General features: G+C 52.2%; 68 protein-coding genes and 1 tRNA gene (1 of these 69 cut by a window edge). 30 read left to right on the plus strand and 39 right to left on the minus strand.

Annotated elements, in window-relative coordinates; all coding sequences use genetic code 11:
* On the minus strand, positions 1-528 hold the beginning of the coding sequence (locus ACYVHX_RS19635; protein ID WP_460673382.1) for a TonB-dependent receptor. 1773 nt of this gene lie to the left of the window's left edge; only the first 528 of its 2301 coding nucleotides appear in the window; its start codon is at positions 526-528; its stop codon lies off the left edge, out of view.
* 151 nt (positions 529-679) lie between these two features.
* Complete coding sequence (locus ACYVHX_RS19640) at positions 680-2002, minus strand: cryptochrome/photolyase family protein (RefSeq protein WP_460673383.1); 1323 nt, start codon at positions 2000-2002, stop codon at positions 680-682.
* A 185-nt stretch (positions 2003-2187) separates the two neighbouring features.
* On the opposite strand from ACYVHX_RS19640, the gene ACYVHX_RS19645 reads away from it, so the two are divergent.
* The 4 genes from ACYVHX_RS19645 (at position 2188) to ACYVHX_RS19660 (ending at position 5323) form a co-directional block, all read left to right on the plus strand.
* Positions 2188-3270 carry a complex I subunit 1/NuoH family protein gene (locus ACYVHX_RS19645; protein WP_460673384.1) on the plus strand — a complete coding sequence of 361 codons (1083 nt, stop codon included), beginning with the start codon at positions 2188-2190 and terminating at the stop codon, positions 3268-3270.
* 57 nt (positions 3271-3327) lie between these two features.
* Entirely contained in the window at positions 3328-3579 is a 252-nt protein-coding gene (locus ACYVHX_RS19650) for a hypothetical protein (RefSeq protein WP_460673385.1), read from the plus strand.
* Entirely contained in the window at positions 3576-3980 is a 405-nt protein-coding gene (locus ACYVHX_RS19655) for a PIN domain-containing protein (protein WP_460673386.1), read from the plus strand. The genes ACYVHX_RS19650 and ACYVHX_RS19655 overlap by 4 nt, the downstream gene beginning before the upstream one ends.
* A 74-nt stretch (positions 3981-4054) precedes the next feature.
* The gene (locus tag ACYVHX_RS19660) at positions 4055-5323 is read left to right on the plus strand and encodes a DEAD/DEAH box helicase (protein ID WP_460673387.1); all 1269 of its coding nucleotides are present in this window, start codon (positions 4055-4057) and stop codon (positions 5321-5323) included.
* Here the strand turns inward: ACYVHX_RS19660 and ACYVHX_RS19665 are convergent.
* Positions 5320-6258 carry a LysR substrate-binding domain-containing protein gene (locus tag ACYVHX_RS19665; RefSeq protein ID WP_460673388.1) on the minus strand — a complete coding sequence of 313 codons (939 nt, stop codon included), beginning with the start codon at positions 6256-6258 and terminating at the stop codon, positions 5320-5322. The genes ACYVHX_RS19660 and ACYVHX_RS19665 overlap by 4 nt on opposite strands.
* 223 nt (positions 6259-6481) lie before the next feature.
* Between ACYVHX_RS19665 and hemH the strand changes: the two genes are divergently transcribed.
* Positions 6482-7561: a ferrochelatase gene (gene hemH, locus ACYVHX_RS19670; RefSeq protein WP_460673389.1), complete on the plus strand. Its 1080-nt coding sequence runs from the start codon at positions 6482-6484 to the stop codon at positions 7559-7561.
* 79 nt (positions 7562-7640) lie between these two features.
* A complete protein-coding gene (locus ACYVHX_RS19675; RefSeq protein WP_460673390.1) occupies positions 7641-8057 on the plus strand; it encodes a Uma2 family endonuclease in 417 nt (138 codons plus the stop codon).
* Positions 8058-8326: 269 nt separating this feature from the next.
* Here ACYVHX_RS19675 and ACYVHX_RS19680 read toward each other — a convergent pair whose 3' ends face one another.
* From ACYVHX_RS19680 to ACYVHX_RS19705, 6 genes are all read right to left on the minus strand, one after another.
* Positions 8327-8599 carry a DUF4242 domain-containing protein gene (locus ACYVHX_RS19680; RefSeq protein WP_460673391.1) on the minus strand — a complete coding sequence of 91 codons (273 nt, stop codon included), beginning with the start codon at positions 8597-8599 and terminating at the stop codon, positions 8327-8329.
* A gap of 278 nt (positions 8600-8877) precedes the next feature.
* Positions 8878-9882 carry a c-type cytochrome gene (locus ACYVHX_RS19685; RefSeq protein WP_460673392.1) on the minus strand — a complete coding sequence of 335 codons (1005 nt, stop codon included), beginning with the start codon at positions 9880-9882 and terminating at the stop codon, positions 8878-8880.
* 162 nt (positions 9883-10044) lie between these two features.
* The gene (locus ACYVHX_RS19690; protein WP_460673393.1) at positions 10045-10635 is read right to left on the minus strand and encodes a carboxymuconolactone decarboxylase family protein; all 591 of its coding nucleotides are present in this window, start codon (positions 10633-10635) and stop codon (positions 10045-10047) included.
* Positions 10636-10726: 91 nt separating this feature from the next.
* Positions 10727-11281, minus strand: a complete 555-nt coding sequence (locus tag ACYVHX_RS19695) for a peroxiredoxin (RefSeq protein WP_460673394.1) — start codon at positions 11279-11281, stop codon at positions 10727-10729.
* 296 nt (positions 11282-11577) lie between these two features.
* On the minus strand, positions 11578-13854 hold the full coding sequence (locus ACYVHX_RS19700; protein ID WP_460673395.1) for an FAD-dependent oxidoreductase: 2277 nt from the start codon (positions 13852-13854) through the stop codon (positions 11578-11580).
* On the minus strand, positions 13829-15877 hold the full coding sequence (locus ACYVHX_RS19705; RefSeq protein WP_460673396.1) for a glycoside hydrolase family 2 protein: 2049 nt from the start codon (positions 15875-15877) through the stop codon (positions 13829-13831). The genes ACYVHX_RS19700 and ACYVHX_RS19705 overlap by 26 nt, the downstream gene beginning before the upstream one ends.
* Positions 15878-15940: 63 nt before the next feature.
* Between ACYVHX_RS19705 and ACYVHX_RS19710 the strand changes: the two genes are divergently transcribed.
* Positions 15941-16177 carry a hypothetical protein gene (locus tag ACYVHX_RS19710; RefSeq protein ID WP_460673397.1) on the plus strand — a complete coding sequence of 79 codons (237 nt, stop codon included), beginning with the start codon at positions 15941-15943 and terminating at the stop codon, positions 16175-16177.
* Complete coding sequence (locus ACYVHX_RS19715; protein ID WP_460673398.1) at positions 16174-16581, plus strand: putative toxin-antitoxin system toxin component, PIN family; 408 nt, start codon at positions 16174-16176, stop codon at positions 16579-16581. Before ACYVHX_RS19710 ends, ACYVHX_RS19715 begins: the two co-directional genes overlap by 4 nt.
* On the opposite strand, the gene ACYVHX_RS19720 is transcribed toward ACYVHX_RS19715, so the two are convergent.
* From ACYVHX_RS19720 to ACYVHX_RS19750, 7 genes are all read right to left on the minus strand, one after another.
* A complete protein-coding gene (locus tag ACYVHX_RS19720; RefSeq protein WP_460673399.1) occupies positions 16534-18282 on the minus strand; it encodes a sodium:solute symporter family protein in 1749 nt (582 codons plus the stop codon). The genes ACYVHX_RS19715 and ACYVHX_RS19720 overlap by 48 nt on opposite strands.
* Positions 18283-18291: 9 nt before the next feature.
* Positions 18292-20817 (minus strand): glycerophosphoryl diester phosphodiesterase, encoded by a 2526-nt coding sequence (locus tag ACYVHX_RS19725; RefSeq protein WP_460673400.1) that lies wholly within the window; start codon positions 20815-20817, stop codon positions 18292-18294.
* A gap of 60 nt (positions 20818-20877) precedes the next feature.
* A complete protein-coding gene (locus ACYVHX_RS19730) occupies positions 20878-22680 on the minus strand; it encodes an FAD-dependent oxidoreductase (protein ID WP_460673401.1) in 1803 nt (600 codons plus the stop codon).
* A gap of 54 nt (positions 22681-22734) precedes the next feature.
* Complete coding sequence (locus ACYVHX_RS19735; protein WP_460673402.1) at positions 22735-23880, minus strand: hypothetical protein; 1146 nt, start codon at positions 23878-23880, stop codon at positions 22735-22737.
* 24 nt (positions 23881-23904) lie between these two features.
* Positions 23905-25005: a glycoside hydrolase family protein gene (locus tag ACYVHX_RS19740; RefSeq protein ID WP_460673403.1), complete on the minus strand. Its 1101-nt coding sequence runs from the start codon at positions 25003-25005 to the stop codon at positions 23905-23907.
* Entirely contained in the window at positions 25002-26477 is a 1476-nt protein-coding gene (locus ACYVHX_RS19745; protein ID WP_460673404.1) for a RagB/SusD family nutrient uptake outer membrane protein, read from the minus strand. Before ACYVHX_RS19745 ends, ACYVHX_RS19740 begins: the two co-directional genes overlap by 4 nt.
* Before the next feature lie 67 nt (positions 26478-26544).
* Positions 26545-29595 carry a SusC/RagA family TonB-linked outer membrane protein gene (locus tag ACYVHX_RS19750; RefSeq protein WP_460673405.1) on the minus strand — a complete coding sequence of 1017 codons (3051 nt, stop codon included), beginning with the start codon at positions 29593-29595 and terminating at the stop codon, positions 26545-26547.
* Positions 29596-29921: 326 nt separating this feature from the next.
* On the opposite strand from ACYVHX_RS19750, the gene ACYVHX_RS19755 reads away from it, so the two are divergent.
* The 4 genes from ACYVHX_RS19755 to ACYVHX_RS19770 all read left to right on the plus strand — a co-directional run bounded on the left by ACYVHX_RS19755 (position 29922) and on the right by ACYVHX_RS19770 (position 36904).
* Positions 29922-30941: a LacI family DNA-binding transcriptional regulator gene (locus ACYVHX_RS19755; RefSeq protein WP_460673406.1), complete on the plus strand. Its 1020-nt coding sequence runs from the start codon at positions 29922-29924 to the stop codon at positions 30939-30941.
* A gap of 363 nt (positions 30942-31304) precedes the next feature.
* Positions 31305-34628, plus strand: a complete 3324-nt coding sequence (locus tag ACYVHX_RS19760) for a SusC/RagA family TonB-linked outer membrane protein (RefSeq protein WP_460673407.1) — start codon at positions 31305-31307, stop codon at positions 34626-34628.
* A gap of 111 nt (positions 34629-34739) precedes the next feature.
* Positions 34740-36221, plus strand: a complete 1482-nt coding sequence (locus ACYVHX_RS19765; RefSeq protein WP_460673408.1) for a SusD/RagB family nutrient-binding outer membrane lipoprotein — start codon at positions 34740-34742, stop codon at positions 36219-36221.
* A gap of 113 nt (positions 36222-36334) precedes the next feature.
* Positions 36335-36904: a phosphonate degradation HD-domain oxygenase gene (locus ACYVHX_RS19770; RefSeq protein WP_460673409.1), complete on the plus strand. Its 570-nt coding sequence runs from the start codon at positions 36335-36337 to the stop codon at positions 36902-36904.
* 89 nt (positions 36905-36993) lie between these two features.
* Here ACYVHX_RS19770 and ACYVHX_RS19775 read toward each other — a convergent pair whose 3' ends face one another.
* The gene (locus ACYVHX_RS19775) at positions 36994-38046 is read right to left on the minus strand and encodes a hypothetical protein (RefSeq protein WP_460673410.1); all 1053 of its coding nucleotides are present in this window, start codon (positions 38044-38046) and stop codon (positions 36994-36996) included.
* A gap of 266 nt (positions 38047-38312) precedes the next feature.
* Between ACYVHX_RS19775 and ACYVHX_RS19780 the strand changes: the two genes are divergently transcribed.
* Together ACYVHX_RS19780 and ACYVHX_RS19785 are read left to right on the plus strand one after the other, a co-directional pair.
* Positions 38313-38702 (plus strand): BlaI/MecI/CopY family transcriptional regulator, encoded by a 390-nt coding sequence (locus ACYVHX_RS19780; RefSeq protein ID WP_460673411.1) that lies wholly within the window; start codon positions 38313-38315, stop codon positions 38700-38702.
* Positions 38692-40122, plus strand: a complete 1431-nt coding sequence (locus tag ACYVHX_RS19785; protein WP_460673412.1) for a M56 family metallopeptidase — start codon at positions 38692-38694, stop codon at positions 40120-40122. Before ACYVHX_RS19780 ends, ACYVHX_RS19785 begins: the two co-directional genes overlap by 11 nt.
* A 3-nt stretch (positions 40123-40125) precedes the next feature.
* Here ACYVHX_RS19785 and ACYVHX_RS19790 read toward each other — a convergent pair whose 3' ends face one another.
* From ACYVHX_RS19790 to nadE, 3 genes are all read right to left on the minus strand, one after another.
* Positions 40126-41004, minus strand: coding sequence for a DMT family transporter (locus ACYVHX_RS19790; protein ID WP_460673413.1), 879 nt, complete (start codon positions 41002-41004; stop codon positions 40126-40128).
* A gap of 114 nt (positions 41005-41118) precedes the next feature.
* Positions 41119-42690 carry a carbohydrate-binding domain-containing protein gene (locus ACYVHX_RS19795; RefSeq protein WP_460673414.1) on the minus strand — a complete coding sequence of 524 codons (1572 nt, stop codon included), beginning with the start codon at positions 42688-42690 and terminating at the stop codon, positions 41119-41121.
* A gap of 194 nt (positions 42691-42884) precedes the next feature.
* Complete coding sequence (gene nadE, locus ACYVHX_RS19800; protein ID WP_460673415.1) at positions 42885-44909, minus strand: NAD(+) synthase; 2025 nt, start codon at positions 44907-44909, stop codon at positions 42885-42887.
* Positions 44910-45205: 296 nt separating this feature from the next.
* Between nadE and ACYVHX_RS19805 the strand changes: the two genes are divergently transcribed.
* Both ACYVHX_RS19805 and ACYVHX_RS19810 read left to right on the plus strand, forming a co-directional pair.
* Complete coding sequence (locus tag ACYVHX_RS19805; RefSeq protein ID WP_460673416.1) at positions 45206-46780, plus strand: FG-GAP repeat domain-containing protein; 1575 nt, start codon at positions 45206-45208, stop codon at positions 46778-46780.
* 331 nt (positions 46781-47111) lie between these two features.
* The gene (locus ACYVHX_RS19810) at positions 47112-49565 is read left to right on the plus strand and encodes a TonB-dependent receptor (RefSeq protein ID WP_460673417.1); all 2454 of its coding nucleotides are present in this window, start codon (positions 47112-47114) and stop codon (positions 49563-49565) included.
* 306 nt (positions 49566-49871) lie between these two features.
* Here the strand turns inward: ACYVHX_RS19810 and ACYVHX_RS19815 are convergent, their stop codons facing one another.
* The 6 genes from ACYVHX_RS19815 to ACYVHX_RS19840 form a co-directional block, all read right to left on the minus strand.
* Positions 49872-51059: a phosphoglycerate kinase gene (locus ACYVHX_RS19815; RefSeq protein ID WP_460673418.1), complete on the minus strand. Its 1188-nt coding sequence runs from the start codon at positions 51057-51059 to the stop codon at positions 49872-49874.
* A gap of 190 nt (positions 51060-51249) precedes the next feature.
* Positions 51250-51591: a YceI family protein gene (locus ACYVHX_RS19820; protein WP_460673419.1), complete on the minus strand. Its 342-nt coding sequence runs from the start codon at positions 51589-51591 to the stop codon at positions 51250-51252.
* A gap of 273 nt (positions 51592-51864) precedes the next feature.
* Complete coding sequence (locus ACYVHX_RS19825) at positions 51865-52083, minus strand: hypothetical protein (RefSeq protein WP_460673420.1); 219 nt, start codon at positions 52081-52083, stop codon at positions 51865-51867.
* Positions 52084-52091: 8 nt separating this feature from the next.
* Positions 52092-52451 carry a RidA family protein gene (locus ACYVHX_RS19830; RefSeq protein ID WP_460673421.1) on the minus strand — a complete coding sequence of 120 codons (360 nt, stop codon included), beginning with the start codon at positions 52449-52451 and terminating at the stop codon, positions 52092-52094.
* 213 nt (positions 52452-52664) lie between these two features.
* Positions 52665-53834 carry a hypothetical protein gene (locus ACYVHX_RS19835; RefSeq protein ID WP_460673422.1) on the minus strand — a complete coding sequence of 390 codons (1170 nt, stop codon included), beginning with the start codon at positions 53832-53834 and terminating at the stop codon, positions 52665-52667.
* A gap of 21 nt (positions 53835-53855) precedes the next feature.
* Positions 53856-54806, minus strand: a complete 951-nt coding sequence (locus ACYVHX_RS19840) for a DUF2157 domain-containing protein (RefSeq protein WP_460673423.1) — start codon at positions 54804-54806, stop codon at positions 53856-53858.
* Positions 54807-54962: 156 nt separating this feature from the next.
* On the opposite strand from ACYVHX_RS19840, the gene ACYVHX_RS19845 reads away from it, so the two are divergent.
* From ACYVHX_RS19845 to ACYVHX_RS19860, 4 genes are all read left to right on the plus strand, one after another.
* A complete protein-coding gene (locus ACYVHX_RS19845) occupies positions 54963-56654 on the plus strand; it encodes a VRR-NUC domain-containing protein (RefSeq protein WP_460673424.1) in 1692 nt (563 codons plus the stop codon).
* 154 nt (positions 56655-56808) lie between these two features.
* Positions 56809-57279 (plus strand): azurin, encoded by a 471-nt coding sequence (gene azu, locus ACYVHX_RS19850; protein ID WP_460673425.1) that lies wholly within the window; start codon positions 56809-56811, stop codon positions 57277-57279.
* A gap of 221 nt (positions 57280-57500) precedes the next feature.
* Entirely contained in the window at positions 57501-57872 is a 372-nt protein-coding gene (locus ACYVHX_RS19855) for a c-type cytochrome (protein WP_460673426.1), read from the plus strand.
* Positions 57873-58001: 129 nt separating this feature from the next.
* Positions 58002-58484, plus strand: coding sequence for an FKBP-type peptidyl-prolyl cis-trans isomerase (locus tag ACYVHX_RS19860; protein ID WP_460673427.1), 483 nt, complete (start codon positions 58002-58004; stop codon positions 58482-58484).
* 88 nt (positions 58485-58572) lie between these two features.
* Here ACYVHX_RS19860 and ACYVHX_RS19865 read toward each other — a convergent pair whose 3' ends face one another.
* The 6 genes from ACYVHX_RS19865 to ACYVHX_RS19890 all read right to left on the minus strand — a co-directional run bounded on the left by ACYVHX_RS19865 (position 58573) and on the right by ACYVHX_RS19890 (position 64124).
* Positions 58573-59262 carry a hypothetical protein gene (locus ACYVHX_RS19865; protein WP_460673428.1) on the minus strand — a complete coding sequence of 230 codons (690 nt, stop codon included), beginning with the start codon at positions 59260-59262 and terminating at the stop codon, positions 58573-58575.
* Entirely contained in the window at positions 59262-59807 is a 546-nt protein-coding gene (locus tag ACYVHX_RS19870) for a hypothetical protein (protein ID WP_460673429.1), read from the minus strand. The genes ACYVHX_RS19865 and ACYVHX_RS19870 overlap by 1 nt, the downstream gene beginning before the upstream one ends.
* A 284-nt stretch (positions 59808-60091) precedes the next feature.
* Positions 60092-60904: a 23S rRNA (guanosine(2251)-2'-O)-methyltransferase RlmB gene (gene rlmB / locus ACYVHX_RS19875; RefSeq protein ID WP_460673430.1), complete on the minus strand. Its 813-nt coding sequence runs from the start codon at positions 60902-60904 to the stop codon at positions 60092-60094.
* Positions 60877-62247 carry a GWxTD domain-containing protein gene (locus ACYVHX_RS19880; RefSeq protein ID WP_460673431.1) on the minus strand — a complete coding sequence of 457 codons (1371 nt, stop codon included), beginning with the start codon at positions 62245-62247 and terminating at the stop codon, positions 60877-60879. The genes rlmB and ACYVHX_RS19880 overlap by 28 nt, the downstream gene beginning before the upstream one ends.
* Before the next feature lie 63 nt (positions 62248-62310).
* The gene (locus ACYVHX_RS19885) at positions 62311-63078 is read right to left on the minus strand and encodes a class I SAM-dependent methyltransferase (protein WP_460673432.1); all 768 of its coding nucleotides are present in this window, start codon (positions 63076-63078) and stop codon (positions 62311-62313) included.
* A 155-nt stretch (positions 63079-63233) separates the two neighbouring features.
* A complete protein-coding gene (locus ACYVHX_RS19890; protein WP_460673433.1) occupies positions 63234-64124 on the minus strand; it encodes an SDR family oxidoreductase in 891 nt (296 codons plus the stop codon).
* A 125-nt stretch (positions 64125-64249) separates the two neighbouring features.
* On the opposite strand from ACYVHX_RS19890, the gene ACYVHX_RS19895 reads away from it, so the two are divergent.
* Complete coding sequence (locus ACYVHX_RS19895; protein ID WP_460673434.1) at positions 64250-65383, plus strand: trans-sulfuration enzyme family protein; 1134 nt, start codon at positions 64250-64252, stop codon at positions 65381-65383.
* Here the strand turns inward: ACYVHX_RS19895 and ACYVHX_RS19900 are convergent.
* From ACYVHX_RS19900 to ACYVHX_RS19920, 5 genes are all read right to left on the minus strand, one after another.
* Positions 65380-66240 carry an SDR family oxidoreductase gene (locus ACYVHX_RS19900; RefSeq protein ID WP_460673435.1) on the minus strand — a complete coding sequence of 287 codons (861 nt, stop codon included), beginning with the start codon at positions 66238-66240 and terminating at the stop codon, positions 65380-65382. The two genes, ACYVHX_RS19895 and ACYVHX_RS19900, sit on opposite strands and share 4 nt — an antisense overlap.
* Positions 66241-66360: 120 nt before the next feature.
* Positions 66361-67530, minus strand: a complete 1170-nt coding sequence (locus ACYVHX_RS19905; RefSeq protein WP_460673436.1) for a cysteine desulfurase family protein — start codon at positions 67528-67530, stop codon at positions 66361-66363.
* Between the two features lie 103 nt (positions 67531-67633).
* On the minus strand, positions 67634-69043 hold the full coding sequence (gene glmM, locus ACYVHX_RS19910) for a phosphoglucosamine mutase (RefSeq protein WP_460673437.1): 1410 nt from the start codon (positions 69041-69043) through the stop codon (positions 67634-67636).
* A gap of 166 nt (positions 69044-69209) precedes the next feature.
* The gene (locus ACYVHX_RS19915; protein ID WP_460673438.1) at positions 69210-70052 is read right to left on the minus strand and encodes a transglutaminase family protein; all 843 of its coding nucleotides are present in this window, start codon (positions 70050-70052) and stop codon (positions 69210-69212) included.
* A gap of 35 nt (positions 70053-70087) precedes the next feature.
* Positions 70088-70813 (minus strand): peptidase, encoded by a 726-nt coding sequence (locus tag ACYVHX_RS19920; RefSeq protein ID WP_460673439.1) that lies wholly within the window; start codon positions 70811-70813, stop codon positions 70088-70090.
* A 233-nt stretch (positions 70814-71046) separates the two neighbouring features.
* Here ACYVHX_RS19920 and ACYVHX_RS19925 point away from each other — a divergent pair, with 233 nt between their 5' ends.
* The 9 genes from ACYVHX_RS19925 to ACYVHX_RS19965 all read left to right on the plus strand — a co-directional run bounded on the left by ACYVHX_RS19925 (position 71047) and on the right by ACYVHX_RS19965 (position 82243).
* Positions 71047-71721: an NUDIX hydrolase gene (locus tag ACYVHX_RS19925; protein WP_460673440.1), complete on the plus strand. Its 675-nt coding sequence runs from the start codon at positions 71047-71049 to the stop codon at positions 71719-71721.
* 138 nt (positions 71722-71859) lie between these two features.
* Positions 71860-71931: transfer RNA gene (locus ACYVHX_RS19930), tRNA-Arg, on the plus strand.
* A 204-nt stretch (positions 71932-72135) separates the two neighbouring features.
* Positions 72136-73695, plus strand: coding sequence for a type I restriction-modification system subunit M (locus ACYVHX_RS19935; RefSeq protein ID WP_460673441.1), 1560 nt, complete (start codon positions 72136-72138; stop codon positions 73693-73695).
* Between the two features lie 8 nt (positions 73696-73703).
* Complete coding sequence (locus tag ACYVHX_RS19940; protein ID WP_460673442.1) at positions 73704-75005, plus strand: restriction endonuclease subunit S; 1302 nt, start codon at positions 73704-73706, stop codon at positions 75003-75005.
* Complete coding sequence (locus ACYVHX_RS19945; protein ID WP_460673443.1) at positions 75002-78187, plus strand: type I restriction endonuclease subunit R; 3186 nt, start codon at positions 75002-75004, stop codon at positions 78185-78187. The genes ACYVHX_RS19940 and ACYVHX_RS19945 overlap by 4 nt, the downstream gene beginning before the upstream one ends.
* Positions 78180-78872, plus strand: a complete 693-nt coding sequence (locus ACYVHX_RS19950) for a M48 family metallopeptidase (RefSeq protein WP_460673444.1) — start codon at positions 78180-78182, stop codon at positions 78870-78872. Before ACYVHX_RS19945 ends, ACYVHX_RS19950 begins: the two co-directional genes overlap by 8 nt.
* Positions 78873-79034: 162 nt before the next feature.
* The gene (locus tag ACYVHX_RS19955; RefSeq protein WP_460673445.1) at positions 79035-80276 is read left to right on the plus strand and encodes a hypothetical protein; all 1242 of its coding nucleotides are present in this window, start codon (positions 79035-79037) and stop codon (positions 80274-80276) included.
* 42 nt (positions 80277-80318) lie between these two features.
* A complete protein-coding gene (locus tag ACYVHX_RS19960) occupies positions 80319-80885 on the plus strand; it encodes a hypothetical protein (RefSeq protein WP_460673446.1) in 567 nt (188 codons plus the stop codon).
* Entirely contained in the window at positions 80885-82243 is a 1359-nt protein-coding gene (locus tag ACYVHX_RS19965) for a hypothetical protein (protein ID WP_460673447.1), read from the plus strand. The genes ACYVHX_RS19960 and ACYVHX_RS19965 overlap by 1 nt, the downstream gene beginning before the upstream one ends.
* Positions 82244-82839: 596 nt before the next feature.
* Here ACYVHX_RS19965 and ACYVHX_RS19970 read toward each other — a convergent pair.
* Positions 82840-83067, minus strand: a complete 228-nt coding sequence (locus ACYVHX_RS19970) for a hypothetical protein (RefSeq protein ID WP_460673448.1) — start codon at positions 83065-83067, stop codon at positions 82840-82842.
* 15 nt (positions 83068-83082) lie between these two features.
* Entirely contained in the window at positions 83083-84828 is a 1746-nt protein-coding gene (locus tag ACYVHX_RS19975; RefSeq protein ID WP_460673449.1) for a hypothetical protein, read from the minus strand.
* Between the last annotated feature and the right edge of the window lie 240 nt (positions 84829-85068).

The raw sequence follows: 85068 nt of genomic DNA on the forward strand, positions 1-85068 counted from the left end.
GTAAAAACCGAGTAAGTGCGAGGTGTTGTACATCGGTGCCCCGTCGAGCAGCACCAGATTTTGGTCGGTACGCCCCCCGCGCACATTGAAACCGCCCGCGCCTTCGCCCGCCGTTGAAACACCGGCCTGGAGCGTGAGGGCTTTCAGAATGTCCGGTTCGCCCAGAACGACCGGCATTTTTTTGAGTTGCCGGACATCGAGCTGAATCTGGCTCATCCGAATGTCCTTGACGTTCTGATCGGCGCGCCGGTCGCGAACCTCCACTTCGTCGAGTTCGAACGTTTGGGAGATGAGTTTGAAAACCGCCGTTCGGTTGGCGTTGACGACAATAAACGGACGGTCGGATTTGAAACCGACGGCGGAAAGGTTGATGTGGTAGGAACCGGGTCGCAGCGAAAACGAAAACCGCCCCTGCTCATCGGTGGTCGTTCCGGCGCCGGATTCTGTTACGAACAGGCTGGCCCCCACTACGGGAAGGCTGGTGTCCGCCCGCATGACGGTGCCGCTGAGGGTAACCCGTTGAGCCACAAGTATCTGAAAACTACCAAAAAAGAAGACAAGACAGAAAAGGTACAAGTTACGCATGCAATCGGTTCTGGGGTTGTATTCGTATAGACAACAAAAGCGGCCCGGGCGTTGGAATGATCCAAGTTACAATTTTATGAATACTATTTTGACGCTATTGCCCGCGCGCCAAGCCTTTTTTGTAAACGTCGATGGCCCGGTTGCGCGCCAGGGTGTGCTCAACCATCGGCGGGCGTTCGTCGGGCGTGTTGAACTCAGGCACCCAGCGCCGGATGTACGCGCTCTGGGGATCAAATTTTCGGGCCTGCAAGGTGGGGTTGAACACCCGGAAATACGGGGCCGCATCCGTGCCCGAACCGGCCGCCCACTGCCAGCCGCCGTTGTTGGCCGAGAGGTCGTAATCGCGAAGTTTACGGGCAAAATACGCTTCGCCCCAGCGCCAGTCGATCAGCAGGTGTTTGCAGAGAAAACTGGCCGTGATCATCCGGACGCGGTTGTGCATCCAGCCGGTTTCGTTCAATTGCCGCATCCCGGCGTCCACAATCGGATAGCCCGTTCGGCCTTCGCACCAGCGCTCAAAATCGCCTTCGTGGTTGCGCCAGAGAATGTGGTCGTAGGCGGGTCGGAAGGCCTTTTTTTCGACGTGTGGAAAATGGTCGAGCACCTGAAAATAAAAGTCCCGCCAGACCAGTTCGTTCAGAAAGGTGCCGTTGTGTTCGCGGGCCTGCCGCGCCAGTGCCCGAATGCTGATGGTTCCGAACCGCAGGTGAATGCCCAGTTCGCTCGTTCCCGGTAGCGCCGGAAAATTGCGGGTTTCGGGGTACTGTTTCAGCAATTCGGGGACCACGGTTTTTTCCGGGAAAAGGTCGTCTGCCGGTTTGAAACCAATCGCTTCCAGCGCCGGGATGGGCCGCGCACCGGTTTTCAGGAAGTTGCCGAAATACAGCTCGGTGGGATAGGCTTTAAGCGAAAAGTCCGTCAGGTTGCGGTGCCAGGTGCGGCTGTAGGGCGTAAAAACCGTATACGGTGTGCCGCTGGCGGTCAGCACTTCGTCGCGGTCGAAGATCGTCTGGTCTTTGAACGGGCCGAACGTCGCGCCGTTTTCGGCCAGCAGTTCGGCCACGGCCTTGTCGCGTTCCTTGGCGTATACTTCGTAATCGTAATTGGCGTAAACCGCCTGAACATCAAACTCGGTCAGGAGTTGTTTATACACGTCCAGCGGGTTTCCATGCCGCACGATCAGCGTGGTGCCGAGCGCCCGCAGTTCGATTTGCAGGGCCAGAAGTGTCTGATGGATGAACGTTATCCGCCGGTCGTGTCGATCGTCCAGTGCGTCGAGGATGGCTGGGTCAAAAATAAAAACCGGCAAAACCGGCAAACCGCTCCGGAGTGCGTGGTAGAGCCCGGCATTGTCGGGCAGGCGCAAATCCCGGCGGAACCAGAACAGGGCGATGGGTTCTTTGGCAGACTCAGGCATACGGTTTTTCTTCGGGCAACGGGCGGTTTAACGAAAATGTTACGGTGCCCCGGACTTTTGCCCGTGATATTAGTCAGCCGTATCTATATTTGAAAGTCAATACGGTTTTTCGGCGGAAGCCGGAGAAATCTTCTCAGAATCAAACACGGACGAAACGGGAGCGCCCGCCGGTCCGTGGTACAACTATGCTTGCTCTTCCGATATCTTTAGTTCTGGCGGTTAGTTTTGTGGTCATTGGCGTTTACCTCGAACGAAAGGTTTCGGCGTTTATCCAGGACCGGCTGGGCCCGATGGAGGTAGGCAAATACGGGTTGCTGCAACTGATTGCGGATTTGCTGAAGCTGCTGCAAAAGGAAGACATTGTGCCCCAGGCCGCCGACCGGCGGTTGTTTCTGCTGGCGCCCATGATCATTTTTGCGTCGATTTTTGCCGGGTATGCGGTTTTGCCCCTGACGCCCGATTTGCAGGGCGCCACCACCAGCGTCGGTGTTTTTTACCTGATGGCGATTGTGTCGGTCGATGTGATCGGAATTATGATGGCGGGCTGGGGTTCCAACAACAAGTATTCGCTCCTGGGGGCCATGCGCTCGGTGGCCCAGATTGTTTCCTACGAAATACCGCTGGGGCTGACGATCCTCTGCGTTGTGATGATCGGGCAGACGCTTAATTTGCAGGAGATGAGCTTTCAGCAGGGCATTTATACGGAAGAAACGAATTATTTGTTTGGCCTGAAATTCCTGAATATTGACGTGACCAACTGGGGCGGTTTTTTTAGCTGGAACATCGTTCGCAGCCCGTTTCTGCTGATTGCCTACGTCATTTTTTTCATCACGACCCTGGCCGAAAGCAACCGCGCGCCGTTTGACCTGCCCGAAGGCGAATCCGAACTGGTGGGGGGATACAACACCGAGTACAGCGGGATGCGGTTTGCCCTGCTGATGCTCTCGGAATACGCCATGATGCTGCTCGTCTCCTTTCTGGGGGCCATCTTGTTTCTCGGAAGCTGGAATACGCCCCTGCCCAACCTGGGGCCGCTGCGGCTGGCCGACTGGACGAGCGGTTTGCCGGGCACGGCCTGGGGCAACATCACCGGTTTTTTCTGGCTGTTTGCCAAAGCCATGCTGGCCGTGCTGGTGCAGATGTGGGTTCGCTGGACGTTTCCGCGCGTACGCGTCGATCAGATGATGTTTCTGTGCTGGAAAGTGCTGACGCCCGTTGGCCTGATTCTGCTGTTGATTTCCGGCATCTGGCGGCTGCTGATGGTGTGATAGAAATTCGTGCAACCAATAGGAATGCGAAATGTGTTTACCGGAAAATGATCAGCTATGACACCTACTGAGAAAACCTATCAATCCATTTTGCAGAAACTTAGCCTGATTCCTGTTGAGTACCTCGTACAGGTAGACGAACTTCTGGCCCAGTTCAGCCCTGACAGGCATCATAAAGAAGAGACACGGCAGACCATTCTAAACCTGGCAGGTTGCTGGAATGATATGTCCGAAGAGGATTTTGAGGATTTCCGAAAAGAAGCTAAGAAAACCGGAGACGATCTGTTTAACCGCGCGGTTGATTTATGAAACGAGCGATTATTGATACCGATACACTGTCTTATTTTTTTCGAAACCATCCTTCGGTTGTGGCTAAAATAGATTCTTATTTACGAGAGCATGGCTACCTGCACTTGAGTGTCGTTACTTATTACGAAGTTCTGAATGGACTTTATTACAAAGATGCCCGTAAGCAATTGGATCGGTTTCTGGAGTTCGCTCGTGTGAATTCCGTGCTTCCGCTTAGTCAGGAAAGTGCTCAGTGCGCTGCTGAGATTTTTGCCGAATTACGCAAACAGGGACAAATTATTGGTCATAATGATATCTTGATTGCCGGGACCGCTATCGTCAATGATTTGAGTTTGGTGACCAACAACGTAAATCATTTTGATAGAGTCCCCGGATTGTCAGTTGATAACTGGAGTGAATAGCAGGTGTTGCTGGTATAATGGCACTTTATTTGTCCTGAAACGGTTGTACGGATACAAGTACCTAAATTTACCACATGTCTTTTACGAAATTACCGCTTATTGAGCCGATTCTGAAGGCGCTGAGCACCGAAGGTTATACCACTCCCACCCCCATTCAGGAACAAGCCATCCCGATTTTACTGGAACGCCAGGATTTGCTGGGTTGCGCCCAGACCGGCACCGGAAAAACGGCCGCCTTTGCGATTCCCATTCTCCAGATTCTGAGTGAACAAAGACTGTCGGATCGCGGTCCGAGACCCATCAAGGCCCTGATTCTGACCCCCACCCGCGAACTGGCCATCCAGATTGGCGACAGCTTTACGGCCTACGGCCGGTTTTTGACTTTGCGCCATACGGTTATTTTCGGCGGGGTGTCGCAACACGCCCAGACGCAGGCCCTGAAAACCGGAGTCGATATTCTGATTGCAACACCGGGGCGGCTGCTCGATCTGATGAACCAGCGGTTTGTCGATCTGCGGCACATCGAACTGTTCGTGCTGGACGAAGCCGACCGGATGCTGGATATGGGCTTTATTCACGACGTTAAAAAGGTGATTGCCAAGTTGCCGACGCAACGTCAGTCGTTGTTTTTCTCGGCAACCATGCCGCCCGACGTGGCTAAGCTGGCCGATACCATTCTGAAAAAACCGGCCAAGGTGGAAGTAACACCGGTTTCGTCGACGGCCGAAACCGTGAAGCAAGCGGTTTATTTTGTGGACAAAGCCAACAAAAAACGCCTGCTGATTCACTTACTGAACGATCAGACCATCGGCTCGGCGCTGGTGTTTGCCCGCACGAAACACGGTGCCGACAAAGTAGCCAAAGACCTGGCCAAAGCCGGTATTCAGGCCGAAGCCATTCACGGCAACAAATCCCAGAATGCCCGGCAACGGGCCCTGAGCAACTTTAAAAACCGCCAGACGCGCGTCCTGGTAGCCACTGATATTGCCGCGCGGGGAATCGACGTGGAAGAACTTTCGCACGTTATCAACTACGAACTGCCGAACGTGCCCGAAACGTATGTTCACCGGATTGGGCGAACCGGTCGGGCGGGCAACAACGGAATTGCGTTTTCGTTCTGCGATGCCGAGGAAAAAGAATACCTGCGGGATATTAACAAGCTGATTGCCAAGAATATTCCGGTTGTCGATAACCATCCGTATCCGATGGGAACAGCCCCGGCGGTTGAAGCGCCCGCTCTGCCATCGCGGCCCCAATCGGCAAACAGTTCGAACGGAAACCGCAACGAAATTGCGGGCAACGGTTTTCGGAACGGCAACCGGCGTCGGTTTAGCCGCCGTTAAATGTGAACGACGGCATTTTTCTTTTTCGAGGTGGTCAGATCGGCGGGCAGATGCGCCAGGATTTCCTGTTTCAGCGCGTCGATCAGTTTCCGTTTCAGAAAGCTGCGGTGCATCACCAGACTCACTTCCCGCACGGGTTGCGGAGCCTCGAAAGGCCGGATGCGCGCCTTGCGGGCGTTGTCCATGTCGATCGTGGCCAGGTAAGGCAGTAAAGTAAAACCGTCCTGTTTATCAATCAGTTTGATCAGGGTTTCGAGCGATCCGGTTTCGTACCGGAGCGGTTGGCTGCCGTTCTGTCGTTTGTCGGTTCCGCACAGGCTAACCACCTGATTCCGAAAGCAATGGCCTTCCGTTAACAACCACAAGCCTTCGGTTTTCAGGTCGGTGGATGAAACGACGGTTTTTTGAAACAGCGGGTGCGAATTGGCCGCATAGAGCACAAACGGTTCGTAAAACAACGGAATTTCGACCAACCCGTTTTCGTCCAGCGGAGTGACAATAATCCCGACGTCGATCAGGCCATTTTTGAGTCGCTCCAGCACCTGCTCCGTCATCATTTCCTGAATCTGAACCGTAACGGCCGGGTACTGCTCAATGAACGGCCCGATGAAGTAAGGAAGCAGGTACGGCGCCAGGGTAGGGATGATCCCAAGCCGGAGTTCACCACTGAAATCCTCGCGGGACTCTTTCACAATTTCCGGAATCCGACGGGCCGCCCGCAACACATCGCGGGCCTGATTCAAAATGATTTGGCCGGTTTCGGTCGGCACCACGGGCTGCTTCGATCGGTCGAACAGCAACACGCCCAACTCGTCTTCCAGCTTCTGGATTTGCATACTGAGGGTGGGCTGCGTAACGTGGCAATGATCGGCGGCAGTGGCAAAATGGCGGTACGTATCAACGGCAACGATGTATTCTAACTGCGAAAGGGTCACGATTGGATGGTTGTAATGGTGAATGGCAAAAGGGCTGAACGGGTCAGGATGGGTAGAGGGGAATGTATAAGTCCGAAATCTGCTGTTTATACAACCCTATCTGACCATTAGAACCGTCCAGCCATCCAGTAGTTATCGATACTATCGATGTAAAAATAAAAGATATTGATTGAGTTGATACCATTTGCGTTGTAATTTTGATCAGCCAACTCGCTATTTAGTTATGAACGTATCCGATCGGGATATATCTGCCATGCAACACGCTCCGGCTGGCCGGAGATCCGTCGGCAAAACCGGCGTTCTGATTGTGAACCTGGGAACACCGGATAGCCCGTCGGTGCCGGACGTCCGAAAGTACCTCCGGGAGTTTTTGATGGATGGTCGGGTCATTGATGTGCCGTATGCGCAGCGGTATTTTCTGGTCAATGGCATCATCGCGCCCTTTCGTGCGCCCAAATCGGCCAAGGTATACCGGGAGTTGTGGACCGTTAACGGTTCGCCTTTAAAGTATTACGGCGAGATTGTTGAGCGTGACCTGCAAGCCAGTCTGGGCGACGACTATGTCGTCAAACTGGCGATGCGGTATCAGAATCCGAGTATCGATGCCGGCCTTTCGGCGTTCCAGCAACTGGGTTTGACGGATATTGTCGTCATTCCGTTTTTTCCGCAGTACGCATCGGCCAGCACGGGTTCGGTATACGAGAAAGTAATGGACATTGTGGGGAAATGGCAGGTCATTCCGCGCGTTGCGTTCACGAATAGCTTTCTGGATCACCCAAAATTTATCGAAGGGTTTGCCCAGCGCGCTCGGCAGTACATGGCGCAGGAGTCGTTTGATCATTACCTGTTCAGCTACCACGGTTTGCCCGAGCGTCAGATTCTGAAAGGTGATGTAACCGGCCACGTTTGCAAACTGGGCGATTGCTGCTCCTCGCTGCACAGTATGAATCAATATTGTTACCGGGCGCAGTGTTTTGAGACCACCCGTTTGCTGGTGCAGGCGCTTGGTATTCCGGAAGGAAAATATACCACCAGTTTTCAGTCGAGGCTTGGAAAAAATCCCTGGATAAAACCGTATACGGACGAAGTGATTCCGGAATTAGCCCAAAAAGGAATCAGCAGTGTGCTGGCTTTTTCGCCCGCCTTTGTCGCCGACTGTCTGGAAACGACCATTGAGGTGGGCGAAGAATACCGCGAATTGTTTGAAAAACACGGTGGAAAACGCTGGCAACTGGTCGAAAGTCTGAACGATAGTCCGCTCTGGATCGAGCTTTTAGTCGATCTGGTAAAGCGAGCGGGGTAGGGCAGATTTTGCGTTTATTGCTCAAAAAGGATTATTTTATGTTCAGCTTGATTTCGAGAACCGTAGATTATTAACGCGTTTGACAACAAAAGGCCTGCCTGCTGAAAAAAAATACTATTCCCTCGAAGACTACTTTGCTCTGGAAAAGGGGTCGGACATTAAGCACGAATACCTTGACGGTGTAATTTATGATATGACGGGTGGAAGTCCGGCACATAGCCTGCTTGCCAACAATGTTGGTGCTGAACTCCGGAGCGCTTTGCGGGGAAAACCGTGCTTGGTATACAACTCAGACCTGGCGCTGGCCGTTTCCGAAACCCAGTATGTTTATCCGGATGCCAGTATTATTTGCGGGCCAGTACAGGGATTTGATGTTAATAAAAAGGACGCCAATAATCCCCTTGTCATTATCGAAGTGTTTTCTCCCTCGACGAAAGGATACGACAAGCGCAGGGAATTTAGTCTTTACCGGCAGATTCCTTCGTTTCGCGAGTAGGTTCAAATTAGGCCCGATGGCGTTCTGGTTGAAGTTTTTACCAAAGTTGAAAATGATTTATGGCGGATTGCTTCCTACTGGAAACTAACGGATGTGGTTCGGCTGGAATCCGTCGATGCCGGGATTTCATTGGGTGAACTATACCTCGGAGTGGATGTTCAGGAGGAACGGGAATAACCCAGCCCCGCCATCTGGCGGGGCTGGGTCGTCATCGCCCGTCTTGTTCAGTGACTGATGCCAGCGGTTTTTACCTTGCCGTAAAAGAGGACTTACTCCGCCGAAACCGGGTCAATAATGGTCGATACCTTGCTGATCGAATTTGCCGGAAAACCGCCCAGCCGGGCGTGCTCCCGAATAACCTCCTCGTTGGGACTATTGTAAATGCAATAGATTTTGTCGTCCGTCACGTAACTGTGAACCCACTGAATCTGGGGTCCCAAACCGTTGATAACGCTGCAGGAAGTCTGCGAAATCGCTTTTAACTGATCGGCCGTGAGTTGACCTGCGCCGGGAATTTCCCGTTCAATAACATACTTTGGCATGGTGTTTTAGAGAATTGATACCGTGTAATCTCCTACTCGTGTGGCTTTTCGGTTGCGCCCCGTTTGTGCGGTTTCCGGACTCCGCCCTTTCCCAACCCGGTTTTTGAACGTAAGCCCGGAACCGGTGGGATTGCAACTACTGATACAAAGGTCCCGGGTTTCTTGGCAAAAAAAATCACCGAAATCCGGGATTTTTCGGTCACGGATTTCGGTGATTTTTGAGAAAAGATCGTCTTTGCAACGATGAAAAACCGGCCGCGCGGCCGGTTTTCGCCTGTTTAGCGGGCGGCTACTTCCTGCCCTTTTGGCGTGAATTTCACAACCGCATTTTTTACCGGCTTGACGGTTTTCAGATACGTGAAAATGGCGCCCAGATCTTGGTCATTCATGCCGGCATACATGATCCAGGGCATGATGGTGTTAAATTCCGGATGTTCGAGCGCCGTTGGATGGGTAAAATCCTTTTGCCGGGCCGCATCAAAGCGGGCAATAAACGCCTGTTTGGTCCAGGAGCCAAGGCCGGATTCGGAATCCGGCGTCAAATTTGAGGATTTCACCGTTCCGGACGGCATCGGGAACGACCGGCCACCGGCAAAATCCATTCCCGGTAATTTTTGTCCTTTGTCGTCCACCGGCGTGTGGCACTCTCCGCAACTGGCCAGCGTGACCAGGTACTTGCCGTAAGCCAGCGAATCCGCCGGGTCCGGGCGTTTGCCCCCTTCCGATTTCGCCGGGATCGTGTTGATAATCAAATTCATCGGAAAATCAGATTCGGGTTCCGGAATGGCCTTGTTCTCAATGGGTTTGAGCGTGCGGACATACGCAATAATGGCCTTGATGTCGTCCGGATCGGCCTGCCCGAAATTTCCGTAGGGCATAACCGGAAACAAGGCCCGCCCGTCTTTGCTGACACCGGTGGTAATGGCCCGGTAAATTTCGCCGTCGGTCCAGCCGTTCAGATGAGCCGGCGTGATGTTTCGGGCGTAATAGCTGCCGGGGAATCCCATTTCGCGCGTGAAGGCTTCACCGCCTTTTCCTTCGGTGCCCGCCACCACCGGCCCGCTCGAAATTTTCCAGTCCCGTTCCGAGTGGCAATCAATGCAAACCGCTACGTGGTTGGCCAAATACTTTCCGCGGGCAATCTGGGCCGAATCGGTGCTGATGGTTAGTTCGGGAGCCGGACCAACATTGGGGAGAGCCGTTTTGATGTACGCAACACTACCGGCAACCAGCAGGACCACGACGCCCACCAGGATGCCGAGAATCCGTAGAAACTTTTTCATGCTATAGTTTTTGAAGAGGGAGTAGGTATTTTTACCCGCAAAACTATCTAAAAACCGCCGGAAGTAAGTACTTCAAATCCCTTGATTTATTTATTGGCAAAAAAAAGACCTGCAAGGCCGTAAAAGCCCGCAGGTCCAGTCGATGAAGTGTACAGAATTCCCTTACAAAAGCGTAATCAGCCCTTTGATGACGGAGGCCAGCCGGATGGCGTCGAAAACCCGGGCTTCCGTTGCGCCGTGTTTCAGAACGCTTTCTTCGTGCGAATTAACGCACAACTCGCAGCCGTTGACGGCCGAAACCGCCAGACTCATTAATTCAAAAAATTCTTTGCCCAACACCGGATTCATCATAATGCTCATCCGAATGCCGGGTTGCGTTTGCTGGTAGTACTCTTTTCCGGTAAAATGCCGGAACCGGTAGAACACATTGTTGGTGCTCAGCAGCGACGTACAAGCCAGCGTTTCGGCAATTTCGGCGTCCGTTGCGCCTTCCTGACGGGCCTGCTCCGAAAGGCTGTCGATCAGCGGCTGGTATTTTTCGTTGACGGCTACCGACAACGCCAGCAAACGGGCTTCTTTCTTCGTCAGGTTCTGGCTGCTGTTGAGGACGTTGCCAACGTTAATTTTCAGGTCGCGCAAATACCGGTGGTCAACCTGTCCGAGCGTTTCTAAAGCCGGATAAGAAGCCGTCGTATCCAGCCCCAGGTTGGTCAGCAGCGACAGAACGGTTTCGTTTTGAATGGAAGTGATCATAGTTTGAAGGAAGAAAGGAGAGGGGGAGGGAAGGACGAAAGGAAGGGGCGGTTTTGCCTTTTCCATTCCTCCTTTCCTCCCTTTTCCTTGATTAAGCATTCAGCGTTTCTTCGCCTTTCACCCAGTTGCAGGGGCAAAGTTCGTCGGTTTGCAGGGCGTCCAGCACGCGAATGACTTCGTTGACGTTCCGGCCAACGGACAGGTCGTTCACGGATACCCAGCGAACAATGCCTTGGGGGTCAACGATGTAGGTGACGCGGTAGGCTACTTTTTCGTTGGCTTCCAGGATACCCAGCTCTTCGGCCAGTGATTTTGACGTATCGGCCAGCATCGGGAATCGTAGACCACGCAGGTCATCGTGGTTTTTGCGCCACGCCAGGTGAACAAATTCGCTGTCGGTTGAAGCCCCAACCACCATCGTGTCACGGTCTGCGAAATCTTCGAATTTGTGGTTGAACTCGGCGATTTCGGTCGGACAAACGAACGTAAAATCTTTCGGCCACCAGAACATCACCAGCCATTTGCCAGCCGATTTGTGGTCGTCAGACGAAATTTCGTAAAACTCGTTGCCTTTCTCCAGGGAAACAACGGCCAGTTTTTTGAAGTCCGGAAATTGTGAACCGACGGATACAATATGATTTTTCATAGTTTCTTTAATTTTGTGCAGGTTGTATGAAAATGATTTCTGTACAAAAATGGGAAGAAAATCGACGCGAACCTCATCGTATTTATTGATTCGATATAGATAAAAACGATGAGGAATGTCATTGTGTACGGTATTTAGGCGCATTCCGGATTTCTGTATACCTTCAAATTGGGAATAAGCCAATCATGAATAGTAATAGTGCTATGGCGGATTTGAAAATATAAAAATAAAAAGATCGGATATGACTCGCTGTCTGGCGAAAATCATATCCGATCTGGTAATCGAAAAGAATATTTTTAATAAATCCGTACTTCCATCAGCGCTGCCGGGGCTGGGCCGTTCATGGCTTTTAAATGAATCGTCAGACTGCGGGTTTCGATCGCCTGGTCAAACCGGATTGTGTTGCGCGTCTGGTGATTGTTCGTCTGCTGAAAAACCGGTTCTTTCCGGTCGTTGCAGAGCGTGTAATCACGAACGCAGAAGGGCACTTCCGTTTCCGGATGCGTCATGATAACGGTTTCGAGCGGATGGTCGAAGTCGCCGTCGAAGAACAGTTCCACGCGGCTGATGCGCTGCGTATCCGGCCAGCTTAGCGTCACCGTCGGGTTCGGATCGGTCGGATCGGCCACAAAACCGTTCGGCTGATTCGTGGGCCGCTGCACGCCGTTCCGCAGGTTTTCGACCCCAAACAGCGCAATACCGGGATTGACTTTCAGCGCCAGATTCTGGCCTTTGGGCCGCCGTTCCGGGGTCCAGAACTCAAACGCATCCACGCCAATGTCTTCGGTCGGTTCCTGCTTTCCGAAATTGGAAACAGCCGCGTTCACTTTGTTGAAAACCGACAAAACACCCGTCACCCGCAAGGCGCTGTATGGCAGGCGGATGTGCTCGTTTTTCATGAACAGGACAAAAACGTAAGCCGGTTCTTCAAGCACGGCTTCAAAATTCAGCACCACTTCCTGACGACCTTTCGCAACCGGAATGGTCAGCGTCTGGAGCGTCACGTCCGGCGTATGGTTTTCCGGTTTGCTGCTCCGGCGCAGTTCCACCGTCAGCGTGGTGTCCTGGTCGGCGCTGGCCCAAACCGTCAGGTGCGGAACGGGGCCGGCGGGCAAGGGCAGCATCTGACCAACGGACGACGTCAGTTGCGTTAAGGGACCGTCGGCGGGTAGCTCATTCAGTACCAGTTCGCTGGACGCCGTTAGGGTGGCTGTCCGGGCCAGATCCGCGCCGTCGAACAGGTGCAAACCCGGAATGTGCTGACCGGTTTTGAGCAGTTCCTGCTGCAATTCGTGCATCCGAATGGGTTCAGTCAAGTCGCGGGGAAGCAGGCCATCCCGCGCGCACAGGGCGGCTGCCATGCCCACGGCCTGTCCGCCGTGGGCGCTCGTTCCCATTACGCGCGACGACGCAAAGGCCACGTGCGAGGCACTGATGATCCGGCCGGCAATGAACAGATTTTTAACGTTTTTGCTGTATAAACAGCGGTACGGAATCTGGTACAGGCCCTTGCTATGCCACTGGTTGCAACCCGGTTTTTCGGAAAAGATACCGTCGGCGGGGTGTAAATCCAGCGACCAGCCCCCGAAAGCCACGGCATCGGGATGCGTCCGCTGTTCCACCACATCCTGTTGTTTCAGGATGTAATCACCCTCAAACCGGCGGCTTTCGCGTTTGCCGGGAATCTGCCCGACCCATTCGAGGGTCATGGTTTCGGCTTCGGGAAACTGGCCGGAATTTTTGATGTGGTTCCAGACGCCGTACACCACTTTCCAGAGTTCCCATTTAATGGTTTCCGTATCGTGCACGGTATCCAGCCGCCCGCCGTATTCGATCCACCACAACTGGCAACCAAATTCTTTGGCGTTAAACCGCCGGTAACGCGGGATTTTGGTGATGTCCTGCAAGGCGTAGGAGGGCGGCACAAACCGCACGGGCTTACCGGTATCTTTCGTGTAGAAATACAGCGAATGGCCGAGCAGTTCGCCGTATTCGGCGGTGGGCGCAAACTTCTCGCCAAATTCTTCGGTCGATTCGGCGCCCATCCGAAAAGCCGCTCCGGCCTGAAACGCCACAATGCCGTCGCCCGACGCATCGCAGAACAGCGGAGCCGCCAGGTCGTACGCCGTGCTGTTCTGGGAACAAAACGCTTTGATGCCGCTGATGGTTTCCGGCCCCGATTTTTCAACGTCGTACACCGCCGTGTTCAGCAGGAGCGTAATGTTGGGTTCCTCGACCACTTTTTCGAGTAGAATGGTGTCGAAAATCAACGGGTTGCCTTCGGGGTTGCGGTACAGATTTTCCAGTAAAACCTCGTCGATAAAACCGCCTTCGCGGGCCCAGCGGTTGTTGTTACCCATGTGCGAGGTGGCCCCCAGCACCCACAGCCGGACTTCGCTGGACGAATTGCCGCCCAGCACCGGACGATCCTGTACCAGCACCACGCGGGTGCCGGCGCGGGCGGCCGTAATGGCGCAACAGGTCCCGGAAAGCCCTCCGCCTACCACAATCAAATCAGCTTCGTACCGAACGGTTTTTGGCGTTCGTTTATCGGTTGCTTGTTCGCGTATCATTCGTTAAATCAATCGTTTGTGCCAGAATAGAGAAGCCCGTTGGTTTTAAGATTTCGACGGTTAGGGTTTTATCAAAACCGCTGACCGGCAGCGTAAAGTCCGCCGATTGTCCCGGTTGCAGATCGGGTATGCGCAGGGTTGACGGCCCCGTTTTTAGTTGGTACTGTTTAAGGGCATACGCCGGAAAATCATTCCGGGCCGTTACCCGAAGTTTGAGCTGGTGAACGCCTTCCGGGCCGGGTGCCCAGCTTAGTTTTTCGATGGTTACGGGCGCCATACCGCTGCGGTGGGCGTCGTACAAGGGACGTTTCGAGCGGTCGTGCCGCACCAGGCCCCAGGGGCGGGTGCCGTCGGGGTTGGTGCCGTCGTGCCGGCTCAGGTAATCGTTGTACGACCACCACGACGCGCCGATCACGTACGGCAGTTGGCGAATGTCGCTCAGAAACTTCTCGAGGTGCGGAACCTGCCCCGCTTCACCGTCCTTCCCGTCGGCACGGGTACCGTACTCACTGATAAAAATCGGTTTGTCGGGGTAGAGCGAATGAATGTGTTTCAGAATCGGCGCATGGTTGCCGTAGGTGTTGGTCGAAATGAAATCGCAGTACTGACTGGCTTCGTCTTCCGGTTTTTTGGGCAGAATGTTCAGGCGCATGGACGCGAAGGTGTACAGCCGCGTGGGGTCGAGTTCGCGGGCGTAGGCAATCATGTCTTTGGTCCAGCGCTGTCCGGCGGGTTGTTCGGAAAGGTACTCATTCCCAACGCTGTAGGCAATGATGGAGGGGTGGTTCCAGTCGCGCTCGGCCATCTCGCGAAACTGCTGCCGGAACTTGGTGCGCATGGTGTCGTTGTCCATCTGCCGGGGCGTTAGCTGCCAGTTGCCCGCTTCCGAAATGATGAGCATCCCGTTGCGGTCGGCCCAGTCGTAGACGGTTTCGGAGGGTGTGTAGTGCGTCAGGCGGTGCAACTCCATGCCCGCTTCTTTCATCAGCCGCAGGTCTTTTTCCACCAGCCAATCCGGTTCCAGCGATCCCAGCTTCGGATAATCGACCACCCGGTTTCCGCCCGCAACCCGGATCGGCTGGCCGTTGAGCAGTAACTGGGTTCCCTTTACTTCCACTTTCCGGATGCCAAAATGCGTGCGGACGGTATCGGTCGCGGCCACGACCTGAAGGTCGTACAAGGTCGGCTGGTCAACGCTCCAGAGCTTGACATCGGCGGCTTTTAGGGCCGTTTCGGCTTCCCAAACCGTGGTTTGGTTGGTTGCCTGACCGGATTGCTGTTTCCAGGTGACGTTGACGGGTTTGCCGGTTTGTTCCAGCCGGAACGCCAGTTTCGGGGCCGTTGCGGGGCTGCTGGTGTTGCGGATCCGGGTTTTGACTTTCAGCGTCGCCGTGCCTTTGGCCAGATCGGGTGTGGCTTCCACTTTGACGTTTTCGATGTAGACCGCCGGTTCGACGGTCAGGTAAACCGGACGAATCAGGCCGCCGTAATTAACCCAGCCGGGGAACGGGTCGTTGGGCTGGTTGTTGTCCTTCGAACCGGGAATGGTGGTCGTGCGCCAGGTGTTGTTGTTGACCGAAACGGCGATGGAGTTGTTCCCCGCTTTCAGGTAATCGGTAATGTCGAAATGAAAGGGCGTGTACCCGCCTTCGTGCGTGCCAACTTTCCGGTTGTTGAGCCAGACGACGGTTTCGTAATATGCCGCGTCGAAGTGGAGCAGAACCCGTTTGCCGCCAATCGGTTGCCAGGGGAACGACCGGCGGTACCAGGCAGTTCCGGTGTAAAATTCGTAACGCGGATCAACCGAGAAACAATGGGGTACGGTGACCTTATTCCAGCGGTTGATCGGCAGGTCGTCGCGGTACCATTTGCCGGTTTCGCCCACCTCGTTCGGGTCCATCGCAAAGACCCACTCGCCATTGAGCGGGATGGCCTTCGGATCGTGGATGCGGTATTGCCCAAACGAAGCCGTGGTCAGGAGCAGAAAAAAGAAAACCGTTCGTATGATTTGCTTGTAGTTCATGTAAGAAGTTATTGGTTCACAAAGCCGTTCCGCTTTGTGTTATATTTGTAAAAAAGGATGACCATGGCGACTTCACAAACGGCCTCCACCCAGTTGAGCAACCTTCAGTTGGAATTACTGAAACTTTATCCTTACACCGTTTCGGAAGAGGAATTAAAGGAAATACGGCGGTTGCTGGCGGATTATTTTGCCCAGAAAATTGATGAGGAAATGATCCAGTTAAGTCAGGAGAAAAACTGGAATGGACAAACCCTTGAAAACTGGAAAAGTGAACATTTACGGAGCCACAATCCCCAATGAGAGTTGTTCTGGATATTAATGTTCTGCTGATTGCACTTCCTGTTGCCTCGCCGTATCGTCCAATTTTTGACGCCCTGAAAGCAGAGCGGTTTGAGCTTGTCGTCAGTAACGATATTCTTTCCGAATACCACGAGAAATTTTCCGAAAAAACATCGCCCGGCGTTGCAGACAACGTTGTTAAACTCATCCTCTCGCTTCCAAATTGCACCTTACAATCCGTACACTTTGAATGGAAGTTAATGCACAATGATCCCGACGATAATAAATATGTCGATTGTGCCTTAGTCGCCAATGTCGACCATCTAGTATCAGAAGATCGCCATTTCAGTATTCTTCGTGACATTGTTTTTCCTAAATTATCCGTGATTCGAATTGACGAATTTCTCCGGTTGCTGCAATCCTGACGGTATGTGAACTTTTCGGGACGCCCGCCAGGGAATCAAGGCTGCCACCAAAACGACAACCGAAATGACGGCGGTAATGCCTGCTCCCTGCGTGGTCAGAAAGCTCAGGCCCAGCAGCATCATCGCAGTAAAAGCTAGCGATACGGCAATAATCTGCAACCCAAACCGGTTTTGTTTTTTAACTTCAATGGCTTCTTCCGAACTGACGGTTTCGGCAGCTTCTCTTTTCTTTTGCGCTTTGGCTTGCTGATACGACAATTCTTCAGCGGCTACTTGGTTGCCCGACCGCGCCGAACGTTGGGCCGCCCAGAGTTCATACGCCAGCAACAGCAGCAACGGCAAGCCAACGCCGATGATGGTTTCGGCCCCGCGCGTTAGTTTGAAATCCAGCAGCCAGGGTGAAACCGCTTTGAAAAACAAGTTGACCACGAGCCCGATGCTGGTAATCCAGAGCGTGGCTTTGCCAGTCAGGCGTTTGGAAAACAGCGCCCAGAGGGGCGGAGCCAGCAGCGGCCCGCCCGAAATAGAAGAAATACTGAGAACAACCTCGACAATTCCACCCGCGGCCGGAACCAGCAGTGCAATGATGATCATGCCCAGGCCGAAGAACCAGGAAGAACCGCGCGCTATCCGCATCAGTTGCTTGTCGGATGCCTTTGGGTTGACGAGCCCCTTGTAAATGTCATTGGTGAAAACCGCCGAAACCACGTTCAGAGCCGTGTTGGCGCTGGCCGAAGTCGAAAAGTACATGCCTGTCAGCATCAGTCCCAGCAAACCGGGGGGCAGCACCAGTTTGCAGATCATCAGGTAGGCATTTTCGGTGTCCAGACCGGTCAGCGTGGGATTGATGGCTTTGTAAATCATCGGCGGCAGCATCCAGATCACCGGGCTGACGAGGTATAAACCGGCAAACAGAAACGCCACTTTCCGGGCCGATTTCGGGCTGTCGACGCTCGTATACCGCTGCACGAACGTCCAGTTGCCGCCAATGTAACAGATGTGGTAAATTACAAAAGCCGCCACGAAACCAAACGTGTATTCGCCATTGAGCAGGTTAAAAAAATCGTCGGGAACGGCGCTGGTGAAGCCCGCAAACCCGCCCACGCGATCCAGTGAAAGCGGCAGCAGAATAAATACCGCAGCCGACAGCACCACAAACTGCAATATGTCGGTGACCATCACCGCCCAGAGTCCGCCAACGGCGGTGTAGGCAATCATGAAAATGCCCAAACCGATCGTACAGGGCACCAGCGGCAGGTTCAGCGACGAACTCACCAGCTTGGCCACCGGATACAAGACCGAACCTTTGATGAACAGCGAAACGAGCGTAAAAATGAAAATGTATACTTTCTGAACCGTCGCGCCCAGCCGCTCGCGGATGAACTCGGCCGCCGTCAGCGCACCGGTCGCTTTCCAGCGGGGAGCCAGGTACAGGCCCGTTACCAGTGCACCGATGCACATCGTCCACTGAATCGTGATGGCCACCCAGCCGTGTTTGTAAGCGATCGAGCCCCACGCCACGAACGTTCCGGCGGAGAAAAAACTCATGAACAGCGACAGCCCGCCGATGAACCACGGCACGGCTTCACCGCCCGCAAAAAATGATTTCAGGTTTCGTCCGGTCCGGGCAAACAACATCCCGATGCCCAGCACGAAGGCCGAAAAAACAAAAATGACGAGGGAATCAATGGTTGTATTCATTGGAATAAGTTACTTATTCGCCAGCGTAATTACTTCAAAGCCAAACGGCGGCAGTTGCTTGCGGGTAGCCGCCTGTCCCGGCGCCGTGATCTGAAAGTCGGCCGCCTGGGCGCTGTTGTTCAGCAAAATGGCGAAAATTTTACCCGGTTTTTCCGATTTCGCCAGAAGGCAATCGACCGATGGGTTATCAATCTTCACCCGGTTTTCGTCAATCAGCAGCGTCGCCTTTTCACCGTTGACCGTGCCGGCGGCAAAACCGTAGGTCTGGTGCGGCCCCACTTTGGGCGTAACAAAACCGCGCGGGAACGTGACTTTTCCGTTCGAGCGCAACTCCACTTCGGCCAGCAGGTAGTCCGTCAGCCAGCCGATCTGCCACCAGGCGTGGTGCGGGTACGGCCCCGCGCCCCGGTTCATGGCCTGCCAGTAGTACGAGGCCACGCTGGTTTTGGTGTCCACAAACGCATCGCGACCAATGGCGCCGGCGCGGGCCATGTCGGCAAAAATCGGCTCCTTCGTCATGCCGTACATCCGGATGAACAAACCCGCGTGGCTGCACAACTGAATCGGACCGTGCCGCCCCGCCGAGCCAAAAATCCCGCCGTGTTCGAAACTCAGTCCCGTCTGGCTGATTTCCCAGTCTTCGCGCGGGGTCCCGTTGACGGTTTTGGCTTTACGGCTGGCAATCGGGTGCGTATAAATCGAGGTCGTGTAAATCTTGGCGCAGGTGATGGCGGCTTGCTTGTACCGTTCGTCTTTCGTCAGGTCATACAGGTCCAGAAACGCCTGGGCCGACTGGCCGGTGGCAAAGTCGGGCGCGTAGCGGGCATCGCCACAGACCCCCAGGAAGCTCCCGGTTTCGACGGCGTTTTTAATCAGCCAGTCGGCGCCTTTGCGGGCAGCCGCGAGGTATTTCGGGTCGTTCAGCAGCCGATGCGCCACAATCATTCCGTAGAAGGTGGGCCGAACGTCCTGAATGTCCTTGAAAATTTCCTGCTCGTTTTGTTTGTCGTAGGCCACCGCCCAGCTACCGTCCGGTTTTTGCCAAGTCAGTAGCCGTTCGGCTCCGAAGCGCAACCGGTTTTTCAACTCCTGATCGTCCGGTTCGAACAGCATCATGTTACCAATGTCGAGCATCGTGTAATACGTCAGGGCTATCGGCTCGACCACGGCGCCCCATTCCTCGACGAACTTCTTCGATTTCGCCAGATAATACTGGCCCTCGACGGCCCCCTTGAAAAAATTATTGGCGGTTTCCTGCTGCACCAGCTTGAAATTTTCGGCGTAGGGCAGCACGTTTTGGGTCAGCAGCGAGTCGCCGGTGGCCGTCGCCAGCATCCACATCGCACCGTAGTCCGAGTTTTTCATGGCGTCCTTGTTCGACCCGACCACCCCGCCCAGGTACGATTGCGCACCAATTTTCTTTCCTTCAAACTCTTCGACGTTCCAGAGCGACGTTTTGGGGTCGGTCAGATAGTGGTGCATTTGCTGGATGCGGTTGGTCAGCGATTGTTTACTTTTCCGCAGCGCCAGCGTCTCCTTAAACTGATAAATGTCGTAAACCGTATGATTCAGCGCTTTGAACCAGTCGCCGTCGGTGAGGCTGTAACGGAAGGTGTAGCTGATGGTTTCGCCCGGTTTCAGCGCCGATTTCGGTTCACCCAGCACGGGGAAATACAGCGTCGGCGAAAGCTGCGCCCTGCGGTTCATGTGCGACAGGCCGATGTTCCAGTCGAGCTGCGTGATTTTGTCGTTCGCCCACGGATCGCGCGCCAGCCCCGGTTCCGGGATCACCGAAAGCGTCAGGCCATTTTGGATGCTGATCATGGGCGAAAGCGTACTGGCGCAGCGTTCACGGTATAAAACCGGCAAAGTTGGAATGCCGTGACCGTAGGCGTAGGCCAGCACAAAGTTGGGCTGGAGCTTGTTGCCCTGAAAATACCCCGGAACCGTCGCCCACGTCAGATTTTGTTCGGGAATGTCGGCCAGCGTGGGTGTCGCTAAGGAGAAAAAACCGCCTTTTCGGGCCGTCAGCGTTTGCTTCACGATCACATCCTGCGGGAATTTCGGGTCGATGCTCCACTCGGTGCTGACCGTGCCTGCCTCGGTTTCCTGCCGGAACGTCAGGCGGTTTTTACCGGTCTGCCGGGCTTCTTTCGGAAAAAAATGAAGCGCCTGTCCGGCGGTATTCAGCGAAACCGGGCTGGTACATTCGGCCCATTGCACCTGCTGGTAATGGTATTCTTTCTCCGGGAAATCAACGCCGGTAATCGTCTTGAAAGTCGTTTCGGACGGTCGGCCGCTGCTGTTGTCCGACGGTTTTTCGGCGGCAAACAGCAAGGTGTTTTCGCCGGAGGGCTTGGCCAGCGTCTGCCATTGTCGGCCTTTCTGGGCGGCTACCTTCTGTAACCGCCAGCCGCTGGCCGTCGATTCCCAGACCAACTGAATCCGGTCGTTCGACAGACTGACGGTTTTTGGTTTCTGGGCAAAACCGCCGAGACTAATTACGATGAAGACTAAAATTAGGTTGTATTTCATGGCAAAAACCGGGTTGTCAGTTTCTTTTAAGCGCAAACTGATCGATTTGAATGGAATCACTTACGGTTTGGCCGGAGCGGGCTCATCTTTGATGATCGCCATAAATTCCGGCAAATGTTCCTGATAAACTCCGCGCGGTGACGTATTGTATTTTTTGGCCACGTAAGCCGCAAAACCGACCACTTCGCCCATCATCCCGCAGGTCCGCATGACGCGGGTACTGCCGAAGGCGACGTGGGTGGTGCTGATGTTCCGCCCGGCCATGAACAGATTCGTGATGTTTTTGGAATACAGACAGCGGTACGGAATGGTGTACGGCGCTACTTTGATGTGCTTGGTTCCGGCGAAAAACTCCTGACCCTCAAAGTATTTGCTGTTTTTGGTGTCCGGAAAGTGCAGGTCGATGGTCCAGGTGGCCGTCACGGTGCCGTCCGAATACTGCTTGCCTTCCTGAATATCCATCTGGTTCAGAACGTAGTCGCCCAGCAGCCGCCGGGATTCGCGTTTGCCGCCGATGTAGGCCACCCACGCCAGCTGGCTCTTGCCGTATTTATTTTTCTTGTTGTTTTTCAGGTACGACCAGTTGCCGAAGATCGCCCGCAGGTTGTGATCGCGGATTTTCTCCGCGTCGGTGATGGTGTTGAAGTTACCAAAACCGGTTTCCCACTGCCAGTCCGACCGCCCTTCGTCGATGTGGTATTCGTCCGAGAAGGGCAGCGCCCAGGGGACTTCGGGAAACGAGGTGGCCGTATCGCGTTCCAGCGACGCCCAGAGGTTGGAGGTGCCCAGCGTGAAATTATCGGATTTTTCGGCCGCCAGCGACTCGCCGGTTTCGGCTTTGCTTTCGCGGCCAAAGCGGTAGTCGGCCCCGGCCAGATGGCCCAGCGTGCCGTCGCCCGTGCAGTCGGAGAAATACGTGCCCGTAAACCGAACCTCTTGGTTGGTGGCAATATCCCGACCGACGACGGCGGCAATAGCGTTACCTTTTTTCTCTATTTTGTACACGTGGGTGTTCAGGTACAGCGTCAGGTTCCGCTCGCCTTTGACAATCTGGGTTTTCCGGACATCGCCGTATTCCTGCCCGTCCGGGTGACCGTTTCCGGGGTCGCCATTGTCCATTTCGCGCACAATCCGGCCTAGTTTCGGGTAGTGATTTTTATCCACATCGCCCCGCAAATGCACCCGAACTTCGGAGCTGTTGTTGCCGCCCAACACCGGACGGTCCTGAATCAGGGCCACTTTCAAACCCATCCGCGCGGCTGAAATGGCCGCGCAGGTTCCGGCAATACCGCCACCGACCACGACCAGATCGAAGTTGCCGGCTTCGGCGGGTTTGTCGGTCAGGTGCAGCAATCTGTTCCGAAAAGCCGTCAGGTCGGCGGGTTTGTCGGGGGGCGTAAACTTCGGCGCGTTGGTAAACAGAATGGCGTCGCAGCGGCCGTTGAAACCCGTCAGGTCGTGCAGCGCGAGTTTAAGCTGGTCGGTTTTGACGTCAATTTCACCGCCCGGATACCATTTCCAGGCTTCCGAACCGCTCTCGCCAAAAACCGTATTGACCGGTTTGCCGTCGAGAACCAGCTGAAATTTACCCGGACCTTTCGGAAACGGCGCCCAGTCTTTGGTCCGCACCCAGACCTGGTATTTGCCTTTTTTGGGGAAGTTCACGGTGGTGGTCGCGTCCTTGACCGGTCGCCCCAGGCCGTGCGCCATCAGATACGAAGAACCGATGACCACAAACGACTGCTGGTCAATGACCCAGCCGCCCTTGTTTTCAAACGATTCGGTGTCCACCAAAACGTGGTCCTGGGCGGCCAGTTGCCAGGAAATGAGCAGGCTAAAGAGGGTTTTGAAGAAGGTTTTCATGCGGATCGTCAGGTTGTGTCGGTTTAGGTGTTGGGTTTAGGGATGTCGTTTGGATTACAGATCCCGCCCGGCGGTACTGGTTTTATAAACTTTCATTTTCGCTTGAACCGCCGGATTTTTCGGTTTTAAAGCCGTCAGAACGCGGTAGATTTCAGCCGTATAGTCCTGATTGGAATGGGTCAGATGACTGGCCAGCGTCAGCACGGTTTTTTCCGGCAACTTCGGTTGCGCAGCCAGCAGATTCAGCATCAGGTTAAATTGTTCCGGATTGGCGTTGACCACGCTTTGTGCCAGTTGATGGGCCAGCGGAGCCTGAAAAGGAACCGTCGCCAGCTTTTTCAGGATGGCGATTTGAATGGGATAGGCGGCTTTCGCGTAAGTTTCCCACAGCCAGGTTTGCCGGTCCGTGCCCGTAAAAAACCGGCTGTTTACTTTTTGCAGCGCATACCGGGCCGTGAAAACGTTTTTGGCCCGCATGATCTGCATCAGGTCGGGGCTGAACGACGCGGAAACCTGGCCGGTTTTGTCGATCACGCGCTCCATCGCCCAATACTGGTAATAATGGTTGTTACTGGTTAGAAATTCGTGCAGCAGCGCGTCACTCCGGTAGGTCTCGGTGATTTTCAGCATTTCGGCCCCAACCGGGCCGTGCGCCAAATGCCAGAGGGTATAGCAGGTGTAGACGGCACCGTCAATCACCTCGTTTTTGATGGTTTTCAGGGTGACTCCGGCCTTTGCATCCACCGAGTCGGCCAGGTTTTCGGTGCCTTTCCCGATCAGGTCTTCCATCGCCACGTCCTTCAGCAGCGAGTTTGGGTTGCTCAGAATGTCCTGCAACTTTTCGTAATCGTCCGGCTTGAATTCCCGGTGGTCCATCTTGGTCAGCACCTCGCGGGGCGGAAAGTCGAACCGGAGGTAGTTGCCCAGCAAATCCCAGTAGAAATTAATGTAAACCGGTTTGCATTCGCCCGTCAGGCAAACCGGCGTGAACACGTTCCGGAAGAAATAAGCCGGTTTTTCCGATTCGTCCAGCGCCAGTTTCAGCACGTAGGTCGTCGTATCGTTTTCGGTGATGGTAAACTCCCGGATTTTGTTCGGGCGGAAAAAACCGGGCACCGGCGGTAGGGCCGCCAGGCCGTCGTTTCCGGCGACGACCAGCAACAGGATCAGGATTCCCAAACTACCGCTTTTGTTTCGCATACGTTGAGCACCGGTGAGGCCCGGTTAGTTCGTTTTCAGGGGAATATGCACGTTAAACGATTGAGTCGGGTCCACATCGGCCGCCAGCAGCAAAACATGCGGTTTTCCGTCTTTTAACCACAATTGCGGCCGTTCCAGGTGCGCCACTTTCTCGACCCGGCCATCGTCCCATTTAATTTCCAGCTTCGACACCAGCGGATGTTGCGCCAGTTGCCAGTCGAGTCCGTCGCCGGACTGAAACAGGGCGAGCGATTGGCCGGCTTTGGTGAACGCGCCGTGCATGTCTTTCACGATGGCCCAGTACTGGCCCGACTGGTACCAGATGAAAGGGTCTTCTGCCGGAAAAGCACTGCCTTTGGCCCCGAAAATCGTGCCGGGCTGTTTCCGGAACGGCCCCAGCGGACGGTCGGCAAGCGCCACTTTATGCACTACCGGGCCGCCGAAGGGCAGCGGTTTTTTCCGGCCAACGGCTTTGTAGACCATCAGAAACCCACCGTCCGGTTTTCGGGTAATGGACGGGTTGTTGACCACCAGCGCGTCGTCGGCCGTTGAATCCGGACTGACATCGATCAGGGGTTTGTCGAACCGTTTCCAGGGACCATCCGGGCTGTCGGCCACCGCCACGCCGATGCGCTGGTTGTTGCGGTGAACGAAATTTAAGCCTTTTGGGGTGACTTTCCCATCGCCGGTATTGCCCATGTAATAGAGGTAGTACTTTCCGTCAAATTCATGGACGGTTGGGTTGTGCGTACACAGGCCGTCCCAGTAGCCCGGGCCGCGCGGAGGCAAGGTCACGTCTTTAAAGGTATACGGTCCCAGCGGTTGATCGGCCACGGCATGGGCCACCTCCGAGTGCGTCACCCAGGCGCTAAACCCCAGTTCGCGCTTAAACCGGGAATAAAACAGGTGGTATTTGCCTTTCTGGTCGGCCACCATCGTCCCGCACCAGGTGTAATACAGACTATCTTTCAAGACCGCCCGCGTCGGAACCGGCTGCATCAACTGGCTGAAATCCAGATCGACGGCGGCCGGTTTCTGCTTATCCGACTTCGGCCGGACGGCGCACGACAACAGCCATGCGGCCGTCAGGCCGAAAATCGTGAGCGTATGGAGACGTCTGCTCATTTCCAGTCCGGATTCTGTTCCAGTTTCGGGTTGGCGTTCAGCTCGTCCTGCGGAATCGGGAAATATTTGTTTTTGGCCGTTACGTTGCGCACCGGATACACGTCGTTGACCGCTTTCGGGATCACCGTCAGGAATTTGCCGGTGCGGGTCAGGTCATACCAGCGGTCGCCTTCGGCAAAAAATTCCCAGGCGCGTTCCTGAATCACGGCGTCGATGAAGGCATCTTTCGACAGCCCGGTTTTCAGATCGGCCAGTCCGGCCCGCTTCCGGACCGTATTGATAAAACCGTAGGCCGTAGCCGTGGCGCCGTTCAGGCGGGCTTCGGCTTCGGCAGCAATCAGGTACAGATCGGCCAGCCGCAGAATCGGAATGTTCGGAATGGAACCGATGGTCGAAACCGGGTCCTGGTATTTTTTGACCAGAACGCCTTTCGTCGTGATGGGCGTAATGTCCTTCTGCGCCACAATTTTCCCGCTCTTGTTCAGGTAGTTCGTATCCAGCAGCGTGCGCCGTTTGTCGGCGGGTTCAAACGAATTGAAAAACGACTGGTAGGCAAACATCGAACCAAACGAGGTCCGGGCGTATTCGGCGCCCGCGCTGCCACTGGGGCCGTACAGACCGACGAGCTGGTGGCTGCGGCCCGGCGAAATCGGGTCCACTTCGTAGGCCCACAGGTTTTCGATCCGGGCTTCGTCTTCCTTGTCGTAGCGGTAGAGGTCCTTTACTTCGGTCATCAGTCGGTACTTGCCGGAAGTGATCACGGCGCGGGCTTTTTCCAGGGCTTTGGCCCAGTCTTCGTTGTAGAGGGCGGCTTTGGCATACAGCGCCGTGGCGACTTCTTTGGCCGGACGCCCTTTTTCAACGGCCGGGTAGGAGAGCAGACCGGCGGCTTCGGCCTGATCCAGATCGGCGTAAACCTGCTTGTACACCTCGGCTTTCGGGCTTTTGGCCGTCAGGGCTTCTTCTTCAGTGTAGCTGGGCCGGATCTTGATCGGAACGTCGCCGAAGTTTTTCGTCAGCAGAAAGTGGTAGAAGGCCCGCAGAAAATACGCTTCGCCGATCACCTGCTTCTTGCGGGTTTCGTCCATCGACGCTTCCGGCACTTTGGCGATGATCCAGTTGGCTTTTTCAATGCCGCTGTAGGCCGCTGACCAGACCTGCTGCGGGGATTCCATCACCCGGTTGTTGCTTTTCTGGTTCGTGTAGTTGACGTCGTAGGTAAACAGCGTCAGGGTGCTGCGACCCACCACCGAACGCGGATACGTCTGGTCGTCGCTCATGTCGCTCAGCAGCGTCAGGGCCGGGCCATTGCCCAGATCACCCATCGGGGCGTAAGCGGCAATCAGACCTTTTTCGGCATCGGCCGCGGTTTTGTAGAACGCTTCGGTATAGATGGACGAATAAATCGTTTCGTCCAGTTCGCAGGCAGTCAACGCAAGCGCTGCAAGTATGGGAAGGAATGTCTTTTTCATTGTCTATTGAAGGATTGAGCGATTGAGTGATGGCGTGAGTTTATTCGCGCAATCGCTAATTCGCTAACTAAAGGGTGATCTGAATACCGCCCAGAAACGATTTGGCCTGCGGATACACCAGGTTGTCGACGCCGATAACCGTGTTGGAACCGGCGTAGGTGTTGACTTCGGGATCAAAACCGCTGTAGTTGGTGAACGTGAACAGGTTGTTGCCACTCACGTAGACCCGGATGCCCTGAACCCCTTTGATGCGGGGCAGGTTGTAGCCGAGCGTGATGTTTTTCATCCGCATGTACGAACCGTCTTCGACGACGTAGCTGGAAATGGGCAGGCGCCCGGCCACGAACGCGCTGGCGTACTGGTTGTTCGGGTTGGTGGGCGACCAGCGGTTGACCACGCCTTTCAGCATGTTCCGCTGCCCGGCCGGATTTTCGAACGACAAACGGGCCGCATTGTAAATGTCGTTGCCCTGCGAACCCGACAGAAACGCGCTCAGATCAAAGCCTTTATAGGAGAGGTTGGTGGAAAAACCGTAGATGAAATTCGGGTTCGGATCGCCGGTGATCGTCTGATCGGCCGCCGTAATCTGACCGTCGCCGGTGACGTCTCTGACTTTATGCCCACCGACCCGACCGTCGTAACCGGGCAGGATGGTTTCGCCCGTCTGGTTGATGCCGTCAAAAAGGTAGGTTTTGAACAACCCGAGGGGCTCGCCCACTTTCAGAATGGTGTAGGTGGTAATAAACCGTTCGGTGGTAACCCCGCCGTCGAGACCCAGCACTTTGTTGCGGTTGATCGTCACGTTGGCCGACGCATCCCATTTGAACGCACCGTCCAGAATCCGTCCGTTGGCGGCCAGTTCAATTCCTTTGTTTTCCAGCGAAGCAAAGTTTCCGGTCAGGGTGCTGTAGCCGGAACTCAGCGGCAAGGCCTTGACATACAGGAGGTCTTTGGTGTTTTTGTGGTACACATCGGCAATGAAACTCACCCGGTTATTGAACAGACTCAGGTCAATACCGATGTTGGTCTGGGCCGAACGCTCCCAGCGCAAATCCGGGTTGGCAATGCCGGTGGCGCCAATACCGGTCGCAAACGCATGGTTCAGGTTATAGTCGAAGCTGAAATTGGGCGTGGTAGCCGATACCGTCGCCAGCGACTGATAGGGGTTGATTCCGCCCGCGTTGCCGGTGATTCCGTAGCTGGCCCGCAGCTTCAGATCCGAAACCCAGGTGACGGATTTCAGGAACGGTTCCTCGATCAGGCGCCAGGCCGCCGACACCGCCGGGAACACGCCGTATTTGTGATTCGCGCCGAATTTGCTCGACCCATCGACGCGGGCCGTGAAATCCAGGAACAGCTTATCCTTAAACCCGTAGTTGACGCGCCCCATGTACGAATCCAGCCGTTGGCGGTTCCGGCTGCTGCTGACGGTTCGGGTCAGGCCCAGCTGGAGGGCTTCGTTCTGGGTGGCGTCGTTCGGAAAACCGGTGGCGCTGATGTTGTTGTCGTTGTATAATTCGGCCTGGGTGGCAAAAACGGCGGTTCCTTTCAGCGTATGATTTTTTCCAAACGCGGTATTGTACGTCAGGATGCTTTCGTGCAGCATCGCCAGGTAGTTAACGTTGTTTTTGGAGGCCGAACCCGAGTTGTCGTTCAAATCGGTGCGGTTGATGATCGAACGGGGGTTGTAGCCGTTAAAAAGTTCGGCGCGCTGATCGACGTTGAACGACGCCCGGTAGGTCAGCCCTTTCACGATGTTGGCTTCACCGTAGACATTCGCCAGCGTCCGTTTGATGCTCCGTTCGTTGAGGGCCGCGGCAAAACCGAGGGGGTTGGAAACTTCGCGGTACTGCGTCGCCTGTTCACCAAAGGGAAAAACCGTGCCATCGGGGCGATACGGTTTCAGGTTTGGTGGTGCGCCCAGGGCCGCTCCCAGGATGGAACCCGTTACCACGCCCGCGTCGCCGATGGTCTGGCTGCCGGTCGTGATGCCGTCGTTGATCGAATAGCTGCCCAGAATGCTGGTTCCGACTTTGAACCGCTCGCCAATCTTGTGATCCAGGTTCAGCCGCAGCGAATACCGCTGGAAATTCGAGCTGATGATGATGCCGTCCTGGTTGAAGTAGTTCAGCGACAGCGCCAGTTGCGTTTTCTCATTGCCGCCATTGATCGAAAGCTGGTGGTTCTGAATGGGAGCCTGCCGGAAAATCTCGTTCTGCCAGTTGATGCCTTCGCCCAGCGACGCCGGATCGGGGTAGAAGTTATTTTTAAAAACCTCATTTTCCAATTGCGCAAATTCGGCCGCGTTCATCACCGGCAGCGTTTTGTTTACTTTCTGAACGCCGTAGTAACTGTCGAAGGTCACCCGCGTGGCCCCGCTTTTTCCGCGCTTGGTCGTAATCAGCACCACGCCGTTGGCGGCCCGGGAGCCATAAATGGCCGAAGCCGAGGCATCTTTCAGGATTTCGACCGATTCGATGTCGTTGGGATTGATGGTCGACAGCGGACTGACGTCCGTGATGCCGCCCCCGTTGGAAATCTGAATCCCATCGACCACGTACAGCGGTTCGGAGTTGCCGTTGATGGAGTTGGTTCCGCGCACCCGGACGCTGACGTTCCCGCCCGGTGCGCCGGTATTCTGGTTGACCTGAACCCCCGCAATCCGCGATTGCAGGCCCTGCGCGACGTTGACAATGGGCGTTTGAACCAGTTCATCCGCTTTGATGGACGCAATGGAACCGGTGGTTTCTACCTTGCGCTGCGTGCCGTAACCGACGACCACCACCTCGCTGAGGGAACGTTCGTCCGATTGCAGCGAAACATCGATGGTGCTGCGGTTTCCGACGGCGAGTTCCTGCGAAACGTAACCGATATACGAGAAGGTGAGCGTGGCACCGCTATTCGGAACCGCCAGGTTATACTGACCGTTGACGTCGGTCGTCGTGCCCTGTTGCGTGCCTTTGATAATGACGTTGACACCCGGCAGCGCTTCCGAACCGGAGGTAACCCGTCCGCGAACGGTCAGGCCGTTGGTTTGCGCAAACGAAGGAATGGTGATTGAGAGCACGAAAAGCCACAACAGACTTTTTACGGCCCGAACGGGTTTAGTGAATACCATACGTAAAGTCGGACATCGTCCCTGAGGTTAAAGGTTGGTAATAGAAAATGTGCAATTTTTATAATTTTACTGGTGAGCAATGCAACCAATATGATTTACGGGCGGTTTTTCGGGAGGAATCGTAAAAAGCCAGTAAAACCCTTGTTTTTTGCCACTTTTCCTTGATATTACTGTGAGATCGTAATTTTGCAAAGAAAAAATTGACTTATATTTTTGGGAACATTCCCAATTTTATGGGAATGTTCCCAAAAAGAGTATCATTGTGATGGGAAAACCGGGCGGTTTTTCTGGATAGTCATTGTTGAATATTTGGATAGTACAATTTAATGAGAAGTCATCAGACCACCATCATCGATATTGCCCGGACGCTCGACCTTTCCAAATCGACGGTTTCGCGGGCGTTGACGGGTCACCCGAATGTCAAGGCAAAAACCCGGGAACGGGTGCTCGAACTGGCCGGTCAGCTTGACTACCAGCGGAACCAACTGGCGATTTCGCTCCTGACCAACCGGACGCAGACGATCGGGATCATGGTGCCGGAATTTTTGAGTTTTTTCTTCCCGAAAGTGATCATTGGCGCGCAGGATGTGCTGGCCAAAGCAGGGTATAACATTGTGATTTGCCACTCGAATGAGTCCTACGAAACGGAAGTTGCCAACACGAAGCTGCTGTTGGCCAGCCGCGTAGACGGTATTCTGGTGTCGCACACGAAAGAAACGCGGAATTTTGAGCACTTTAAGATCTTTGAACGCAAAGGCATTCCGGTGGTTTTTTTCAACCGGGTAATTGATGAACTGGCGGTTTCGAAAGTGGCCGTGGACGACTACGAAGGCGCTTACCAGGCGGTCGAACACCTCATTAAAACCGGCAAACGACGCATTGCCCACCTCTCCGGTCCGGATTCGCTGCTGAACAGTCGCTACCGCCTGAACGGCTACCGGGATGCGCTGACGGATTACCAGATTCCGATTGATCCGGCGTTGATTATCTCGTATGATCTGACGCTCGACAAGGCCAACATTTACGTCAATCACTTGCTGAATCTGCCCCAGCCGCCCGATGCCCTGTTTGCCATTAACGACCCGACCGCCATCGAGGCCCTGAAAGTGATTAAAAGCCGGGGGCTGCGGATTCCGGACGATATTGCCGTCGTTGGCTTTAGCGACGACCCGATTTCGGCCCTGATCGAACCCGGTTTGACGACGGTTTCCCAGCCGGTCGATGACATTGGCCGGCAGGCGGCTCAACTCCTTCTCAATCAGCTGGCGGCCGAAGACGAACGCCCGCAACCCGAACTGGTGGTACTCCCCACGCGCCTGATTGTCCGCGGCTCCACGGTGGGCTAGTTTAGTTTATCGGGCCATTCCCGGCGTCTGCCCAAACCCGTTTTACCCGAGATGCCCCCCAATTCTGGTTAACGGCTTTGGGTGCAGTACACATCTGCGGCTTTCTCCGCGTTAATTCCTGTTAGCTATTTAGTAAATAGTCGGTAGAAAATTTTTATATTCGAACTATTGATCCTAATTTGTATTGTAAATTATGCAAATAGGCAAATTTTATAATATTCTCCTCTCTGCTTCAACAAAGTTCATAGTCGCTTAACAATTACGCAATACGAGGCCGGTACCTTTGCGGTTTTGCAACGAATTAACGCTATCCCGTACGATTTTTTAACCCTTCCGCTTGCCGGAACATCTCCCATTTCTCGTATGAAAAAAAAGCTACTTCTTTCCGCTGCCGTGCGAAGGTCCAGTTGTCGTCGAGCCCTTCTGACGCTGACCGTTTTGCTGTTGGGCTTGCCGCTGCTGGCGCAAACCATTACCGGAAAGGTGGTTTCGTCCGAAGCCGGTCAGGACCTGCCGGGTGTTTCCATCGTCATCAAGGGCACCACTTCCGGCACCACCACCCGGAACGACGGCACCTACTCGCTGAACGTGCCGAATCCGTCGGCGGTTTTGATTTTTTCCTTTATCGGTTTTGAAGCTCAGGAAATTCCGGTCGGTACCAAAACCGCCATCAATGTGACCCTGAACGCTTCCACCCAGGCCTTGAACGAAGTGGTCGTCACGGCTTTGGGGATTTCCAAACAGCAGCGTAACCTCGGTTACGTCACGCAGAAAATCGACAACACCGCTTTGTCGCAGGCCCGGGAAACCAACCTGGTCAGTCAGCTGGCGGGCAAAATTGCCGGTGTAACGGTTGTCAACAGTCCGTCGGGGATCGGCGGTTCGTCACGGGTTACGATCCGGGGCGAAAAGTCGCTGAACATCAACGCCAATCAGCCGCTGTTTGTGATCGACGGTTTGCCAATCAACAACAACTTCGTGGGCTCGTCGGGCCGCAACAACCAGGATGCCGATTACGGCAACGGAGCCGGTTTTATCAATCCGGACGACGTGGAAACCATGACGGTTTTGAAGGGCGCCAGCGCCACGGCCCTGTACGGTTCACGGGCGGCCAACGGCGTGGTGGTAATCACGACCAAAAGCGGAAAGGGAACCAAAGGCATCGGCGTGACGGTCAACTCCAACCTGAGTTTTGAATCGGTGCTGCGCCTGCCGGATTACCAGAACGTCTACGGGCAGGGCCTCAACGGGGAGTTTGCTTTTAAAGACGGTTCCGGGGGCGGTTTGCGCGATGGCGTCGATGAAAGCTGGGGACCGAAAATGGACGGTCGGCTGCTGGTGCAACACGATTCGCCCACCGACAAAGGCTTCCGCGCCGGGGATACGCGAGTGCCGGGTGGACCGGGGGTGGCAACGCCAACGCCGTTTGTTGCGCATCCGAACAACATCCGGGATTTCTTCGAAACCGGTCGCATCCTGACCAACAACGTCGCCGTAACGGGCAGCAACGACAAGGGCGATTTTCGCTTATCGTTCACCAATCTGGATCAGAAAGGCTTCGTGCCGAACACCGATCTGACCCGGAACACCTTCAACGTCAACGCCGGTTACAAACTGACCGACCGGTTTACGGCCCGCACGAACGTGAGTTATATCCGTAACCACAGCGACAACCGCCCGAACCTGAGCTACGGAACCGAAAACATCATGTACCTGCTGAACTGCTGGTGGGGGCGTCACATCGACATGGCGTCGATGCGGAATTACTGGCAGCCGGGTCTGGAAAATATTCAGCAGTTCAACTTTAACTACAACTACCACGACAACCCGTACTTTAACCTGTACGAGAATACGAACGGCCAGGACGTAAACCGGGTGATCGGGAACGTCACGCTGTCGTACCAACTCCTGGACTGGTTGTCGGTGCAGGGTCGGACGCAGGTCGATTACCAGGATGAACTCCGGGTGCGGCAACGGGCGTTCAGCACGCAGCGGTATCCGTACGGTTCGTACCGCCGGGAAGCCGTCAAAACGCTGGAACGCAACACCGACCTGTTGTTTCTGGTCGATAAGCGGCTCAACGATTCGTTCACGCTCAGCGGAACGGCGGGTGGCAACCAGCGGCTGAACACCTACGATTACATCGATAATTTTGCTCCCCAGCTGACGGTTCAGGGCGTCTACAGCCTGAACAACAGCCGGGTGCCGTTGGAGTATTCGCAAAACCTGTCGGAGCGCCGGATCAACAGTCTGTTTGCGTCGGGCCAACTGACGTACCAGGATAAACTGACGCTGGAGCTAACGGGCCGCAACGACTGGTCGAGCACGCTGACCCTGCCGACCGGCGCGGTGGGAGCCGCCGATAATTCGTATTTCTACTGGTCGGGAACGCTGAGCGCCGTGGTGAGCGATTGGGTGAAGCTGCCGGGCTGGGTATCGTTTGCCAAGCTGCGGGCGGGGTATGCGCAGGTCGGGAATGACACGGAACCGTACCAGTTTTCGCAGCCCTACAACCCGGGAACGCCCTGGGGAACAACGCCGACCTTCAGCGAATCGACGCGGATTCCGAACCTGAGTCTGAAACCGGAAATCAGCAGTTCGCAGGAATACGGTTTTGATATCCGCTTCCTGAAAAACCGGGTGGGTCTGGATTTTACGTATTACAACACGATCAGCCGCAACCAGATCATTTTCCTGCCCTTGTCGGGGACGACCGGCTACAGCCAGATTGTGCAGAACGCCGGCCGGATTCAGAACAGCGGGATCGAGGTTATGCTGAACCTGACGCCCGTTCGGCTGGATAATGCCGGTTTTCGCTGGGACATGAATGTGAACTTCTCGCGCAACCGCAGCAAGGTGCTGGAACTGGCCGACGGCGTTTCGACCTACGAGCTGGCCGACCGGTATTTCTCGGTGCAGGCCCGCGTCAACGAGCGCATGGGCGATATGTATGGCTATGCCTACGAGCGCGTGAGCAGCGACCCGCAAAGCCCGTATTACGACCCCACCGGCCAGAACGTTGGCAAAATGGTTATCACCGCCGACGGTCGGCCCATTTCAACGAACACCCTGCAGAAACTGGGCAACTATAACCCGGACTGGCTGGCGGGCATCAACAATTCCTTTACCTACAAAGGCATCAACCTGAGTTTCCTGTTCGACATCCGGAAGGGGGGCGAAGTGTATTCACACACCTACGTAGTGGGACGGGAGGCCGGTCAGTTGGTGGAAACCTTGCAGGGACGCGAGACGGGTTATTACGACAACTCGGTGGACAAGGAATTTACGAATGCGCCGGAAGGAACCTATTACGTGGTGCCGGGCGTGCAGAAAACCGGTGAAGGGCAGTTTACGGAAAACCAGCGCCGGATTTCGGCCCGCGAGTGGCATTCGGCGTTTACGCTGGGCCGCCGGGTGCTGGAAGACGCCATTTTTGATGCCTCGTTCACCAAACTGCGTGAAGTGAAGCTGGGCTATACGATTCCGAACCGCATCATGGGCAAGAAAATGCCTTTCCGCAACGTGACGCTTTCGCTGGTAGGTCGCAACCTGTTTTTGTGGACGAAGGTGCCGCACATCGATCCCGAAACGTCGTCGGTTTCGGGCGGAACGGTCATCCCGGGTGCTGAGTCTGTGGCCATTCCATCGGCCCGGAATTACGGCGTCAACCTGTCGTTTAATCTTTAAAAAGCCGACTGATTCATACGGGTTCAGGGGGTCAAAGGGCGGTTTATCCGGATTTTGAAAATCATCCAACCCGTTTTAATCAGTCAGCCTAATTCCAAAACTGCCAGATTCATGAAAAAAACATATATCCAGTTGTTCGCCTGTCTGACGCTGCTGATCGCGGCCGGCACTTCCTGCGACAACAATTTTGAGGAGGTCAACACCAACCCGAACGTGCCGAACAGCGTGACGCCGGATTTGCTCCTGCCGAACATCATTCGCTCGACGGTCAACGAGAACATGGGAACGGCCTGGGGCATCGGCAACAGCGTGATGCAGTACACGGCCAAAATCCAGTTCGTGAACGAAGACCGCTATTTGTGGGGCGAACAGAACGGCATCTGGAACACGACCTACTCGACCCTGCGCGAGGTCCAGAATATGTACACCATTGCCACCAACTCGTCGCCGGTTCAGAAAAATTACCAGGCGGTGGCCCTGATCATGAAGTCGTGGATGATGTCGCTGGTGACGGACGCGTACGGCGATGCGCCCTATACCGAGGCCACCAAAGGCAAAGACAAGGCGTATTTTCCGAAATACGACACCCAGGAAACCATTTACAACGGGATTCTGAAAGATCTGGCCGATGCCAGCGCCTTGCTGGCGCCGGAAAACGGGAGCGTCAACGGCGATGTTCTGTTTGGCGGGGATGTGACAAAGTGGAAAAAAATGGCCAATTCGCTGCGGCTGCGGTATTTGATGCGGATTTCGAACAAACGGGATGTGAAAGCCGACCTGCAGGCCATCGTGAGCAATCCGACGGCAACCCCGGTTTTTGCTTCCAATGCCGATAATGCAGCGTTGCGGTATTTGCCGACCGTACCGAATCAATTTCCGCTGTATACGTCGCGGGTGGGATCGTTCGACGAGTTTCGGTTGAGCAAAACGCTGGGCGACAAACTGACCCAGCTCAACGACCCGCGACTCGGCATTTTTGCCCGCCCAACGGTGGCGTCGGTGGCCGCCGGAAAACCGGCTTACGTGGGCGTTCCGAACGGACTGGACGACAATTCGGCCCTGACCTACAACGGTGGTGCCCAGAACGTTTCGCGCGTCGGCGGTAATTACTACATCGATGGTTTTGGCACGCCAACGGATGGCAACCTGAACATCGCCAAGGGCGTTATCATGACCTACGCCGAACTGCAGTTCATTCTGGCCGAAGCGGCCCAGAAAAAGATGATTACCGGCGATGCCAAAGCGTACTACGAGAAAGGGGTGACGGCATCTTTTAATTACTACGCCCTGGACGTTCCGGCGGGGTATCTGGCGCAGCCGAACGTGGTTTTCTCGGAAGCAAAAGCCCTGGAACTGATTGGAACTCAGAAATGGATTGCGTTATTTTACAACGGGCTGGAACCCTGGTTCGACTGGCGCCGGACGGGCATTCCGGCCATTACACCGGGTCCCTCGAACCTGAACGGTAACAAGGTGCCGGTGCGGTTTCAGTATCCGAGTTCGGAGCTGAGCCTGAACAAACCGTCCGTCGACGAAGCCGTCCAGCGCCAGGGCCCGAATGACATTAACACCTTGGTATGGTGGGACAAATAATTTAATTGTGAATGAGCGAATGAGTGATTGAGTGAATAGAATCGAAGATCGCGCTTTTTCTGATCGCGGCAGCTGTTCACGCAATCACTCAATCACTCATTCGCTCAATGAAAATGACAAATCCCGAGGAGACGATTTCTGAACTTACAGCGCTGTTTGAGAAGCACGGTTCGGATGATTACTACGGTGAACCGGTTTCGCAACTGGAGCACATGCTGCAATCGGCGATGCTGGCCGAACGCGCCGGCGCCGACGACGAAACCGTTATTGCGGCTTTTCTGCACGACATTGGGCACTTGCTGCCGTCCGATCTGGCGGAAGACCACATGGATGACTACGGCCGCGTCGATCACGAAAAGCTGGGGGCCGACTGGTTGCGCAAACGCGGTTTTTCGGAGAAAGTGGCGCAACTGATCGAACACCACGTCAACGCCAAACGCTACCTGACTTACAAACATCCGGCCTATTTTAATAAACTCTCGGAAGCAAGCCTGAAAACCCTGGAATTTCAGGGCGGTCCGATGACGGAAGCCGAAGCGCAGGCGTTTGAGCAAAATCCGTATTTCCGGGGCATTTTGCAGGTGCGGGGCTGGGATGAACTGGCCAAAGAAACCGATCTGGAAATGCCGCCGGTGGGTCAGTACCTGGAAATCTGCAAACGCTACCTCGAAAAAAGAGATTGATGAGGTCTTGGAAACCTCATCGGTCTGACAAGCAAAAGCCCCGCCGAAATCCGGCGGGGCTTTTTGATCTATACTGAATGCGGACTGAATTAAGCCGCCAGGCGCAGCGTCTGTTCGCCCGATTCCAGCATCGGCTCGATGACGTTTTGCAGGCGTTCCCGCAGAAAACCCTCCTGAAGGTACGATGGCAGTTTCGCAATCAACTGCTTGTAGCCCTGAATACCCAATGCCTTGGCAATGTACGCTTCGTGAACGGCATTGATGTGTGAAACAATCTTTACTAAACTTTCGTGAAATAACCGGACATCGATCTCCGACTCGACAAACCGCTCAATTTCGCGGTTGTTCGACGAAATCCGCAGGCGACTCAGGGCGTCGAAATACGTGGTGTACCCGATTTGTTTGCCCAGTTGTTTGTATTGCTCCTGCCCGAATTTCTGCAGCACCTTGCCGGTTTTGGCGCTGCGCAGCGCCGTTTTCGGGTTGTTCTGAATGGCCTGCCGCAACGCTTTGATGCGCCGGTCGCGGGAGGTTTTCAGAAACTGGGCGATTTCGATCTGGGCCGCCGACTCGCGCGAAGGCAACGTCAGGTCCGGTTTCGTAATGTCAAATTTCGCCAGCGGGAGCCGCATCGTCCGGTAGTTATTCAGCGGACCGGAGGCATAAAAACCGACGGAAGCCGGATAATAACCCCGAACCACCATGTTGCCAATGCGCCGGCGGATGATCTCTTCGTTGCTGACGGGTTCGCCCATCGTATGAAGAAACGCCCGTACGCTGAACAGAACGCTGTAATACGCCTGCGGGAATGTCCAGTGCAGCGAACTTTGCAGGTACTGGTTATCATTGACCACCGGGGTGATCCGGAGCGCGTATTCGGCACTCCAGCTGTTGAGCAACAGCTTTTCCAGGGCCTTCTGCTGTTCGGCAGAAACGGCCGGCGCAAAATCCTGAAACAGCGGGAAACGAGCCAGATCGAACAGGTCGTCCTGCCGCTGAATGTGGAAATCAATTGCAAAAAAGTGATTCAGAAATACCTGAGCCGGAATGGATTTCCGCCAGGTTTCGTCCGAGGATTGCCCCGGTGTAAACGGGACCAATTTGCCTTCCGTGTTCATCGTATTTTCTGTGTTCGTGTTCATGTAAATAGAACAAAAAACCGTTTCGCCGTGTTCCGGTTTTTGCAATTATTTTAGGGTTGTATTCTGTTGATTTTTAGCGATTTACGAATAATTTTTTTGGCTCGAAAAGGGTCGTGAAAAGCAATCCGGATTTTTTGGTTTTCAGGCGCCGGAATCTTTGGTTTTTGCCTGAAAAAAGAAACCCGGTTTTAACCGTTAACGTATTTTAACGTTATTTAACGAATGAAATAGTTGAATAACTGATTTATCCGTTGTACGTTTGCTGCATGGAACCATTAACGAAAGCGGAAGAGAAGGTGATGCAGATTCTGTGGGCGATCCGGAAGGGATTTGTCAAGGATGTCATCGACGAAATGCCGGAGCCCAAACCGCCCTACAATACCATTTCCTCGCTGATTCGAATCCTGGAAAAAAAAGGATTTGTGGGGCATAAAGCCTACGGCAAAACCCACGAATATTTCCCGGCGGTTTCGAAACTGGCCTACCGGAAATCGGCCTTTAAAAATTTTCTGGCCAACTATTTTGAAGGATCACCGGAAAAAATCGTGTCGTTCATGGTGAACGAAGAAAAGCTGGAACCGGAAGAAATTCAGCGGATTATGTACCTGCTCGACCAGACGGAAACCGCTTCTAAACGCGACGACCATGCTGATTAGCTTTTTTGCGTACCTGATTCAGGCAACGGTATCACTGGCGGTTTTTGCCCTGGCGTATCGGCTGTTCTTTTCCCGACTGACCCATTTTCACTGGAACCGGGCTTACCTGCTGGCCAGCGTGTTCATCAGCGGCCTGGTTCCCGCAGTGCCCACGGCCGGTTTGGTCAGTTCGGCGGTTCCGACGGCGCTGGCGTTCCGGTTTGATCCCGGTCTTTCCGGACGTGCCGCGATGACGGTTTCGCCGGCCGTTCAGGCCGGCGAAACCGGGGCCGGCCTGCACCTGATCGCTCCGCTTTTGCTGGGTTTGTATCTGGCCGGTTTTCTGTATAAAAGCGGGCGGCTTTACCGGAACCTGGCTGCGATCTTTCGCCTGCTCCGGACGTACCAGAAAGTAGAAGAGAATCCCGTCTATTCGGTTTATTTTCAGTCGGATCTGCCCACGTTTTCGTTCTGGCGCGCGATTTTTCTCAATTCGGACGATGAGAAGCTGAGTTTGGAAGAGCAGGCGCAGGTGTTGCTGCACGAAGAACTGCACGTCCGGCACCGCCACACGCTCGATTTGCTGCTGTTCGAACTGGCGGGCGTGGTTTTCTGGTTCAACCCCCTTGTCGCGTACCTGCATGTTTCCATCCGGCAGGTTCACGAATACACCGTCGATGCCATCGTGACCCGGACCTGCGGCACGGTGAAACAATACGGGTATCTGCTGCTGAAACTGACTTCCCAAACCAACCAGCCCCTGCTGGCTACGTTCTCGGACAAGCAGGTTTTTCGCCGTATTCAAATGCTCACTCAAAAACCGTCCAAACCCATGCAAAAGCTAAAATTTCTGCTTGTTCTGCCCCTGCTGGCGCTTCTTCTGATTTCGTATTCCTGTTTCGATACCCCGGAACGGCCGGTGGCCCAAACCGAGGCACCAAAACCGGCAAAAGGCCTGCCCATTGGTCAGATTACCTGGAAAGGAAATACGGTTTTTTCCGCCGAGCGCCTGACCAACGTTCTGGGCATGCAGCCGGGCGACCGGTACGACAAGAAGGTGTTTGCGGATCGGCTGATCAATCAGGCGGGAACGGACGTGGCTTCGCTGTACATGGACAACGGCTATTTGTTTTTTAACGTGGAGGTCAGCGAAAACCGGGTGGGCGACCGGGTCAATCTGGTGTTACAGGTTTCTGAAGGAAAACCGTTCAGGACGGGGAAGGTGACCTTTAAAGGCAATCAACACGTCTCTGCCGCACAACTGGCCCAAACGATTACCGTTCGGCCGGGTGAGCTGTTCAACCGCTCCCAACTCATCAAATCGCAGCAGATCCTGGCCGAATCGGGCCACTTCAAACCGGGAACCATCGGCATCAATCCCCTGCCTGATTTCGACCACGGCACCGTTAACCTGGAGTTTACGCTGGTTGAAAAACCGTAACGTTCAGGCGGTTTTCCGGCCTTTCTGAAACTTGTCGCGCTGCGCCAGATACAGGCCCGCCAGCACCAGCGCCGTGCCCACGTAGGTGTAGAGGGTTAAGGGTTCATCGAGCAAAACGGCGGAATAGGCAAAGCCAAAAATCGGGCAGAGCAGCAGCCAGAGCGATGCCTGAACGGCGTCGGCCCGAACCAGGTAGAACCAAAGCTGCAACGCAATGACCGAAACCGGGATGATGAGCCAGAAAACCGCCCCCCAAAACCGGGTGTCGTAGTGGGAATGGTCAAAATCGGCGAAAATCAGGGTAAACGGCAACAGCAACAGCCCGCCAATGAGCACCTGCCACCCATTGATGACCAGGTTAGGCAGCCGCCACGTAAACTGGGCGTAATACACCGTTGCCGCCGAAACGGAGACCATTCCGACCAGCAGGATCAGCAAACCCGGAATGGTGGCATAACTATTCTGAAGGAGCGGATACGTCGCCAGCCCAATACCGCTCATGCCGAGGGCAATGCCGGCGGCTTCGTACCAGCGGGTGGGCCGCCGGAGCCAAACCGCCGAAATCAAGGCGATGAACAGCGGGCTGGTCGCGGTGGAGAGGCTGCCAATTCCGGCCGATACCAGCCGGAGCGCCAGCACGAACGCGCCAAGGTAGATGGTGGTGTTGAGCAGCGCAAAAAGGGTCAGGCGCTTGAATTCGGTGCGGTTGGGCAACGGGCTGCGCTGAATCCCGTAGGCCACGAACAGCATGAGCGGTCCGGCAATCAGAAACCGGGTTTGGGCGAGCAGGAGCGGGTCGGCCGACAGCACACCGAATTTGGTGGCGGCCGATGCGGAAGCCCAGAGGGCGGCAAAGAGCAAACCGGGTAAAACGAATTTCATGCCGCAAAGGTAGGGCGAACTTCCCGTTTGAAAACCGAACGCAAAAAGAATCCCCGGAAACGACCGAATGCGGCTCTTTTCCGGGGATGGTTTAGAATGGGCCGGTTGTCTTCGTTAGCGGCCTCCGGGGCCGCTGCTGCCGCCCGCCTGAGTGACCATGCTGCTGGCGGTAAAGGTGGAGGACTGCGTGCCGGCGGCATACGTTCCACTCGTGTACAGGCCGTTGACGTTTGTTCCGCCCGTTACACTGCCGCCGGTGATGAGCTTGTACGTCTGACCGGTTTTGAGTTTCGGACTGGAAAACAGCATCGTTGAGTAATTCCTCGGAATCTGGAACGTCAGCGTTTCGGTGCCGTCGCTGGACTGGATGTGAATCAGTTGATTGGCGGTGCTGCCCCCGAGCAAAACGGAGGGCTGGGTGCTGACGCTGGCCGTGGGAACGCTGCTGGCTCCGCCGATGCCGACCAGAATTCCCCCGGTTATTTTGAACGTATTGCGGTCGCAGTCGAAGCCTTCTTCCGGCGATGCGGCCCCGACCGAGACGATTTTGCCGCCGGTTACCGTGAGCGGGCCGTTGGAGTCGATGCCGTCGTTGGACGTTGCATACGAATAAATCGTTCCACCGTTGATGTAGATGGCTTTGCCCGCGTTGATGCCGTCGTCGGCGGTTTTGATCACAAACGTACCGTTGTTGATCGTCAGGGTGCTTTTGCTTTCGATGCCCTCGCCCGCCGTCGAATTGATGGTAAACGTGCCGCCGTTGATGGTCATGTACGGATCGATGGTGTTGTCGGTATCGTACGAGGCCGTCAGGGCCTTGTCGGCAACGTTGATCGTGAACGTGCCGTTGTTGATAACCACGTACCCTTCTTCACACTGAATGCCGTCGGCCGAGGTGGTGATGTTGAACGTGCCACCGTCGGCAATGAAGGCGTCGTTGGTGTGAATGCCGTCGGAAGCAGCCGCCGAAACCGTGATGGTCCCGCTGATCACCCGGACGTAATCGTCGCTGCAAATGGCGTGTTTGGTTTTTCCGGTGAGGTTCAGGCTGCCGTTGCCGCTGAAAATCAGTTGCCCTTCGCTGAACAGCGTGGCCTTCATGTCTTCCGTGCCGCTGGGCGTATACGTCGCCCCGTCGGTCAGGGTGTTGGTCGTGTTGTCCGCCAGCACCACAAACGCCCGTTTGCTGGACTGAATGTTGATGGCCGGCCCGTCGTTGTTCGTGATGGTAACCCCGTTGAGCGTCAGCTTGAACTTCTTATCGCTGTAAATCTTGACGGAACCGTTCGAAGTCGTTCCCGACAGCACGTAAGCCACTTCGGCCACGGTTGAGGTGATGACGACATCGCCGTTGGCTTGCGTAATGGTGACGCCTTTATCCGCCAGCGGATTCGTGATGGCAACGGAACTGCCAAACGCGATCGCGACCGTCGAGGAAAACGTGGAATTAGCCAGGATATCTTCTTCATTAGCGGCTTTGCCGGTATTGCCCTCAACTTTGGCCGAAACGGTGGCCACGCTGTCGATGGAAATAGAGCTGCTGGTGGTGGTACCATTGCCCGTTCCGGTGCTGGTTCCCGGTATTAGGTCGTCGCTTTCTTTGGAGCAGGAGAGGAGGGTCGCGGCCAGCAGAAAGGAAGCCGTAAGCCGTCCGATGGAGCGTCGTTTAAAAAAAATGTAATTCATTGGGGTGTCGTGTTTTACTCGGTTTTCTACTGAGTAATACGCCGACCAACCGGCAAACGTTGCTCTGACCGGGAAATTTGAGGTAAAGAATGGATTTGTCGCGGTGAAACCGGAGTTAAGAACTTTAGTCCGTGAAGTTCATCGTCCTTCTTTCGAGTGACAACGCTTTCACGGACTAAAATTCCTGGATCCGATTAAAACCCAATTTTCCCCTTGCGGCCCCGGCCTTCGTTGCCTTCGACATACTCCTTCAGCTCGGCGAGTTCTTTTTCAAAACCGCTGCTCAGGATCGGGAATCGACACCAGGTTTTGGGGTCCACGTTTTCATCATCAACGTGAAATGAAGGTGCATACCGTTCGCGCTTCCACTGGTTGCGGCTCCAGAGCCGGAAAAACCGGTCGACGGACGTGTAGAGCACCTCACGGTCGTACTGTCCGTCGAACACCACCTCGACCTGCTGCATGACTTCCTTCGGGGAGAGCTTGTCGCGAATGCCGAATTTCTCGATGGCGTTCAGCACATCGTACGGCATCAAATCTTCCTCGTCGGTTTGCTTTTTGTCGAGCGGGCGCAGTTCGGCGGTTGGTTGCAGGTTGTTCACGTTCCGCAACCCTTCCACTTTGATTGTACCGCCCACGCCGACGGTTTCGAGCCAGCGCAGCCAGCCGCGCAGGTAATGCTTGTCGATGCCCGCAATGGGGGAGATGCTGCCCGCCGTGTCGCCGTCCATCGTGGCATAGCCGACGGATGCTTCCGAGCGGTTGGAGGTCGAAAGCAGCAGCGCGTTGTTGATGTTGGCCAAAAGCCAGGCACTCGGCGCCCGCACCCGCGCCTGAATGTTTTGCAGGGCCACATCGTCGGTATCCCAACTCAGTTTGCGACCCAACTGCTCCTCAATCAATTGGGTGTAGGTTTCCACCAAACCGTTGATGTTGATGTTGTAGAACGTCGCTCCGATGGACCTGGCCAGCGATTCGGCCGACTCGTAGGTGTCCTTCGAACTGTTTTCGGTGCCCTGATAAAGGGTCGTCAGCAGGGCTCCGCAGATTTCTTCAACGGTTTTTAGTTTCTGAATGCTTTTGATGTAACCCAGTTTCTTTTTGAATTCATCCAGCCCGATGCTCTCGTCGGCCATCCGGATCATCAGCGAAATCAGGGCCGCAATGGCCGACGAATCGGCTCCCCCGCTCAACGACAGCACAAAACCGTGCGACCGGCTTTTGCGCAGGTAATCAAACAGCGCCAGCGCCACCGCCCGCGCAAATTCTTCTTCCTTCAAATGATTGCCGTGTTCCCAATACTCCAGTTCGGCTTTCTGAACCACCGGTTTGACGCGCGGAAAATCAAACTGGGCCGCCACGCGCAGGTTCGGAAACAGGTACGCCAGGTTGACTTTGGTCTGCACCTGACTCAGCCGGGTATCGTCCACGTCGATGACGGCGGTAACGATCAGGTGATCGGCGTAGCTGAAACGCGGCCCCGACACCAGCAACTGACCGTTGGACGCAATCATGGCGTCGCCGTCGAAGATGGCCCGGCCCGATTCGTTGCCCAGCAAATTGCAGTAGATGTAACTGACCCCAAACGCCCGCGAGCCGTCGATCACAAACCGTTCGCGCACGTGCGATTTGTAGAACGCAAAATGGCTGGCACTCGGGTTCAGGATAATGTCAACGCCCCGTTCGTGGAGGCTGCGGCCCGGCCGGTTCGAAATCCAGGCATCTTCGCAAATCTCAAAACCGATTTTTACGCCCGACACATCGAACAGCAGATCGCCGACGGGATACGCAAATTCGCCGATCTGGATTTCGTCGCGCACCCCGGCCGTCCAGGGCTGAAACCAGCGGGTTTCGTAGTGAATGCCGTTGTTGGCCAGCACCTGCTTGCAGACAAAACCCAGAATCCGTTTGTCGGCAATCAGGCAGGCCGTGTCGTAGGTGCGGTTGTTGGTCAGGCGCAGCGGCAGGCTGAGGGCGACAATGATCCCGTCGGTATGGGGCACAATCTCCAGTAAACTTTGTTTGGCCTGCTCGATCAGCTCGTGCGAATAGAACATGTCTTCGCAGCCGTAACCCGTGATGCACAATTCGGGTAAACATAAGATGCTGACTTCCTGTTTTTTAGCTTCTTCAATGGCGTCGATGATTGTCCGGCGGTTGTGTTCCCAGGCCATTGGGATCTGGTTGACAACACCGGCGGCAACTTTTATCAGCTTCATAGATGGGGTTCTGTTTTAGTCAGGTTTCGGTTCAATGGACCGGCAACGGTTTTCAAAGCAAGGGCTCTCATTTACTGAAACGCATTTTGAAAACCGAAAGTTGGCCGGTTTTTAGGGTAAGAACCGCAAATTAACGGTTATGGCCTGATTCCGGTAAAAAAACCGAGTGAGCTGGGCACTTCAACGACTGCCACGGCAAACCCGGTTTTTTCCGGTTGTCGGCCCGGCTGCCGGCGGGCAAAAAAAAGTGCCAGCCTCTATTCGCTGTCAATCGCCCGAATTCGGTTATTTTGTGCATGAGACAACGACTCCCGGTTTGGATTTTCCTGTTCCTGCTCGGCGCCTGTACGGCCAAAAAACAAGCTGATAAAACGGATTTTGAGACCCTGCCGGTTTCGGCACTCTCCGGGAAGGAGCTGGCGATGGCGCACTGCAGCAGCTGTCACGCTTTTGTGAGCCCCGAACTGCTGTCCAAAACCAATTGGCGCGATGTGCTTCCGGCCATGGGGCACCGCATGGGAATCTACAGCAGTGGCGCAAGACCCGATAGTTTGTTTGATCCCGGCCTGAGCGGCACCCTGGTCCGAAACGCCGGAATTTATCCGGAAAAGCCGGTTTTGGCCCTGGAAGACTGGCGCAAAATCGAAAAGTATTACCTGGAGAACGCGCCGGACACCATCCTGCCGCCCCTTCGCCCGACTAAAATCCGGATCGGGCTGCCCCATTTCAGGTACCGGGAAACCGCCTTTTCGCACCGGCCCGCCCTGACCACGCTGGTCAAAATTCTTCCCGATAAGCGGGGCATCGTGTTCAATGATGGCAAAGGAGCCCGCAATGTTTTAACCTTTCTAACGCCCGATCTGAAAGAGAATTACAGCATGGGACTGGGCGCTACCCCGATTCAGTTTGATGAAAAAGCAAGCGACCTCTACATCACGACGGTCGGAAAAGGCATTTTTCCGAATGACGCCCCCGATGGCGCCCTGTTGCGGTGGGTGAAAAACGGCTCGGAACTTGGTTACAAACTGGGCAATGTGGCGATTCCCGGTTTACGGCGACCGGTTTTTATGGCCTTTGGCGATTTGGATACAGATGGGGCCGAAGATGTCGTGGCCTGTGAATTTGGGAATCAGACCGGGCAATTGGCCTGGTACAAAAACAACGGAAGAGGGGGCTACGACCGCCGGATTTTGCGGGAAAAACCGGGTGCCATCACGGCCATTATCAGAGATGCCAACCACGACGGGCTGCCGGATCTTTATGTGCTGATGGCCCAGGGTGACGAAGGCGTTTTTCTGTACGAAAATCAGGGATCGGGGGTATTTCGGGAAAAACGATTGCTGACCTTCCTGCCCCTCAACGGGTCGCAGCATCTGGAGCTGGCCGACTTTAACAAAGACGGTTTTGATGATATCGTCTATGTCAGTGGCGACAATGCGGACAAAACCCCGATTCTAAAGAAATCCCACGGTATTTATATTTTTCTGAACGACGGAAAAGCCAACTTCAAACAGGCGTATTTCTATCCGTTGAATGGCGCCTACAAGGCGATGGTACGCGATTATGATCTGGATGGTGATCTGGACATCGCGGCCATTTCGTTTTTTCCGGACTACGCCCGCTACCCGGAAGAAAGCTTTATTTATCTGAAGAATAAGGGAAACCTGAAATTTGACGATTATTCGTTTCCCGAAGCCCCGAAAGGGAGGTGGGTTGTCATGGATGCCGGCGACATGGATGCCGACGGTGATGTAGATTTAGTTTTAGGGTCGTTTGTGTATTTTACCCCGCAGGGTGACACCAGCGGACTCGGTGAAAAATGGCTGAAAACCGGTCCATCGGTCGTTGTTCTGGAAAATACGACCCGCTAGCCTTCACGGGGCGGTTTTTGCCGGTTTTTTTCGCCGAATAGCCTAAAGCGGTTCAGAATTACTTTTCGCTCTTTTGTCCCTGATTATAGCCAGTCCACACTTTTTTAGTTGAACCGTGCAACGTGCTGGCTCATCTTTGCATCACTACGTGACAACTGGCCCCGTGAAAAACCGCCCGTTTACCAGTCATCATTGCAAAATGACCATCTGTGTAAGATCAGGTTCTATGTAATGCACACTACCTAATTTTGCCACGTACTCTTTAGGGAGCCGAACAGTAAACAACACTTTTGAACACGTACCGGAGTAAACAACAACCTACTACTAACTCATGAAAACGTTTATCACTGCCGTGTGTGCATGGCTGTTTCTGACTTCTGCCATCGCCCAGAATCCCACCAAAGGCAAAGTGCGCGGGGTGGTTATCGACCCGGCTCAAAAACCCTCTGAATTTGTTACCATTCTCCTCTTAAAAGCCAAAGACTCCACGCTGGTTAAGGGCGTTGTGACCAACGACAAGGGCCAGTATGAACTTGATAATGTCGCCGAGGGCGGTTATCGGGTGGCCACATCGCTGGTTGGCTACAAAAAAGTATATTCCGATCCGTTTACGATCGACGCGGCCAATCCGGAGGTGCAGGTCAGAACGCTGACGATGGTGGAAGAAGCCAAAAGCCTGAACGAAGTAAAGGTAGTGGCGAAAAAACCGTTCATCGAGCAGGAAATCGACCGGACCGTTGTCAACGTCGAGAACAGCATCGTGGCCAGTGGCAACACGGCCCTGGAAGTGCTGGAAAAGGCACCGGGCGTAACCATCGACCGCCAGAATGATAACATCCAATTAAAAGGCAAATCCGGTGTGATCGTGATGATTGACGGGAAACAGACGTACCTGTCGGGTCAGGAGGTGGCTAACCTGCTGAAAAATACGCCGAGTGATAACATCGAGAAAATCGAAATTATCACGAACCCATCCTCCAAATACGATGCGGCCGGAAACGTGGGGATCATCAACATCCGAATGAAGAAAAACAAGAACTTCGGAACCAACGGAACGGCCATTGCGGGTGTCGGCTACGGGCGCTTTGAGAAAGCGAATGCCAGCCTGAACCTGAACCACCGCGTCGGCAAGATCAACGCCTTTGGCAACTACAGTTACTTCCACAACCGCCGGTTTCAGGAAAACGAACTCAACCGGGTGATTCCGTACAACGGCACGGTGACTTATTTCGATCAGAAATCGTACCGCCCCAACCGCTTCGACGGGCATACGTTCCGGACCGGGGTTGATTATTTCATCAATAAGAAAAGCACGATTGGTGTTCTGGCGACCGGTTTTATCAACGACTGGCAGCAGCCCAACGGGGTCAACAATGCCGTGATCCGGAACGAGCAGGGGCAGATCACGCTGAAACCGACGACCGCCGTTTCGGTGAAAAACAAGTGGTCGAACGTGACCGGGAATGTAAACTACAAGTATGATTTCGACGGCAAAGGCCGCGAGCTGACCGCCGACCTCGATTATTCGCGGTTCAACGGCGACTCGTACAATAACCTGAACACGACCTACCGGAACGCCAACGACAGCATTGCGCAACCGGCGGCCCTGGTTCGGAACGACATGCCGTCGACCATTGACATCTGGGCTTTCAAATCGGATTATGTGCATCCCCTGAAAAAAGGAGCGAAGTTTGAAGCCGGGGTGAAAAGCAGTTCGGTTCAGTCCGACAACAACCTGGTGTACGAAGACTATGTGGATGGCCGCTGGGTGGTGAATCCGGGGCAGAGCAACCGGTTTCAATACACCGAAAACATCAACGCGGCTTACGTGAACTACGCGGGGAAACTGGGCCGGAAAACGACGGTACAGGCGGGGCTGCGGCTGGAGCACACGTTCTCCCGCGGTAACTCGCTGACGCTGAACAAAGTTGTTGACCGGGATTACACCAACCTGTTTCCGACGGTTTTTGTCTCGCGCCAACTCGACACCAACAACGTGTTGAATCTGTCGTTCAGCCGCCGGATCGACCGCCCGAACTATCAGAACCTGAACCCGTTCCGGTTTTATCTGGACCCGTACACTTACCAGCAGGGGAATCCGTACCTGAAACCGCAGTTCACCAATTCGGTTCAGTTGACGCACGTTTACAAAGGCAAATTTTCGACCACGCTGGGCTACAGCCGCACCACCGACGTTATCGTGCAGGAAGTGCCGGGCCAGATTCCGGAAGAAAACATCACCTACGTGACGACGGACAACCTGGCGACGCTGGATAATGTGAACCTGACGATGAGTTTCCCGGTGGCGGTGACCAAATGGTGGAATATGCAGAACAACGTCAACATTTTTTATAATAAATACGACTCTCCGTACCTGGGAGCACAGTATAATGTCGACTTTGTTTCCTTTAATGTTTATACTTCACAGAACTTTGTCCTGCCGAAAGGGTTCACTGCCGAGGTTTTCGGCTGGTATAACTCAAAAAATATCTACGGTTTTTATACGTCGCAACCCCAGGGGGCCTTTGGATTGGGTGTGCAGAAAACCCTGATGAACAAGAAAGCGACGCTGAAACTGAACGTCAACGACCCCTTCTGGCTGAATAAATTCCAGGGATACGCCAAGTATCAGGATATCGATTTCAGAATTCGGGCGCGTTGGGAAAGCCGGATTGCCCGTCTGACGTTTACGTATCGTTTCGGCAACCAGAACGTGAAAGCCGCCCGCCAGCGGAGCACCAGTACGGAATCTGAACGCAATCGTGCCGGGGGCGGAAACAATTAAATAAACGTTAAATAAAGCAAACGGCGGACAGTTTTCCACCGATCCGCCGTTACTCTAATAGATAATTAGTTTAGGTTAAGAAAGCAGAAAGCCATTCCCACCTTGTGGAGTGGCTTTTTCGTTTTCTAAAAATAGTGTACCAACAATCAAATTCAAAATATTGTTTGGTAAAATAAATTTTTCTCCGTTAATAAAATGGCAGTTTTTGAGGAGTGAAAATTAAAAAATCATAAAAAAAGGTCCCTTGAAAGGACCTTTTTTGTGATTATCGGAATGATAAATTAGTATTTGGCTAATTTCGGTTTTCTAGTCCAAAGCCGCAACGCCCGGTAAGGTTTTGCCTTCCATGTACTCCAGCAAGGCACCACCGCCCGTCGAAACGTAACTGACGCGGTCGCCATAACCGGCATTGTTGACGGCCGAAGCCGAGTCACCCCCGCCGATGAGCGAGAAGGCATCGTTTTCTTCCGTGGCCTTCACCACCACATCCGCAATGGCGTTGGTACCGACCGCAAAATTCGGAAATTCAAACACGCCCATCGGGCCGTTCCAGAGAATGGTTTTTGACTTTGCCAGCACATCGGAAAACTGCTTGATGGTTTCCGGGCCAATGTCGAGCCCTTCCCAGTCGTCCGGAATTTGACCCGTTGCCACGGTCTGCCGGTTGGCGGTATTGGAAAAATCATCGGCAATCACGTTATCGACGGGCAGGTAAACCTGAACGCCTTTGGCGTTCGCTTTTTCGAGCAGTTCAAGCGCCAGATCCTGTTTGTCGGCTTCGAGCAGCGATTTTCCGATGTTCCCGCCTTTGGCTTTGGCGAAGGTGTAGGCCATTCCGCCCCCGATGATCAGGTTATCAACTTTGTCGAGCAATTTCTCGATGATCAGGATTTTATCCGAAATTTTGGCACCACCCATAATGGCCGTAAAGGGCCGGTCGGCGTTATCCAGCACCCGCTGCGCGTTGTCCAGCTCGGCCTGCATGACGTAGCCGCACACTTTGTCGGTGAAAAACTGCGCAATCACCGCCGTGGAGGCATGGGCGCGGTGGGCCGTTCCGAAGGCGTCGTTTACCCAGACATCGCCCAGTTTCGACAGTTTTTCGGCAAAACCGGCATCCCCTTTTTCTTCTTCCTTGTAAAACCGCAGATTTTCCAGCAGCAACACCTCCCCCGGTTTCAGGGAGTCGGCCTGTTCTTTGGCCGATTCGCCAATGCAGTCGTCGGCAAACTTCACGTCCACACCCAGCATGATCGACAGCGGACCCACGAGGTGTTTCAACGAATACTTATCTTCCGGACCGCCTTTCGGCCGCCCCAGGTGCGACATCAGAACGCAGGAACCGCCGTCTTTCAGAATTTTATTGATCGTCGGTAACGTCGCTTTCATGCGGGTGTCGTCCGTAATCTCGAATTTACCGTTCAGCGGAACATTGAAGTCCACCCGAATCAGGGCGCGTTTACCGGAAAAATTATAAGCGTCTAAGGTTTTCATACGACAGATTTCCTGTTAGTTGGCAAAATTCGCCCGAACTTAGGAGTTTTTACTTAAATGCCGTAACCAGACGATCAGCTTATTGAATTTGTGCTAAAATTAGCGGCACCGATCCAATTTCGTGATTTTCCTAAAAGGGGATCAGACCACACGGTAAGGCGTGGCCTGATCCCTCAGTTTTCGTACGGTTTTACATTTTTGCGCCACTCAATTTCAGATGAATGTCGATGGCCGGCAGGATATACCGCTCATCGGGCAGCGTGGGATCGGAACTGTTAGTGATTCCCCATTGGGTGCGGTCGATCTGGAGCTTGGCTTCCACCACCAACTGACGGTTGCTCACCTGAATTTTGGCGGGGAAATTAACCGGGTGGGTTTTACCCAGAATCGTCAGCTCGCCGTTTACCCGGTAGTTCGCGCCGGGCAAGCCCTCACTGCCCGAATAGGGCACCAGGCTGGTAATGGTATAGGTGATGCTGGGATGCAGAGCTATGTCGAAAAAATTGGCGGTTTGCAGATGATGAACCAACACCGGTTTCCCTCAAACCGGCACGCTCGTACTCAGAATCGATGAAACCGGAATGGTGAACGAACCACCGGTTACTTTACCTTCTCTGACAATCAGCGGCTCGCTTTTCACACAGATCGTTCCTTTGGTAGAGGTTGAAGGCAATGAACTCGCTGAACGCAAAGAAGATGCACTGACCAATGGAGACCCGCTGGTCGGGCACGGAAGCGGTTTTCCAGTCCCGGATGTGACCAAACAGCGTCTCGCTCAGGCGGTGATCGTTCGCCAGCTCATCAATCAGTTGCGCATGGTGTTTCTGAATGTGCGGCAGAATAAACCGGTCTTCGTGCTCGGCGTGTTCATCAAAAACCGGAGCAACTGCTCCAGTTGCTCGACCGTCGCGCGGGCTTCGGGCTGCGCCAGATCGGTCTGCTGCAAGCGGATGGCCGTGTCGAACAACATGCCCCGCAAGCCCTTGTGAATCGGATTAAAAACGTTATAGCGGTTTTCGGACATGGCTGCGGTTAGTTAACGGCGGTGGCTTCGATTTCGATCATTAATTCCGGCAAGGCCAGTGCCTTTACGTCAAGGAGGGTGCTGGCGGGCCGGCAATTGTTTGCTTTCAGGCGGTTGGTGATCTGATCATAAGCCGCAAAAAACGGCTCGATTGAAGTCGTGTAATAAGTGAGCCGCACGACGTCCGCCAGCGAATACCCGGCCTGTTGCAAAACCGTTTCCAGGTTGTCGAGGCACAGCTTGATTTGTTCGTCCATCCCGACCGCAACGGGTTGGTCCTCTGCGTTCATGGCCGCCTGACCGGCGCAATAAAGCGTGTGGGCCGGGCGCCCGGTATTGAAGAAATGCGACAGAAATAAATTTTTCACGTTCTCAATAAGGGGTTGTCAGCAAGCGGCTTAAGATTTGACTTCCCTGAAACTAGGAAGGTGGGAACAGCGCATGGCGGATGAGGAATAATAAATGTAAAATAAGGAATGCTGAATGGAAAAGGAGGCTGGCGCGCTTTGAACACGTTTACATTCAGCATTCCTTATGTATTATTGGTAGATTCTAAGCGGTTTTGCTAGCCGAAAAAGCCGCTAATACCGGTCGCCACTGCCTCCTCCGCCGAAATCGCCCCCCCCAAATTGCAGGTCGTCCTTGGGACCGAGCTGGCCCGAGGTAGCCTGAATGGTGGCAAGCGCTTCGGCATTGAGCAGAAACTCTTTTGGTGAATCTTCGTCGGGCCGGTCGGTAAACCCGTTGTGGGGCGCGCGCAAATACCGGATGAGCAAAACCGCCCCCAGAATAAGCGACAATCCGTTGATCACCAGGTAAAACTCCAGCGGGAAAAGCGGATGATAATACCGCCAGGTTGCCAGCGCAAGTCCCCAGCCAATAGCGCCCATAATCAAGAGCGGACGCTCTTTTTGCCGAATGCCGACATAAAGCATCGCAACCGGAACGGCGGTGGTCAGCCCCCAGAAGAGCGTTGCCCCGGCAATTTCCGGCGCTTCAGCGGGGCGCTGGTCCAGCAGCCAGTAATTGAGTTGCCGATTGGCGAAATAATTGCAACTGATCAGCAACAGGCTCAGCGACAGCCACTCCAGCAGAATAAAATTATCCCGCCAGTAAAGCAGATGATCCCGGTTTTCGTACAGCCGGGCCAGCACGTACAAACCCACGGCAACCGCCATCAGCACAAACGGAAGCACTTGTCTTCCGCCCGAAAATTCCAGCAACCCGTCGAACAAAACCGTGATGAGCGTGGCAAAGGCCGCCATCGTCAGCAGCAGGTCGCTGTAATACGCGATGCCCACCAGCAGAACGGGCAAGACAAACAAACCGTACTGCCAGGTCGGCAGGCTGTCGGGGAGGAGTCCGGTGAGTCCAACGGCAATCAGCGCCACCGTCGCGATCACCAGCGCATTGTCGATGCCCGATCGGTAATAGTTGCGGGTGTTGATCAGGTGGTAGGCCAGCAAACCGATGGCGAAACCGAAAAGCAGGTTGAAGACGTCGAAAACAACCCGGTTGCTCAGGGCATTGGACAAAAGCGAAAACAGGAGAAAATAACTCCCGCTGATGGCCACGATGGAAAAGACAAACAAACCGACTTCGATAAACCCGTTGGATTCGCGAAAACCGACCGGAAATTTCTCCTGGATCTGCTTCAGCTTGGCGTCATCGACCAAACCCTGCCGACGCCAGCGGGCGGCTTGTTCGAGGATGTGTTTGTTCCGGACCCAGGTTTCATGGTATGCTTTCATCCCATTGTGTGATTGAGTGACTTAGATTTTACGGCTGTTTGAGAGATAAACCGTGATCCCAATGCCGGTTATGATCCAGTACAGGTAGGTGGCTTCGTCGCGGAAATGCAAATAATGGAACACCAGATACGTCACGCCGATGTATCCGTAGAACGTACTCATCAGTAAAAACAGGAAGGAATGTTCCCGCCGGGCGTACCAGTCAAAACCGGCGCAGGCCACCGCCAGGGCCACGGCAAACGGGAGGTGCAGGGTTTCAAAATTAAATAAACCGGCGATGAGGGCAACCAGCAGCAGGTTCCCGGCAAAACTCAGGGTGGTGATCGTGAAATGGCGTTTGATGCGCCGGCGATCCAGTACCAGCGCGGCCGCCATCAGCACCAGGCTCAGGGCAACGGCCGACAGCAAAACCGTCATGTCTTTCAGGTTGCCTTTGAAATAGAATTCCAGCGGGCGAACCGTCACGCCAATCCACGAAATCAGGGCGGTCAGGCCCATCGCCAGCACCCCCCGGTGATCGAACAGGTAGGCCAGGCTCAGAAACAGGATGGCCGGCAGAAACGTTACCAAACCGTAACGGGTGCCGAAAAGCGTATATTGGTATTGTAAATAACCCTCCAAGGTCAGAAAAAGCAGGCAGCCCAGCAGCAGGGCATAGTCACCGAAGGGCGAGCGGCTGTGGCTGCGACCCGGGGTGAGCGGACCTTTGTAGCGAACGGCAAACACAAAGCTGGCGGCACAGACCACCGAGAGAACCAGAATAAGCAGGTTGTGCCCGATGCGGTCGATGTATTGGTAAATCAGCCAGCCCGTTCCGGTGGTGAACAACAGAATTCCGACGTAGAGCAGCGACCGTAATTCCCAATGGACGGAAAATAGTTTTTGGTCCTCAACCGATTGAATCACAGATCGTTGTTTCGGGTCAATGACGTGCTGATCGGCAAGTGCCTGTAATACCCGTTCCGGGGACATATTGACGAAAAATGGTGTTATAGATATAACAGTAAAGATGAACAAATGGATTGAAAAAAGGAGGAAAGGAGGAGGGAATAAACGCAAGATTCTGATTGCATCGGCTTATTTTCTTCCCTTTTCCTTCGCTCTTTTCTCCCTTTCCTGCTTAAAAACATGGCAACCAATACGCAACAGGTCGAACTCCCTCCGAAATATTACCTCGATTATTTTCGCTACCTGATCGGGTTTGTCCGGCGGATGTACGGACATTTGCTGAACGAAGCGGAAAAAGACTTTATTCGCCGGTTTGGGGACCTGACCGAAGATGCCCAGTGCATGTACGTGCGGTTCAGCAACCGCCGGAGCACCTTTTTTCGGATTCAGAAATTGCAGTACAAGGAAATTGACGACCTGCCGGCCGCCGTGGGCGAATTGCTCATCCACGGTTTTATCGAGCGCCTGAATCCGCACCACGAGGTGTTGGGCGAAGCCGTGCTGAACACGTTTACGAAGCCCGAATTGCTGGAATTGCTGCCGCTGGAACCGGAAGAACTCAAACCGCTCGGCAAGGCGAAAAAGGAAAACATTGTGCGGTATGCGCTGCACGAGCTGGCGTTCGACCGAATGGTGGAAAGCCTGACCCGGCACGAAACCGTCATTAAGCCGAATTTCGACGCGGAAGTGATGATGCTGAAATACCTGTTTTTCGGAAACCGCTCGGCCGATATGACCGAGTTTGTCATCCGCGACATGGGCATGGTGACGTTTGAACGGTATGACGAGTCGAAGCTGACAGCCCGGTTTGCCAACCGCAAAGAAGTGGAAGACAAGCTGCTGATTTCGCTGACGAACGAGGAGTTTCGCGAGCTGCGGGATTCGGTGACGCCCCCGGAAGACGTGTTCAACTGGTTTATGAACTGGGACGAAGTCAAGCCGAACCTGAGTGAGATTGCCCTGCCCGGCTACGCCAAACTGGTGACCCACGTAGGCGGTTATCTGGAACGGCAGAAAATGCCCGAACAGGCCATGCAGGTCTATAACCTGACCGACCGGGTTCCGGCCCGCGAACGGCGTGTGCGTTTGCTGTTCCGGTCGGGTCTGACGGAGGAAGCTCTGGCACTTTGCGACGAAATCGCCCTGAATCCGCAGAACGCCGATGAGCGGTATTTTGCCAACGATTTTCGGGAGAAGATGATGAGCGCCGGGGAAAAAAAACGCAGCCGGAAAGCGACCACCCGGTTTTTGTCCGACGCCGAAAGCGTCGGCGTTCCGGCCATTTACCGGCACCACGTTGAAGCGGGGGTCATGAATCACTTTCTGGAAACCGGCTGGGAAGCGGCTTTCACCGAAAACTACCCCTGGCGCGGGCTGTTTGGGCTGGTGTTCTGGGACATAATTTACGACGCGAACGTGCAGGCCATTCACCACCCGCTGCAACGCGCCCCGTCGGATTTTTACCTGCCCGATTTTTACGTGAAGCGGGAAGCGCAGTTGAAAAAACGGTTGGCGGATCTGGCAACGCGGGCCGACTGGAAGAAACACATCGAGACGGTTTTTTTCGAGAAATACGGCATTACGAACGTGCTGGTCGACTGGAGCGAAGAACTGCTGAACCTGAACCTTCAGATGGTTGAATTGCTGGAACCCAAGCAGTTGGGTCTGATTCTGCTCGAAATTTCCCGCAACCTGCGCGAAAATACGCGCGGTTTTCCGGATCTGCTGATCTGGAACGAAGCGGGCGAGTACGAATTTGTGGAAGTCAAATCACCGACCGACCACCTCGGCGCGCAGCAGTTACACTGGCTGGAGTTCTTCCAGATGATCGGGGTTAACGGGCGGGTGTTGCGGGTCATCTGGACCGCTTGAGTCGATTTTATGGAATAATTCGTGCGAGACGGTTTTTTCCGGGCACGAATTCCCCAGGTCATTATAATAGAATTAGTCTAAATAAATGATTTTGTCTACTTTTGTTGCTTCGGACTCATACTCCGTTTACCATTAACCAAACCATTCCAAGTAGATGAAAATCCTCCAAATGCGCCTGTTCATGGCGGTTTTATTTTTCGGAATTTCGGTATCGCCAATTTCGCCGGTTTTTGCGCAGGCCAAAAAAGGGCCGGTCGTTCTGAGCCTGAACGGAACGGACGCTATGCAGTTTGACAAGAAAGAGTTTAAAGTCAAAGCCGGACAAAAAGTAAAATTGACGCTGAAACATACGGGTAAATACGCCAAACAGGCGATGGGCCACAATTTCGTCCTGTTGAAATCCGGCGTCAATATTGCCGACTTTTCGTCGAAAGCCAATCTGGCGCGCGACGACGAGTACATTCCCAAATCGGAAGCCGCCAACATCATTGCCCATACCAAGCTGCTGGGTGGGGGCGAAAGTGATACCATTGAATTTACGGCTCCCAAGAAAGGAACCTATCCGTTTATTTGCAGCTTTCCGGGTCACTACGGATTGATGCAGGGAAAGTTTATCGTCGAATAAGGCAGTCAATTGGCATAATGGGGCCGGATCGGTGGGGGTACATCCTTGCGGGTCCGGCCCTAATTATTTTACGAAAAATTAAACCTTCGGGGCAAACCATTGTCATAACAGGGAGAGATGCGGAAAAAGCCGGTCGAGTGTTGGCGGATATGATGCAGCCTTTTAACTTTGCTAGCCCAAGTCCGTTGGTAATCATAACTCATAGCTTTAATTGTATTTACATGAAAAAAACGTTTGGATTGCTCATTGCGGTTGCCCTGACCGCAATTGCCGTCGACAGTAACGCACAAACCGTGATCCCTGACGACATCAAAGGGTTGCTGCAAAAGAACGCTTGTCTGGCCTGTCACAATCCGGACAACCGTTTGGTGGGTCCTCCTTACAAAGAGGTAGCAAAGAAAAAATACACCGACGCGCAGATTGTCGAACTGATTTATGACCCAAAACCGGAACACTGGCCCGGTTATCCACCGATGGCTCCGCTGAAAAGCGTCCCGAAAGACGAAGCCCTGAAAATGGCCAAGTGGATTAATTCGCTGGACGGGGGCTCGAAAGCACCTGCTAAAAAAGCGGCCGCCAAGAAAAAAGCCTAAATTCTGAAGCGTAACCAATACCTGGAATCTCTGCCGAAAGCAGGGATTCCGTTTTTTATGCCCGGCCGGTTTTTCGTTAAAAAGGCGGTTTTAACGGCCCCAGGTTGCCAAAAATAAGGAGAACGGAAGATGAAAAAATACGGATTTGTCCTGATCGCCCTGACGTTGATTGCGGGCGGCTGTCTGCAAAGTAATGTTGAACAAACGCCCTGCAATCCGGCGCCGGTAACGGTGAAGGCTCCTCAGGCCGAGATTACGGCGCTGAAAAACTTTATTGATACCAGCAAGATCACAGCGACGGCCGACGATCGGGGGTTTTATTACACCATTCATGCCCCGGGAACGGGCGAAAAACCGACGGTCTGCTCGGCCGTGACCGTCAACTACGTCGGCCGGTTGACCACCGGGAGCACCTTTGACAGTGGCAACGGCATCCGTTTCGGGCTGGGGCAATTGATCACGGGCTGGCAGGAGGGGATTCCCCTGATTGCGCCCGGCGGCAGCATTACGCTCTACTTACCTCCCAGTCTGGCGTATGGATCTCAGGCGGTGGGCAGCATTCCGGCCAACTCGATCCTGGTCTTCAAGATTGATCTGGTTGGCGTGAATTGATAAAAATGATGACGGTTTTGAAAAAAGCGCCGTCCATAAAAACCGGTAGCGGTACGCTGAACGTACCGCTACCGGTTTTTTGTGGATTCTATCTGGTAATTTCATCCCAGATTTTCAGAATTCGTTGAGTTCGTAGACTTGAAGTAGCTGGCTCTAAATGCACCGAAATTCCTTCATAAATGCTGGGATGAGCCAACAACTTTTTCAACTCGTCAACTAAATACAGCCGCACCGAGTCGGGACTCTTTTTAATTTCTCCAGCAACTTCCTCGCGGTTGTCAAAAATATAGATCATATCTTCAAAATCACTGTTTCCGCGAATATCGTGTCCGTGCCGGTGGGACTTAAATGCTTCCAGTTTCGAAGCTAAGAAGTAAGGCGCTGTAAAAATGAAAACCGTATGGTCGGCATCAATTTCATATGGTCTGGCCTGTTCAACTCCTTCCGGATACCATTTATTGCTAAATCCCAGACTCGATGATTCTGTCGGCATTACATCCACGATAATGTTCTGGTAGATATACCGGCAAATTACACCCGATAGGATGTCGTTCGAAAAACCGAGTTGTACTAACTTCTGCTCTAGCTCGGTAGTGTCGCTGTAGCGGACCAGTGCAACCACGACATCAATATCCTGGGTAGGTCTTGGTTCGGCCGCAGCCGGATCTGTCGCGTATAATTGAACCGTAGCTCCGCCTACAAAAACAAACTTTTCAGGCAAATTAGCCAACGCATCGGCCACATGACACAAATGTGCCAGATTCACATCCTGAGGCATCAGTTGGGTAGTAGGCGTTTTTTTAATTCTTCAACGGCAATATTCACTTCGCGGGATTTCCCAATTCGGATTGCATCGGTCAATGCCAGTAGTTCATACAGTTTTTCGTCATTTTTAATGGCGATGTCAACGGTATGGTATAGTGGTTCAATGGCCTGGCCCCGGGCCGGGCCATCGGCATTCGGCCATACATACACTTCAGTGGATGAAATGATAGCTGAAAGCGGTTTCGCTGAATGCGCAGTCGGAATTCCCCGGACGATCGCGCCGGGTTGTTGCGGAAAGACGTATTTCAAACCGTATTGCAGAAAATCCAGTAAAGCGAGCGATCGTACTTGTTTATTCGTAGAATCGTATAATCCCGCGTAAGCGGACCGGGCCAGGGATTCGGTCACTTCAGCCGGGCTGATGCCAAGCTCAGTCGCAATATTTTTTTTTATTAACGGGCTATTGAAAAAAAGTTTTCCTGGACGATTTTTTATATGGGCAGATACCTTTAGCAGAATCATAACGTCCTGCGGTCGCATACCATTATGCTTTTTCATAATTTGCGATTTGCAAATCGCAAATTATGAAAAAGCTGGAGAATAAGTGAGAAAATTATTCGACGGAAATTCCCTTACGAATTAATAAGCACCAATAGTAAACACCTAATTTGCTAATGTCGGTGCTGATGTCTACCTCAATAGTAATTCTAGGAGGAACATCGGTGTATTCTTTGAAATTTTAGCTGGAGTCAAAATCTGTTGATCGTAGACTCTAATAGCATTCGAAATAATACTTCGGTGATCCGGATGAACGCCGGATTCACTGCCAAAAACGGCCTTTCTTAAAACCCTTCATCGACGGGCGGCTCGCTGAAAATCCGCTGGCGAACGGCTTCGTACAACACCACTCCGGTGGCCACCGATACGTTCAGCGATTCGACCTGCCCCACCAGCGGAATGCGGGCGTGGTGGTCGGCCAGTCGCAACAAGTCGTCCGAAATACCGTCGTCCTCCGAACCCATGACGATCGCCGTCGGGCCGGACATATCAACGTCGTAAAGGTAATGGTCGGTTTTTTCGGTACAGGCCACGACTTTAATGCCCGACTCTTTCAGGTATTTTATCGTCTCTTCCAGATGCACCTCGCGGCAAACCGGCAAATGGCTCAGCGCGCCCGAGGACGTTTTCATGGCGTCGGCGTTGATCAGGGCGGTTCCCCGAGCCGGAATAACGATGCCCTGCGCCCCTGCGCACTCGGCGGTCCGGGCAATGGCGCCGAAGTTGCGCACGTCCGTAATCCGGTCGAGCACCAGCAGCAGCGGCACCTGGCCCTGCTCATACACCCCCGCAATGACATTCGAGAGCTTGGCGTAGTGAATCGCCGACACGAAACAGATGGCTCCCTGGTGGTTTTTGCGCGTAATCCGGTCCAGCTTTTCGGCCGGAACCCGCTGAATGGTCACGCGTCGTTCGAACGCCAGTTGCTGAATTTCGGGAAAGCTGCCTTCTTTGACCAGATACAGCCGATCGATATCCTTGCCCGAACGCAGAATTTCGGTAACGGATTGAATGCCAAACACCATCTCCTCGCTGGAGTATTGTTTGGGCTTACTGTGATGATACGGATTTACTCGCGAATTGCGCCGGTTCTCCATGCTTCGACGACGGGATACCAGACGGGTTGATATTCGACATATCGCACCAGTTCGTAGTGATCCTCAACAAATTGATTGGGTTTTCGATTAAATGTAAAGTTGATTTCCGACACGTTGGCCCGCTGGTTATAGACCCATACCTCACGGTCGCGGCTGCGCTGCACCCGGTCGGGCGGACCCAGCACAATGTAAATCATGCCTTTGTCGGTTTTCCAGCCTTCTTTATAGGTCGTAAATAAGCGGTTGGCTTCTTCAACCCGACCGTAATAGGCCCGGATAGCGCCCCGTGCCAGACTCTGGTCACCGCCCATCATCGTGAGCCAGTAGCGGTCGAGGGCTTTTTTGAAGTCCGCAGCCGAGTTGAGCCCGTTGATTTCGGTGTTGGTGCTCACGTATAAAACCGGTTTGACCAGTTTTTCGGGACGGGTCAGTTTCGGAAACCGGTTGTCGGTCACCATCAATCCGAGTCCGTAAGCGTCGGCGGTGTCTTCCAGAAAATAATACAAACCCTCATCCGGCAGCGAAAACGGCTGGTTGGTCGTCACGCTCAGGGTCGAATCGATGTTCAGTGTTTTGGCCGCGGGGCGGGGCGTGGTGTTCATCGGCGACTGGGCGGGGTCGAAATCGTGCCGGTAGCGGTAGAGGTGCAGCGATTTGGAAACCGCCCCGTTGACATCCCGGATGACGACCGTATCACCGGCACCGACAAAATGATGCTGGTGCGGCAGGTTGGTTTTGGGGTCGAAAAGCGCAAACCGGTCGCTGAGTTTTACCACTCTGAACCGAATGGGCAGATCGTTCAGCACTTTCCGGCCGGAGCTGATCTCGGTAATTTCGTTCAGCATCACCCCGTTAATGGCGTTAGCCGGTTTTTTGACGTCAAAGAAAACCGTCAGCACATCGCCCGATTCGGGTGACGTTTCCCGGATCACGGACTCGGCCGTCAGCGGTACGTTGCCGTAACCTAGCCGTTCGCGGCTGTTGTAGTCCGGATAAATGACGTAGTTGAGCATAAACCGGGAGGTGAAATCCTCGACGGTAGCATGCTCGGTGCCTTTGCGCACCATCAGGTTCATATACACCCGGATGGATGAAGAGTCTTTGCCCAGAAAGCGTCCTTTGGTTGACACCACGCGCCAGTTGCTTTGCGCGGGAGCCGATTGGGCTGTCGATTGCGCCGGTTCCGAAGCCGGGCGGCCCGGCGAACGCTCCGGTGTGCGATCAGCCGTTCGTTGACCCGACCGCTCGGTCTGGCCAACGGTGTTTTCCGTGGTTTTGCTGCGTTTACCGGAAGCACAGGCCCCGAGCAAGGTCGCACAAAGCAGGATAATTACGATTCTCATACGGTTCATATACTAGTCTTCCATACAACGAACAAAACCGCCAATCCCGTTAAAGCCAGTCGCTTATTTCTTTGCCAGGTAAAAAAAATCCAGACTTCCGGCGGGCGTGTTCGTCAACTGATAATCCGTGTACTGGATTTCGGCCGCCAGACTGTCTGCTTCCAATAACTTATTTCGGTTCAAACGGTTCAGCAGATCGTACGGAACCTGGAGCATCCAGCGGGGCAGGCGGTGTTGCAGGTCGAAAACATCGTACCGCGTAATTTTCTCGACCGACTTCTTGTTCTGCTCGTAGTAATCCATCACCTTGCCGTTGCCGTGAATCCCCTGCGTTTCGACCTTTGGAAAATACCGCAGTATCAATTTTTTCAACTCTTCGGCTGTGTATTCCCGAACGTGCCACGGATTGCGCGTGAGCGAAAACAGGCGGTTTACGGTGGTTAACAGCAGGGTGCCCCCCGGTTTCAGGACCCGAAAGGCTTCTTTGATAAACAGATCGTCGTTCTCAATGTGTTCGATCACCTGAAACGTCACAATATAGTCGAACGAATTGTCGGTCAGGCCGCTCAGGGGCGGAATGTTGGCCTGAATAAACGTCGATTTTGGGTATTCCTGCCGAAGCGACTGAATCAACTCGGTGTTTTTGTCAATGCCGGTATAGTGCGCAGCCGCCTGGGTCAGCAGTTGCAGTCCGCGTCCCCAGCCGCAGCCGATTTCCAGCACCTTGCCGCGCACGATCTGGGCAGCTTCGACGTACGGAAACAACAACCGCTGGTGAACGGGGTTGTCGGAGGCAATTTCGGCGGAGGTAATTTCAGTGGTTTTATACATAGGTCGTGAACTCGGATTCCGCGGATTAGAAGATGGCCAGGCTGTAAAACCAAGGAGAATTCCGTCGCAAGGGAGTCGCCGTTGTGGTCAGGCCCATCAGGTATACCGTACTTCAAAGATACGGCATTTACCAGAGCTTTAAAATCTTTCGGATCTTAGCTTTCCTCCTTACCGGCTCGGTTGGTCTGTTTGATGGCTTTACCAATGGCATCCCATTGCTCCGAACTCACCGAGTCCAGGTGATTGAATTCGCCCGCAGCCAGCACCTCCCCGCCGTCGATTGTGATGCATTCGCCGGTCATGTACGCTGAATAATCGGACAGGAGATAAGCCGCCAGATTGGCCAGTTCCTGATGGTCGCCCACCCGTTTGAGCGGAATCCGGCTGCCGGGGTCCAGCAGGTTGGCGATCGGTTCCGGAAAAAGCCGGTCCCAGGCGCCTTTGGTCGGGAATGGCCCGGGCGCAATGGCGTTCAGGCGAATGCCGTACTTGGCCCACTCGGCCGCTAACGATTTAACCAGGATCAGGGCGCCCCCTTTCGCCACCGCCGACGGCACTACGTACCCCGAACCGGTGGTGGCGTAGGTGGTTGAAATGTTCAAAACCGTACCCGGAATGTTGTGCTCAATCCAGTATTTCCCGACAGCCAGCGTAAAATAATACGTGCCACGCAGGACAATATCGACCACCACATCGAAGGCTTTGTACGACAGCCGCTCGGTCGGACTGATAAAATTACCCGCCGAGTTGTTTAGCAAACCGTCGATTCGGCCAAACCGTTCGATGGTTTGCGTAAGGACAGCCTCGATTTCCTGCGGATTCCGGACGTCGCAGGCCAGCGCCAACACCTGACCACCGGTTTCGGCCATCAGCTCGGCGGCCGTGGCTTCCAGAACGGGCAATTTCCGGCTGCAAATGACGACGTTGGCGCCCAGCTGCAAAAAATACCGGCTCATCGATTTTCCCAAGCCCGTTCCTCCGCCCGTCACAATAATGGTTTTATCTTTTAATGCATCCTCACGGAGCATTCCCTCGGCTTTGATCATCCGTTTGCTGGTTAAGGGTTGATTGGTTTTCAGTTGCCGTTGATCGGATGTGTTGAACGATAAACCATCAACGATAGACCATAAACCATAAACTAACACTATTTTCGCGCGTAAACCAAAACCGTATGCATCCCGAAACTCTCGCTATTTACCAAAACCGGGTGGTCGACGCCAACGCCGGGGCTGTTGCTCCGCCCATTTCCCTCAGCACGACGTTTGAACGGGATGCCGACGGGACCTTTCCGCACGGCCACGTTTACGCCCGCACCAGCAACCCCAACCGAAACGCGCTCGAACTCGCGCTGGCCCAGCTCGAAGGCGGTTTTGACGGACTGGCGTTTAGCTCGGGACAGGCCGCGACCATGACGCTGCTGCTGGGACTCCGGCCGGGCGATCACGTCATCATCCCCGACGATGCGTACCACGGCACCCCGGCCCTGCTGGAAGAACTGTTTCATCCGTGGGGACTGACCTACACCCGCGCCGATTTTACGGACCTGACCCATATTCAGGCGTCGATTCACGAAAATACCCGGCTGATCTGGATCGAAACGCCGTCAAATCCCCTGCTGAAAATCGCCGACATCCAGGCCATTGCCGCGCTGGCGCACCAGGCCGGGGCGTGGTGTGTCTGCGACAACACCTGGGCAACCCCCATTCTGCAACGTCCACTCGACCTGGGCTGTGATGTGGTGATGCATTCAACCACCAAGTACATCGGCGGCCACAGCGACGTGCTGAGCGGGGCGCTGGTGTTCAGAGAAGATGGTGAGCTCTACCAGCGCGTTCGGCGGTTTCAGCTGCTGGGCGGGGCGGTGGCGGCTCCGTTCGACTGCTGGATGCTGCTGCGCGGTATTAAAACCCTGACGACCCGCATTCGGGCGCAATCGGCCACGGCGCTGCAACTGGCGGAATTTCTGAACCGGCACCCGGCCGTCGAAGCGGTGTACTATCCGGGGCTGGAAACCCATCCGGGCTACGCAATTGCGCAGAAACAGATGGCCATGTTCGGGGCCATGCTGTCCGTGCAGATCAAAGACGGAGCCGAGGCTGCGATGGCGGTGGCCGGTCACGTCCGGCTATTTACCCGGGCCACGAGTTTAGGCGGGGTTGAAAGTCTGATCGAGCACCGGGCGTCGGTGGAAGGCCCGAACACGACGACGCCCCAGAATCTGCTGCGCATTTCGGTGGGTCTGGAACACGCCGACGATCTGATTGCCGATCTGGAACAGGCGTTGTTGCACGCAAAACCGGCTTAAACCGTCAGCAGGCGGTTTTGGAGTTGCGTTAACTGTTCGCTCAGCGTCCAGAGCTGGCGGGCGTTGTGGTCACTCTGGGCCGCTGCACTGGGCACTTTGGGCCGGCTTTTGGCAAAATACAAACCGGTTTCGTTGGTAATCTCCGGCGAAGATGCCAGGTAGATGCTGGTTTCGGCGCCCTTCTCGGGACTGATGAAAAAAGGCCGCATCAGATTAAAGACCAGGCTTTGAAAATTACCGATGGTTTGACCAAAATTGGTTTTGACAGCACCCGGATGCAGGCTGTTCGAGGTGATGCCATCGGTCGCCAATCGCTTGGCTAATTCGTTCGAAAACAGAATGTTGCACAATTTGGATGCCCCGTAGGCCCGCATACCGTCGTACGATCGCGGCTTGGCCAGTTCTTCGAGGATAAAACCGCGATCCCAGCGGTGGGCTTCCGACGAAACCGTGATGATGCGCGACTGGTCGCCTTTCCGAAGCAAGGGCAGCAACAGATTGGTGAGCAGGAACGGACCGAGGTGATTGGTTGCCAACGTCAATTCGATGCCTTCGGGCGAATACTGCTCGCTGCCAATGTACAAACCGGCGTTGTTGAGCAGCACATCGAGCCGGTCGTAGCGATCCGTGATTTCGTGAGCCGCCTGCAAAACCGACGTCTGGCTGGCGGTATCGCACCAGATCAGATCGACCCGCCCGGTTTTGCTGACCTTCTTGATCTCCTGACGAACGGGCCGGGCCTTGTCCATATTTCGGCAGAGCATAATGAGATCGAAGCCTTTCCGGGCCAGTTCCAGGGCCGTTATTCGCCCGATTCCGGAGTTCGCACCGGTGATCAGACACGTTCGCGCTTGCATACGACTTGATTCAGGTTACGTTAGTTGGTACTACCAGTAACCCGGAAGCAAAGGAGAAGTTTAGTGGAAAGTTGAAATAGCGAGTCTAAGCTCCAAGCCTGAAAGGCTTGGTAGCTCAGTTTATCTCACGGCTTCCTGTTCGCGCTGGAACAGTTCGACCAGGGTGTTAACGGCGTAGTCCACTTCTTCTGCTGTCGTGTACTTGCTGAATGAAAACCGGATGGCGCCCCGCTCAGGGTCGTTGTGGGGGAGGGCCGACAGGACGTGCGAGCCGAGGTTGGAACCGCTGGTGCAGGCGCTTCCGCCCGAAGCCGAAATTCCGGCAATGTCGAGGTTGAACAACAGCATGTCGCTCAGGTCCGAAGCGGGCAGGCCGACGTTCAAAACCGTGTACAAACTTTCGTCGAGGTGGGCCGACCGGCCGTTGAACGAAACGCCGTCCAGCCGTTCGCGGAGTTGGGCGATCATCCGGTTTTTCAGGCTTTCGATGGCTTGCCGGTGCTGGTCCATCCCGGCGTAGGCCAGTTCCAGTGCTTTGGCCAGACCGACAATGCCGTAGACGTTTTCGGTGCCGCCCCGCATGTTTCGTTCCTGCGAACCACCGTGTACAAACGGATGGATCGGCCCGCGACCCGATTTAGAGTTGGCGTTTACGTACAGAAAACCGACTCCCTTGGGGCCGTGAAATTTGTGGGCGGCTCCGACAATAAAATCGACCGGAAGATGCTGTAAATCATGGCGATAATGGCCCATCGTTTGAACGGTATCGGAATGAAAAACCGCCTTGTGTTCCAGGCAGAGCGTACCGACGGCTTCCAGATCGAGCAGGTTGCCGATTTCGTTGTTGCCCTGCATCAGCGAGACGAGTGTATCCGGGTGTGCGCGCAGCAGTTCCTCCAGATGGGCCAGATCAACGCGGCCGGTTTCGTCCACGTCCACCAGACTCAGTTTGATTTGGCCCTGCTTCGCCAGGTATTCCAGCGTATGGAGCACGGCATGGTGTTCGAGGGGCGAGGTGATGGCGTGCGTCAGACCGTAGGTTTCGATGGAACTGCGGAGGGCGGTATTATCGGCTTCGGTGCCGCCGGACGTAAAGAAGATTTCGGCGGGGGAGGTGTGCAGCAGCGTCGCGACGGTTTTCCGAGCCCGCTCAATGGCCGTCCGCACTTTTCGCCCGTGCGAATGAATTGAGGAAGGATTGCCGAAGTCTTCGGTCATTAACGGAAGCATGGCCTCCAGGACCTGCGGATCGAGCCGGGTCGTGGCAGCATTGTCAAGGTAAGCGCGCATGGGATGTCGTGTAATACCCCGCAAAGGTACAAAATTAGGAAGCGACCCCAAAACTGGCTTTCGTTGGCTGAAAAGCCGGTTTTGGGGGTCCATATACGGGCTTTTAACGCTTATCGGCGATCACTTCCTTGATATCCGAAATGATTTTATTGGCCAGGTAATCGGCCGTTGAGAGCGTGTCGGATTCGGAATAAATCCGGATGATGGGCTCAGTGTTCGATTTGCGCAGGTGAACCCACTCCTTATCGAACTCGATTTTAACGCCGTCGATGGTGTTGATGGGATTTTTGGCGTATTTGGCCTTGATCCGATCCAAAACCGCATCGACGTTAATGTCGGGCGTGAGTTCGATTTTGTTTTTGGAAATGTAGTAATTCGGGTAAGTCCGGCGGAGAATCGAAGCCGATTTGCCAAATTTGGCCAGGTGGGTCAGAAAGAGCGCAATCCCCACCAGCGCGTCACGGCCCAGGTGCAGATCGGGATAAATAATGCCCCCGTTGCCTTCGCCCCCGATGGCGGCATCGACTTCTTTCATCATTTCGACCACGTTAACCTCGCCCACCGCCGACGCCGAATGTTTGCCGCCGTACTTCTGCGTCACGTCGCGCAGGGCCACCGTCGAGGAAAGGTTGGAAACCGTGTTACCCGGTTTTTGATCGCTGGTGCGGTTTTTCAGGACGTAATCAGCTACGGCCACGAGCGTATATTCTTCGCCAAACGGCGAACCGTCTTCGCAGATCAGCGCCAGCCGGTCCACATCCGGATCGACCACGATGCCGAGGTCGTATTCGTTTTTCTCAATTTCCAGAATGATGTCCCGCAGGTTTTCGGGCAGCGGTTCCGGGTTGTGCGCAAACTGGCCGGTGGGTTCACAATGCAGCCGATTGATCGCTTCGACGCCTAGGGCTTCGAGCAGCATCGGCACCACGATGCCGCCGGTGGAGTTGACCGCATCAACAACAATCCGGAATTTTCGGGCGGCCACGGCTTCTTTGTCAACCAGCGGCAGGGCCAGAATCGCGTCGATGTGTTTTTGCAGCCAGGTAGTGTCGGTGCGGCAACTGCCTAATTTCTTTACGTCGGCAAAGTCGATGGCTTCCGATTCGGCAATGGCGAGAATATCGGTTCCGTCTGTTTCGGAAATAAACTCCCCGGTTTCGTTCAGTAACTTGAGGGCATTCCACTGAATCGGGTTGTGGCTGGCGGTCAGGATGATACCGCCGGCGGCCTGTTCGCCCGTTACGGCCAGTTCCACCGTCGGGGTGGTCGATAAACCCAGATCGACTACGTTCAGCCCCAGTCCCTGGAGGGTGCCGGCTACTAATTTCGAGACCATTTCGCCCGACAGCCGGCCATCCCGTCCGATGACGACCGTACGGTTATTCGGGTGTCGTTGCCGGAGCCATTGTCCGTAGGCGGCTGCAAACTTCACTACATCCAAAGGCGTAAGACCATCGCCACTGCGCCCACCAATTGTTCCGCGTATGCCGGAAATCGACTTGATTAATGCCACGTTATCAGAAATGATTAAATAAACCGAATGGTTAAATGGACGTACTGGCTAAAAAGGAGTGAGCGGTTTTCCGGGTTTATGCGAACCATTCAACCCTTTTAACCAGCCAGGTATTCAATCATCCAGCCACCGAAAACAAATATAACTCCTTTTTTCCATCCCCAATTTATTCGGTGCCGGTTATCGCCACCGTTGCGGTCATTGTTGAGCGAGCGGCCCCCCGGAATGTACCGGCCAGGGGCGCCAGCCGGTCGTGAAAAAATGAAGAGGCCAGCGAAACATGGTGGTTGATGACGACCGATCCCTCCGTTGGATCGAAGCCGCGCCAGCCCGCCCCCGGCAGATAAACTTCCGCCCAGGCGTGGAGCTCGTGCTCCTGCTGGGGATTGCCGTACAGATAACCGCTGACAAACCGGGCGGCCAGCCCAATGCTCCGGCAGGCGGCAATGTACAAAACCGCATAGTCGCGGCAGGAGCCTTTCCGGGAAATCAGCGTTAGCTCGGCGGACGAAGCCGGCCCCACCTCGCGGGTTTCGTACACAAAACCGTTGCGGATGGTGGTGCAGAGGTGCGACAGAAACGGGACGGTTTGCCACTTGGCTTCCGACGCGATCTGGCGGGCGTATTGTTCGATCAGCGTCGTTACGGCCGATCGTTCGAGGTAGGGTTCGAGCAGCTTCCGGTCAGCCTCCGCGTACTGGAAGGGAATGCGCTGGGTTTCGAAGGGAAACAGGACAAAATCGTAGGCATTGTACAAATCCGACTCCACTTCCATCTCGGCCCGCACCACCAGCGATTCGGTCAGGTTGTTGCTATAAATCAACTGCTGAACGTTGCCTTCAATATCGACGTTCCGGACCAGTTTGCTGGGCAGGGGGTCAATCTGCAGTTGATAATCGAGCAGCCGTTGATGCGAATAAATCCGGGGGTACAAATACAAAGTGTGCGGTTCGAGTGCTACCGCTTCGGAGTAGTCGTACCGGAGTTCATGTCTGACCCGAAGTTTCATTGCTGTGTGGTGCTGGTTAAGGGGTACGGTCGGATTTAACTGATTTTAGGAAAGATGGGGTCCATCCAGCCCGTCGGAAGTTTCCGGACCGAGTTGTTCAGCAAGGCGCTCCACTGGTTCGACACGCCCTCCATATCTTCTTTCTGAAGCCGGTGTTCGATGAAGTGGAAGCTGTCTTTGGCATACACCACCACATCGAGGGGATAATCCACGTCGTTGGCACTGACGCGCGTGGCATCAAAGGCCAGAAACCCCATTTTCAGGGCGTCCTGCAGCGACGATTCGTAGGTAAGATTGCGGTAAAGGAGCGGTTTTCCGTAGCCGGAGTTGCCGATGATTTTGAAGGGAGAGCCCCGATCGACTTCCACCCAGTTGCCCTCCGGATAGAGCAGATACAGTTTGTGTTCCTCGTCGTCTTCGAGCTGGCCGCCGACAATGGCGTTGAGGTTGAAATTCATTCCGGAGGCTTCAATGGCGGCCCGATCTTCGAGGGCGACGCGCCTGACCTGTTCGCCAAAAGCATTGACGGCTTTGTATAACTTATTGAACGAACGGTCTTTCTCACCAATTACTTCCCGAAAATACGTGATGGCTTTATCGCGTACGGAACGCAGGCCGGAAGTCATGATAAAGAGCGAATGATTTTCCAGTTCGTGAACCGAAATCTTGCGATTACTCGAAACTTCGGAGCCGGAGGTCAGTCGGGTGTCGGCAATGGCAACTAAGCCGGAGGCTACTTTGATACCTAAACAATACGTCATTGAATCAGTAAACTACAAGCTATGGCGAATGGCAAATATACAGGTTTCCGAAATTTGACTTCCGATTTACCCCAGTTTTTGCGAAAACAACTGATTTTTGTTGCGGGTCATGTTTGTAACTAGCTGAAAGTGTGCCAGAAATTAAAATCTAGAAAAAGGTTTGTTACTTGCATGGCCAATTCGGCAGCCGGTTTTCCGGTTATCCCGTATACAACCTGTTACCACGAAATCCGATGAAAAAAGAAGCCCTGGCTGATGCGCCTAAATATAAATTCTGGAGGCAGCAGGCCGAAGCGAATGGTCTGATGATTCGCCACGTCGAAGAATTTTACGTCCGTCGGCGGCACAACGGCGAGGTGCTGTTTGCCATGCTGGAAGTGGATGCCGACACGCCGGAGGGCGACAAAATTCCGCCCGCCCTGTTTCTGAAAGGCCACGCGGTTTCGGTGCTGGTGTGCCTGATTGATCAGGAAACCAAAGAAAAATACGTGGTGCTGGTGCGGCAACGGCGGATTTGCGACGGCTCACACACCTACGAACACCCGGCGGGGATGGTCGATGCCGCCGATGATCCGGCCGAAGTGGCGGCCCGCGAAGTGGGGGAGGAGATCGGGCTGGCCGTAAAACCGCAGGACCTTACCCGCCTGATGGCCGGGCTTTGTTTTCCGAGCACCGGCACCAGCGACGAAGCCATGCATTATTATTTCGTTGAGCGCGAACTGCCCCGCAACCGGATCATGGAGTTTCACCACAAAGACATGGGTGTGGCTTCGGAGTTTGAACGCATCACGACCGCCGTCACGACTTTGCCCGAAGCGCACAAACTGATTACAAACATCAACGGGCTGCTGATTCATTTTTTGTACCTGCAGACGGTGGGCGATTACGAAACCATGAAGTTGCTGTAAGTGAGGAGGAAAGCACCAACGGGAGGAAAGGAGGAACGAAAAGGGGCGAAGAAAGATGAAAAAAGAAAAGCCGCACTTGCGAAAACGCGGTAACAATTGCTATATTTGCAACCCGAAACGGGCATTACGCCTGTCTATGGACCCGTAGTTCAATGGATAGAATTTCGGTTTCCGGTACCGACGATAGGGGTTCGAATCCCTTCGGGTTCACTAATTTAATTTTTAACCCGCTAACTTTCAATGAGTTAGCGGGTTTTGCTTTTTAGGTGGGACGCTTTAGGGGACGCTTTGAATTTAATTTTTGATCTAATATCTGTTCTTTTTAATTTGATGGGCTAAAATATATAGCCTCCAAATTGCTACTATAAAATTAAATTGTAAGTAAAGTGTCCAAATTCTGCTATTTGATTAAGTATGAGTAAACTAGACCTTCAAACCCTCGAATCCTGGTTGTGGGATTCGGCTAATATCCTCCGGGGCAGCATTGACAGTTCCGACTTTAAGAATTATATCTTCGGCTTACTTTTCCTCAAACGCGCCAATGATGTGTTTGAAGAAGAAGTTGAAAGCCATATGGTTGACGAAGGCGTCAATAGAGAAGATGCTGAAGCAGCCACCTTTTTTAAAATGCCAATTGAGGCCCGCTGGTCAGAAGTAAAGAAAGCCACAGAAAACGTTGGCGTGGTAATCGATATAGCTTTTGCAGCAATTGAAGAAAAAAACAAAGACCTAAAATTGGAGGGCGTGATGACAGCCACCAAATTCGGGGATAAGGACAAACTTTCCGACGATACCCTGCAACGGCTGCTGCGGCACTTCAATCAGCACTCCTTACGTAATTCTGATCTATACACACCTGACATTCTTGGTGATGCTTATGAATACCTCATCAAGCAGTTTGCCGACGATGCTGGTAAAAAAGGAGGCGAATTCTATACCCCGCGTGGTGTGGTAAAGCTAATCGTAGGCCTTATTAAACCCCAGCCAACGAATGAAATTTATGATCCTACTTGCGGCTCTGGTGGCATGTTGATTGAATCGGCGCGTTACGTGGCCGAACAATCAGGTGGTAAAGTGGGTCAAAACGTGAATGTAACTTTATTTGGACAGGAGAAAAATATTGGCACTTGGGCCATTGCTAAGCTAAATATGATTCTTCACAATTTCCCTAGCGCAGACCTCCAAAAGGGCGATACGCTGGTTAACCCGAAACATCAGAAAAATAATGAACTAAAATTATTCGACAGAGTTATTGCGAATCCGCCTTTCTCACAGGACCGCTGGTGGACTCTAGCTGAGGTGAACCTCCCTAAAAAGTTAGATAAAGATGGCAAAGAAAAAGAGGAAACACCAAACTACAATAAAGTTGTTATAGACGAATTAGGGAGATTTCATTATGGTATTCCACCCAGAGGCTATGCTGATATGGCGTTTTTACAGCATATGCTGGCGGTACTTCGGCAAAATGGCCGTATGGGGGTAGTACTGCCTCATGGTACGCTATTTAGAGGTGGAGCCGAAGGAAGTATTCGGGAAAAATTGCTAGAAGCAGACTTAGTAGAAGGCATCGTTGGTTTACCCTCTGCCCTGTTTTACAACACCGGCATCCCAGCTGCTATCTGGGTACTGACCAAAACCAAATCGGCCGACCTACGCAAGCGAGTGCGCATCATCGACGCGAGCCAGGAATTTAAAGAAGGCAAAAACCAAAACGAATTGGAAGACCGGCATGTGGCCCGCATTCTCGCTTCTTACGAAGAGGGGCAAGACATTGACAAGTTCATGAAAGTTGTGGATCTGGCCGATATAAAAGCAAACGACTACAACCTGAACATCTCGCGCTATATTGACCGTAGCGAAGCCGCCGAAGTGATTGAGCTAGCTGCCGTACATGCTGCCCTACACGAACTGAAAGTCAAAGAAGCCGAAATTGACGCAAAATTAGAAAGTCTGCTGGAGGAGATTGGGTTATGAATAATGGAATGAAGCAGACCGAAATTGGTGAAATTCCAGAGGATTGGAACGTAGTAAGTGTAGACGACTTTATCAAATCAAAAAAGGGAGCCATAAAGATTGGTCCATTTGGAAGTCAACTTAAAAAAGACTCTTTCGTGGCTGAGGGTGTAAAAGTTTATGGTCAAGAAAATATATTTGTTAACTCGATGTCATTCGGAGACAGGTATATCACAGAAGAGCACTTTCAACGATTAAAATCTTGCGAATTATTTCCTGGAGATTTTATCATATCTATGATGGGGACGATTGGAAAATGCATGGTGGTTCCAAAAGGCATCCAAAAAGGAATAATGGACTCTCACCTTCTTAGGCTTCAATTGAATCAAAATGTGCTATTACCAGAATATCTGTCACAACTGTTTGGCTCTCCCCTTGTTCTAGATCAGGTCAAAAAACTTGCAGTGGGGGGGATAATGGCCGGATTAAGTTCTACTATTGTAAAAAACATAAAATTTATTCTTCCTCCCCTACCCGAACAACAAAAAATAGCACAAATCCTGTCCGCAGTAGATGAGAAAATTGCTGTGATTGACGAGCAGTTAGCTAAAACCACCGAACTGAAAACCGGCCTTATGCAACGTCTGTTGACTAAAGGAATTGGTCATACTGAGTTTAAAGATTCACCACTTGGGGAGATTCCGAAGACGTGGACGACTACTAAATTACAGAATGTCTCTGCATTTATAACAAAAGGCTCTACACCAACTACTTATGGCTTTAAATGGGTAGATGAAGGCATTGTTTTCCTTCGAAGTGAATGCGTTGGAACAAATGGATTTACAAAGTCAGGAGCAATGTATATTTCTGAGGAAGCGCATAAAATTCTGAACAGATCTGAAATAAAATCCGGTGATTTATTAATGACTATCACTGGCTATGTGGGTAGAGTCTGTGTATTGCCTCCTGAAATTAAAGAAGCAAATATCAACCAACATATAGCTCGTATCCGAGTAGATTCTCCCTTAGTAGATGCAAACTTCGTTTATCAGTTTATATCACAGGAAAGCTTTATTAAAGAACATTCTAAAATTGTTACTGGTCAAGCTTACCCTCAACTGAGCTTAAAACAAGTTCGCGAGATGAAAATACCACTTCCACCCCTCTCAGAACAACGTAAAATCACTGAACTCCTGACCACAGTTGACGAAAAAATACAAGTTCTCCGCGACAAAAAAGCCCATTACCAAACTCTCAAGTGTGGTTTGATGCAACTGCTTCCTACAGGGAAGCTACGGGTGCATATAGGCGAGGAAGCTGTAACGGTATGAGTCAGGGGCTTGAATTTCTCCAGTCCGAGCAACCTGCCCTACGGCTGTTGGAAAAACTTGGTTACAAGTACTTGACCGGGGCAGCCTTATCTGTTGAGCGGCCTGATGCGGGGGAAGTTATTTTGGCCGGTCGGTTGCGGTCGGCCATTACGCGGCTCAACCCGGCGCTGGATGCAGCTAACCAGCAACGTGCGTACGACCGTATCACGCAGGTATCGGCGTCTTCGCTCATGGAAGCCAATCAGCGTATCTGGGCTTTACTATCGGGAACCGAATTTACTCTGAAACAGGTCATCAATAGCAAGGAGGAATTTGTGCCTGTTCGTTACATCGACTTTTCGCCAGATGGGGAGAATGATCTGTTGGTCGTGTGCCAGATGCGGTTTATGGGGCGCATCTTCACAGCCATTCCTGATCTGGTCATTTATGTCAATGGGTTACCGCTGGGCGTCATTGAGTGCAAAGCTGGCAGCGCTTCCGGGGCGTGGGATAGTGCATGGAACGACCTAGATGCCTACCAACGCAACAATGAACGGCTGTTTCATTACAATCAAGTCTGTGTCGGCATCTGGGCAGTCGGCGGAAAATATGGAGCTATCAACACCCCTCAAGCATTTTACTCCCATTTTCGGTCTGATGAGAATCCCGAATTGACCACCTTGCTGCTTGGTGCAATCCCCACCGAGCAAGACATTTTATTGTATAATCTGTTTCGGCCTGATCGGTTCTTGGACATCGTTCGTCATTTCGTTTTATTTGAACTGGACAAAGGTCGGATTATTAAGAAACTACCGCGTTATCAGCAGCTACGGGCTGTAAACCGCACCATTGCCAAACTGCAACAGCATCAACAGGGGGGCGTCGTCTGGCACACGCAGGGCAGCGGCAAGTCGCTTACGATGGCCTACCTCATCCGCAAGCTCCGTGCTAAAGAATATGGCTTCGATAACCCTACCGTTATTGTTCTCACCGACCGCAATGAACTGGATTCACAGATAACGAAGACCTTCCAGAATATTGGTTTTAAGAGCGTGCAACAGGCCAGTTCAGTGGCGCATCTGGATAAAATACTTCGTAATGATTACGGCGGAATTATTACTACCACGCTCCAGAAGTTTCAGCAGCCTGATAAAAACGCCACGGCTGACGACGCGCTGGACGAAGATGGACTAACCCGCACCGAACGTCATATTCAGGAAGACTTGTTGATACAAGTCAAAAAGGCTCTACGTGATGGCAAATGGACTGAAATAGGTCGGGAAGAAATCCCGCTGGAAGTTCTATCTACCAAAGAGAATCTATATGTATTGGTCGATGAAGCCCACCGTAGCCATTACGGTTTTTTGGCCGCGTTCACGCGCACGGTATTGCCCAATGCGAAGTTCATAGCCTTTACGGGTACTCCTATTTCCAAAGAAGATAAATCCACGCTAGCCGAGTTTTATGGTGAGGAATACCTCGATGTCTATACCATCAAGGAATCCGTAACAGATGGAGCTACCCTTGAATTACTCTACGATGCGGGCATCGCGCGTCTGGACGTGAAAAAGACGGAGTTAGATGCAGCTTTTGAAGCACAATTCGCCAAAGAGTCGGAAGAAAAGAAAAGTAAACTCAAAGATGAAGCGCTTCGGAAATATCAATTTTCGGCAGGAAGAATCCGCGACATCAGCATGCACATGCTGGAGCATTACCGCGACAAGATTTTTCCGGATGGGCACAAAGCAATACTGGTCTGTTCAGGTCGTCAAGCTGCCCTGGACTACCAGCAGACCATATTGAATTTACGGTATCAGGGTTTCCATAATTTCGCCACAAAAGTGGTAGTCAGTCTCGGATCACCGAAATCCGACCTCATTGCAGCAGATCACTTTGGACGCCTAGCATGGAATCGAGAAAATCCCAATGACCTTTTAGATATTCTTTTAACGCCAAATGAGAAAATCTATGCTGTAACTGAGAGCTTTAAATTGCCATTCGGCAATGAAGATGAATTGGACAAGTCGGGCAAAAATAAAAAGTACGACAATACGGCTATTCTGATTGTATCGGATATGCTATTGACCGGTTACGACGCGCCAATTGCCGGATGCCTCTACCTGGACAAGCCACTAAAAGAGCATACTCTGCTTCAAGCCATCGCTCGTGTAAACCGAACATACCGCAGCAAAGTCGCCGGATTTATAGTTGATTACTGCGGTATTACGGCGCACCTGATGCAGGCTTTAGATATCTTTTCTGGGGGGATTCGGCCTGATGACATTCTTCGTAACCTAAATGATGAAATCCCGAAATTGGAATTGAATCACGGCAAACTGCTTAGTTTCGCTAAACCAGTTAAGGTTGACCGGAATTATCAGCGTCAGGCGTATATAGATGCCATGGTACGCTACATTGAACCAATCTATTTACGTGACCAGTTTAAAGAGTTGCTAAAGGCATTCAACAAGTCGATCAACATTGTATTGCCGCACCAAGCAGCAATGAAATATCAATCTGATTTCCTCCTGTTCAACAAAGTCAAAAGCCAAGCCCGTAACACTTTTCATGACGATGACGAGCTAAAAGTCAGCGCCGACGAAAGCCGGATGCTACAAAAGTTAATTAACGATCATCTGATTGCGGAGGGCGTCACCAATCTCCTGGCCGAACCGGTATCCATTCTTGACCGCGACAAATTTAGGGCCGATATCCTGAATGCTTCACCTGCTACAAAAGAATTGAAGATGCGCAACCAGCTCAAGTACACCATCAAAGTGGGAATGGATCGCAACCCCGACTTCTTCAAACCTCTGGCGCAGCGGTTGGACAATTTGTTAAAGGAACATGAAGCAGGGCGTCTAGATCAGGTACAACTCCTGATTGGCTACACTGATCTTCAGAATGACCTTATCAACGAGCAGAGCGCAGGTCAGGCGCATGGGTTTACCACACGCCAGCAAATCGACGTTTTCAACGTACTAATGAAGCTGTTCGACGACGAAGCGGCCGAATCTACCAAACAACTATTTGCTAACATTAATGGCGAATTAGGGATTGTTGGCTGGACCGACAAAGGTGAGGTTCGGAAGGCTATTGAAAATAAGATCACCCGATTACTGAAAGACAAACTACCGCCACTCGAAGCTCGTAAAAAGGCGGTAGAGCTGGTTGAATTACTTCGAAAAGACAAACATGCATAGCGTTTCTTACGGCGACCAGACCATTAGTTATATTGTGCAGGACTGTCCCGATAGCAAGTCCCACTACATCAGTGTGTCACGTGATGAGGGCGTTGTGTTAAAAGGTCCCCGACTGCCTACAGGCCAGGCCGACCGGCTGGTATTAAAAAAGGCTCGTTGGATTCTGGAAAAGTTGGAAATTGTACGAGCAATAGACACAGGGGCAATTGTCACGGGGTCACGTATAGCGTATTTAGGCATGCATTATTACACTGAGGTCGTTTTCAACCCGCTGCTGACCAAAGCGCAGGTAGACTTTAATTATTCCCGTTTCCGAATTCAGACTAACCCAACAGTTGGAAGTCAAGCCGCCATACAGCAGGCATTGAACGTATTTTTTCGGGTCAAAGCTAAAGAGAAACTAACGACTCGCGTTCAGCAATGGGCAACAAAAACCGGACTATCCTACCGGGAATTAAAGTTTCGGAAGTTGAGCAAACGATGGGGTAGCTGCACACATACCAACTCGATTATCCTTAACCCCGATCTCATTAAGCTCCCCTACTCTCTTATCGATTACGTAATCGTACATGAACTTTGCCACACGAAAGTTAAAAGCCATTCCAAAGAATTCTGGGCAGAAGTGTCCCGGCACATGAGTAATTGGAAAGAGTTTGATGATAGGGTAAGTAAGTATATTATCTGAGAAAACGCCATTTAGAGGCTTGACGCCACTCTCAAGAATGACTAATTCTCAATCTTTAAGTGGCTCAATATTTGGGTGGACCTCAACTAGTTTTTATGTAAATTAGACTTTTATTACCTAATTTATATCTCAACTTCAAACTTATAAACGGTCTAACTATTCATGATAAAGATATTCATTTTCTTACTGATTGTAAGCATTCTAGTAGGAATGCTTTTAGGTTTGACATTCTTAGGTTTGTTTTCTTTTATCGGTTTCACACTTGTTGGTAGTGGCTTTCTAATTGGAAGTTATATTTCAGGCAAAATAGATGACAGCCAATATACCATGCTGAGGACATTATTCTTTGTGTGTTTTGTTATACTACTGTTTGGGTTGTTTTTTGGAGTTTGGTACCCTCTTATACCTAAAGAAAAAGATGGCCTATACTTGATATTGTTCTGGAGTGGCCTTATTGCCTCTATGTTAGCATTTCTGCTAGCTGACGACGCTAATATGAGGCTTAAAAATAGCTCATTTGGAGCCATAACCGTGGGCGTAATAGGCGTATTTATTACTTTAATTGGAAAACAGGGAGGGGAAACAAATGATACAAGCTTAATTTTGTTATGTAGTTTATTAGGATCTCTAATTGGATCTCTTCTTGGTTGGCTAGTGTACGCATCGCTCACCTATATAGCTTTTATTAAATATAATGACACTATGCCATTCTTAGCACTTATTTCTAATGGTTTGAAAGGTGTCATTGATGATATTGCTCAAAAGGAAAATCGGAGAATATTAAAAGATTTAGACTTTTGGTGGAGACGGTTCAGTCGCGACTTAGATAATCAGGTTGCAACTTTGAAAAAAGTGATGAAGGATGAGTCAGCTTTAACTGCAGAAGTAAAGAGATTATTAATTGATACTACTATAGAATCTGCGTTAGCTTCAGTATGTGAAGTACATAATTTTGTTTATAGCACTAGCCAAATTCGTGCTTCATTGATCAAATTTACAGAAACTGTAACAACCCCACCAGTACTGGAAGGAAGGCACTGGATTAACTACTCTGGCCTTTCATTGCCCTTTCAGGACACTGTATTTGCCCAGAATTCAAATGCTGGCGAACTCTTAAAAGAGCCAATAGGAACGCATAAGTTTATAGATACCAAGTTAAGCGTTGGACAAGTAAGAGATAGTGATGATAGATACCGGTTTTTCTCGATTTGGAAAATTGATGAGAAAACTGTTTTGACACTTGATTGGCCAAATGAAGAAAACAAAAACATCAGAAATATTACACAGCAGTATTTTTCTAAATCAATAATTCCCGAATTTCGAGTACTATTAGATCAACGTCCTACAGATCAGGTTGAAGATGAACAATCTATTAGCCAATCCGATGAAAATAGCTCGAGTTAAGAAAATCAAGATGTCAGTGTTAAAGAAACCGAGAATAAGCCAATGATAACTCATGAAGTACTTTCTGCAATAAGCTGCGTAGTGCCGTATCACTCAGCCACTTATGTTTCCGTACCAATTACAACCGGTAAACGCTTTTTGGATTGGTATGAAAATATAGGTAAGAGTTTGAGTGGTAAGCAGTATAATGACCAGCATTATCAAGAAGTTATGAGGGATAATATTGCTAATGCGCAGGAGTTTATTCAGAAGCTGCGACAGAATTACACATTAGTAATTGAACCAACTTCGCTCAACATGGCCGAATGGTCGCAAAATGACTACCATCTTTTCTGGCAAGCAGTGATTGATCATTATGTTAGAGAAGTTTATTTTTTAGATGGTTGGGAGTTTAGCAAAGGATGTACCATTGAGTTCATGACGGGATTGCGTAAAGGTATTCCACTATATAACCAAAACCGACAAGAAATATCAGCTGTTGATGGGTTATTGCTACTTTCTGCGGCTATAGATGGTTACAATGCAATAGGTCTTGACACTAGTTTTCACCAGAATGCAGTGTCTGAAATTAAACCATTTACCTTATCAACTACTCCTACTGTAATCTGATGGATTATCATTTTAAAGACGAAATCTTAAACCAACTCGCTGAGAGAGCGAACATTGCTCAGTTTGTCAGTTACGCACCAACGGGAGAACAACGGTTTTTGCGAATTAATGGTGTAGACCCGAACACCCAGATGCTCTCACAAGTTGCGGCTATTAGTCAGTTAATTGAAAAGTCTGCTGAACACCGAGTAAATGTCCGAAGCTTCTTACCAGATCAACCTAAAGGACATCCATTTGCTTATGGACTATCAAACGTTAAAGATGTACTGTCAACAATTGAAATAAATGCAAATGAAAATCGGTTTTCAATTGTAAACGAAACAATAGATACAAGTGATGGAGGGGTATCAGGTGTATTGTTTGGCAATATACTTGAATTTGTACCCGATGATACACCAAAAGGTGTTGACAAGCCAGATGTCTGCAGTTTGCCAACTGATTTAGGATTATCTCTATTAGAAACTATATATGGCTTCACGCCAATCATAGATTTTGCACCTAATATTCGGGTTGAATTTAGTCTTCATCCCGTACGACGAGGGATCCGTCAAGAGAAAATTATTATTTGGGAGTTAGAAGAATTTGCAGAATCGCCTAGACAAGCAGCTTTAACATGGCCCAATCAATTTAGTCGTCACATTGGTGATAAAGTTTTTGGATTACTTATTGCTGATTGGTTTAAATTACCCGTGCCAAAGACACTTGTCATTAGTAGAAGGGTTGCCCCATTTCAATTTGGATTAGAAACTGGAATCCCTGAAATATGGACTCGTACAGCTCCTTTTACACGGACACCTGGAAAATTCACCACACAGTTTGGTTGGTTAGATCCGTTTAAGTTATTAGCAACCGAAGATCCTGAACAGAATGAAATTGCTTCTGTACTATGCCAACAGGCAGTTGAAGCTATTTATTCAGGATCACTTGTGACAACCGAAAGTGATAAGCCATATGTGGAAGGACGACGAGGTCGAGGAGACACTTTTATGGTGGGAACAGAAGGAGTGGAACAACTACCCGATGAAGTTGTTGTCAAAGTGACTGATTTATTTACCACCGTATTTCAGAAACTAGGTCCCATAGAAATGGAATGGGTATTCGATGGCCAAACTGCTTGGATTGTTCAGCTACACAAGAGTCAGCGCTTTGATGTAAATAATTTGATTATTGTGGAAGGAAGAGCAAGTCATTATATAAATTTTCTTGTTATAGATGGATTGGAAAAGCTAAGATCTTTGATAAAGGATGTTGAAGGTAAGAATATAGGTATTAAGCTTATTGGAAATGTTGGTATTACTAGTCATTTTGGTGACCTTCTCCGAAGGTCTAAAATACCATCCTTTATTGAACGCAATTAATTGATGTTCGCCAAAAAACTGATTCTTGCGCATATTGTGTGGTTCAGCATCGCTAAACACTCGTAGTAATGTTTGACACTAACTGTTGAATATTCGATGGACGCAATAATTTCCGCACGGGCAGCCTCGCATCTTTTTGGATTGAGTCATACAATGACAGAGATTATTAATTGGCTTTAAGGCTTATTTAATAGATAATTTTCCGGGCTCAGTTCGGCTACCAACTGTTTGATGGTTTCGTTCTTTGAATTGATAAATTGCACTTCGGCCGCCGTAGCTTCGCGAGTTGTAGTGTAAGGTTGTACTTATAGGACTGCACAGTAATAATCAAGAAAGTTTAAATGAACCAGTGGAGTTGCCCATGTGATTCCGAAAATATCTCTTCTTGTTCATACCTTATTTTTCCGTTTTTACTTTATTATATACAACTTTTATTTGCATTAATTATACTTACAGTTAACAATTTTATAATTTCAGCACTGGTTAAATTAGTCAATGATCCTCTACAAAGCAAAGTACCCAATCTAGATTGGGTACTTTGCCAAAAAGAAATGTTTAAATAAATCGATTTCAAAGCGAAAACGAATAATTGACTATTAGCAAACTTGGGTACAAACAACTGTAAATTTACCAGTTTTGGGATCCTTCACGTTTTTACAAACTGTTATACAATTATTAGTATTATCGGCTGTTAACTTAAATGACTTAACATTTAAGCCTTTAAATTCTGCACGCTCAGCGAGAAAGCTATTAAAAGCTTTTAACAAATTATCTGCTTGTAGCTTTGTAGCCTCTTTTACTGTAGTTGCTTCTGTTTTTGTCATAGTATATAGTGTTTTCTAGTTAGCTGGTGATTCTATTATAGGCTGGGCACGAGTGGGCGATCCTGATAAGATCCCTGCAAATGTGCTAATTATAGAATTTAATTCTAGGTCGAGAGAAATACCTAAAAATGGCCATGCCTTTAGCCGACGCTTGTACTGCTCGGGTACAATTGCAACACCAGATTGTTGGAAATACCACATTGTCCCACCTGTGAGACGAACCGCATTTCCTAAGCGAAATCCTAGACCAGTTAGCAGCGTGCTTTTTTCAAAGAAGTTTTGCGTAGAATCCTTAGCTGAGAAGTTTTTAGATTTTGGTCCCTGTGCTACAGATACTAAACTCCAGCCAACAAAAGCAGAGAAGAAGTGCCAAGGCGTTTTTCGGTAAGACCAGTATGGCAAGTCTTTGTCTACGTAACGAAAATTAACATGAAAGCCAAAATAGGGCACAAATAAATAAGGTGATCGGGGATGAACCGAAGGGTTCAGACGCATAGGAACAACAAGGCCAAAATCTGGGACGACACTGTATTTAGATCGTGTCGAAAAACTATTGATATATGAGTCGGTCCATTGTGATGCAATACTTAGATAACCTCCATCTGTAATTGCTTTGTCTATAGCCTTTCTACTACTAATAATATCTTTTAATTCTGTTTGACCTTTCTGCAAGTCGCTAACAAAAATGTTCAGGTCATTGTATGCCGTAGTATATGTGCCAGTATTACGAGCTTTCATTTGTTCAGCAATTTGCAAAAGTTCTCTTGCAGCTTTCAAGGTAGTGTCAACATTTCGCTTGCGAACTGCATAATCACGATCGGCGGCAAGCTTACACCCATCGCAATTAATATCCTGAAAACCTCCAACAAGATTTTTGTATGTAAGTCCATCAATGCTTCGCAGTATAGCAAGCCATTTTTGTATAGGGCTGCCACCCATAAAATACTTTTCCAAATAGATGTCATTTATTTCTGGTGATGGATTGGATGGTATTTCTGACATCGCTTTTAAGCCACTATTTCTGGATAAGCTACTATGTAATGTCAAACGATTAATTGTATTCCTAAGGCTTGTAGTATCGCTCTTCCATTTTGTATATAACTGACCTAAACCATGAGTATTGTAAGCATTTAGAAGACTAAAACTATTCTTTGCATCGTCAATAGGCACTTTTGAGTCTAAAAAAAACTCATAATACACAGCGTCTACTCCAACCTCTTTTTTATATTTATTAGATAAAGTATCATTTATTTGAACCGTTTTAATACGCTCAGCAGATCTGGTAGCTGCTGGTGCAGTTTGAAACACATTAAATTGATCAAATAACCCAATTATTTGTTTATCTGCATTACCCAAAATTAATATATTGTACAACCTTGATGGCTTTAACACCTGATTATCTCGAAAGTGTATCAGCAAAACAGGCTTTTTATCAACTTCCTTAACCTCCCAGTTCTTTTCATCAACTTTTTGAAATGGATTACCAGGGTTCTTTTTGTTATTAATAGATAGAGTCTTATTGATTGATTTATTGAAGGTCACAAAGCGAATTCGCTCAATAAAGTTGACCATTTGTACGTCAGCTGAGTGCAAAGGTACTCGTAATGTAAATGGGCGGTCAAAAGGAAGAGATTTAGTTGGTGCATGCGTCAAAGTATCCCAATTAATAACTTCAATTTGTGCCCAACTTCGTAAACAAATCAATAGCCCTATTGTCACTAATAGTATGCTACGAGTTAATATAGAGAATAAGTACAGCATAGACTCTTGTAATTTTATCACCTCTCAAATATATGTTTAACGTACTGTTCTAAATAAGGGGTTTTTTCCCATATTTATAATGATCCCTGCGTTTATGACCTATTTGCTAAATTGGCTAATGGGCTAGATTTAAATCCGTATTAAAGGTGTATGTCGTGACTGACGTCCCTGACCTTGGCCTGATCTTGGCCCAAATTCCGGACAGTGGTTAATTTGAGGACCGGACGTTCATTTATTCAT

The organism is Larkinella ripae, assembly GCF_054780775.1.

What these genes read in the sequence shown, in the direction of transcription:
- ACYVHX_RS19900 (WP_460673435.1), bottom strand. Translation starts at nt 66,240, where the DNA reads ATGCAAGCGCGAACGTGTCTGATCACCGGTGCGAACTCCGGAATCGGG.
- ACYVHX_RS19845 (WP_460673424.1), top strand. Translation starts at nt 54,963, where the DNA reads ATGGCAACCAATACGCAACAGGTCGAACTCCCTCCGAAATATTACCTC.
- ACYVHX_RS19770 (WP_460673409.1), top strand. Translation starts at nt 36,335, where the DNA reads ATGACAAATCCCGAGGAGACGATTTCTGAACTTACAGCGCTGTTTGAG.
- ACYVHX_RS19785 (WP_460673412.1), top strand. Translation starts at nt 38,692, where the DNA reads ATGCTGATTAGCTTTTTTGCGTACCTGATTCAGGCAACGGTATCACTG.
- ACYVHX_RS19700 (WP_460673395.1), bottom strand. Translation starts at nt 13,854, where the DNA reads ATGATACGCGAACAAGCAACCGATAAACGAACGCCAAAAACCGTTCGG.
- ACYVHX_RS19965 (WP_460673447.1), top strand. Translation starts at nt 80,885, where the DNA reads ATGGATTATCATTTTAAAGACGAAATCTTAAACCAACTCGCTGAGAGA.
- ACYVHX_RS19925 (WP_460673440.1), top strand. Translation starts at nt 71,047, where the DNA reads ATGAAAAAAGAAGCCCTGGCTGATGCGCCTAAATATAAATTCTGGAGG.
- ACYVHX_RS19945 (WP_460673443.1), top strand. Translation starts at nt 75,002, where the DNA reads ATGAGTCAGGGGCTTGAATTTCTCCAGTCCGAGCAACCTGCCCTACGG.
- ACYVHX_RS19715 (WP_460673398.1), top strand. Translation starts at nt 16,174, where the DNA reads ATGAGAGTTGTTCTGGATATTAATGTTCTGCTGATTGCACTTCCTGTT.
- ACYVHX_RS19950 (WP_460673444.1), top strand. Translation starts at nt 78,180, where the DNA reads ATGCATAGCGTTTCTTACGGCGACCAGACCATTAGTTATATTGTGCAG.
- hemH (WP_460673389.1), top strand. Translation starts at nt 6,482, where the DNA reads ATGAACGTATCCGATCGGGATATATCTGCCATGCAACACGCTCCGGCT.
- ACYVHX_RS19775 (WP_460673410.1), bottom strand. Translation starts at nt 38,046, where the DNA reads ATGAACACGAACACAGAAAATACGATGAACACGGAAGGCAAATTGGTC.
- ACYVHX_RS19695 (WP_460673394.1), bottom strand. Translation starts at nt 11,281, where the DNA reads ATGAAAAATCATATTGTATCCGTCGGTTCACAATTTCCGGACTTCAAA.
- ACYVHX_RS19780 (WP_460673411.1), top strand. Translation starts at nt 38,313, where the DNA reads ATGGAACCATTAACGAAAGCGGAAGAGAAGGTGATGCAGATTCTGTGG.
- ACYVHX_RS19975 (WP_460673449.1), bottom strand. Translation starts at nt 84,828, where the DNA reads ATGCTGTACTTATTCTCTATATTAACTCGTAGCATACTATTAGTGACA.
- ACYVHX_RS19940 (WP_460673442.1), top strand. Translation starts at nt 73,704, where the DNA reads ATGAAGCAGACCGAAATTGGTGAAATTCCAGAGGATTGGAACGTAGTA.
- ACYVHX_RS19855 (WP_460673426.1), top strand. Translation starts at nt 57,501, where the DNA reads ATGAAAAAAACGTTTGGATTGCTCATTGCGGTTGCCCTGACCGCAATT.
- ACYVHX_RS19640 (WP_460673383.1), bottom strand. Translation starts at nt 2,002, where the DNA reads ATGCCTGAGTCTGCCAAAGAACCCATCGCCCTGTTCTGGTTCCGCCGG.
- ACYVHX_RS19960 (WP_460673446.1), top strand. Translation starts at nt 80,319, where the DNA reads ATGATAACTCATGAAGTACTTTCTGCAATAAGCTGCGTAGTGCCGTAT.
- ACYVHX_RS19865 (WP_460673428.1), bottom strand. Translation starts at nt 59,262, where the DNA reads ATGCCTCAGGATGTGAATCTGGCACATTTGTGTCATGTGGCCGATGCG.
- ACYVHX_RS19655 (WP_460673386.1), top strand. Translation starts at nt 3,576, where the DNA reads ATGAAACGAGCGATTATTGATACCGATACACTGTCTTATTTTTTTCGA.
- ACYVHX_RS19750 (WP_460673405.1), bottom strand. Translation starts at nt 29,595, where the DNA reads ATGGTATTCACTAAACCCGTTCGGGCCGTAAAAAGTCTGTTGTGGCTT.
- ACYVHX_RS19890 (WP_460673433.1), bottom strand. Translation starts at nt 64,124, where the DNA reads ATGATCAAAGCCGAGGGAATGCTCCGTGAGGATGCATTAAAAGATAAA.
- ACYVHX_RS19805 (WP_460673416.1), top strand. Translation starts at nt 45,206, where the DNA reads ATGAGACAACGACTCCCGGTTTGGATTTTCCTGTTCCTGCTCGGCGCC.
- ACYVHX_RS19970 (WP_460673448.1), bottom strand. Translation starts at nt 83,067, where the DNA reads ATGACAAAAACAGAAGCAACTACAGTAAAAGAGGCTACAAAGCTACAA.
- ACYVHX_RS19955 (WP_460673445.1), top strand. Translation starts at nt 79,035, where the DNA reads ATGATAAAGATATTCATTTTCTTACTGATTGTAAGCATTCTAGTAGGA.
- ACYVHX_RS19835 (WP_460673422.1), bottom strand. Translation starts at nt 53,834, where the DNA reads ATGAAAGCATACCATGAAACCTGGGTCCGGAACAAACACATCCTCGAA.
- ACYVHX_RS19725 (WP_460673400.1), bottom strand. Translation starts at nt 20,817, where the DNA reads ATGAAATACAACCTAATTTTAGTCTTCATCGTAATTAGTCTCGGCGGT.
- ACYVHX_RS19745 (WP_460673404.1), bottom strand. Translation starts at nt 26,477, where the DNA reads ATGAAAAAGACATTCCTTCCCATACTTGCAGCGCTTGCGTTGACTGCC.
- ACYVHX_RS19735 (WP_460673402.1), bottom strand. Translation starts at nt 23,880, where the DNA reads ATGCGAAACAAAAGCGGTAGTTTGGGAATCCTGATCCTGTTGCTGGTC.
- ACYVHX_RS19860 (WP_460673427.1), top strand. Translation starts at nt 58,002, where the DNA reads ATGAAAAAATACGGATTTGTCCTGATCGCCCTGACGTTGATTGCGGGC.
- ACYVHX_RS19870 (WP_460673429.1), bottom strand. Translation starts at nt 59,807, where the DNA reads ATGAAAAAGCATAATGGTATGCGACCGCAGGACGTTATGATTCTGCTA.
- ACYVHX_RS19685 (WP_460673392.1), bottom strand. Translation starts at nt 9,882, where the DNA reads ATGAAAAAGTTTCTACGGATTCTCGGCATCCTGGTGGGCGTCGTGGTC.
- ACYVHX_RS19720 (WP_460673399.1), bottom strand. Translation starts at nt 18,282, where the DNA reads ATGAATACAACCATTGATTCCCTCGTCATTTTTGTTTTTTCGGCCTTC.
- ACYVHX_RS19905 (WP_460673436.1), bottom strand. Translation starts at nt 67,530, where the DNA reads ATGCGCGCTTACCTTGACAATGCTGCCACGACCCGGCTCGATCCGCAG.
- ACYVHX_RS19825 (WP_460673420.1), bottom strand. Translation starts at nt 52,083, where the DNA reads ATGTCCGAAAACCGCTATAACGTTTTTAATCCGATTCACAAGGGCTTG.
- ACYVHX_RS19915 (WP_460673438.1), bottom strand. Translation starts at nt 70,052, where the DNA reads ATGAAACTTCGGGTCAGACATGAACTCCGGTACGACTACTCCGAAGCG.
- ACYVHX_RS19705 (WP_460673396.1), bottom strand. Translation starts at nt 15,877, where the DNA reads ATGAACTACAAGCAAATCATACGAACGGTTTTCTTTTTTCTGCTCCTG.
- ACYVHX_RS19840 (WP_460673423.1), bottom strand. Translation starts at nt 54,806, where the DNA reads ATGTCCCCGGAACGGGTATTACAGGCACTTGCCGATCAGCACGTCATT.
- ACYVHX_RS19660 (WP_460673387.1), top strand. Translation starts at nt 4,055, where the DNA reads ATGTCTTTTACGAAATTACCGCTTATTGAGCCGATTCTGAAGGCGCTG.
- ACYVHX_RS19645 (WP_460673384.1), top strand. Translation starts at nt 2,188, where the DNA reads ATGCTTGCTCTTCCGATATCTTTAGTTCTGGCGGTTAGTTTTGTGGTC.
- nadE (WP_460673415.1), bottom strand. Translation starts at nt 44,909, where the DNA reads ATGAAGCTGATAAAAGTTGCCGCCGGTGTTGTCAACCAGATCCCAATG.
- ACYVHX_RS19895 (WP_460673434.1), top strand. Translation starts at nt 64,250, where the DNA reads ATGCATCCCGAAACTCTCGCTATTTACCAAAACCGGGTGGTCGACGCC.
- ACYVHX_RS19920 (WP_460673439.1), bottom strand. Translation starts at nt 70,813, where the DNA reads ATGACGTATTGTTTAGGTATCAAAGTAGCCTCCGGCTTAGTTGCCATT.
- ACYVHX_RS19885 (WP_460673432.1), bottom strand. Translation starts at nt 63,078, where the DNA reads ATGTATAAAACCACTGAAATTACCTCCGCCGAAATTGCCTCCGACAAC.
- rlmB (WP_460673430.1), bottom strand. Translation starts at nt 60,904, where the DNA reads ATGGAGAACCGGCGCAATTCGCGAGTAAATCCGTATCATCACAGTAAG.
- ACYVHX_RS19690 (WP_460673393.1), bottom strand. Translation starts at nt 10,635, where the DNA reads ATGATCACTTCCATTCAAAACGAAACCGTTCTGTCGCTGCTGACCAAC.
- ACYVHX_RS19755 (WP_460673406.1), top strand. Translation starts at nt 29,922, where the DNA reads ATGAGAAGTCATCAGACCACCATCATCGATATTGCCCGGACGCTCGAC.
- ACYVHX_RS19740 (WP_460673403.1), bottom strand. Translation starts at nt 25,005, where the DNA reads ATGAGCAGACGTCTCCATACGCTCACGATTTTCGGCCTGACGGCCGCA.
- ACYVHX_RS19710 (WP_460673397.1), top strand. Translation starts at nt 15,941, where the DNA reads ATGGCGACTTCACAAACGGCCTCCACCCAGTTGAGCAACCTTCAGTTG.
- ACYVHX_RS19680 (WP_460673391.1), bottom strand. Translation starts at nt 8,599, where the DNA reads ATGCCAAAGTATGTTATTGAACGGGAAATTCCCGGCGCAGGTCAACTC.
- ACYVHX_RS19790 (WP_460673413.1), bottom strand. Translation starts at nt 41,004, where the DNA reads ATGAAATTCGTTTTACCCGGTTTGCTCTTTGCCGCCCTCTGGGCTTCC.
- ACYVHX_RS19795 (WP_460673414.1), bottom strand. Translation starts at nt 42,690, where the DNA reads ATGAATTACATTTTTTTTAAACGACGCTCCATCGGACGGCTTACGGCT.
- ACYVHX_RS19760 (WP_460673407.1), top strand. Translation starts at nt 31,305, where the DNA reads ATGAAAAAAAAGCTACTTCTTTCCGCTGCCGTGCGAAGGTCCAGTTGT.
- ACYVHX_RS19765 (WP_460673408.1), top strand. Translation starts at nt 34,740, where the DNA reads ATGAAAAAAACATATATCCAGTTGTTCGCCTGTCTGACGCTGCTGATC.
- ACYVHX_RS19935 (WP_460673441.1), top strand. Translation starts at nt 72,136, where the DNA reads ATGAGTAAACTAGACCTTCAAACCCTCGAATCCTGGTTGTGGGATTCG.
- ACYVHX_RS19730 (WP_460673401.1), bottom strand. Translation starts at nt 22,680, where the DNA reads ATGAAAACCTTCTTCAAAACCCTCTTTAGCCTGCTCATTTCCTGGCAA.
- azu (WP_460673425.1), top strand. Translation starts at nt 56,809, where the DNA reads ATGAAAATCCTCCAAATGCGCCTGTTCATGGCGGTTTTATTTTTCGGA.
- ACYVHX_RS19880 (WP_460673431.1), bottom strand. Translation starts at nt 62,247, where the DNA reads ATGAGAATCGTAATTATCCTGCTTTGTGCGACCTTGCTCGGGGCCTGT.
- ACYVHX_RS19810 (WP_460673417.1), top strand. Translation starts at nt 47,112, where the DNA reads ATGAAAACGTTTATCACTGCCGTGTGTGCATGGCTGTTTCTGACTTCT.
- ACYVHX_RS19650 (WP_460673385.1), top strand. Translation starts at nt 3,328, where the DNA reads ATGACACCTACTGAGAAAACCTATCAATCCATTTTGCAGAAACTTAGC.
- ACYVHX_RS19815 (WP_460673418.1), bottom strand. Translation starts at nt 51,059, where the DNA reads ATGAAAACCTTAGACGCTTATAATTTTTCCGGTAAACGCGCCCTGATT.